The following is a 112,414-nucleotide window of genomic DNA, read 5'->3' on the forward strand; positions in this document are numbered from 1 at the left end:
GGATGGAGCAGCCCGGTAGCTCGTCAGGCTCATAACCTGAAGGTCGTAGGTTCAAATCCTACTCCCGCAACCAAATCTTCTAAAGCATATCAAACGCCTAGCCTCGCTACACGCGAGGCATTTTGCGTTTGAGGTGGCCTTGCTGCAGACTTCACCCCTGCACTGACCGCAACCAGCGCAACACGCCCCAGGCTCCCGTGTCGTGGGAGACTGAAGCGCACCACTCGCTTGAAATCACAATCAGACCGTGCGCATCAGTCGCAGGGCGTCGTAGATTGCCGCATGGGTGTTGCGCGCGGCGACGGCGTCGCCGATGCGGAAGAGCTGATAGGCGCCGCTGGGATTTCGCGTGACCGTTTGCGGCTGGCCGGCGATCAGGGCTTCGTAATCGACTTCGCCCTGATTGGTCGCGTCTTCGCGGAGGTCGAAATAGATGTCGTCGAGCGGGCGGGTGCCGTGATTGACGACGACCTGATCGACATGCCGCTCGCGGGTGAAGGTTCCATAATCGCTGCCGACGCGCGCGACCAAGCCGTTTCCGTCCTTCGCCACGCCCGTCAGTTTCCAAAGCACGGTGAAGGTCACGTCGCGGGCCTGCAATTCGCGCAAAGACGGGGTCAGGGACATTGCCATAACTTCCGAGGAGAAATTGCGGTCGCGCGTCATGACCTCGACCTTGGCCCCGCTGGCCGCGAGGGTTTCGGCAGCCTGCAGGGCGGCGTAGTCGCCAGCGTCGTCATAGATCAGCACGTTGCTGCCGGGGCGGGCGTCGCCCGACAGGATGTCCCAGGACGAGACGACAAGATCGTCGCCTGCGTCCAGCACCTCGGTATGCGGCAGGCCGCCGGTCGCGATCACGACGACATCGGGCTGTTCTGCGCGGATGGTGTCCGCGTCGGCATAGCTGTTGAACCGGAAGCTCACACCGAGACGCTCGCATTCCGCGAAACGCCACTGGATCAGCTGGATCATCTCGTGGCGGCGCTTGGATTGCGCGGTCAGGCGCACCTGTCCGCCGGGATTGTTGGCGGCCTCGTGCACGATGACCTCATGGCCGCGTTCCGCAGCGACCCGGGCGGCCTCGAGCCCCGCCGGACCGGCCCCGACGATGACCACGCGGCGCTTTGCTTCGGCCTTGGCGATCTCATGGGGGACTTCCAACTCGCGCCCGGTCGAGGGGTTGTGCAGGCACAGCGCCATGCCGCCCTGATAAATCCGGTCGAGGCAGTAATTCGCGCCGACGCAGGGGCGGATACGTTCTTCCTCGCCGCGCAGGATCTTGGCGACGATATGCGGGTCGGCCATATGGGCGCGGGTCATGCCGACCATGTCGAGCTTGCCCTCCGCGATCGCGTGGCGCGCGGTGGCGACATCCTGAATCTTTGCGGCGTGGAAGGTCGGGAACTTGGTGGCGGCGCGGATCTCGCCGGCGAAATCGAGATGCGGTGCGCTGCGCATGCCCTGCACCGGGATCACGTCGGTCAGGCCCGCATCGGTGTCGATATGGCCCTTCACCACGTTGAGGAAATCGACCATGCCGCTGTCTTTCAGACGCTGCGAGATTTCCAGCCCCTCTTCGCGGGTGATGCCGCCGGGCAGGTCCTCGTCGCCGGTGTAGCGCACGCCGACGATGAACTCGTCGCCCACCCGCGCGCGGATCGCCTTGAGCGTGTCGAAGGTGAAGCGCAGACGGTTCTCGAGGCTGCCGCCATAGGGGGCGTCCAGATCGTTGGTCAGAGGTGACCAGAACTGATCCATCAGGTGGCCATAGGCTTGCAGCTCGATCCCGTCGAGCCCTGCCGCTTTCATCCGTTCGGCGGCGTCGGCGTAGTCCTCGATGATGCGCGCGATGTCCCAATCCTCGGCCTTTTTCGGGAAGGCCTTGTGCGAGGCCTCGCGCTCATGGCTCGACGAGACGACCGGAAGCCAGTCGGCCTTGTCCCAGCGGGTGCGGCGCCCGAGATGGGTCAGCTGGATCATCACGGCGCAATCGTGCTCGTGGCAGGCATCCGTCAGCTCTTTCATCCAGCCGACGACCTCGTCCTTCCATGCAAGGATGTTGTTGAAGACCGGCGGGCTGTCGCGGGCAACAGAAGCGGAACCCGCGGTCATCGTCAGCGCCACGCCCGCGCGCGCCCGCTCGACGTGATAGGCGCGGTAGCGATCCTTGGGCATCCCGTCCTCGGGGTAGGCGGGCTCGTGGCTCGTGATCATCAGGCGGTTCTTCAGCGTCAGATGCTTGAGCTGATAGGGCTGCAGAAGCGGATCACTGGACATGGGCGGACTCCTAGAGGTCGGGTCTTGAGGGCAGGGGGCTGTCAGGCGTCGATCGAGACGTCGCCGATCGGGTTCGAGCAGCAGGCGAGAACGTAGCCTTCCTCGATCTCGTCATCGGTGATGCCGCCGTTGTGGACCATGTGGACCTGACCGCCCTTGGTCTTGATCTTGCAGGTGCCGCAGACCCCGAAGGTGCAACCCGAAGGAAGCGGCACGCCCGCAGCTTTCGCGGCGGCCAGCAGGGTTTCGGTCTCCTTGATCTTCGCGGTCTTGCCGGATTTGGCGAAGGTGACCTCGACGGCGGCATCCTCGTCGGGGGTCACGTCGTCTTCGGGCTCGACCGGGCGATCGGCGATCGGTGCGTTGAAGCTCTCCTGATGGTAGTGGTCCATGTCGAACCCCAAACCCGTCAGCGCCTCGCGCACCGCGCGCATGAAAGGCTCGGGGCCGCAGCAGAACACCTCGCGCTCGAGATAATCGGGGGCTGCGAGGCCGAGGATGAGCTGGTTCAGCTGCCCCTTGATCCCGGTCCAGGGCGCGTAGCGATCCTGTTCCTCGACCACCCAGGTCAGCGCGATCCCCGGCAGGCGCGAGGCCATATGCTCCAGCCGTTCGCGGAAGATGATCTCCGACGGACGGCGCGCGCAGTTGATGAAAACGATGTCCGGGTCGCTGCCCGCATCATAGAGCTGCGTCGTCATCGACATCATCGGGGTGATGCCGGAGCCTGCCGAGATGAACAGGTATTTCGACGCCGGATGGACGACGTTCGAGAACATCCCCGCCGGTCCCAAGGCCTTGATCCGCATGCCGGGGCGCAGATTGTCGAGCATCCAGCGCGTGCCGAGCGAGTCCGGCTGCGCCTTCACCGTGACGGTGAGCGAGGTGGGGCGCGACGGCGAGGAGGAGATCGTGAAGGTCCGGTGCAGCGGGCCGCCCGCCACCGGCAATTCCAGCGTCACGAACTGCCCGGCGTTGAAGTGGAACAGCGCCCCCGAGGGCGGTCGAAAGGTGAAGCTCGCCGTATTCGGGGCTTCGGGCAGGAAGTTGACGCATTCCAGCGGTTCGTCATCGGTCCAGAACTGAAGGAGCGGTTGAGCATTTGCAGCCATGAGCCTACTCCGCCGCGACGCTGCGCGGGGCAAGCGCGCGGGTCATGGTGTCGGCATACCAGTCGACGAACTGGATCACGCCGGACTCCCAGTCCGGGCTGTAGGGGCCCGGCGTATAGGCGGGAGAGTTGATGCCGCGCTGGTTGTCCTCGACGATCTCGCGGTCCTGATCGTTGGTGGCGATCCAGACTTCGGTCAGGCGCTGCAGATCGTAATCCACCCCCTCGACCGCATCGCGATCCACGATCCAGCAGGTCGTCACCTCGGTTTGCGTGGGGCTGATCGGCATGACCCGGAAGGTCAGCGTGATGTCGGGCAGGAAGTGGTTCCAGGTCGACGGGTAGTGGAATTTCAGAAGCGATCCCGCATCGGGCAGGGCGACGCGGCCGAGGGGACGGCGCACCGCCGCCTGACCGTCCATCGTGTAGCTGACGGCATTGTCCTGCAGCGGCATCCGCGCCAGACGGTATTGCCCCTGACCGCCGAGACGGAATTGCGCAGGCGCGCCCGCCGCCTCGCAGCGGTCGAAATGCCCCTGAAGCCGGGCCGAGATCGAACCATCGGCGGAGACGCCCGCGACCTCCGGGTCGAGCGGGAAGGAGTTACACAGCTCGGGGTGGTTGCTCGAGCAGTGATAGCACTCGCGGTTGTTCTCCCAGACCAGCTTCCAGTTGCCTTCCTCGATGATCGACGAGGTGAAGGCGAACTTGCCCCGGTGCAGGTCGTGGACCTCCAGATAGGGGCGCGCCATCGCGGCGAAGGCTTCGAAATCCGGGGCGTCGTCGGCCAGACAGATATAGATCAGGCCGCAGAGATCGCGGGTCTGAACGGCATGGAGGCGATGCTCTTTCGGGTCGAACTCCGGCCCCATCTCGCGCGCCCAGAGCAGGCTGCCGTCCAGATCGTAGGTCCATTGGTGATAGGGGCAGACGAGCTTGGCGACGCGGCCCGCGGAGGCCTTGCACAGGATCGAGCCGCGGTGGCGGCAGGTGTTGTGAAAGCCCCGAATCTCGCCATCGCTGCCCTTGACCAGAATGACGTCATAAGCCCCGATCTTCAGGCGCGCGTAGTCGCCGGTCTTGACCAGCTGACAGGCCGGGATCGCATAAAGCCACTCGCGGTAGTAGATATGCTCGAGATCCTCCTCGAAGATGCCCGGGTCGGTATAGAAGGCTCGGTCGAGCGAATATCCGGGTTTGCGATGTGCGAGCAGATCGGCAAGAGGAGGTGTCACGGGCGCGGCCTTTCCTATCCAAGCGTGATTTCACCTCATTTCAAATTTGCTTTTTCGTCCCTCTCAACGTCATAAATATTCATCCCGGGTGAGTTCAGCTCACCTAAGACGTATTTCGACACGGAATGGTTCGAAACCGACATCATGCAGCGCCCCTATGATCTTCCCTCGCTTAGCTCACTGAATTGTTTCGAGGCTGCTGCCCGAAAATTAAGCTTCAAGGCGGCGGCGTCAGAGCTGAACGTGACCCCGACGGCCGTCAGCCATCAGATTCGGGCGCTCGAGACGGAGCTTGGTCAGCAGCTTTTCCGCCGCCAGCATCGCGGCGTCGAATTGACCGAGGCGGGGGCCTATCTGTTCAACGCCGTGCAGCGCAGCTTTGAAGCCATATCCGACGTGGTGAGGGATATGCGCGGGCCTGTCGCGGAGGACGACGTGATGGTGCTCGCCTCGACCGCGGTCAGTTCTTTGTGGCTCACTCCCAAACTGACGGAATTCTGGCTGAACCATTCCGATATCAACGTCTCGCAGATCGTGAGCGACGCGGTGGATTTAGAGGCGACCGTCGATCTCAGCTTGCATTACGGCGAGTTTCCCGAGGGGGACGAAAGCTGCACGCAGCTTTTTCAGGACCGTATCTGCGCGGTGGGCTCGGAGGCTTTTGCTGCGCGCTATGCCATCACCTCCGCGCATGACTTGCACCGCGTCCCGCTGATCCACATCACGCGTGAGCGCCATCGTTGGACCGAATGGCCCGATTGGCTGTCCGAGCTCGGCGCTCCGCAGCCGACCGGCAAACGGATCACCGTCAACAACTACATGATCGGGCTGCAGATGGCGAAGGAGGGTGTCGGGGCTCTGCTTGGTTGGGACGGTCTGGTCGGCCACCTGATCGACGCCGGAGAGCTCGTCGCGCTCGGGTCAGAAAGCGTGGTGTCGCCACAGTGCTTCTACATCAAGGTTCACCGCCGCGCGTCTGCAAAGGCGAAGAAATTCCGCGACTGGCTGGTTGCGCAGAGCGTCACGCAGGCGGATGGCTGACTGGAGACCGTCGCGAGGGTTTGCTCGCGTCGAACGCATCGCACAGGCATTTGCCACGTCCCTAAGCGCTCAGGCGCGAAAGGGTGTGAAGGTGCCTGTCCCCGTGAGCGGTCGCGCCGACAAAGAAGGCTCACAGGCCGCAATAGTCAGGCTTTGCTCTCATCCGGTTCCCCGGCGACTTCGGGATCGTTGTAGTCGTTGGGGTCGAAGTCGTCAGGGTCGAACGCGTCCTCTTCTTCCGCGATGCCGGTCACGTAGGAGGTTCCCGTCTCTTCATCGAAGATCAGACCGTAGTTCGCGCGTCCCTCCGATCTGAACCGGAGAAACTCGTGAATGCCCGCGTAGAGAGCGACGAACACGAAGGGCAAAAGTATCACTGCAGCAAGTATCTGAGCGCTGATGGCGGACCTCCTCCGGGCTGAACAGCAAAGGCGGATTGTCTGTGGCTGCAAGCCGGGTCAATGAAACAGCAGGCTAACATCATCTGGATGCAGGTTCGAGCACTCGGGCGTTCAGTGTGACCTGCATCTGAGCAAAAGATGGGTCAGTGGAACGTCGAGGTCAAGGCTGGGCGCGGGCAGGGACTGCGCTTTCGCACCCCGCGTCGAGTGCCGGAGACCCAGCCGTCTCAGGCGTCTACGGGTTTCACCTTGGGCGGGATCGGGGCCCCGGACGGATCAATCCCGTGTTTCTGCAACGCCTTGTGCATGTAGCTGCCGCGCCGCGGGCGGTTGTTCTCTGCCTCTTCCAGACGGGGCTTCATCCGGCGTGCCCACATATGCACCGCATATGTGTCGTCGGTCAGGAAATCCGTCTCCACGTCGAAGCGCGACATGATCATCTTGTTCCGGTTCTTGAACGGGATCGGATAGAAGGCCTGTTGCGAGAGCGCATGGTCCCATTCGCCGGTCTCGCGCAGGAAGTGGCTCAACGCGGCAGGGCCGGTCAGCCCCCATTCCTGCTCCGAGAAATGCACCGGTTCGCCGCGGTCGCGGGCCGCGCGCAGTTCCTCTTGCTGCTCTTCCTTCAGCCATGGCCCGATTGCGTAGGGATCGGCCACGAAATCCAGCAGCCCGCGCAGCGTCTGCGACTCCGCGGGCAGGCGCATCACCGCGTTGCAGATCAGGTGCGGCTTCTCCAGCCCGAACACGTAATCATCTTTGAAATCGAAGGGTTTCACGCAAAGCACATCGGCATCGACCCAGATGTAATCGGTCTTCTCCATCAGATGCAGGCGCCACAGATCGGCATGGATCGCGGGGCTTCCGGTGCGCTTGTGGCGGATGATCTCGTCGCCCGGAAAGATGTCGCGCGCATCGCGCAGGGTCACGCCGGGCGGGGCGTTCGGGATCAGGTTGTAGCAATAGAGCAGCGTGTCATGGCCCGCATCGACGAAGGATTTCAGGCTCAGCTGTTCGAGCCAGGACAGGCGGTCTCCGATCCACAGGGTCGCGATCGTCGGCAGTTGGGACAAGGGAAGGCTCCTGATTGGGAAGGTCTTTCGCGGCGGTCAGGCTGCGTGGGGGCGGTGTCCGGTATGTCCGGTGGAGGTGTCGAGCGTCCAACGGGGGCGAGAATGCACGAAATCTCGTTCACAATATGACGGGGTCGATCCATTCCGCATCCTGCGGCTCAGGCCACATTCTGCGCTCCGCTTCCCTGTTGCCATAAATGTGCCCGATCTCTTTGGTTTTTCTTATCTCGCCTTCGCCGTGACGATAGCACCAAACCATCCGTATGTAATTGATCGGCGCAAGAAAAAATGTCAGACCTCAATCGATCCCGAGCAGGAAAAAGCGATCTCGATGGCCGATGATTTCGAAGACGACGCCGCAGGGGGCGAAACCGGGCTCGAGGAGAAGCTGCCCGATTGGTATCGCGAGATTTTTCCCGCAGGTCCCCGCGACGGGTTCTATGAAAAGCTCGGGGCTCATGCGCTGATCCATGTCGCGCGCGACCCGGCCACGCTGGTCGTGACGTTCGATAACCTCTCGGATGCGGGCTATCCCGGCTACGACATCCGGCCCTGGGCCGAGAAATTCATCCGCGACAATGGCTGGAGCCATCTGGGCGTGGTGGCGCAGGGCCCGACATGGTTTCGCGACGCGCGGCTGATCGCCCGGATGGAGGCATTGCGTGATCAGGGCTTTTTCGAAGGATACGCACGGGTCGTGATGACGGGCACCTCGATGGGCGGCTTCGGCGCGCTGGCCTTCGCCGATCTGGCGCCGGGCTGCGAGGTGGTGGCCTTCAGCCCGCAGACGACGCTCGCGCGCGATCTGGTCCCGTGGGAGCGGCGCTTTGCCCGTGGGCGCGATCAGGACTGGTCGCTGCCGCGCTCGGATGCGGCGGAGCATAGCGGTGCCGCGGCCAAGGTCTGGGTGGTCTGCGATCCGTTCCTGCAAGAGGATATGCGACAGGTCGGGCGTCTGCCGCGCGATAACGTCACGCTGCTCAAGGCGTTCGGGCAGGGGCACAAGACGGCGCTGGTGCTGCGCCGGATGGAGCTTCTGAAGGCGGTCATCGCGCGCGCGGTCACGGGCGAGCTGAGCGAGGATTGGTATTATCGGTCGACCCGAGGCCGCAAGGATATCTACCTTTACCGCAAGGTGATGGAGGACCATCTCGCCAGCCGCGGCAAGGAACATCGCATCCCGCGTCTGGTCGCGGCCTTCAAGGCGCGCAGGCAAGCGCAAAGACAGGCGCGCGCTGCGGCGACCTCGCCCGGATCATAACTCCTTTTGAGGTGTAATACGCCGGGGCAGGGCGGCTTGCCCGCGCCTCAGCGTGTTGTCGCCTCGCGCAGCCGGGCGGCCTCATGCATCATCGCGGTCAGCCGGGCGACCTCGGGGCGTTCGGTCATCTCGTGCTTCATCGTCAGCCCGACCGCGCCCGACATGAACTGCGCGCCCAGCGGCAGGCTCGCCAAAAGCCCCGAGGCCAGTTCGCGCGCCACCACGCCGCGCGAGATGAACCACAGCATGTCCGACCCTTCCAAAAGCCCGAGCCCGGTCGCGAGCGAGACGGTCTCGATCGGGCAGCGCGGCTCGGTGATGCCCTGCGCGCCCAGATAATCGTCGACGATGCGCCGGATGATCGCGCCGCGCGTGGGCAGGATCACGTCGCATTGGCGCAGCGCCTCGGGGGCGGGGCTGTTCGCGAAGGGATGGCCCGCGCGCGCCGCCAGAATGACCTCTTCCTCATAGAGGAAATCGAAGCGCAGCCCCGGCATGTCGCCCGCCGCCGGCATCCGCCCGATCATCAGGTCCAGCGCGCCCGAGCGGATCCGGTCGAGCAGATACAGGTTCGGCCCGGTGCTGATCGAGAGCCGCGTGCCCGGATGGGCGCGGCTGAAGTCGAGCGCCACGCCCGGGAAGATAGACCCCGCCACCGTCGGCAGCGCGCCCACATTGATCACGTCGCCGATCCCGTCGCCGCTCAGCGCGGCCGCCCCGGCTTCCAGTTCCTGCAACGCCTGAATCGCATGGCGGCGAAACGCCTCGCCCGCAGGCGTCACCGTCAGCCGCCGCCCGCGCCGCTCCAGCAGCGCGCCGCCCAGCATGGCCTCCATCTCGGAAAGGGTTTTCGACAGGGCAGGCTGTGAAATCCCCTGTTTACGCGCCGCAGCCGACACGCCGCCTGCCTCGATCGTGTCGAGAAAGGCGCGGATGTGCCGCAGCTTGAGACCTTTATGCATAGCCATGGGGTTATGGATTAACGTGCATTTTATATTTGGCTCAAGCGAAAACTTCAGAAAAGATTATGGCGGGAGGAAGAGGATGCACGCACTTATTTGCGACTGGGGGCATATCCATTACCGCGAAGACGGTGTGGCACAGGGCGTTCCGGTTATATGTCTGAACTCGCTGGGCACCGATCTGCGGATGTGGGATGGGCTTGTCGCCCCGCTCTCCGGCTATCGTCTGGTGCGCATGGACAAGCGCGGCCACGGGCTGAGCGCGACCTCTGACGCCGCCCCCACGATCACCGATCTGGCGCGCGATGCGCTGGCGGTGGCCGATCATCTGGGCATCGAAGCAGCGGTTTTCGTCGGCTGTTCGATCGGCGGCATGATCGCGCAGGAGATCGCGCGGATCGCCCCCGAGCGCGTGCGTGCGCTGGTTCTCAGCAACACCGCCGCCAAGATCGGCACCGAAGAAAGCTGGGCCGAGCGGATCGCCACCGTGGAAACTCAGGGCCTGCCTGCGATGGCGCAAGGCGTGATCGAGCGCTGGTTCGGCCCCACCTTCCGCGCCCATCCCGATTGTGCGCTCTGGGTGACGGCGGTCGCGCGCACCGATGCGAAGGGCTATGCGAATTGCTGCGCGGCGCTCGCCGGGGCCGATCTGCGCGACGCGCTGCCCGAGATTTCCGCCCCGACGCTGGTGATCGCGGGCAGCCATGACGGCGCGACCCCGCCCGAGCAGGTCATGGAGATGGCCGCCGCCATTCCCGGCGCGCGGGCCGAATTGATTGAAGGCGCGGGGCATATTCCCGCAATCGAGGCGCCCGAGCAGGTGGCGCGCCTCATCACTGAATTTCTGAAGGAGCATGAGCGTGTCTGAGCGATATGAAGCAGGGATGGAAACGCGCCGTCGCGTCTTGGGCGACGCCCATGTCGACCGCGCCGATGCGGGCAAGACCGAGTTCGACGCACCGTTTCAGGAATTCATCACCGAGGGCGCCTGGGGCTCGGTCTGGTCGCGGCCCGACCTGACGCCGCGTGAACGCTCCATCGTGACGATCGCGCTTCTGGCGGCGCAGGGCAATCACGAGGAGATCGCGATGCATACCCGCGCCACCGCCAACACGGGCGCCTCGCCTGAGGACCTGCGCGAAGCGATGTTGCATGTCGCGGTCTACGCGGGCGTGCCGCGCGCCAATCACGCGATCAAGATCATCAAGGAAACGCTGAAGGAGATGGGCCAATGACCGGTCGTTTGATCCCCCGCGAGGCCGGTATCCATCCGCCTCTCTTCACGCCAGCCTACAAGACCTCGGTGCTGCGCAGCCCGCAGCGCGCGCTGATCGCTTTCGACAGCTCGCCCAGCGAGGAGACCGGCCCGACCTTCGGTCATGTGAAGCTCGGCGCGCTCGATAACGACCTGCTGCTGAACTATGCCCGCCCCGGCACGAGTGCCATCGGCGAGCGGATCATCGTGCACGGTCGGCTTCTGGACGAGAACAACCGTCCGATCCCGAACGCGCTGATCGAGATCTGGCAGGCCAATGCGGGCGGGCGTTACCGCCACAAGAAAGACGGCTATCTGGCGGCGCTCGATCCCGATTTCGGCGGCTGCGGGCGCACGATCACGGGCGAAGACGGCTCCTACGCGTTCCGTACCGTGAAGCCCGGCGCCTATCCGTGGCCCAACGGTCCGAACGAATGGCGCCCGGCCCATATCCACTTCTCGATCTTCGGCCACAGCTTCGGCCAGCGCCTGATCTCCCAGATGTATTTCGAGGGCGATCCCCTGATCGCGCGCTGCCCGATCGCACAGACGATCCCCGACAAGGCGGCGCTCGACCGGCTCGTGGCGGCGCTCGACATGAGCGAGACGAAACCGATGGACGCGATTGCCTACCGCTTCGACATCGTGCTGCGCGGCCACCGCCAGACCCATTTCGAAAACCGCCCGGAGGGATTGTGATGGTGCAGAAATTCGACAAGCCGATCCTGACGCCTTCGCAAACGGCAGGGCCTTACGTCCATATCGGTCTCGCCCCCGAGGCCTGCGGCATCGAGGATGTGCCCTTCGAGACGCTGGGCCGCGAGATCGCCGGGCCGGAGGCGAAAGGCGACCGGATCAAGATCACCTGCCGCGTCGTTGACGGGGGCGATCTGCCGCTGCGCGATTGTCTGGTCGAGACCTGGCAGGCCGATGCCGCCGGTATCTATCCGGGGCAGGAGGGGGCCGACCCGGCTGTCTCGGGTTTCGGTCGCATGCCCGCCGATTTCACCACCGGCGAGATCACTTTCGAGACGATCAAGCCCGGCGCCATTGCGCTTTCGGGAGGGCGCGAGGCGCCGCCGCATATCTCCTTCTGGATTTTCGCGCGCGGGATCAATCACGGGCTGCACACCCGGATGTATTTCCCCGAGGACGATCTGTCGGGCGACCCGCTTCTGGCGCGGATCGAGCATCGCGACCGGATCGCCACGATGGTCGCCGAAGCGACCGGCCCGGGCGCATACCGCTTCGAAATCCGTCTGCAAGGCGCAGGCGAAACCGTCTTCTTCGATATCTGAGCCATGACCCAGGACCCTTGCATCATCTGTGTCGCGATCACCGGCTCCGTGCCGCAGCAATCCGACAACCCCGCTGTGCCGATCACGATCTCCGAGCAGATCGAGTCGACGCAGGCCGCGTTCGAGGCGGGCGCGACCATTGCGCATTGCCATGTGCGCAACGAGGACGGCTCGCCCAGTTCCGACCCCGACCGCTTCGCGCGGCTGATGGAGGGGCTGCACCAGCATTGCCCCGGCATGATTGTTCAGCTCTCCACCGGCGGCCGGTCCGGCGCGGGCAAGACGCGCGGCGGGATGCTGCCCTTGCGGCCCGACATGGCCTCGCTCTCGGTCGGGTCGAACAACTTCCCGACGCGGGTCTATGAGAACCCGCCGGATCTGGTCGACTGGCTGGCCTCCGAGATGAAGACCTACGACGTGCGCCCCGAGATCGAATGCTTCGATCTCAGCCACATCTTTCAGGCCGCGAAACTGGTCGGCGACGGGCGGCTGCCCGCGAATGTCCATGTGCAATTCGTGATGGGGGTGAAGAACGCGATGCCGGTCGACCGCGCGGCGTTCGATTTCATGCGTGAGACCCGTGCGCGGGTGCTGCCCGAGGCGACATGGTGCGCGGCGGGCGTCGGGCCGGGGCAGGTGGTGATCAACCAGTGGTGCATCGAGACCGGCGGGCATTGCCGCACCGGGCTGGAGGACAATATCCGGCTGGATCGCGAGACCCTCGCGCCGTCGAATGCGGCGCTGGTTCAGCGCACGGTCGATCTGTGCGAAAAGGCTGGCCGTCCGGTCGCCACATGGCAGCAGGCGCGCGAGATCCTCGCGCTGCCGATGAAGGGGGCCGCATGAGCCTGTCGCCCCTCGACAGCCCGCTCTGGTCCGGTCTCTACGGCGATCCGGAACTGGGTGCGATGCTTGGCGATGCTGCGCTGTTGGCTGCAATGGTGCGTGTCGAGGTGGCATTGGCCGAGGCCTGTGCGGCCGAGGGGGTCGTGTCCGAGAGTGCGGCTGCCGAGATCGCGCAGCAGTTGACCGGCTATCAACCCGATCCGGCGACACTGGCCGCAGGAGCTGCGCGCGATGGCGTACCGGTTCCCGCGCTGCTGAGCGATCTGCGCGCCAAGCTGTCGGAAGAGGCGGGGCAGGCGCTCCATTGGGGGGCGACCTCGCAAGACATCATCGACAGCGCGACGGCGCTTGTGACGACGCAGGCGCTTACAGTGATCGCGGCGCGGCTGCGGCGCGTGATCTGCGCGACCGGCGTACTGGCCGGGCGCGAAGCGGAGACCGTGATGGCCGGGCGCACCCGCAGCCAGATCGGCCTGCCGGTGACCTTCGGCGCGCTGGTCGCGTCCTGGGGGCAGCCGCTGATCGATGCGACGGCGCGCATGGCCGTGATGCAAGGCGTGAGCCGGATCTCTCTGCATGGCGCGGTCGGCACGGATGCGGCGCTGGGCGACAAGGCGCAGGCGGTGCGCAATCGCATGGCCGCGGCGCTGGGCCAGCAGGCCGAGGATCAACCGTGGCACAGCCGCCGCGACGCGATGGCCGCGACCGGGGCGCAGGCGGTTCTGCTGACCGGCTCGCTGGGCAAAATCGGCACCGATGTCGTGACGCTCGCCCAATCGGGCATCAACGAGGTGCGGATCGCGGGCGGGGGCTCGTCCACCATGCCGCATAAATCGAACCCCGTGGCCGCAGAGGCGCTGGTGGCGCTGGCGCGTCACGCCGCGCATCTGCAGGTCAGCCTTTTCGAATCCACACTGCATGGTCAGTTCCGCGACGGCGCCGCCTGGGCGCTGGAATGGATGAGCCTGCGCCCGATCCTCGTGGCCTGCGGCGCGTCGTTGCGTCTTGCCGGAGAGATGCTGGATGGCCTCCAGGCCGACGCGCCCCGGATGCGCGCCAATCTCGAAGCGGCGGGCTTCGGCCCCTATGCCGAGCGCGCGATTTTCACGCTGGCTAAGACGCTGCCGCGCAACGCGGCGAAGGCCGCGGTGCAAGAGGCGATGGCCACACCCGATCCGGCGGCCGCACTGCTGGCCGCCCATCCCGAACTCGACGGGGACACCCTGACCGATCCGCTTCTCGCGGCAGGGCAGGCCCCAGCGCAGGCGCGCGCTTTTGCGCAGCGCTGCAATGACCTTTGCGGAGGAGACGCATGAAGACCCAAGTCGCCATCATCGGTGGGGGCCCGGCCGGGCTGCTGCTGTCGCAATTGCTCGACCTGCATGGGATCGAGAGCGTCGTGCTGGAACGGCGCTCGCGCGATTACGTTCTGTCGCGGATCCGGGCCGGGGTGCTCGAACAGGGCACCGTCGATCTACTGCGCGCCGCCGAAGTGGGCGCGCGGATGGACCGTCAGGGCGAGATTCATGACGGCGTCGAGATCTCTTGGCACGACGAGCGGCTCAATATCGACATCAAGGATCTGACCGGCCGCGGCGTGATGGTCTATGGCCAGACCGAGGTGACGCAGGACCTGTATGCCGCCCGCGATGCGCGCGGCGGTACGGTGCTGCACGAGGCCGAGGTGACCGCGATCGAAGGCATCGAAGGCGACGGCGTCACCGTGCATTTCACCCATGAGGGCGAGGCCAAGACCCTGACCGCCGATTTCGTCGCAGGCTGCGACGGCTTCCACGGGCCTTCGCGCAAGGCGATCCCGGAAAGCCATCGTCAGGAATTCGAGCGCGCCTATCCGTTCGGCTGGCTCGGCCTTCTGTCCGAGACGCCGCCCGCCGCGCCCGAACTGATCTACGCGGCCCATGATCGGGGCTTTGCGCTGTGTTCGATGCGCTCGCCCACGCTGAGCCGCTATTACGTGCAGGTGTCGCTGAGCGAGAAGCTGGAAGACTGGCCCGCCGAGCGGTTCTGGGACGAGCTGCGCACCCGCATCCCGGCCGATGTGGCCGAGACGCTGGTCACCGGCGAGCCGCTGGAGATGTCGATCGCGCCGCTGCGCAGTTTCGTCTCCGAGCCGATGCGCCACGGGCGTCTGTTCCTTGCGGGCGACAGCGCCCATATCGTGCCGCCGACCGGCGCGAAGGGTCTGAACCTCGCGGCGTCCGACGTCTACTATTTGCACCGCGCCTTCGATCGGTTCTACAACCACGGCACGTCCGAAGGGCTCGACGCCTATTCCGAGACGGCGCTGTCGCGGGTCTGGAAATGCGAGCGCTTCTCGTGGTGGATGACCTCGATGCTGCATGATTTCCCGGAAACGGGTGCGTTCGAGCGCCGGATGCAGCGCGCGGAGTTCGAGTATCTCCAGATGTCGGAGACCGCACGCAAGAGCTTTGCCGAAAACTACGTGGGCCTGCCTTACTGACAGGCCGAACCGCCCCCGCGCGCGGGGCATAAAGGGAGGAAATAACGATGAAATTTACGAAACTGCTGGGCCTTAGCGCCGCGGCCATGCTTTGGGCAAGCGGGAGCTTCGCTCAGGAGATCACCCTCAAGCTGCACCATTTCCTTGGCGCCAAAGCGCCGGTGCAGACGCAGATGCTGGAGCCCTGGGCCAAGCGCGTCGAAGAGCTGTCGAACGGCAAGGTCAAGATCGACATCTACCCGGCGATGACGCTGGGTGGTCGCCCGCCCGAGCTGGTGCAGCAGGCGCGTGACGGCGTGGTCGATCTGATCTGGACGCTCAACGGCTACACGCCCGGTCTCTTCCCGCGCACCGAGGTGTTCGAACTGCCGACCGTCTTCAACAACGACCCGGCCGCGACCAACCTCGCGATGCGCGACATGTTCGACAAAGAGCTGAAGCAGGAATACGAGGACAAGGGCCTCGAAGTGATGTTCCTGCACGCCCATGCGGGCAACGGCATCCACACCGTGGATACCCCGGTTCACAGCCCCGCCGACGTGAAGGGCATGAAGCTGCGCACGCCGTCGCGCACGGGGGCCTGGGTGATCGAGGCGCTGAACGCGCAGCCGGTCGCGATGCCAGTGCCGGAACTGCCGCAGGCGCTCTCGAAGAAGGTCGTGGACGGCGCGCTGATCCCGTGGGAAATTATCCCCGCTCTGAAGCTGCAGCAGCAGACCCAGTACCAGATCGAAGGTCAGGACCATTGGCGTCTGGGCACCTCGATCTTCCAGGTGTCGATGAACAAGGCGAAATGGGACAGCCTGCCCGATGACGTCAAAGCGGCGTTCCGCAAGGCCTCCGACGAGGAGTGGCTGAAGCAGGTCGGTGATATCTGGCGCACCAGCGACAATAACGGGATCAAGGCCGCCGAAGCGGATGGCAACGAGCTGATCACGCTCTCGGCCGATGAAACCCAAGCCTTCAAGGATGCGATGCTGCCGGTCGTCACCCGTTGGGAAGACGAGGTGAAAGGCCAAGGCATCGACGGTCCGGCGCTGGTGAAAGAAGCCCGCGAACTGACCGCTGAAGAAGAAAAGAACCTGGCGAGCCAGTAACCAACGGAGCGGCGACGATCATGCATTCTGCAACCGAGACTTTCTTGCGCAAGGCGATCTATGCCTGGGCCCTCGCCGGAGGCGGGGTGCTTGCAGCGATCGTCGCCGTAAACGTCTGGACCGTGTTGGGCGGCTTTATCGGGCTGCCCTTCGCGGGAGACTTCGAGCTGACGGAGATGGGGGTCGCCATCGCGGCCTTCATGTTCCTGCCTTATTGCCAACTCGCCGATCAGAACGTGACGGCGGATATCTTCACCTCGAAACTGAGCGCCGCCGTGCAGCGCCGCTTCTCGGCCATCGGCTCGGTGCTGGCGCTGGGCTTCGCGGCGCTTCTGCTGTGGCGGATGTATTTCGGGATGCTTGACCAGAAATCCTATTCGCTCGCCACCACGATCCTGCAGATCCCCGTTTGGTGGGCTTACCTTCCCGCGCTTGCTTCGCTCGCGCTACTTTTCATCGCCGCAGCGCTGAGCCTGCGGGACAACTGGACGGGGCGTGCCTGATGGACCCGATTACTCTCGGCCTGCTGGGCCTCGCCATTCTCGTGGGGCTCATCGTGATGCGTGTGCCCATCGCCTATGCGATGATCCTCGTGGGCGCTGGCGGCACCGCGATCATCAACGGCCCGGCGATCCTGCTGAGCCAATTGAAGACGCTCGCTTACGGCCAGTTCTCGATCTATGACCTCTCGGTCGTTCCGATGTTCGTCCTGATGGGGGCGCTGGCGACCAAGACGGGCCTGTCGCGCGATATGTTCCGTGCCGCCAATGCGTGGTTCGGCTGGATGCGCGGCGGCACCGCGATGGCCTCGATCGCCGCCTGCGCGGGCTTCGGCGCGGTCTGCGGGTCTTCGCTCGCCACCGCCTCGACGATGGGCAAGGTCGCCCTGCCGGAGCTGGAGCGCTACAACTACTCGCCCGCACTTGCGACCGGCTCGGTCGCGGCGGGCGGCGTGCTGGGCATCCTGATCCCGCCCTCGGTGATCCTCGTGATCTACGCGGTGATCGTGGAGGCCAATATCGTCACCATGTTCATGGCTGCGCTGATCCCCGGTCTGATCGCCGTCGTGCTGTTCCTGATGACCATCGCGATCTATGTCCGCCTCGTGCCGAGCGCGGGCCCCGCGCAGGGCGTGTCGGACAAGGAAGAGTTCTGGGCGGCCACGCGCGGCGTGCTGCCGGTTCTGGGTATCTTCGGCGTGGTGATCGGCGGCATCTATGCGGGCTTCTACAACCCGACGCCCGCCGCCGCGATCGGTGTCTTCGCGGTCTTCGTCTACGGGCTTTTCCGCGGGCTGATGTCGCGCGAGGCGATGCGCTCGTCGATCCTCGAGACGGCGGGCACCACGGGCATGATCTACCTGATCCTGCTGGGGGCCGAGCTTCTGAAGATCTTCATGTCGCGGGCAGGGGTGCCGCAGGCGGCTGCCGATATGGCGGTGAATTCCGGCCTGCCGCCGATGATGGTGATGGCGATCCTGCTGATCGCGCTGATCGTGCTGGGCTGTCTGATGGACTCGATGTCTATGATCCTGCTGGTGCTGCCTTTCTTCTGGCCGGTGCTGGTCGAGATCAATGGCGGGCTCTATCAGATGGCGGACGGCTCAGGCTTCGGCCTCTCGACCGACGAGCTGAAAGTCTGGTTCGGCATTCTCGCGCTTGTCGTGGTGGAGTTAGGGCTGATCACGCCACCGGTGGGGATGAATGTCTTCGTGATCTCGGCGCTGGCGAAGAACGTGCCGATGGGCACCACTTTCCGCGGTGTCTTCCCGTTCTTCCTGTCCGAGCTGGTGCGCGTCGCGCTCCTGCTGGGCTTCCCGGCGCTGACGCTGTGGCTGCCACGGGTGTTGGGCGGCTGAGCCGCCCGAGATGAACGGATAAAATAGAACGGGGGGCGAGTTCGCCCCCCGTTTCGCATTCAGCCCGCGCGCATCGGGGCGAGGGCCTTGTGTTCGACCCCGATCCGCACCCAGAGCATCGCCGCGTTCAGAACGGTGAACAGCACGGCTACCCAGAGCAGGCCCAGCACCATCGGGGCCACGAAAATCTCCGCCACGACCAGCATGTAATTTGGATGCGAGACGTATTTGAACGGCCCGCGCGCGACCAGCGGCTCGTCGACGATGATGATCCGCGTCGTCCAGCGCGCGCCGAGGCTGGAGAGAATCCAGACGCGCAGAACCTGCAAGACCGCGAAGATCGCGAGCCAGCCGAGGTGGACCGGCTGGCCGAGCCCGAAGACGATCAGGCTGAAAATCCACGCGCTGTGCATCGCAACCATCACCGGGTAATGCGACGCGCCGACCTCATGGGCCCCGCGCGCCAGAAGCCGGGCGGTGTTGCGCTTGGCGATCACCAATTCGCTCAGCCGTTGCACGACGATGAAAGCCAGAAACAGGAGGCTCGGGAGGACCATCAGGCGGCCTCCCTCTCGCTTTGGACCGGGCCGACATGGAAGGGCAGGAAGGAGGCGGTAAAGCCCGGCCCCAGCGCGCAGCCCATCATCTGCCCGGTCTTGCCCGCGTCCAACACCGCGCGCATCACGAACAGCATCGTCGGCGCCGACATGTTACCAGCCTCGCGCAGCACCGCGCGTTCGGCATCCAGGACGCCCTGTTCCAGATGCAGCGCGCCTTCGATCGCCTCCACGACCTTCGCGCCGCCGGGGTGGCAGACGTAGCGGTCGATATCGTCGTGGTCGAGGTTCGCGGCCCTGAGCGCGCCATCGGCTGCCTCCGCGAACTCAGACGTGACGAAGCCCGGGATCGAGCGGTCGAAGATCACACCGAAGCCGATCTCGTCCACGTCCCAGCCCATGACGTCGAGCGTGTCGGGCCATGTCTTCTGGTGCCCCTGACCGAGCGAGATCACCTGACCCGCGCCCGGCGCCTCGGTGCTGATACAGGCCGCCGCTGCGCCATCGGCAAACAGCACGGCCGCCACGATATCGGCCTTCTGCATCCGGTCCGCACGGAAGGACAGCGAGCAGGTTTCGACCACGACGAGCAGAACCTTCGCCCCCGGACGCCCCGCCGCGATGGATTGAGCCGTCGACAGTCCCGAGACGCCGCCCGCGCAGCCCAGACCGAAAATCGGCACCCGCATGATGTCATTGCGAAATCCCATCTCGCCGAGAACTTGCGCCTCGAGCGAGGGCGTCGCGAGCCCGGTCGAGCAGACGGTGACCACGCAATCGACCTCGGATCCGTGCCAGCCTGCAGTGTCGAGGGCCGCCTGCGCCGCGTCGACGAACAGCGCCGTCGCACCCTCCATGAAAGCCGCGTTGCGATCAGCCCAGCCGTGCGGCTCCGAGAACCAATCGATCGGCACGACCGAATAGCGCCGATCGATCCCGGCCGTGTCGAAGGTCTTCGAGAGCCGCTCGAATTGCGGGTAGGTCTCGCCGAAGATGATCTCGGCGCGCTTACGCACCTCGGACTGCGCGAGACAATGCGGCGGTAGCGCAGTCGAGAGGCCGTGGAGAAAAACTGACATGGCAATTCCTTTCCGCTGAAGGCTGATGCTGGTCAGTCCTTGAGGAAACTTTTGAAAAACTCGGGGGCGCGTTTGGATTGCCCTGTAAGTCAACGGACTGAATCGGCCTTTGGTTCAGCTGCAAGGAAAGGGAGCTGGCGCCGGACGGCGAAGCCGAGTTTTTTAACTGTGGCGCGTAAGCATATGTGAATAATATATTTTCTCCGATAGGGGCGCGCGGCGGTTTTGTCTTCAACACCAAGCTGTGATCGCAATGGCGCGATGCTTTCCCGGGCCGGACGCTGACGGACTACCGGTGCAGCGAAGGAGGACGGCAAACGCACGGTCCTCCACAGTGTCAAAGTCGTCCTTTAGTAACCTGATTTCGCGAGGTTTTCTAAAAATCGCTGGGCCTCAACACGGCCCGTCCGTAGCCACATTGCCGCAGCGCGGCACACGGCGACTTGAGGCCGAATTCGTGTTTCGAAACCGGTTTCGGCTTTACGAAATCGGTTTCGTTAACCTAGTCTCTCGCCATGGAGGAGATTCGCGACACAGATAAGAAACCGTCCGAACCGGCGCCGCGCCGGGTGCGGATTTCTGATCTTGCGCAGGCGCTGGGCCTGACCAAGAGCACCGTGTCGCGGGCGCTCAACAATTATTCCGACATTTCTACCGAGACCCGCGAGCGCGTGGCGCGCGTGGCCGCCGAGATGGGCTATGCGCCGATGCCTTATGCGCAGGCCGTGCGCACGGGGCGGGTGCGGGCGCTGGGTCTGGTGCTCGAACTCGACGCGCCGGACCGCTACGGGCCGTTCCTCACGGATTTCCTTGGCGGGATCACGCAGGAAGCCTCGCTCGAAGGCTGGACGCTGACGATCGCCTCGTCGAATTCGCGCGAGGAGATGGAGGACACGGTCACGCGGCTCTTGCAGGAGCACAAGGTCGACGGCTTCATCCTGCCGCGGACGCAGGTCGTGGACCCGCGGGTGAAGTTCCTGCAGGCGAAACACGTGCCCTTCGTGCTGTTCGGCCGCACCGGTCACGGCCAGCCCGATCCGGGCCTGTCGTGGTACGACGTGGATGGCGAGGGCGCGATGCGTGCCGCGGTCGCGCGGCTGGCGGGCTTCGGTCATCGCCGCATCGCCTTCGCCGGGTCGCATGCGAGCTACAATTTCGCGCTGCTGCGCCGGGACGGCTATCGCGAGGGGCTGGAAGAGGCCGGTCTGCCCTTCGATCCCGCGCTCGAGCTGATGGAGATTTCCGACCGCGCGGAAGGGGCGCAGGCCGCGCGCGATCTGCTCGATCTGCCCGATCCCCCGACCGCCATCGTCTATTCCACCGACGCGACTGCGCTCGGGGCCTATGACGTGGCGCGCGAGCGGGGGCTGACGATCGGGCGCGACCTGTCGATCATCTCCTATGACGGTATTCCCGAGGGCCGGATGGTCGATCCGCCCCTCACGACATTCGCAGTCGACAGCCAGCACGCGGGCGCGCGTCTCGCGTCACTGTTGATCGCGCAGCTCCGCGGTGCGCCGCCCGGAGAGCTGACGGAATTGGTGGCGGCGCAACTGGAACCGGGAGGCTCCGACGGGCCGCCGGTCGACCCATAAGAGAAACGAAATCTACCGGGAGGAAAGTAAATGAAGCTAATTCGAGGACATAAAACGGCGATGCTGATGGGCTCGACCGTGTTGGCGCTGATGGCGGGCGCCGTCGCGGTGCAGGCGCAGACGATCAAGTTCTGGACCACCGAGGAACAGCCCGAGCGTCTGGCCAAGCAGCAGCAGATGGCCGACGACTTCAAGGCCAAGACCGGAATCACCGTCGACGTGATCCCGGTCACCGAAAGCGACCTGAACCAGCGCGCCACCGCGGCTTTCGCGGCGGGTGATCTGCCCGACGTGATCTACACGCCGCTGCAGAACGTGCTGCCCTGGACCGATGCGGGCATCGTCGACACGCTGGCGAGCACCGATGTGGTCGACAAGCTCGATCCGGCGACCTTCGCGCCCGGCGCGCTGAAAATGGTCGAGACGGATGGCGATTACGCCGCCGTGCCGGTCGATGGCTGGACCCAGATGATCCTTTATCGCAAGGACCTGTTCGACAAGGCGGGCCTCGCGCCGCCGACCGATTTCAAGTCGATCGAAGCCGCGCTCGACAAGCTCAACAATCCGCCGAGCATGTATGGTTTCGTCGCCGCGACCAAAGTCGACGAAAACTACATGAGCCAGATCCTCGAGCAGATCTTCCTCGCCAACGGCGTCTCGCCGGTGGGACCGGACGGCTTCAAGCCGCTCGACGAGAAGAAGACGGTCGAGGTGCTGAACTTCTACAAGAAGTTGGCCGACGCCTCCCCGCCCGGCGAGAACTACTGGAAGCAGTCGCGCGAGCTGTATTTCGCGGGCAAGGCGGCGATGATCATGTGGTCGCCCTTCATCCTCGACGAACTGGCCGGTCTGCGTGACAGCGCCCCGCCGATGATCAACGACGATCCGACCTCGACCGAGCTGTCGAAGGATACCGGCGTCGTGACCAACCTCGCGGGCCCGTCGAACCCCGACGGTGCGAGCTGGGCGGACCTGCGTTACTTCACCATCACCGCCGATGCCGACACCGAAGCGGCCGAGCAATTCGTCGATTACTCGATGAATGACGGCTACGAGCAGACGCTGTCGATCGCGCCGGAGGGCAAGTTCCCGACCCGTCGCGGCACCGATGCGGATCCGGAGAAGTTCACCAAGCTCTGGGCGACCCTGCCGGTGGGCGTGGATCGCAAGGCGCCGCTCAAGGATCTCTACGCGCCGGCCGTGGTCGACGAGATCACCAAGGGTCTCGACACCGCACAGCGCTGGGGTGTGAAGGACGGGCAGCTCGCGCTGGCCTCGAAGATGCTCAACAGCCAGGTCATCAACCGGGTTGTGCGCGACTTCATCGACGGCAACATCTCGGCCGAGGATGCGGTCGCGAAGATGAACGACGAGCTGGGCAAGATCAACTGATCCGACCTCTGGCCGGGGCAGGGCGGTTGCGCCTTGCCCCGGGACCAAAGCCCGCTCTGACTGCATGGATTGGAGACTGTCATGACTGACATATCGCCGCCCAAGGGGCGCGGCGCGCTTGCTCGTCGCGAGGCGCGCCTGGCCTGGGGCCTGCTGTTCCCGACCATCGCGATCGTGGCGCTTGTCGTGATCGTGCCGCTGCTGGCGATCTTCTGGATCTCCTTCAAGCCGGTGACGCTGGGCGATCTGCGTCCCGCCGAAATCCGGACACGGGTCGCGCTGCGCGAACGCGGCGATCAGGCGCTTCTGGAACTGCGCGTCATCAACCCCTCGCGCGAGCAGGAGATGCGCAATGCGGCGCTGAACGTGACCCTGCCCGAGGGCGTGGCGCTGACCGGCGATCTGCCTCAGGGCTGCGCGATGGACGGGCAGGACCTGTCTTGCGATTTCGGCACGCTTGAGGCCGGCGCGAACGAACGCTTCCGCGTCGATGCGCAGGTGACGGGGGACACCCGCGAGGCCGAGCGCGCGATGCGTGACGCCGAGGTCACGGCGACCGGTCACGTCTCGAACGTTCTGACGAATTCCACCTTCACGCTCGACAACTTCCGCCAGCTCTTTTCGGGCAGCGAGTTCTGGAGCGTTCTGGGTATTACGCTGTTCTACACGGTCTTCGGCACGCTGGGCGCGCTGGTCGTGGGGCTGTTTGCGGCGCTGCTCCTGAACAAGAGCTTCCGCGGGCAGGGTATCCTGCGCGGGCTTTACCTCTTTCCTTATGTGGCCCCGGTGATCGCGGTAGCCTTCACATGGATCACGCTGTTCGATCCCTATTCGGGCTCCGCCAACGCGCTGCTGGTGCAGATGGGCGTGAGCGAAGGCGCGATCAACTTCTTCGGGGCCAAACCGCTCGCACTGATCATGGTGACGGTGTTCGAGATCTGGCGCTATTTCCCGCTCTCGTTCCTCTTCATCCTCGCGCGGATGCAGAGCATCGACACGGATATGTATGAGGCGGCGGATATGGACGGGGCCTCTCCGTTCCAGAAATTCTGGTATCTCTCGATGCCGCAGCTGCTGGGGATCCTGTCGGTCCTGTTCCTGCTGCGCTTCATCTGGACCTTCAACAAGTTCGACGACATCTTCCTGCTCACCGGCGGTAATGCCGGCACGCGGGTCCTGACGGTCAATGTCTACGAACAGGCTTTCGCGGTGTCGAATATCGGTGCGGGTGCCGCGGTCGCCGTGGTGATCTTCGCCTGCCTTCTGGTCTTCTCGGGGCTGTTCTTCCGCACCATGAGCCGGGAGGAAGGGCTATGAAAATCCTGCATAAAGGCTATCTCACCGGGCCGATCATCGGGGCGCTCTGGGCGTTGGTCATGTCGGTCACGCTGGGGGTCGCGATCTCCTTTGCGACCGGCGCTGCGGCCAAGCCCGCTCTGATCGGGTCGCTGATCCTCGGGCTTGCGACCGGGTTTGCCCGCGTGCGCATCGCCAATCGCTGGGCCGCGGATGCGGTGGCGGTGATCGTGGCGCTGGCGCTGATGGCGGTGGGCCTCGGCGCGCTGCAATTCGACGACAGCTTCAACTTTGTCTGGCGCGTCGCACTCAGCGTGGTGCTGGCGGGAGCGGTCTCGATTCCGCTCAACTCGATCCTGCGCGAGCTGCGGTTCGGTGCGCTCACGCGCCACCAGTTCGAGGATGCGGTGATCCGCTTCCTCACCGGCTTCGGCTATATCTTCTTCACCGCGATCGTGGTCATCCCGTTCTACGTGATGGTCATGACCTCGATGAAGTCGCAGCAGCAGCTGATGCTCAACCCGCTCGATTTCTCGATCGACCTGAGCCGGGGCTGGCACCTGTTCGACAGCTATTACGAGTTGATGACGCGGTTCCATTTCGGGCGCTACCTCTGGACGAGTTTCTATGTCTCAGTGCTGACCGTACTGCTGACGCTGTTGTTCTCGGTGCCCGGCGCCTATGCGGTGGCGCGGCTGCGCTTCCGCGGGCAGAAAGTGTTCTCGCGCGGCATCCTGCTGATCTACATGGTGCCGATGATCGTGCTCGCGCTGCCGATCTACATCGCCTACTCGATGGTCGGTCTGCGCAACTCGATCCTCGGGATCGTCATGATCTACCCGGTCACGACCATTCCCGTCGCGCTCTACATGCTGCAGGGCTATTTCCGCGGCCTCCCCGTCGAGGTCGAGGAGGCGGGCCTGATGGACGGGCTCTCGCGGCTCAAGGTGATCTGGAAGATCACGTTGCCGCTGGCGCTGCCCGCGATGGCTTCGGTCGGGCTCTATGTCTTCATGATCGCGTGGAACGAGTTCCTGCTCGCTTTCATGCTGCTCGACGATCCCAGCAAATTCACCCTCACGCGGGGCATCGCCTCGCTCAACTCCTCCGAGATCCCGCGCCAGCACCTGATGGCGGGTGCCGTCATCGCGACGGTGCCGATCATGGCGCTGTTCCTCGGGCTCGAACGTTTCATGACCCGCGGCCTGACGGCTGGCGCGGTGAAAGGATAAGATATGATGACCGAAACTCTGGCTGCCGCAGACGACTTCTCCGACCGGGATGCCGCGGCGCGCGACATCCTCACCCAGAACGACCGGGGCGGCTATACGGTGCCGACCGACGGCCTCTATCCCTACCAGTGGAACTGGGACAGCGCCTTCGCGAGCCTCGGCTTCGCCGAGTTCGACCTGGACCGCGCCTGGCAGGAGATCGAGACGCTGTTCTCGGGGCAGTGGGACAACGGCATGGTCCCGCATATCATCTTCCACAAGCCCGATCCGGGCTACTTCCCCGGCCCCGACGTCTGGGGCTGCAACGGGCCGATCGCGTCCTCGGGCATCACCCAGCCGCCGGTCGCACTCAGCTTCGCGACGCGGCTTCTGGCGGCCGACCCGGAGGCAGGCGCGGCCCGCTTGGCCGCGCTCTATCCGAAGATGCGCAAATGGGCGGAGTGGTTCCTGAAATGGCGCCGCGACGAGAAGGGCGCGATCTTCGTGATCCATCCGTGGGAATCGGGCCGTGACAACGCGCCGGACTGGGATGACGCGATGAGCGGGATCGACCCGCAGGATGTGGGCTTTTACGAGCGCCGCGACACCCAGCATGTCGACGCCTCGATGCGTCCGACGAAATACGATTACGACCGCTATATCTGGCTGGTGCAGCGCGCCAAGGCGCTGGATTGGGACGATGCGAAAGTCGCCGAGGGCAACCCGTTCAGGGTCGCCGATCCGACGATGCATTTCATCCTGATGCGCGGCCTGCGCGACCTGCTGGCGGCTGGCGAGGCGCAGGATCTCGACACCGGCGACATGGCCACGCAGCTGGCCGAACTTGAAGCCGGAGCAGAGGCGCTGTGGAACCCCGGCATGGGCTATTACGACAGCTACAACTGCAACAACGGAATCTGGTCGAACGCGCTGAGCAACGCCTCCTTCCTGTGCTGGTTCGGTGGGCTCGACGCGCCGCATATGGAGCAGCATCTGGCCCGCGTGCTCGATGCGGCCCCCTATGGCGTGCCGTCGCTCGCGCCTTTCGATCCGCGGTTCGACGCCAAGCGCTACTGGCGCGGCCCGACCTGGGGGATGATGAACATGATGATCGGCGAGGGCGCCTCCGAGCGGGGCGTCGCGCTTGGCGAAGAGGTCCGCAAGCGCACCCGCGAGGTGATCGGGCGCTATGGCTTCGTCGAGTATTTCGACCCGATGACGGGCGCAGCCGCGGGCGGCAAGGCATTTACCTGGACGGCGGCCGTCTGGCTCGCCTGGGCCGGCAAGGAGGGGTGAAATGGGTTCGATCACGCTAAACGGTGTCGAGAAGTGGTTCGGCGACGTCCAGGTCATCAAGGGCATCGACCTTGAGATCAAGGATGGCGAATTCGTCGTCTTCGTAGGCCCCTCGGGCTGCGGCAAGTCCACGCTTCTGCGGATGATCGGCGGGCTTGAGGATACCTCGCGCGGGGCGATCGAGATCGACGGCGCGAATGTGACCGACCAGCCGCCCTCGAAACGCGGCCTCGCGATGGTGTTCCAGTCCTACGCGCTCTACCCGCATATGTCGGTGGCCGAGAATATGGGCTTCTCGCTCAAGATGGCGGGGGCCCCGCAGGAAGACTGGCGTGCCAAGGTCGACGAGGCGGCCGATATCCTGAAGCTGCAGAGCTTCCTCGACCGGCGGCCCAAGGACCTGTCGGGCGGCCAGCGTCAGCGTGTGGCGATCGGGCGGTCGATCGTGCGCGACCCGACGGCGTTTCTGTTCGACGAGCCGCTGTCGAACCTCGACGCGGCGCTGCGCGTGGAGATGCGGCTGGAGATCGCCCGGCTGCACCGCAATCTCCAGCGCACGATGATCTACGTCACCCACGATCAGGTCGAGGCGATGACGCTGGCGGATCGGATCGTGGTGCTGGAATACGGCAAGATCGCGCAGGTCGGCACGCCGCGCGAGCTCTACGAGAAACCCGCGAACCTGTTCGTCGCGCAATTCATCGGCAGCCCGAAGATGAACGTGATGCCCTGCGCGGTCTCGGGCGGCAACTACAGCCTCGAAGGCGGGCGGGGCGGGGCCTGTCCCGCGCCGCAAGCCACGCAGCTTGGCATCCGGCCCGAGCACATCTCGCTGGTGGCCGAGGGCGAGGGGCAATGCGACGGGCGCGTCGACGTGGTGGAATTCCTCGGCGCGGACACGTTCATCCTGTTCGATTGCGGCCCCCTGGGCGCCGTGAACGTGCGCGTCGCGGGCGATACCGATCTGCGTCCGGGCGATGTCTCGGGGCTAAGCTTCGAGCCGGATCGCACGGTATTCTTCGACGCGGACGGCATGGCGGTCTGATCCCGAGCGCCCGGGCGTGCGGCCCGGGCAACGCGGAAAATTGCGCGGGCAGGGGGCGAGGCGACGTCGTCTCGTGCAGGCGCGTCAGTGCGTCAATTCACGCAACGGAGGCGCGCCTAGCGACTTCGCGCGCACATGCTCAAAAATTGTCGGTCCGGCATCCCCCGGGGGCCGGATCTCTTTGCCGTTCTGTCGCCGCGCAAGTGTCTCCTTTTACAAAATTTCCCTCAGTAATCATTGGGTTCCCTTGAGCTTTTCTCAAATTAATGTGACCGGCGGACGATTGCTGATCGGAAGCACCGGCGCTACCGTTCGCGGCAATCGTCGAACGGGCGCATTCGCGTGCACTGCGCAACCTGAAGATCGACGATGGGCCGAGACGCTCCCCCGGGTGGAAGCACGCCCGCGCGGGGAGGTCGGACGGTCTCATCACGCGCAAGGCGAATGCGATCCGAAAACGATCGTGAACAATCCAACGGATGAGAGGAAAACATATGCGGAAGACGACACTTCTCGCGGTCGCCGGTGCGACCGCTATGGTCACCGGCTTTGCAGCCCAGACCGGAACCGCCCGTGCCGCCGAGCAATGCGGTGACATCTCGATCGCCCAGATGAACTGGGCCGCTGCCGAGGTCACCACCAACATCGCGAAGTTCATGCTGGACCAAGGCTACGGCTGTAACACCAGCCTGGTCAAATCCGACACGATTCCCGCGATCACCTCGATCGCCGAAAACGGCCGCCCCGACGTCGTCACCAACCTGTGGCTGAATTCGGCCGGCGACGCCTACAAGAAGCTCGAGAGCGAAGGCAAGATCAAGCGCGTCGCCAAGACGCTCCAGCCGGGTGGCGTCGAAGGCTGGTGGATCCCCACCTACCTCGCCAAAGAGCACCCCGAGCTGAAGACCATCGAGGGCGTGATGGCGCATCCCGACTGGGTCGGCGGCACGTTCAACAACTGCCCCGACGGCTGGGGCTGCCGCGTCGTGAGCGACAACCTGATCAAGGCGCTCGACCTCAAGAGCTCGGGCATCGAGGTGTTCAACCACGGCTCCGGCCAGACGCTCGCCTCGTCGATCGGTTCGGCCTTCGCCGACAAGAAGCCGTGGTTCGGCTACTACTGGGGCCCGACCGTGGTCATGGGTAACTACGACATGACCCGCGTGAAGCTTGGCGATTACGACAAGGCCAAGTTCGACAATCTCCAGAACAAGGACGCGTCGAACCCGCAGGTTTCGGACTTCCCGGCAGCTCCGGTGCTGACCTCGGTGACGAGCGACTTCGCGAAGACCCACCCGGCCGAGACCGAGTTCTTCTCGAAGATGAGCTTCAAGACCGACACCATGTCGAAGTTGCTCGCCTGGCAGGACGAGAACAAAGCCTCGGGTGAAGAGACGGCGGTCTACTTCATCAAGAACTACCAGGACACCTGGAAAAACTGGCTCGATGCCGATGCCCAGAAGAAGCTTTCGAAGCTGATCGGCGGATGATCGTGACGCGCGCCTGACGCGCAACACATGGACGGGGCCGGGACAGGCCCCGTCCTTTTTCGATCAATCACGCAACAATATGGGACGGGTCTCCTTCGGCGACCCGGAAAACCAATGGCAGCTTACGAGAATTTCTTCAACGCGGTGGGGCTGAAGGACTGGTGTTCGGCCGGCGGCGACGGTGGCGGCGGCATGACGTCGATGGCCGACCTGATCGCGCAGACCGACGGCACCACGACGCAGGGCCCCAGCCTCTGGAACTGGCCCTTCCCCTCGCTCGACGCACTGAACAAGGCCTGCGGGGCGATCCCGCCCTCGCGCGACGTGACGCAAGGCCTCGAGGACGGCTTCCTCGCGATCCGTGGCGGGCTGCGCGCCGTCGTGGACCCGCTGACCCAGCCGCTGAGCTGGGCCCTGCGCGACATGCTCTGGATCATGACCAACACGCCGTGGTGGCTGATGGTGCCGATCCTGATGCTGATCACCTGGCTGGTGACGCGCTCCTGGAGACTGGTGGTCTTCGTGCTGGTCTCGATCGCCTTCCTCGCCTTCATCAATCACTACGAAGCGGCGATGCAGACGCTGGCGATCATCTTCGTCTGTGCCTTCATATGCGTCCTCTTCGGGGTGCCCATAGGCATTGCGATGTCGCGGAGCGACAGGCTCCAGCGCACCGTGATCCCGATCCTCGACATGCTGCAGACGCTGCCGCCCTTCGTCTATCTGATCCCGCTGATCTTCCTGTTCTCGGTCACCGAGCCGAAGCTCTACGGTATCGCGATCATCCTCTATGCGATCGTGCCCGTGGTGCGCCTGACCGATCTCGGTATCCGTCTGGTCGATCCCGACGTGATCGAGGCGGCCGACGCCTTCGGCATGACCAAGCGCCAGAAGCTGTTCGGCGTGCAGATCCCGCTCGCGCTGCCCAACATCATGGCCGGCGTGAACCAGACGATCATGATGAGCCTCGCCATGGTGGTGATCGCTTCGCTCGTCTCGGCTCCGGGTCTGGGCGTGCTCGTGCTGCGCGGCATCCGGTCGCTCGAACTGGGTACGGGTCTCGTGGCTGGCTTCGGGATCGTGATCATCGCGATCCTGCTCGACCGCGTGACGAAAGCCTCGCTCGCCCGGATCGACACCAGCAAGAGCCGGAAGTGAGGAGACAGACATGACGAAAGAAATCAAAGTCTCGATCCGACACCTCTACAAGATCTTCGGGTCGGATCCGCAAGCGGCGCTCGAAGACGTCAAGGCGGGCATGGGCAAGCCGGAACTGCTCGAGAAGCGCAATCACGTGCTCGGGCTCAACGACATCAACGTGGACATGAAAGAGGGTGAGATCACCGTCATCATGGGGCTTTCGGGCTCGGGTAAATCCACGCTGATCCGGCACCTCAACCGGCTCATCGAACCCACCGCTGGCGAAGTGATCGTCAATGGCGAGAACATCCTCGACTATAACGAGGCGCAGCTGCGCAAGCTGCGGCGCGAGCGGATGTCGATGGTGTTCCAGAAATTCGCCCTTCTGCCGCACCGCACGGTGGCGGAGAACACGGCGATGGCGCTGGCCACCCGTGGCTTCCCGGCTTCCGACTATGTCTCCGAGGCCGAGAAATGGCTCGACCGCGTCGGGCTCGGCGGCTATGGCGATCACCACCCGCACCAGCTCTCGGGCGGGATGCAGCAGCGTGTGGGCATCGCCCGGGCGCTGGCGTCGAACTCGGACATCATGCTGATGGACGAAGCTTTCTCGGCGCTCGATCCGCTGATCCGGACCGACATGCAGGATCTGCTGCTCGAGCTTCAGGCCGAGCTGCACAAGACCATCATCTTCATCACTCACGATCTGGACGAAGCGCTCAAGCTCGCCGATCACTTGGTGATCCTGAATGACGGTCGGGTGGTCCAGCAGGGCGAGCCACAGGAGATTCTGCTCAACCCGGCGGATCCTTACATCGAGGACTTCGTGGCCGACATCAACCGCGCCCGCGTGTTGCGTGTGCGCTCGGTGATGGAGCGCGGCGCGCCGGAGGGCGAGATGTCGGGCGATATCGACGGCAACGACAACCTCGAGAGCGTCATCGCCAAGGCCGAAGGGGCGCTCGACCGCCGCTATCGCGTGATGATGAGGGGCGAACCGGTGGGCAGCCTCACCATGCCCTCGATCATGCGCGCGCTGGTGCCCGCGCAGTCCTCGGGCGAGACCGCCAAGAGGTGAGAAGAAAGGGATCCGCCCCTGCATTGGGGCGGGTCCGATCCGCCGCGCGACAGGCGCGGGCTTTTCCCAAATATCAGCTTGAACTGCCGCGGGAGCAGGGCGCGCGCCGGTCCGTGGGATGGCGCATCGATAGGGCAGTGCCCGACCTCGGGTGGGCGCATGTCCCCGACCTTAGTGGTCTACACTTTATCCCGCCGAACCCTTCCGACATTCATGCGCGCGCAGGTGGCGAAAAAGCGCCCTCCCGTGGGGAGGTCGGGCGCTGCTCGGTGTGCTGGTCGCACCCCGGGCCAGCCCTTAGCTGCGAACGACGTAGACCGAGCACTCCGCATGGGTCACGACATGGGACGCCGTGGTGCCCAAAAGGTAGTCCTGCACCTTCGGGTTGGCCGCTTCCATCACGATCAGGTCCACCTTGCGCTCATCCGCCAGCTTGACGATCTGGCGATGCACCGCGCCTTTGCGCACGACCATCTCGACCTCGGTCACCCCGCTGGCGGGATTGTCGTTGAGGAACTTGCGCAGCTGCTGGCCCCAATAGGTATCCGAGTTGTAGATGTTGAGGTTACGCTCGATCTCGGGCGCGATCGTCGCCACGATCAGCTTCGCACGCCGCCGCCGCGCCATCTCGACGGCTTCCATATAGGCATGATGCTCGACCTGGGCGTGGCGCAGGTTGATCGGGCAGAGGATGAGCTTTGTCTGGCGTGCCATGATGGCCTCCGGGGGAAATTCGAGGCGGAGAATGAACCGCGTGGCGACCGGGCGCAAACCCGGATTGAACGAGCCCCGCGCCTACGACGATTTTTCATCCTCCAATCGAGCACATACGTCGCTCCAATGCCCCGATGCGACATCGATGATCGCGTATTCCCGCAGCGCATAGCACGGCTCGGTCCCGGATCACTCGGGGGCAGGTCGGTTGCGCAGACCCGCCCACCGCATCCCGCGCCGGATGATCTCAGTCACCTGATCGACCCGCAGATCGTCGAACGTATGGCCGATCGAGCAATAGAAGATGCGCCGGGCTCATCGTTCAAGACTGTGTGGCAGAGGATGATGTGGGGTGTTCACGCGTGGCGAAGGGCTTTTGATCTGTCCCGATAACCGATTGGCAGGAACAGATTAGATTTTCCGCACTGGGTGATGGCGGAGACGAAGTCCGCTACATGCTCGGCGTATTCATATTTAATATAAATAAAACAAATACATACAAAACACACGCGACGCAAAATGTGTTGCAGTGTGTGTTGCAAAATCTGATTGTCACCTTCCGGGCCACGATGACACGAAGCCCGCTTCCCCGCTATCCTGAAATGAGTAACCCGCCCCCTCTGCGAAAGGGACGGGCTACCTGAAATTTGGCGTGCTGGGCCTGCAAGCCCCCGCGCCGTGGCATCTAAGAAAGGCTGAAAGATGCAAACAAAACATAACTCGAAAGCTCCCAAAGGCCAAGTCTTCGACAACCGCCAAACTGCCCATGATCTGGCTGCTGAAGGCTACTTCGTGATCCCGTTGGGACCGAACAAGCGCCCTCTGGTCAAGGGCTGGCAAAACAAGGCAACTGGTGACGCCCGGCAGATTGAGCGCTGGTGGGCGAAGTGGCCCGATGCCATGCCCGGGCTGCCAACTGGTAAGCTCAACGGCTTCGTGGCCTTGGACGTAGACCTGAAAAACGGCAAGGACGGTTTCGCTGGTCTCAGAGCTTTGGGGCTGGACGTGGATACCTTGTCGCCCGGCCAGACTTTCACCCCGACCGGAGGGCGACACCTCCACTTCAAATACCAAGGAGAAGGCAATAGCGCCGCCGGGCTGCCCGCTGGGTTGGACGTGCGCGGCGAAGGGGGCTTCGTGGTAGCCCCCGGCGCGACTAACGGCAAAGGCGCCTATACGGGCCGTCTGACGCGCGAGTTGCCGGAGTGGCCCGAGGCTCTGACAATCCGCCGCAAGGTCGTGGAGCCGGGGCAGGGCGAGCCCACGGGCCTTCCCTTCCGCGTGATCCGAGATGCGCTCATGAAGTGCCCGAACGATGGCGACGCCTACGCCAGCCGGGACGCTTGGCTGCACATGGTCATGGCCGTGCATTGCGAGACCGGGGACAGCGAAGAGGGGCGCGAGCTGGTCCATGAATGGAGCAAGCAACACCACGACTATGACGCGGACCACACGGACGCGCTGTGGGCCTCGTGCAAGGCTGACCGTGGCCTGACCGGCTGGCACATTATTCGCGAGGCCGAGAGGCACGGCTGGCGCGACAACGCCGTGACTGAGCTTCGCCACATGGAGCTACTGGACGATTTTGAGGGGCTTGTGACGCCAATCTATGACGATTGGGGCGCTACCGAACTGGACGAAATAGACGCACTGGTGGGCGGCCCGTCTGACCGTTCTGGTGGCCTGACCTTCCTGAGCCCGAGCGATTGTGCCGCCACGCCCGCCCGTCCCTATGTCATCAAGGGACTCCTTGCCCAAGGCGACGTGGCGGCCATTGTGGGCGCTCCGGGCGCGGGCAAGAGCCTCTTCGCGCCGCGCCTTGGCTACGCCGTAGCCCAAGGGGCCGAGGTCTTCGGGCAGCGCGTGAAAGCTGGTGGCGTCTTCTACGTGGCAGCGGAAGACGGGCACGGGATGCGCGGGCGCGTGCAGGCTTTGGAAGCCGAGCATGGCGACGCACCCGACTTCAAGGTGGTGGAGGGGGTCTCCGATCTTCTGAGCAAGCAAGGCCAGCTCAAGGCCCTGCAACGGGCGGTCAAGGAGCGGCGTCCCGCGCTTGTCGTGATCGACACCTTGGCCGTAGCGTTCCCGGGGCTGGAAGAAAACGACGCAAAAGGCATGGGGCAAGTGGTGGCGGCTGCCCGATCCCTGACCAAGTGGGGGGCGGCTGTCGTGCTGATCCACCACGACACCAAGGCAGGCGACGGGCTGCCCCGTGGTCATAGCCTCTTGAACGGCGCGCTGGACGTGGCGCTCTACCTCAAGAAGGAAGACGGGATGGTGAGCGTGAAGCCGTCCAAGAACCGAAATGGCACGACCGAACAAGAGCTGGCCTTTACCGTGGGCGTCCGGGAAATCGGCACCGACGAAGATGGCGACGCGATCACGGCGGCTATCTGTGAAGAGGCGGACAGCGCGAACCGTGCCCGTAGTCCGAATTTGCCCCCCAGCGCCCAAGCCGCTCTGACCATTCTTCGCGATCTGGGGAAAGGACAGCTTGTGCCGGAAGACGTGTGGCGGGACGCCTGTGTTGAGGGGCGCAAAGTATCCCAGTCGGAAGATCCCGAGTCCCGTAAGAAGGCGTTCCGGCGGGCCGTTGGAATACTGAACCGGGAAGGAGTGGTCATTTTCGCAGAGGGCAAATTCGTGGAGCGGTATAGCGACAACGAACGGTTCACCGAGGATTTTGACGATGTGTAGGACCGGACAGACACGGACATTGCCGGACATGTCCAGACTTGTCCGCCGGGCAAAGGTGGGCGCGAGACCGGACAGACACGGACACCCCCCTTTAGGGGTGTCCGGTTGTCCGGTCCGCCCATGCCCCGGACAGTGGAGAGTTGGTGAAGATTGCCAGCGTTACCGGCATTACCGGCGTTCCCGTAGTGGGTCCTTCCCGTCTGGTCGCAGCGCGGGGGACGCGGAGCCCCGGCGTTTCTCGCTTCAGAAAAAATTTCAAATGGAAAACCCGATTTTCCCGAATTTACCGCCGTTCCCAACTTTCCCGAGAGGCCCGCATGATCCCCAAGACTGAAATGGCAGAAATAGACGCGCTGGTGGGTGGCCCGGAACCCGAGGGCGTAACCGCTGGTGAGCTGGCGGAATGGCTCGGCCTGACCGCCAACCGCGTCTCGGCTCTCGCCCGGGAAGGCGTGATCCCCCGGAACGCTGACAAGCGGTTTCCGCTCCGGGCCGCCGTCAAAGCCTACTGCGAGAACGCCCGCGTCGGGGCCACTGGCCGCCGGGTTGACGCCGAACTGGCCGCCGAAAAGCTGCGGCTGGCGAAAGAGAATGCGGACAAGATCGCCCTTCAAAACGCCCGGGCCCGTGGCGAGTTGATCGCCGCCGCCGAGGTGGAACGCGAGTGGGCTAGCGTGCTGCGAGACGTGCGCGCCGCCTTTCTTGCACTGCCGAGCCGGGCCGCGAGCAAGCTCGGGCACTTGACCCCGCATGACCTCGCCGCTCTGGACGCCGAAGTTCGCGATGTGCTGGTTGAGTTGGTCAACGGAGGTTGACCCAAAAAAAATCTCTGAGCACCATAGCGCGACGAATTGAAAAGGAAAAATTTCATGAGATGGCTTGTCGCAATTCTTGTAGTTACTTTTTTCGCAACTCCAGCGCTCGCGGAGTGGTATGAAGGAGGAACGCTCCACAATGCTAGCCTCGCCCAATGGAAGGCTGGTTCGTATTCTGATAAATTGGCAACCGCAGGTGATTGGTCTGTTACAATCTTGGGTGAAGCCAAGGTGCGAAAGATCGGCTTCAGCGGCGTCAAGGTAATCGCGAATGAGATAGTAAATTGCGTTGACGAAGTCGCGAAAGAAAATAGCATCAGTTCGCAACGCGCCAGTGAAATGGCGGCAGCATGTTTCATAATGCTGGGGCTCTAAGCCGCACCCGCCGCAACGCGATGGCCGCGCTGAAGCCGCCGCTGCGCCTGAGTCTGCCCGATTGGATCGAAACCACCATGCGGCTGCCTGAAGGCGTCTCGGCCACTCCGGGGCGCGTCACGCTCTGGCCGTATCAACGGGGCATCGCGGAGGCCATTTCCGACCCGCTGATTGAGCGCGTGACCGTGGTGAAGCCGGTGCGCGTCGGGCTGACCACGCTGCTTTCGGGCACCGTGGCCGCATACATCGCCAATGAGCCCGCGCCGATCATGGTCTTGCAGCCGACCGAGGCGGACGCCCGCGACTACGTGGTGAGCGATCTGGAACCGATCTTCTCGGCCACGCCCGAGCTGAAGGGGCTTATGTCTGCCGAGACCGACGAAGCCGGGCGCAACACGCTGCTGTCCCGCCGCTTCCCCGGTGGCAGCCTCAAGGTGGTGGCCGCAAAGAGCCCCCGCAACCTGCGCCGCCACAACGTCCGCGTTCTGCTGATCGACGAAGCCGACGCAATGGAGCCGGGGGCCGAGGGCTCGCCCCTCACACTGGCCGAACGCCGCACCCTGAGCTTCCCCAATCGCAAGATCGTGCTGGGAAGCACGCCCACGCTAGAGGCCACATCCAACGTGCTGCGGAGCTACGCCAACAGCGACTCCCGGGTCTATGAGTGTCCATGCCCGCACTGTGGCGAATTCCATGAGATCACGTGGGCGGACATCCAATGGCCCGAGGGCGAGCCCCTGAAAGCCGCCTATGTCTGCCAGAGCTGCGGGGCCGTGACCGAAGAACGGCACAAGCCCGCGATGGTGGCCGCCGGGCGCTGGCGCGTCACGCGGCCTGAGGTGGGAGGCCACGCCGGTTTCCGGCTCAACGCGCTTGTGTCCACGTTAGCGAACGCCTCTTGGGGCAAGATCGCCCAAGAGTTCCTCGAATCGAAGGCGCACCCCGACAAACTGCAAGTCTGGACCAACACTCTCATGGGCCAAGGCTGGCGTGAGGCCGCTGAAGAGATCGACGACGCGGCGCTGGCCGCCCGGGCCGAGCCTTTCGGACTGCCCGATGCGATCCCGCCGGAAGTGCTCTTCGTCACCTGTGGCGTGGACGTGCAGCGTGACCGGCTGGAAACGGTCTTTGTGGGCTGGGGCCGGGATGAAGTCTTCATCTTGGCGCAAGACGTGATTTACGGCAACCCGATGGGGGACGACGTGTGGGCCGAGCTGGATGACGCCCTGCGCACCGTCTGGAAGCACCCCAAGGGCGGCTTCCTGCGGGTGGACGCCACGGGCATTGACGCGGGCGACGGCGTGACAATGGACCGTGTGCTTGGCTTCTGCCGCCCCCGCATGGCCCGCCGCATCTATGCCGTGAAGGGGGCATCAGGCGACCGGCAGGCGATCAAGGCCAGCGACACGCGGGGCGCGCGGCTCTTCATCGTGGGCGTTGACGGACTCAAGGGGCAGCTTATCAACCGGCTGACTCGTGGCCGCTCTGTCCGGTTCTCCGACACGCTGGAAGGGCGCTTCTATGAAGAGCTGGCGTCCGAACGGCTGGTGGTGCGGTATCGCAAGGGCGCACCGATCCGACAATGGGAACGCACGCCGGGCCGCCGGGCGGAGTCACTCGATTGCGTGATCTACGCAATGGCCGTGCGCAATCTGGTCAACGCCAACGTGGACCGTCGCGCCGAAGAGGTTCAGGCGGTGACAATGCCCAAGCGCCGCGCTACCGTGACGAAAAGTAAATGGCTTGAGGCGAACTAATGAGCAAATACGACGAACTGCGCGCCGCGTTTTCGACCTACAAAGACGCGGAGCATCAATATGTGCAAGAAAATGAAACGCTGGCTATGCTAATTGTAAATGGCCTACGTGAATATCTGGAGATGCCAGCAAGCTATCCTCGGAAAGAGGATAGGACGACTTCTTATAAGAGCTATACGCCCTTTTTCAGCTTGGACGAAGACGGGAATACTGAGGAAAGACCGATACTTCGCGATGCAATATCGCATTTCTCCGATGGCTCTTTCAAATTCGCCTTTGGTGTTATTCTCGAAAGGTCCGAAGGGGCGTTTCCGAAGCACAATCTGATTTTGCATGTAGAGTGCAAGCGGCGCGGGAAAGAGGTGAATATCGACGTGTCCGAACAAGCTCTGGACGTGACGTTTGACGGGGAGAACTGCCCAGAAATTGAGAAAGTTCATGAACTGATCTTTCGTCAGCTCATGGCATGGCTCCAACATCGCCCGGGCGATGGTCACGGCTTTTCTAAATTCGGGTTTGCCATGCACTAATCGAAGCGATTCCGCTTCCACTCCACTTGCTGCATGAGCGACTTGCGGGCGGCTTCGGGCAATTCGTCGATTGTCTCCACCCGCCAGCCGCGAAGGACAAGCCGAATAAAACGCTGGGCGTTACGTTCGGCTTTCTCTTTTTGACGCTTCGTGGGCATATGCTCTACTCGCGATTTTGCCAACGCATGGCACCTATTTCTACTTCTCGCAGAGTAGCAAGCTGAACATCATAAATGTTTTGGGGGATTACTTCATGTTCGCCACGCCCATCCAAGACGGCAATTACGTCTTCTCGAAAGATAGTCGTGGAGATTACGGTCGGAGCCCGTTGGATTCCGGTCTTCCTCATGGCGAACCATGCAGCGCAATCAAAGCGCGTCGTCCAAGAGAGGCCGTTTAGCAGATCTTCGGCTGAGCAACGCCCGCCACGATATATCGTGAAGTCCTCTGGAAGATGCGCAGTCGGAAAGTCTGCGTAAAGGCACCACAGCACTAAGCCCGGGAAACCACCTGCAACTTCTATCGCGCTCAGGTAATCTTGCGATTGTCCGAGTATTAACTCCAGAGCCTCGCGAAACTCGGCAACGTCGCACCCGTCTTCATACATCTTCCCAACTAGCTGGGCTCGTGCGCTGGGGGTTTCGCGATAAACATCCCGAAGAGTCACCGCTTCTTCTTCTTTTTGGCGCTTCGTGTGCATGGGCTCTCTCTTTGAAAAGGGGGGCGCTTGACTAGCATGGGACTGCCGCGCCCCCCGTATCTGCCAGACCACGGGCGAGGTCTGGCAAATTCCTTGCATGCCCGGACGGGTGAGGATGAGCCCCCGCCCGGGCACTACGGCTCTCGAATGTCAGCCACTCGAATAACTGACGACTCGATAAATACGTCTAGAGTTAAGACGGTTCAAGAAAAAACTTCATACAAGTAACCATTGTCTACTCTGAGTAGTCGTTGCAGAACAACAACTTGATACCGTCTAGAGTTCTGACGATAGTGGGGTGATTCTTCCTGAAAGGACGCCCCATGACCGACGAAGAAACCTATGCAGGCCCGTTCATTGTAGACGATGGCCCGGACGATAAGCGCGGCATCACCAAGGCCGTTGCTTCCCGCGCACTGGCGGAGCCGGGCTTCGATACGGGCAAGACCTCGAACTATTGGCGCAACGCGGCGTCGCGTGGCCTGCTGCACCCCTATCGCCGCAACGTCTCGGCCAAGCGCCCGCATTTCCTCTACCACCCGGAGCAAGTCCTGATCTGCGGAATTCTGATCCGTATGTCCGAAGCCGGATTTACCGGGGAAGGCATCTTCGCTCGGGCCGCAACCGCATTGCAGTTTTTCAATGCACGGGACGTTCTGTCCCCGGAGCAAATCGCCGCTGGCGAAAAACCGAACTTCCCCTGCCGCAATCCTGCGTCGTGGGTCTTCCGCAATTACCTTGCGGGGCATCGCGGTTTCACCTTCGAGCTGGTGGCGTTCCGTCGCGAAGATTCCGGTTTCCTCGACCATCGCGCCCGCGTGATTCAATACCCGAGCGCCGAAGGCACCGATTGGCACATGGGGCCTGAATGGAAGCGTCGGAGCGTCTGGGCGCTTGAGCTGGACCCGATCCTTGAGCACCTGACCCGCGAAAAGGGCGTGCTGCACTAATGTCCCTGTTGTCCCGCCTCAATCCCTTTAAGCGCGACGCGGCCCCGGTGGCCGTCCGGTCCTTTGATGCGGCTGCCGGAGGCCGTCGTGGCGCGGGCTTCGGGCGGCACTTTGGCTCGCATGGCACCGAGACGCTGGCCGCCGCCATTCCGGTGCGCGCCCGGGCTCGGCACGCCTATGCCAACAACGGCTATATCCGCAACGCCGTGGACGCGATTGTGGCCGAGGCCGTGGGTGCGGGCATCGAAGCCAATTCGGCCTATCCCGACAAGGACGTGGCCGCGCTGATCGACAAGGCGTTTTCTGACGCTGATCTGGACGCCGAAGGGCGCACCGACTTTCGCGGCATGACCGCCGCCGCCGTGCTGGCGGAGATCGTGGACGGGGAAGCCCTCTTCGTTGCCGAGAACCGCGACGGGCGCACCGTTTGGCGTCAATACCCTGCCGAGGCTCTGGACGAGTCCGACACCCGGGACTTGGGCGACGGGGGCTATGTGGTGGCGGGCGTGGAGTTTGCCGCCAATGGCACGCGCCGCGCCTATCGCTTCCGCCCGCAACGCCCGACCGATCTTTTCCCGACCGCGCAAGAGTTCATCCGCGTTCCGGCTGAAGACGTGATCCACATTTTCCGCCAGCTCGGCCCGGGCCAAGTGCGCGGCATTTCCCAACTCGCCCCGATCCTGCTGACCGTTAATGAGCTGGACCAAGCCCTCGATGCCATGCTTGTCGGGCTCAAAATCTCTTCCATGTTCGCGGGCTTCGTCACCGACGCCACTAACATGGGCGGCGCTGGTGAAGCCTTCCCCGAAGCTGACGGCGGGGACATTTCCCTTGAACCCGGCGTGGTGCGCGTCCTGCCGGGCGGCACTGACATCAAGTTTGCCGCGCCCGAGCAAGCCAAGGAGTCCATCGCCTTCGCCAAGCTGACGCTCGGCCAGATTGCCGCCGGGCTGGGCGTGCCCCAGCACCTTGTTGACGGCGATCTGAGCCAAGCGAACTATTCCAGCCTGCGGGCCGGGCTGCTGCCGTTCCGGGCCAAGGTGGAGCAATACGTCTATCACACGCTTGTCCCGCAATTCCTGAATCCGATCTTCCAACGCTTTGTCACCGACGAATACTTGGCCGGGCGTCTGGACGTGGCGGACCTTGCCGCCGCGCGGAAAGCCGAGTGGCTGCCGCCGCGTCCCATGCAGGTGGACCCGCAAAAGGACATGGAAGCGGCCCGTGCTGCCCTCGAAATGGGGCTGACCAGCCGCCGCCAAGCCGTCGCGCAACTCGGCTGGAACGTGGCCGAGCTGGACCGCGAGATTGCCGATGACCGGGCGCGGGAATCCGAGCTTGGCCTGTCCTTCAGTAGTGGAGGCTCGAATGCCCCTCGATAACCTGCTGACGCGGGCCGCCCAGACCCGGCCTAACAGCTATGACCCTGAGACGCGCACCGTGTCCGCCGTGATCGCCACGCCGTCGCCCGTGACCCGGCGCGATGCCCGGGGGGCGTTTCTGGAGGTGTTGACCGCCGACACGCTGGACCTGTCGGGCGCTGAAGGGCTGCCCGTCCTGGACTCGCATCGCACCGCCTCTGTCCGCGACCAGCTTGGCCGCGTCCGGTCCATCGCCGTGGAAGGCGACGCCGTGGTGGCCGTGCTCGAAATTACCAGCGCCGAAGACGCGGCCCCAGTGGTCCAGCGGATCGCGGACGGCACCGTGAGCGGAGTCAGTATCGGCTACCGCGTCTCGGGCTGGGTCGAACGGAATACGCCGCAGGGCAGGGTGAAGAGCCCGACCGGATGGCGTCTCACCGAGGTCACGTTGACCTCTAATCCGGCGGACCCGTCCGCCCGTCTACGGCAGAAAGAGGAACCCATGCCCGAGACCATCGAAACCCTTTCGCCGCAAGAGGTGGAAGCGCAACGCCGGAGCGACATCCGGGGGCTTGTCCGCGCTGCCGGGCTTGGCCCGGAGCTGGCCGACCAGCTCATTGACGACGAAGCCGACATGACCGCCGCCAAGGCTGCCGTCTTCGACGCTCAGCAAACCCGCCGCTCGGCCCCCGTGGTCCGCGTGCATGGCTCGAACGAAGACCCGGCCACGATCCGCACCCGACAAGCCGAGGCGCTTGCCTATCGCATGGGCGGGCTGGAAGAGCTGCCCGAGGCGTCGCGCACCTATGCCGACGTGAGCCTGATGGACATGGCCCGCGAATCCGTGGAGCGCATGGGCACCAGCACGCGCGGCATGAGCCGGGATGAAGTGCTTCACCGCGCCGCCGCGCACGGCACCAGCGACTTCGCCCTGACCGTCATGGACGCGACCGGCAAGACCGCGATGGCGTCTTACCGGGCCGCCGAAAGCCCCCTGAAGGCGCTTTGCCGCAAGCAGACGCTCCGGGACTTCAAGACCAGCACGGCAATTCGCCTTGGCGAAATGGGCGAGCTGGAAGAGATGGCCGAGAATGGCGAGTTCACCGCCACCAGCCGGGCCGAAGAGGGCGAGTCCATCAACCTCAAGACCTTTGGCCGCCGGATCGACCTGACCCGGAATCTCATCATCAATGATGACCTGAACCTTCTGAGCGACACCGTGCGCGCCTTTGGCGAGGCGGCTGCGCAGACGGAAGCGGCGATCATGGTGGCGATGCTAACCAGCAACCCGGACATGCGCGACGGCACGCCCGTCTTCGACGCCAGCCGGGGCAACATCGGGGAAACCGCCGGGCTGCCGTCCAAGGCGACCTTGACCGAGAACCGTGAAGCCATGCGCCTCCGCAAGGGCACCGATGGCAAAACCATCATCGACGCGCCGCCGCGCTACCTGCTGGTGCCCGCCGATCTGGAAACTGAGGCCGAGGAAATTCTTGCCGCGATCCAACCCGGCACCACGGCGGACGTGAACCCCTTCGCGGGCAAGCTGAAGCTGCTGGTGGAACCGCGCCTGCCGTCGGGCACGTGGTATCTCTTCGCGGACCCGGGCCGTCTGGCTTGCCTGCGCTACGCCTATCTGAGCGGGGCCGAGGGCGTCCAAGTCCAGCGCCGCGAAAGCTGGGACACGCTGGGGCTGTCCTTCCGGGGCTTCCTCGACTTCGGCGCGGGCTGGCTCGACTGGCGCGGCGCGCAGCGCGTGGCGGCTTCCTGATGGCGCTGACGCTCGACCAGCTCACGCAAGCCCGTGACGCGCTTCTGACGGCGCGTGCGGGCGGCGTGCGGCGCTTCCGTGACCAGAATGGCGAGGAAGTCGAATACAAGTCCGACGCCCAGATGGCCGCCGCTCTGGCGTCGCTGGACCGGCAGATTGCCGAACTGGCCGGGCGTCGGACGCCGACCACCCTTCATTTCCGAACCTCGAAAGGAACCTGAAATGCGCAATTTCGTGCAACCCGGTGAAAACCTCACCGTCACCGCCGTGGCCGCCGCCAGCTCTGGCGATGGCGTCAAACTCGGCAATCTCTTCGGCATCGCATCGGGCGACGCCGCCATTGGCGAACCTCTGGTGCTGGTGACGGAAGGCGTCTTCGAGATGCCCAAAGTCTCCACCGACGAACTGGCCGTGGGCGATGCAGTCTATTTCCGCACGTCCGACGGGGCAGTGACCAGCACCGCCAGCGGCAACACCAAGATCGGCGTGGCCGTCTCGGCAGCGGGCAACCCGTCCGGGTCCGTTCGCGTCCGCCTCAACGGGGCGTTCTGAGTTAGAGGCCGAGTGATGGGACCGCTCGGCCTCTCAACGCGGGACTGACCACCCCGTTTGTCCCAGCGCGGCGCGTCTACTCTCCACGCAATGCGCTTGCCCTTGGTATCAACAGATGGAGAACCTTGAACGCCTGAAAGCTGCACGCGCCAAAGTCGCGCGCATGGTGGTGGCCGATCCTGTCTATGCTCCGATTTTCGAGCGCATAGAATCCGACATTGCCGAGCTGGAAGCCATCGCCGCCAATGAGGTGGTGGCCCGGGCGCGTGCCCTTGTTCAAAGCGCGACGCGCTGAATCAATCGCTGCAAGTCGGCAAGGGACGCACCCTTGCCATACCGTTCACGGTCAAGGGCGTGGCCGAAAAGGTCGCGCCTGATCCGTTCATCAATCCCCGCCGCCAACATCCGGTCTTCAAAGCTATGTCTCAATCCGTAAAGAGAGTGCTCCGGTGTCTCCAAGAGCCTGTTGGCCCGGAGATACTTGTTGATCGTGGCCGAGAGGCTGGCGGAGCTGGCGCGATACTTGGGGAAGCCGTCAGGGCATTGTGCCATAGCTTTCAGGCTCACGCCGGTCAGGGGGATGACACGGCGAGCGTTGCGCGTCTTGAGCTGGCGTCCAACGGGCTCAATCGAAATGTGCGGCGTGGTCGCGCCAAGCCGTATCTGGTCTCGTGTGAGGGCCGCCAGCTCGCTCGGCCTCGCCCCGGTGTTGACCATCGCCAGAACGATGCAGCGGGCTTCCTTGTTGAGCCCGTCCAGCGCTCCCGGAGCCAAGAGCTTGTCGCGTATCCAGCTTTCGGAGAAAGGTGGACGCTGCTTTGCCTCGCCTTCCTTGAAACTGAGATCGGAGAGGGGCAGCACCAGCCCGAGCCGCTTCATGCGGTTCACGGTCTTCAGCACGTCGCCAAGGTGGATAAGGTCTTTGTTGCCCGAGTTGGGCGTGAGCCCTTCGTTCTGGATGCGCTCAAACCACCAATGGCGGAAGTCCAGCATATCGTCGCCGGTTATGTCGCCAATGGCCTTGTCGCCAATCACGTCGACGAAGTTCTTCACGGCTTTCTTGCGCGGGTTCTCCCAACGGCGGAGCTGGTCCGGGCTCTTTCCAAGCGTTTTGTCCGCTACCAAGCTCCAATAGAGTTCCAGCGCCCGAGTCACCGTGATCGCTGGTTCACTCACGCCGCCCATAAGGGCAGCCGTGTCTCGCATATCCAGCTCACCGTCTTTACGCTCTTTGACGGCTTCGACACGTGCAAGAAGCTGGTCTTGCGGCAGCTTGGCAACTTGGGGTGCTGGCAGGTAGCGGAAGCCCCGGACGGCGGCGAGATTCTTGGCCGCCTCGAAACGCTGTTCCGCGTCGCTTGTGTCTCCGGCAAGCCGGGCTTCCCAGCCTTCCACGATGTGTTGCCACGCGATAGGGGCTTTCTGTTGCGCGACGGTAAGGGAGTCCGTGTGCAGGCTGACCCAGATGCTCTTGCGCTCTTCAACGCCCTGATAGCGGCGCGGCACGCGCTTGCGCAGGTGGTAAGTGCTGCCCCGCTTCATGATGGTCATGGCCGTTCCCCCGCTGGTGATGTGTGCGGATTGTGCGGCGAAATGTGTTGCAAAACAAGGCAGAACGACGGACCACGCGCAGGGCGCGTCGGTCTAACATATTGTTTTTGTTCGATAAATTTCCAAAACAAGGCGAGTTTTGGTGGCGGAGACGAAGGGATTCGAACCCTCGAGACCCTTCCGGGCCTACTCCCTTAGCAGGGGAGCGCCTTCGACCACTCGGCCACGTCTCCGCGGACCCGTATAGGGATCGTCTCGGGGGGAGACAAGCGGTTTTTCGGCGGAATTTCGGGTGGTTTGCGATTTCCCTCGCGTGCGGCGGAGATGGCGCAGGCGGGGCCGCGGGTCGGCGTGGGGCAGGGGCGCCGGGCGCAATGAAAAACGCGCGCGAGATGTCTCGCGCGCGTTTCGTTTTCAAAGGGTTTCGCTTGGCTTAGCGGGTCGTCTCGCCGCGCCGGCGCACCACCACGTCGACCGTGATCGATGCAAGCAGCACCGCCGCCGTCGCCATCAGCTGAACCGCTGCCGGCAGACCCAGAAGCGCCATGCCGTTGACGATCGCCGCGATCACGACACCGCCGAGGATCGCGTGGATCGGATGGCCACGCCCGCCAAACAGCGAGGTGCCGCCGATCACCGCGGTCGCGACGACATAGAGCACGATCGTGCCGCCGTCGAAGCTGGTGGAAATCGAGCGCAGGCGCGAGGCGTAGATGATGCCGCCCAGACCCGCCGTCGTCGCGGCCAGCGTGAAGGCTGCGGTCCGGATCAGGCGCAGGTTGATGCCCGCCCGGCGCGCGGCCTCGGCATTGCCGCCGATCGCGAGGACATAGCGGCCGAATTTCAGCCGTCCCAGCAGGAAGGACCATGCCAGCAGTACCGCGAAGACGATCGGGATCACCCACGGCATGCCCGAGAGCGGGAAGCGTGCGACGCCACGGTTCATGTTGGAGATCGTCACCAGCACGATACCCGCGATCACGGCCGCCGCGATCTTCGCGATGGTGAGGCCCATCGGGGGCGCGACGAGGCCGCTCTTGCGACGTTTCGCATCCTTGCTGAAGGTGAGGATCGCGAAGACCAGAACCACGGCTCCGGTCATCAGCCAGCCCATCAGAGGGCTCAGCGTGCCATTGGCGAAGTTGTTGATCGTGTCACTCGCGACGGGGATTGTCCCCCCGGCACCCAGCAGTTGGATCATCAGACCGTTGAAGCCCAGAAGGCCCGCCAGCGTCACCACGAAAGAGGGCAGTTTGAGCCGCGTGATCAGCGAGCCCTGGAAGATACCCAGCACCGCGGGCACGGCCAGGCCTGCCACGACCGCCGCCCACCAGGGCCAGTCGGTACCCGGCGCGACTAGCAACGTCGCCACCGTCGCCCCGATCCCGGCCACGAAGCCGAGCGACAGATCGATCTCGCCCAGCAAGAGCACGAAGACCTGTCCCATCCCGATCATCATGAAGACCGAGCCCTGAACGAGCAGGTTCACGACGTTCCCCGGCGAGAGGAATTTCGGGTTCTGCAACTGGAAGATCAGCGAGATCAGCACGAAGCCCAGCAGAACCGGCAGTACGCCGCTTTCGCCTGCCTTGATCTTCGCCCAGGTGCGCGAGAGGTAGCTCGAGAAGCTCTGATCTTCGGTCGTGGCACCCACCACGGCGGAGGGGCCGCTTTCGCCCGATGCCTCGCGTTGCGCCGCGACATCCTTGGCGTTCTCTGCCGCGATCGAGGCGGCGGCGCGCATCGCGCCGGCTTCGACTACGTGATCGGACTTGCCCGTGGTCATCAGCTCGACCACGCGCTGGGTGTCGTATTCCTCGATCGGGCCCTGGCTGACCATCTCGCCCAGACGCAGGATCGCGATCCTGTCGGAGACCGCGAAGACGTCGTTGAGGTTGTGCGAGATCATCACCACCGCGAGGCCCTGATCGGCGAGGCGGCGCACCAGTTGCAGCACCTGACCGGTCTGGGCCACGCCGAGCGCCGCCGTGGGCTCGTCGAGGATCACCAGTTTGGAATTCCACATCACGGCCTTGGCGACCGCGATCGATTGCCGCTGACCGCCCGAAAGCGCCGAGACCGGCGCGCGGATCGAGCGCAGCGTGGTCACGCGGAGCCCTTGCAGCGTCTCTGCCGCGGCGCGCTCCATCGCGTCCTCGTCGAGCATCCCGTTGGTCAGGATTTCGCGACCGAGGAACATGTTCTGCACGACGTCGAGATTGTCGCAGAGCGCGAGGTCCTGATAGACGACCTCGATGCCCAGCTCCGCACTGTCGCGGGGCGAGCGGACGCGGACCTCATTGCCTTCCCATTCGATCACGCCGCCATCGGCTTCATGGATGCCAGCGATGGTTTTCGTCAGCACGGATTTGCCCGCGCCATTGTCACCGACCAGTGCCGTTACCTCGCCGGGGCGGACGTCGAAATCGACCCCGCTGAGCGCCTGCACTGCACCGAAGCTCTTTTCGAGACCCCGAATACGGAGGATCGCGTCGCGATCCTCCGTCAGGGACCCGGTACCGTTACCCGTGTCCATCATTGGCTATCAGTTCCCGATGCCAGCGGCTTTGCACGCATCGGCCGCGTCGCCCGCACAAAGCTTGGAGGTGTCGACGAAGCCGTCTTTCACTACGGTGTCGGCCATGTTCTCCGGGGTGACCCAGATCGGCTTGAGCAGGATCGAGGGCACGTCCATGCCGCCCTGGCTGTCATTGACCTTGCCGTTGACGAGACCGTCGGGCGGGGTGTCGCCAGCACGCATGTAGAGCGCGAGCGCCGCTGCCGCCTGAGCTTCCAGATAGATCGGCTTGTAGACGGTGCCGCACTGGTAGCCGGTGAGCACGTTCTGCAGGCCGGTGACCGTCGCGTCCTGACCGGTGGTCGGGAAGGCTTTCGGCGGAACCTTCAGCGTCTTGAGATAGGAGATGACCGCGTTTGCGTTGTCGTCATTCGGGGTGACGACGGCGTTCATGTCCTGATGCGCGGTGAACTGCTGCTCGAAGGTGGTCCGTGCGACCGACGGATCCCAGGTGCCTGCGGGCTCGCCCGCATTGGTGTAGCTACCATCGTCGAATTTCGGCTTCAGCACGCTCATGTAGCCCTGCTTGAACAGCGTGGCGTTGTTGTCATCGGGCGAGCCCGCCATCACGAGGATGTTCGGCTTCTCGATGTTCCAGTCGCTGAGGCACTGTTCCATGCCCTTGCCGATCAGCTCGCCGACATATTCGTTGTCGAAGCTGATGTAATAGTCGCGCGAGCCGCCAAGCGTGATCCGGTCATAGTCGATGACCGCGACGCCGTGCTCTTTGGCGTATTTCTCGACAGCCGCACCGCCGCCCGAGGAGATCGGGTCGATCAGCAGAACGGTCGCGCCCTGGCTGATATCGGTTTGCGCCTGCGTGAGCTGGTCGGCTTCCGAGCCCTGCGCGTTGGTGATGATCAGATCGTCCGCGGACAGGCCTGCTGCCTTGAAGGCTTTCTTCAGGTAGGGCTCGTCGAACGAGGTGTAGCGGGCCGAGCTTGCTGTGTCGGGCAGCAGCACGCCCACTTTGCCTTTGCCTTTGGCGGCGACGTCCTTGAGCTGGCCCATGGCTGCGAAATCAGCGCCGAAGCTGTCGGCGGTGACGCCTTGGGCTTGCGCGGCACCTGCAATCAGGCCAAGCGCGAGAACGCTGGTTCCAGCGAGACGCGCGGCGGTTCCGCACGTCGAGCGACGAATGTCTTTCATTATAATCCTCCTAAGGCCGGATGGGTTCCTCCCGTGGGGTGGCATCGCCTTGCCCCAGCGCGCCGCCTGTGCCGGTTACGGACAGGGCAGCGCCGGGGCGCGCATCCGGTACGCGTCCCGTTAGCGCAATCATGGCTTGAAATGTTGCTCTGAACAGGGGGGTGGCGAACACAAAACACTCACGAAACTGCGAGGCCGTGGTATTCCGGGGCAAGTAAGAAGAGTAGGGGAGACGAGCGGCTGACTTCGCGCGGCACCGATGTGGCACCCGGAGTGGTTGACACCTGCGCGCGCCGCTGTATAAGCCCGCCATTCCGGTAACTCGAGTTGCCGGGATTATTCATTGGTGTTGGTGGACCTCGCAAGAGGAAACCTGTCGCCGGTCGCCGCGAGGCCCGGAGGAGGACAACGCCCTTCGAAACTATAAAGAAGGAGATCAGCCGTGACCAAACGCACGTCTGCCAAGTACAAAATCGACCGCCGCATGGGCGAGAACATCTGGGGCCGCGCCAAGTCGCCCGTCAACCGTCGTGAATACGGCCCCGGCCAGCACGGTCAGCGCCGCAAGGGCAAACTGTCCGACTTCGGTATCCAGCTCCGCGCCAAGCAGAAGCTGAAAGGCCATTACGGCGACCTGACCGAGAAGCAGTTCCGCCGCATCTACGCCGAAGCCGAGCGTGTGAAGGGCGACACCGGTGAAAACCTGATCGGTCTGCTCGAGCGCCGCCTCGACGCGCTGGTCTACCGCGCCAAGTTCGTCCCGACCGTCTTCGCAGCGCGCCAGTTCGTGAACCACGGCCACGTGCTCGTGAACGGCAAGAAAGTGAACATCCCCTCCTACCGCCTGAAAGAAGGCGACGTGGTGGAAGTCCGCGAGAAGTCCAAGCAGATGGCTCTGGTTCTCGAAGCCGTTCAGTCGCCCGAGCGTGACGTTCCGGATTACCTCGAAGTCGACCACAACAAACTGACCGCGAAATTCGTGCGCACCCCGGCTCTGTCCGACGTGCCCTTCGCGGTTCAGATGGAACCGAACCTCGTGGTCGAATTCTACGCGAAGAACTAATCTCTCAGCCTTCGCCGATCATTCGGAAAGGCCGTGCCCCCGGGGCGCGGCCTTTTTCTTTTGGGCTGCGTCTTTGCCCGGATCAGCCGCGAAGCGGCCCGGGCAGCGCCCGACCGCCCCCTCGGGCGGGCGCTTTTCGGTCTCACCGCGCGCGGCAACGTCGTGCGGATGTGGTGAGATAAAGGGGCGACCTCTGAATGAAGCGCGCCCACCCGGCGGTCAGCCGCCGCCCTCCCAAGCCTCACCCGTTGCATCCCTGCCGCGTCTGCTATGCGGGTGATCTTCTCACTAGCCCTGTCGCGCCATGGCGGATAGAACTCGGGCCACGATTCAGGAGTGCACAATGACCACGCATATTCGCCCCCAGCCCGGTATTATGGACATCGAGCTCTATCAGGGCGGCGCCTCCCATGTGGCGGGGCGCACCGATGCCGTCAAACTCAGCTCGAATGAGAACCCGTTCGGCCCCTCTGACAAGGCCAAGGACGCGTTCGCGAAATGCGCCCATTCGATGCATCGCTACCCCCCGACCGACCATGCCAAGCTGCGCACGGCGATCGGCGAGGTGCATAAGCTCGATCCCGACCGCATCATCTGCGGCGTGGGCTCGGACGAGATCATCCACTTCCTGTGCCAAGCCTATGTCGGCGCGCGCGACGAGGTGGTGTTCACCGAGCACGGCTTCCTGATGTATCGCATCTCGACCATGGCCGCGGGCGGCACCCCGATCGAGGTGAAGGAGCGCGACCGCACCACCGATGTCGATGCGATCCTGAGCGCCTGCACCAAGAAGACCAAGCTCGTCTTCCTCGCCAATCCGAACAACCCGACCGGCACGATGATCCAGCTGGCGGAGCTGGAGCGGCTGGCGGCGGGGCTGCCGAAAGGCGCGCTGCTGGTGATCGACGCGGCCTATGCGGAATATGTCGAAGGCTATGACGGCGGGGCGGAGCTGGCGACGCGCCTGCCCAATGTCTTCATGACGCGGACTTTCTCGAAGATCTACGGACTCGGCGGGCTGCGCGTCGGTTGGGGCTACGGCTCGCGCGAAGTGATCGACGTGCTCAACCGCATCCGTGGGCCGTTCAACCTCTCGACCGCGCAGCAGGAGACCGCAGAGGCCGCCGTGCGCGATCAGGACTGGGTCACGAAATGCCGCGATGACAACACCCGTCTGCGCGCTTGGCTGGCCGAAGCTCTGGCAGAAAAGGGCGTGCCGTCAGATACTTCCACGGCGAACTTCATCCTCGCGCGGCTGGCGTCCGAGCAGGAGGCCGCCGATTGCGATACCTATCTGAAATCCGAAGGGATCATCGTGCGCCGGGTCGCGGGCTATAACCTGCCCAACTGCCTGCGCATCACCGTGGGCGACGAGCCCTCATGCCGCCGCGTGGCGCATCTGATCGGCGTCTTCAAGGCAGGCGGGATCGAGGTGCCCAGATGAGCCAACTCTACCAGCGGGTCGCGCTGATCGGGCTCGGCCTGATCGCCTCGTCGATGGCCCATGCGATGCGCGAGAAGGGGCTGGCGGGCGAGATCGTCGGTCATGCGCGCTCCGCCGAGACCCGCGACACCGCGCTGGAGATCGGGCTGGTCGATGCCGTCTATGAGACCGCCGCCGAGGCGGTCGCGGGCGCCGATCTGGTGGTGCTCTGTGTGCCGGTCGGCGCGATGGCGAAGATCGCCGAAGAGATCGCCCCGCATCTGGCCCCCGGCGCGACAATCACCGATGTCGGCTCGGTCAAACGCTCGGTGATCGACGCGGTCGGCCCGCATGTGCCCGAAGGCGTGCATTTCATTCCCGGTCACCCGCTGGCGGGGACGGAGCAGTCGGGCCCGCGCTCGGGCTTTGCGACGCTCTTCGCCAATCGCTGGTGGCTGTTCACGCCGATCGAGGGCACGAACCCCGAGGCGCTGACCCGGCTGAAATCGCTGGTCGAGGCGATGGGCGCGAATACCGACGAGATGGCGCCCGATCACCATGACCTCGTGCTTTCGGTCGTGTCGCATACACCGCACCTGATCGCCTACACGATGGTTGGCGTGGCGGATCATCTTCGTCGTGTAACCCACGAGGAAGTCATCAAATATTCCGCTACGGGTTTCCGCGATTTTACCCGGATCGCGGCCTCGGACCCGACGATGTGGCGCGACGTCTTCCTGACCAACAAGGAAGCGACGCTCGACATCCTCGGCCGCTTCACCGAGGAGTTGTTCATGCTGCAACGCGCGATCCGCATGGGCGATGGCGACATGCTGCACGACTATTTCACGCGCACCCGCGCGATCCGCCGCGGCATCATCGAGGCCGGGCAGGATACGGATGCGCCCGATTTCGGGCGCGGTGCACCGAAGAAAGACGCATGAGCGCCACGGGTCGCAGCAAGGCGGTCGTGTTGATCGCCTTGGCGGCCGTGGTCGCGGTGGGCTCCTGCGGGCGCGGCGACGACCGGCGCTCGGCGCGGTATTCCTCCTCGGGCGAGCTTTGCGGCATTGCCGGGCTGGAAGGGCAGCACATTGCGCCGATCGACGGACCGGGGCGCTGTGGCATTGCCGATCCGGTGCAGATCACCGCGGTCTCGGGCATCCGTCTGACCTCGCCGGTGCGGGTGAATTGCTCGGCGGCGAAATCCTTCAAGCGCTGGGTCGATCGCGGGATCAAACCGGCGGTGGGGCGGCGCGGCGGCGGGATCGAGGCGATCCGCATCGCAGCCTCCTATTCCTGCCGGAGCCGCAATTCCCAGCCCGGCGCGAAGCTGTCCGAACATGCCAAGGGCAACGCAATCGACGTCTCGGGCGTGGTCCTGCGCAACGGCGCGACGCTGAGCGTGCTGGAGGATTGGCGCCGGGGCCGGGTGATCAAGCGGATGCACAAATCGGCCTGCGGCCCGTTCGGCGCCGTGCTGGGGCCGAAATCGGATCGCTTCCATCAGGACCACATCCACGTCGACGTGGCCAGCTACCGCGGCGGGGCTTACTGCCGTTAACCTTTACTGCCGCTGCGCGACCAGTTGCGGTGCCGGGCCGAGCGGCGCCGGGCCGAGGCTCATCTGCCCGTCCTTGAAGACAAGCGGTACGTCCAGCGCACCATCGGGGTTCTTCGCGGCCAGCATCGCACCGATCCCGGTCACCACTTTCACCTCGTCCTTGCTGATCAGCCCCATGCTTTGCGCAATGCCGACCCAGTTGCGCCACGAGGCGGAGCGGATCGTCAGCGTGCCGTCGGGATAACCCGAGGGATCGACCGTCAGGTTGCCCTCGACCGAGACATCGTTGCCGCCCCAGCTCAGCGACAGATCCGAGATCGCGACGGTCATCAGCCCCGGCATGCCTGCCTCCATCGCGGTCTGGTCGATAGGCTCGCGGGTGCCGATCAGCGCGTCGAAATGAACGCGGGTAACGGTGTCGGGCAGCTTGCCCTTCGGGTCTATCCGCTCCAGCAGATCGGCGGGGAGTTTCAGCGATTTCGCCTCCGCGCCCAGACGGTAGGCGGCGGCGGGCATCACCAGATCGGCGGCCTGAGCCGAGGCCCCGATCGCGCCCTGCGCCTTGTCCTTGCGTTCGATCGCGAGGCGCAGCTGATCGGCCGAAAGCGCGGGGGCCGTCTCGCCCGCGGGCGTCAGCACCGGCGCGGAGATCACGGCAACCGCCCGTTCCAGCGGCAGCGCGGTCGAATAGCCCACCGTCAGCGAGGCGCGCATGTCCTCTTGCGTCAGCGTGTAGCTTTGATCGCCCAGTTGCAGCGACTGGCCCGAGGGCAGATAGGCGATCACTTTGTTGGGTTCATATCCCAGAGCGAAGAGCTGCGCGAAGGGCGCGCTCCAGTGCCACAGGCCGCCCCGATCCTTCAGTACGGGCTTGTCGAAGGTCAGATCGAAGCGCGAGGGGAAGCCCGCCAGCGAGACCGATTGCGCATCGCCCCAGCCTTCCTGCCGGGCCTGCGCGAGCATGTCGCGCGCGCCGTTTTCGATCTTGTGCGCACCGAAGAACCAGTAGCCGCAATAGGCCAGCGTCGCGACCAGCACCAGAATGATCAGTTTGCGCATCTTCGCCTCTTTGCAAATCGGTTGAACCCCATGTAAGCCCTGAGCCCATGCAGGACCAGTGCGATGACAACAGGATCTGGGTCTTCGGCTACGGCTCGCTGATCTGGAACCCCGGCTTTGATTTCGACGAGCGGATGCTCGCCCGCGCGCCGGGTTGGGAGCGCAGCTTCTGCCTGCGCTCGCTGGTGCATCGCGGCACGCCCGAAGCGCCGGGGCTGGTGTTGGCGCTCGACGAGGGGCAGGGCGGCTGCACGGGGCTCGCCTTCGCAGTGAAGCCAGGACAGGAAGACGAGGTCATGGCCTATCTGCGCGAGCGCGAACTGGTGACCTCGGCCTATCTGGAACGCGAGATCGACGTCGATCTGAATGACAGGCGGCGCGTGCGCGCGGTGACCTATGTGATCGACCGCCATCACGATCAGTATTGCGGCGGGCTCAGCGATGACGAGCAGGCCCGGATCATCGCCAGCGCCACCGGCGGGCGCGGTCCGAACCGCGATTATCTGTTCAATACTGCCCAGCATCTGCACGAATTGGGCATCCCCGATCCCCATCTTGATGCATTGGTGGCACGGCTGCACGACTTGTCGTGATAGCCCTTGGCGAAGGGCTGCACCCTCGCTAGGCTCTGCGCAAACAGGCAAGAGGGGCAATAATGGAAGAGCCGATCCGGCTGGAGCCGCAATTCTCACAACCCGTGCGTCAGGTGATCCTGATGCTTCTGGTGCTCGGCTTGGTCGCTACGGGTGGCTATTTCGCCTATTCGCGCATCTTCCCGATTTTCCTCGCCAATCCCTGGCTGAACGGGGTGATCCTCGCGGTCTTCGTCTTCGGCATCCTCGCCTGTTTCTGGCAGGTGGTGCAGCTGGTGAAGGCGGTAAACTGGATCGAGAGCTTCGCCGCGGACCGTCCCGGTCGTCCGCAGGTGCGCCCGCCGTCGATGCTCGCGCCGCTTGCGTCCCTGCTGGGATCGCGCGAGGCGCGCCGCGCGGTGTCGTCGTCCTCGGGGCGCTCGATCCTCGAATCCGTCGCGACCCGGATCGACGAGGCGCGCGACATCACCCGCTATATCGCGGGGCTGCTGATCTTCCTCGGCCTTTTGGGGACGTTCTACGGGCTCGCTACCACCGTGCCTGCGGTGGTCGAGACGATCCGCGCACTGGCGCCCAAGGAAGGCGAGAGCGCGATCGGCGTGTTCGACAACCTGATGACAGGGCTGGAGGCGCAGCTGGGCGGCATGGGCACGGCGTTCTCCTCGTCGCTTCTGGGTCTTGCGGGCTCGCTGGTGGTGGGCTTGCTGGAACTGTTCGCGAGCCACGGTCAGAACCGGTTCTACCGCGAGCTGGAGGAATGGATTTCCTCGATCACGCGGCTTTCCTTCACCGCGCTCGAAGGGGGCGATGGCGAAGGCTCGATGGTGGCGGGCGTCCTCGATCACATGTCCGAGCAGATGGACCAGATCCAGACGCTGTTCGTGCGCTCCGATGCGGGGCGCGTGCAGACCGAAGCACGGATCGCGCATCTGTCGAACGCCATTCACGACCTGTCGGAACGGCTCTCGGCGGAGATGGATGCGCGGCACCGCCAGCAAGGCGCGCTGCAGCAGATGGCCGAGGGGCAGGAGCGGCTGATCGGCGCGCTCGATCACCTCGCGCAACGCACGGCCGAGGGCGCTCCCGAGGCGGAGGCGCTGATGGAGACCCGGATGCGGCTGCGCTCGATCGACCAGCAGATGATGCGGATGCTCGAGGAAGTCAGCGCCGGGCGGCAGGAAAGCATGGCCGAGCTGCGCCATGATTTCGCAGGTCTCACCCGGGCGATCCTCGGCTACAAACCGCATCGCGAGGGTTAATTCATGGCTCTGGCACGGCGCGGCGGCAATCGGTTCTCGACCAATATCTGGCCGGGTTTCGTCGATGCGATGACGGCGCTTCTTCTGGTCCTCATGTTCGTGCTGTCGATCTTCATGATCGTGCAATCGGTGCTGCGTGACACGCTGAGCACCAAGGAAGGCGAGCTGATTCAGCTCAACGAGCAGGTGTCGAACCTCGCCAAGGCGCTGTCGCTGCAACAGACGAAAACGCAGCAACTGACCGGCGAGTTGGAGAATGCGAAGGACAAAGCCGATCAGCAGGACTCGCTGATCTCGACGCTCACCTCGCAGCTCGATGACCGCAAAGCCGCGCTGGCCGATGCCAAGCAGAAGATCACCGAATTCGAGGCTCGCGTCGCGCAATTGGTGGGCGAGCGCAACGCCGCCCAACAGGATGCGAGCGCCAAGGCCGACGAAATCCGGCTAAGCAAGGAAACCATCGCCGATCTGCGCGACAAGCTGACGAAATCGGGCGATGAGGTCGCGGCGATGACGCTGCAATTGGAAGAGGCGCGCAAGCAGGCCGAGGACACGCTGACCAAGCTCGCCGCCGCGCAGACCGCGAAGGACGATCTGGAAAAGCAGCTCGGCAAGCAGCTGTCCGAGGCCGAGAAGCAGGCCGCGCTGAAAGCCACCGCGCAGAAGGCGCTGGCCGATCAGCAGGCGATCTCGGAAGGGGCCCAGAAGAAAGTCGCGCTGCTCAATCAGCAGGTTGCGGCGTTGCGCGGTCAACTCGCGCAGCTGCAGAACGTGCTCGACGAGGCGCAGCAGAAGGATGCCGCGGCCAAGGTGCAGCTCGACAATCTCGGCCAGCAGCTGAACGCGGCGCTCGCCCGTGCGGCCTCCGAGGAGAAGAAACGCGCCGATCTGCAGGAGAAGATGCGCAAGGAGGCCGAGGCCAAGGCAAAAGATCTGGAGAACTACCGCTCTGAATTCTTTGGGAAGCTGTCGCAGCTTCTGAAGGGCAAGCAGGGCGTGAAGATCGAAGGCGACCGCTTCGTGTTCTCCTCAGAGGTGCTGTTCGCGCCCGCTTCCGCGACGCTGTCGGATGCGGGCCGCGCACAGATCAAACAGGTGACATCGCTGCTCGATCAACTGCGCGGGGAAATTCCGGGCGATATCCCGTGGATCATCCGCGTCGATGGCCATACCGACGACACGCCGCTGTCGGGGCAGGGCGAGTTCAAGGATAACTGGGAGCTGAGCCAGGCCCGCGCGCTGTCGGTGGTGAAATATATGGTGGACAGCCTCGGCTTCCCGCCGCAACGCCTTGCCGCCGCCGGGTTCGCGCAGTTCGACCCAGTAAACACCGCCGACACGCCCGAAGCGCGCGCCCAGAACCGCCGGATCGAGTTGAAGCTGACCGAGCGCTGAGGCGTCGGTCAGCTGGGTTCCGTCAGCCAGTCGAGAAACGCGCCGAGCCGCCCCTCGGCACTGCGCTGCAAGCTGCGGAATAACCGCGCCCCCATGACAAATGAAAAGGCTGCCGGGCCAAGCTCCGGCAGCCTTCTGCGTTAATCGCGTCTACCGAGGGCCGCGAAGCCCCCCGGCCGCGTGCTTATTTCGCGATCCGGTCGAGGATGCGCGCCCAGGAGCGGATGCCCTTGTGGAAGCTTTTCACGTCGTATTTCTCGTTCGGCGAGTGGATCGCGTCGTCGTCATTGGCGAAGCCGATCAGCATCGCGTCCATGCCGAGGATCGACTTGAAGTAATAGCCGATCGGGATCGAGCCGCCCATGCCGACGATGACTGCCTCTCGGTTCCATTCGTCAGAGAGCGCTTGACGGGCAGCTTCGAATTCGGGGCGCGACGTGTCCATCACGGAGGCCGGTGCGCCATCGAGATCGCCGTCCCAGGTGATGCGCGCATCGACCGGCAGACGTGCCTCGACATGGGCGCGGAGCGCCTTGCGGACGTGGGCGGGGTCCATGTCGCCCACGAGGCGGCAGGTGATCTTGCAATGCGCCTCGGCCGGGATCACGGTTTTCGAGCCCGCACCCTGATAGCCGCCCCAGAGGCCGTTGATCTCCAGCGTCGGGCGTGCCCATTGCTGCTCCAGCGCCGAATAGCCTTCTTCGCCATGCGGCACGGTCATGCCCGCGTGCTGAAGGTACTCCTTCTCGTCGAAGCCGCAGGTCTTCCACGCCTCCAACTGCTCGGCCGGAACTTCGTGGACGCCCTCGTAGAAGCCTTCGACCGCAACGCGGCCCTGATCGTCATGGAAGCTCGCGATGATCTTGGAAATCTCGCGCAGCGGGTTCAGGGCAGGGCCGCCGTAATGGCCCGAATGCAAATCGATGCGCGGCCCGTGCAGGGTGAATTCCTCCTTCAGCATCCCGCGCAAGGAGCCTGCGATCGAGGGCACGCCGGGCGAGACCATCGAGGTGTCGCAGATCAGCGCCAGATCTGAGGTCAGTTCCTCGCGGTTGTTCTCGAGGAAGGGCACCAGCGAGGGCGAGCCCGATTCTTCCTCGCCTTCAAGAAAGATCACAAGATTGCCAGGAAGCTCGCCGTTCACGGCCTTATAGGCGCGGCAGGCCTCGATGAAGGTCATCAGCTGACCCTTGTCGTCGGACGCGCCGCGACCACGGATGACGCGACCATTCTCGGTATCCTCGATCTGCGGCTCGAAGGGGGGCGTGTTCCACAGCTCCAGCGGGTCCACCGGCTGCACGTCATAGTGGCCGTAGAACAGCAGGCGCGGGCCGTCGCCCTTGGAATGCGCAACCACCATCGGGTGGCCCGTGGTCGGACGCAGTTCGGCGTCGAAGCCCAGCGATTTCAATTCCTTGACGAGCCATTCCGCAGCTTCGTGGGTCTCTTCGCGATAGGCCGGATCGGTCGAGATCGAGCGGATTTTCAGTAGCTCGAAAAGACGGTCCATCGCGGCATCCAGGCCGCTATCGATTTCGGTGAGAACCTCGTTCAGTGCCATGCAGGCCTCCTTTATTTTGGCTTCAGCCTAGGGCTGCGCGCGGGACTGTCCAGAGGGGGTGACGCAAGGGCGCGACAAATTGCGAAAACTGAATGTTTGCTTTTCATGACTATTTGCGACATTTTTGCGCTTCAGGGAGAGGAATTTGACATTTATCAATGTCGCGCTTTGTGGTGCCCGGTAGGGCAGACCCAGCGAACAGTCATGCAAGGGAAGCACGAGATGGATTACGACCGCGCACTCGATCAGGCGATTGACAAGCTGCACGAGGAAGGCCGCTATCGCGTCTTCATCGATATCGAGCGCGAGAAGGGTAATTTCCCCCACGCCGTCTGGACCAAGCCGGACGGATCGAAGCAGGACATCACCATCTGGTGCGGCAACGACTATCTGGGCATGGGCCAGCATCCGGTCGTCCTCGCCGCGATGCACGAGGCGCTGGACGCCACCGGCGCAGGCTCGGGCGGGACGCGCAACATCTCGGGCACGACGGTCTATCACAAGCGGCTGGAGCATGAGATCGCCGATCTGCACGGCAAAGAGGCCGCGCTGGTCTTCTCCTCGGCCTATATCGCGAATGACGCGACGCTGAGCACGCTGCCCAAGCTGTTCCCCGGCCTCATCATCTATTCCGACGAGCTGAACCACGCCTCGATGATCGAAGGCATCCGTCGCAACGGCGGGGCGAAGCGCATCTTCCGTCACAATGACGTCGCGCATCTGCGCGAATTGCTGGCCGCCGACGATCCGGCTGCGCCGAAGCTGATCGCGTTTGAATCGGTCTATTCGATGGATGGCGATTTCGGCCCGATCTCCGAGATCTGCGATCTGGCCGAGGAATTCGGCGCGATGACCTATCTCGACGAGGTGCACGCGGTCGGCATGTATGGCCCGCGCGGCGCCGGTATCGCCGAGAAGATCGGCGAGATGGACCGGATCGACATCTTCAACGGCACGCTCGGTAAAGCTTTCGGTGTGTTCGGCGGCTATATCGCGGCTTCGGCCAAGATGGTCGATGCCGTGCGCTCCTATGCGCCGGGCTTCATCTTCACCACCTCGATCCCGCCGGCGGTGGCGGCAGGCGCTGCCGCGTCGATCGCCTTCCTGAAAGGCGAGGGCGGACAGGAGCTGCGCGACAAGCAGCAGCTGCACGCGAAGATTCTCAAGATGCGCCTGAAAGGTATGGGCATGCCGATCATCGACCACGGCTCGCATATTGTGCCCGTGATCATCGGAGACCCCAAACATACCAAGGCCTTGTCGGACATGCTGCTCGACGAGTTCGGGGTCTATGTCCAGCCGATCAACTTCCCGACCGTGCCCCGCGGCACCGAGCGTCTGCGCTTCACGCCCTCGCCGGTGCACGACACCGGTATGATTGACGGTCTGGTCAAGGGCATGGACGCGCTTTGGGCGCGCTGTGAGCTAAATCGCGCCGAAGCCAGCGCGTAAGCCACATAGGCGCGTGCGCGGCTCGCTTGCTTGTGATAAGCCTTTGTTAATCGAAGGGGCTATTGGCTCCGAATCGACGCAGGCGGGAAAACGGCAGGGACAGGCAGCATGATCGGGCGAAGGGCTAAACCTTCGACGGGGGACGAAGTCAAACCTAAAGGGTTCGACGATTTCGAACTTCGTCTTGGCGATGTGATGCGCGGCGAGCGGGCGACGCTCGCCAAATCGCTCCTTGATGTCCAGCGCGAACTCCGGATCAAAGCAGCCTATATCGCGGCCATCGAAGCCTGCGACGTGGAAGCTTTCGACACGCCTTCTTTCATCGCGGGCTATGTGCGCTCCTACGCGCGCTATCTCGGTCTCGACCCGGAATGGTCGTTCCAGCGCTTCTGCAACGAGGCTGGCTACTCGCCCGCCCACGGCATGTCCGAAGCCGCCTCCGGCCCGAAGCCCCAGCGCGACCCGAAGGACATGGCCGAGGCGCTCGCTAACCCCGCCTTCATTCCGCGCAAGGAATCAATCTGGACCAAGATCGAGCCGCGCGCCGTCGGTGCGCTCTTCGTTCTGGCACTGATCGGTGGCGGTATCGGCTATGGCGGCTGGACCGTGCTGCAGGAAGTGCAGCGCGTGCAGCTGACGCCCGTGGATCAGGCCCCCGGCGTGATGGCCGATCTCGACCCGCTCGACTCGGTCAAGGACGGGCCGGAGATGGCGCAGGCCGACGACACGCTGCCTGAGGTCAACCAACCCGAGCGTTCCGCGCGCATCTACCGTCCGGCGGCCCTCGACGCGCCGGTTCTGGTCTCGCGCGACGGGCCCATCGCTTCGATCGACCCCAATGCCACCGGCGCGCTGGCCGGGCAGGGCGTGGGCGCAGCCGCTCCGGGGCTGACCCCCAATCTCATCGGTCTGGCGCAGTCCAACACGTCCCCGAACACGCCGCAGGGCACGCAACTCGCCTCGGCGGCGGGCCCCGAGAACAATATCCAATCCGCCGTTGCCAAGGCGCTGGGAGCGGATCAGCCCGATGTCGTCGTGCTAGCCGTGCGCCCGTCCTGGGTGCGGATCAAATCCGCTGATGGCGCGACGCTGTTCGAGAAGGTCATGGATGCGGGCGAGCGCTACGTGCTGCCCAAGCTCGAAGAAGCGCCGACGATGCGCACCGGCGAATCCGGCGCGATTTATTTCGCGGTCAACGGCGTGACGCATGGCCCGGTCGGCAAGCGCGGTCAGGTCACGAAGAACATCAAGCTGTCTTCCGCCGCGCTGGACGAGGACTATCCGGTCGCCAATCTCGCGCAGGACAAGGACCTCGCGAAGATGATCGCCGTGGCGGATGCGGGCGATGCTGCCGCGCCGGCGCAGACCGACCAGCAATAAACCGCAGATCACGATCCGCCCCGGCCCGTTGCACCGCAGCGGGCCTTCGCGTATCAGGAGCCGAGGTCTCGAAGGAGCGTTTGCATGTCTCTCAACCCGGTCCGTCCGTGGCGCAATATCTATCGCCGCAAGTCTCGCCAGATCATGGTCGGCAATGTCCCCGTCGGGGGTGATGCGCCGATCTCGGTGCAGACGATGACCAATACCGACAGCTCGGACGTGCGAGCGACGCTCGATCAGGTGATCCGCGCGGCCGATGTCGGCGCGGATATCGTGCGTGTCTCGACCCCGGATGAATCGAGCACGCGCGCCTTGCGCGAGATTTGCCGCGAAAGCCCGGTGCCGATCGTGGCGGATATCCATTTCCACTACAAACGCGCGATCGAGGCGGCGGAGGCGGGGGCGGCCTGCCTGCGCATCAACCCCGGCAATATCGGCGACGAGAAGCGCGTTGCCGAGGTCGTGCGCGCCGCCAAGGATCACGGTTGTTCGATCCGGATCGGCGTGAACGCGGGCTCGCTCGAGCGGCACCTGCTGGAGAAATATGGTGAGCCGTGCCCCGAGGCGATGGTCGAGAGCGCGATGGACCATATCCGCATTCTCGAGGATCACGATTTCCGCGAATACAAGATTTCGGTGAAGGCGTCGGACGTGTTCCTCGCAGCCGCTGCCTATCAGGGCATTGCGGATGCCACCGATGCGCCGATCCATCTCGGTATCACCGAGGCAGGGGGGCTGACCTCCGGCACGGTGAAATCCGCGATCGGGCTGGGCAACCTCCTGTGGATGGGCATTGGCGATACGCTGCGCGTCTCGCTCTCGGCGGATCCCGTCGAAGAGGTGAAGGTCGGTTTCGAGATACTGAAGTCTCTGGGGCTGCGCACCCGCGGCGTGCAGATCATCTCCTGTCCGTCCTGCGCGCGTCAGGGTTTCGACGTGATCGCGACCGTGGCGGAACTGGAAGAACGGCTCGAACATATCAAAACGCCGATATCGCTGTCGATCATCGGCTGCGTCGTGAACGGTCCCGGCGAGGCGCTGATGACCGATATCGGCTTTACCGGCGGTGGTGCCGGATCGGGCATGGTTTACATGGCCGGCAAGCAGGATCACAAGCAGTCCAACGCGGATATGATCGACCATATCGTTGAATTGGTTGAGAAAAAGGCTTCCGAGATCGAAGCGGAGAAAGCCGCCGCCGAATAAGCGGAAAAGTGCCGCAGCGCCCCCGAAATCGGCCCCTATCACGCTGCCGTGATAGGGTTCCGGGGGAACGAATTGGCGCCCCTCCACATTTCCCTCCCCACAACGGAGAGAGGCCGTCCCTCGTGGCGGTCAGGGTAATGAAGGAGGTAATTCCAATGACCCGCAAGTTCGCTACTATTCTCGCTGCTGCCGCCAGCACCACGATGATCGCCGGTACCGCTTTTGCCGAGACCAGCCCGCCGCTGATGGCCACCGCCCAAGGCGAGTTCGATATCCACGCCGGGGTCGAGGCCTCGTCGAAAACGATCGCGACGGTCTCCGACGGCACCATCGTCCCGGTGGAAGGCTGTCTTCCCGATGGCACGATCTGTCAGGTGACTTTCGATGGCATGAATGGCTATGCGCCCGCAGGCCAGCTCGGCGTGATGGTCGACGGCCAGATGGCGCTTTTGTCGACCGGCCCGCAATCGGTCACCGTGAACCAGATCCAGGTCCCGGGCGATAACGCCAACAAGGATGGCCAGGGTGCCGCGGCGCTGACCGGTGCGGCTGCCGGTGGCGCAGCCGGTGCGGCCGTGGGTGGTCCCGTGGGCGCCGTCGTCGGCGCGCTGATCGGCTCGGCCGGTGTGGGCGCTGCGGCCAAGCCCGAGCCCACCACGATCACCTGGGTCGAGAAGCACCCCGTCGCGCCGGTCTATCTCGACGGGGAAGTCGCGACCGGCAAGGTCATTCCGGACATGGTGACGCTGACGCCGGTGCCGGACAGCACCTACGCCTATGGCAACATCAACGACAACACGGTCTTCGTGAACCCTGATAGCCGTGCGATCGTCTACGTCGTGCCCGCCTCGTAAGGCTCGATGACAAATACCACCAAGAAAGCCGGCGCCTCACCGCACCGGCTTTTTTATCGCGGCAAACATTTTGCACGCAGTCCTATCCGGTTCGCAGCCCAACGCGATCGACTTGCCGCGTCGCGGGCCTCGGCGAGCGGCATGGTCCTCGCCGCGGTCGAGCGCTCCGGCTATTGAACCGGGCCAATCGTCAACTCGCTCGCGGAAGCGCGTCTCGGTCCTCCAGAACAGCGGGAGATGTCGAGAATTGCGTCACGGCTTTGCGGTGTGCCTCGGCGAGGTCGTCGAGCATTTTGCTTGCAGCGGTGGTTTCTTCGAACATCGCGACATTCTGGCGGGTGGCGTGGTCGAGCTGTTCGACCGAGCCGTTGATCGCTGCGAGGGTGCGGGACTGCTCCTCGGAGGAGCGGGCCATCTGGGCGACGCGCTGCGAAATCTCTTCGACCGATTTCACGATGCCTTCGAGCGAGGCGACGGTCTTGCTGACGAGTTCGACGCCGGTGCTGACCTGTTGGCCCGAGGCTTCGATCAATGCGGTGATCTCTTTTGCGGAGGCGGAAGAACGCTGAGCGAGGTCGCGCACTTCAGAGGCGACGACGGCGAAGCCGCGACCGGCCTCACCTGCGCGGGCGGCTTCCACACCGGCGTTGAGCGCAAGGAGGTTGGTCTGGAAGGCGATATCGTCGATCACCGAGGTGATGCGCTCGATCTGTTTCGAACTGGTTTCGATTTCGTTCATCGCGCGGATCGACTCGCTGACCACCGCGGCACTTTCCTTGGCGACGGTTTCCGCATTGCTGGCGGCACTCGCGGCCTCGGCTGCCATTTTCGCGCCCGATTGCACCGAGGAGGTCAATTCGTTGAGCGAGGCGGCTGCGTCGGCAAGGGTGCCCGATTGCTTCTCGGCCCGGGTCGAGAGGGAGGCGGAGGCGGCGCTGATCTCGCCGATCTGTTGGCGGATGTCGACGCTGTGGCCGGTAACGAGGGCGATGGCGCCTTCGAGTTGTTCGATCGCCGTGTTGAAATTGACGGCAAGCCGAGCGTAATCCGCATCCACCTCGCCAAGCCGAGCCTTGAGGTCCTTACGCGAGAGTTGCTGCAGCGCGATTTCGAGTGCTTCGACGACGCGAGTCTGGCGCGCTGTGGTTTCGGCGCGTTCCTGGGCGAGATCTTCTTCGGCCAAGCGGGCGAGGCGGGTCGCTTCTTCGACCTCGCGCGCGTTGCGTTCCGCATCGACGCGCAGCGCCTCTGCCTTTTGGGCAGCCTCGCTCGCGGCGTCCTGCATCTGCTGGGCGCGCGTGGTCTCTCCCTCCGCTTGGCGACGGGCTTCGTCGGCTTGGGCGGTGGCGTCGATCGCCTCTGCCATACGCTCTTCCATCGAGCTTTCCATGCGGCGGCGGTTGAGCACGGCATAGACGAGCACCGCCGTTTCGATGGCGACGGTCGCGCCGTGGAAGAGCGAGCGCGAGACATTTTCCCATATATCCGCGCTGGGATAGATCAGGCTGGGCATCAGGACCGAGAGCGCGAGGTGATGCACCACCACAGTCGCGGCGGCGAAGAAGATCGCGCGGTTGTCGACCATCACGATCAGCACGGCCATCAGCGCGAAAAACGAAAGGTGCGCATCGATTTGCCACGGATGCCCGGAGAGCGCGGCGGTGAGGGCCACGGCCTGGCCAATCACCCCTTGCGCGAGGATGGTGTTGCCGCGCCGCCGATCGCGCATCCGCCACCCGAGCAGAGCGGCAGAGGCGAAGACCCAGGCGGTCACGCTGGCCACGAGGAAAGCCGTGCCCACCAGATAGGCGGTTGCCGTGACGATGGCGGCCATAGCGACTGTCCCGAAGGCCAGCAATTTCCGCACCTGGCGCATATGCGCGTCTTTCTGTGGCGCTTGCACAGTGGTCGGCCCAGCGGTGTTCCCGTCAATCATCAGAGGTCCCTCAAATCTCGGCCGCCCCGCAGAGCCAGGCCATTTTCTTGGCGTCGAGAACGACCCATGCGCCCGCCGCCCGCAGCCGGGCGAGCGTGCCTGGCGCATCTGCTGCCGCGAATTCCCCCAAGGGCGCGCGCACCGGTCCCACGGGGTGCGCCCCTGCGGCGGCGATCACCTGATCGGCGGCGCGCCAGGGTGGGACCACCACGAGGTAAAGCCCCGGTCGGTCCTCTGGCAGCATGCCGAGGGCGGCGATCGGCGCGCAGAGCACCGAGAGGGTCATAAGCAGCAATTCGAGTCGCATCTCAGTCCTTTTCGAGGGCAGGCTACGCCCGATCCATTAACGGCCCCCTAAGACGTGAAAACTTCGGACTCTCACGGTAAACGACATGAAAACGCCGCCCGGATCTCGATGGACCTGGACGGCGCTTGCTATCTTAAAAATCTCAATCCGAAGAAGGCCTTGTGCGGCGTTCTTCAGATGCGGATCACTCGGCGTTGCGCTCTTCTGCGACCATTTTCGCCATCGCCGCTTCCGGCGCGTAGCCGCGCAGCAGCTGCCCGCCGATTACGAAGGCCGGGGTGCCCGAAATCGCCATGCGCTGTGCCAGCTGGTAGTTCTGGCGCAGCACCTCGGTCACGGAGTCGTCGTTCATCTGCTTTAGGATCGGAGCGGGATCGAGGCCCTGGTCCTTGGCGATCTGGCTCAGGCTTTCGACGGTGAGATTGCCGCGCGCCTTCATCAGGGTGTCGTGCATCTTCGCATAGGCGTCGTCGCCGTCGATCTGCTTCGTCGCGACCGCGAAGCGCGCCGCCAGTTCCGATTGCTGCCCTAGGATCGGGAATTCCTTCACGATGAAGCGGATATTGCCATCCTTCGAGATCAGGTCCGAGACGTCGTCATAGGCTTTTTTGCAGTAGGTGCATTTGTAATCCATAAACTCGACCATGGTGATGTCGCCATCGGGATTACCGCCGACCCAGCTGTAACCGTCCTCGAAGATATCCTTCGCATTGGTCTTGATCAGCTGCTTGTCGTTATCGGCCTGCTGCGCCTGCTGCTTGGCTTCCAGCTCGTTGATCGCCTCGACCAGAACCTGCGGATTGGCCATCAGATACTCGCGCACGGCGTCACCGAAGGCGGATTTCTGGCTGTCGGACATGTTGGCGAAGTCGAAATCCTGCGCGGCAGCCGGGGTGAGCGGGGCGGCCGTGGCGAGCGCGGCGAAGGCGGTCGCGGCCAGAAGCGTGCGGAGCATGGGCGTATCCTTTGGATCGGGTCCTGTTGGTTCGCAAGCAACCTGACCGCTCGGGCGCGCGGGATCAAGAGGGCGTTAGCGCGCAGGGCGCGGCTTCATCTGGTGGCGCGGGGCGACATATGCGTGCAGTGACGCCGCATTGACGCTCGGGCGGCTTCAGCCTAACCCCTTGGGCGAAATCTCAAGCGGCAAGGAGAAGGCGGATGCGGCAGTCGAAACGCGGGCAGGTGGAACCGTTCATCGCGATGGATGTGCTGCGCATGGCGGCAGAGGCGGAGGCTGCGGGCCGCGACATCGTGCATATGGAAGTGGGCCAGCCGGGCACCTCCGCGCCGAAGGCCGCCAAGCGCCGTCTGGCCGAGGCGCTCGAGAGCCAGCCGATGGGCTACACGGTGGCGCTGGGGCTGCCCTATCTGCGCGAGGGGATCGCGAAGCTCTACAAGCGTTGGTACGACATCGAGCTGGATCCCGCGCGCGTGGTCATCACGTCGGGCTCTTCCGGGGCGTTCCAGCTGGCCTTCACGGCGCTGTTCGATGTGGGCGACAAGGTGGGGCTGGGCGAGCCGGGCTATCCGAGCTATCGCCAGATCCTCAAGGCGCTTTCGATCGAGCCGGTGGGCATTCCGACCGAGGCGCAGAACCGCTACCAGCCGACGCCCGAGGAAATCCCGGACGATCTGGCCGGACTGATCGTGGCATCGCCGGGCAACCCGTCGGGCACGATGCTGGGCAAGCCGGAGCTGCAGGCGCTGATCGAGCATTGTCAGGCCCGGGACATCGCTTTCATCTCGGATGAGATCTATCATGGGCTGCAATATGAGGGTCGTGCGGTCTCGGCGCTGGAGATTTCCGACGACGTCTTCGTGATCAACTCCTTCTCGAAATATTTCTCGATGACGGGCTGGCGCGTGGGCTGGATGGTGGTGCCAGAAAGCCATCTGCGCACCGTGGAGCGCCTCGCGCAGCACATGTTCATCTGCGCCCCCCATGCGAGCCAGGTGGCGGCTCTTGGCGCGCTGGAGAGCCTCGACGAGATGGCCGAGAATGTCGCGCGCTATGGCCAGAGCCGTCAGATGCTGCTCGAAGAACTGCCGAAGATGGGCTTCACCCGGATCGCGCCGCCAGACGGGGCGTTCTACCTCTATGCCGACGTGTCGGAGCTGACTGAGGATAGCGCGGCCTTCGCTGCGGAAATCCTCGAGAGCGTCGGGGTCGCGGTCACGCCGGGGATGGATTTCGACCCCCATCGCGGCGCGCAGACCATCCGCTTTTCCTATGCGCAAAGCCCCGAGCGGGTCGCCGAGGGGATCAAGCGGCTGCGGAGCTTCATGGAGAACCGCTGAGGTTGCGATGAGGGGTGAGCCGGATCAAGCGGCCTTCCTGTGGAAGGACGTCCGGCGAACGCCCGTAGCGCAAGCGGAGGGCCGGACGGGCGCGGCCCGGGCTGGTCGCCCGCGCCAGGGTCAATCGACGCGGCTCCTCAAATGCCTTGGGGGCATGCGTCTTCCATTCGCCCTTTGCTCCGCGCGACCCCGGCGGCTATAGTGCCCGCAAAACGAAAGCGCATAAAAACGGGGCGCGTATGATCGGGCGGTTCATTCTACTTCTCGCGATGTCTCTCGCGCTGGCTCTGCCTGCGCGGGCGCAGTACCTGTCGGCCTTGGCGCAATATGCGCCCGACCGCAGCCAGATCGCGCAAAGCGGCGACAAGGTCGCGATCACGCTCGGGATCAGTCAGCCCGTGCCGTATCGCGCCTTTCTGCTGGCCGATCCCTACAGGCTCGTCATCGACTTCCGCGAGGTGAATTTCGGCGCCAACCCGCCCGAAAATCTGCTCAAGGGCAGCGATGCGATCAAAGGTCTGCGCTGGGGCAAGTTCCGGCCCGGCTGGTCGCGGTTGGTGGCCGAGCTGGCCCATCCGATGCGCCTCGTCACCTCGGAGGAACGCACCAAGGGCGACCCCGAGATCGCGCTGACGCTGGCGCAGGTGCCCGCGGCAAAGTTCACCCCGCGCAAGGGGGCCGCCGATTCCGCGCTGTGGGATCTGCCGCAACCCGCGCCGACCGTCGCGCCGCATCGGCGACAGGACGGGACGCGACCGCTGAAGGTCGTGCTCGATCCCGGCCATGGCGGCATCGATCCGGGGGCGGAGGATGGCGGCGCGCATGAGGCCGATATCGTGTTGGGCTTCGCGCGCCAGTTGCGCGATGCGATGCGCCGGGCGGGGATGCAGGTGGTGATGACCCGCGATCAGGACGTGTTCGTGCCGCTCGAAACCCGCGTGACGGTGGCGCGTGCGGCGGGGGCGGATCTCTTCATCTCGCTCCATGCCGATTCCATCGCCGAGGGGCAGGCGACGGGCTCCACGATCTACCGGCTCGCCGATCACGCCGAAACGGAAGCGACCCGCAAGCTGGTACAGCGCCACGACCGCGACGATATCCTCGCAGGGGTCGATCTGAACGGGCAGGGCGATGCGATCACCCATATTCTCGTCGATCTGGCGCGGCGCGATACGCAGCCGCGCTCGGTCCGGCTGTCGCAGGTGCTGGCGGGCGCGATCAAGGGGGCGGGGCTGCATATGCACAAACGCCCGGTGCAGGGCGCGAATTTCTCGGTGCTGAAATCGCCCGATATCCCTTCGGTCCTCGTGGAGCTGGGATTCCTGTCCTCGCCTGCCGATCGCGCGCGGCTCAAGGACCCCGATTGGCGCACACGGATGGCGGCGGCGCTCACGAAAGGCGTCGAGACCTGGGCGCAGGCCGATGCGGCCGAGGCGAAGCTTTTGCGCCAATAATCGCGTTTTGTTCCCGGTCTGACGCGCGGTCATCCGCCCATTGAGCGGGATTGTGACCATCCGGAGTCTTCTCGGAAGCGTGAGCGCACATTACTTTGACCGTCACGAAGGCGCGATGTATAGGCTGGCGCGATGGGGTGATCTGCCCCGAGGCAAGGGGTGTATCTGTGATCCGTTTCATTCTCGGCTCGATCGGCGGCGTGTTTTCCTGGGTTGTGACCGGGCTGTTCTTTGCCGCGCTCACCATCGGGGCGATCTTCTGGATCTATTCGCGCGATCTGCCGAGCTACGACCAGCTTGCGCAATACCGCCCGAAGACCATTTCGCGCATCTATAACGGCGACGGCCGCCTGATCGACGAATTCGCCGAGCAGCGCCGCCTCTTCGTGCCGATCCGCGACATTCCCGACCGGGTGAAGGGCGCCTTCGTCTCGGCCGAGGACAAGAACTTCTACATCCACCCCGGTTTCGACCCGCGCGGGATCGCAGCGGCGATGTTCACCGCCGTGAAGTCGGGCGGGCGCGACGTGCGCGGTGCTTCGACGATCACCCAGCAGGTGACGAAGAACCTGCTGCTGTCTGCAGACCGCTCGGTGGAGCGCAAGATCAAGGAACTGATCCTGTCCTCGCGCATCGAACATGTGCTGAGCAAGGATCGTATTCTCGAACTCTATCTCAACGAGATCTATCTCGGCCAGAACTCCTACGGGGTCGCTGCTGCCGCGCAGACCTATTTCAACAAACCGCTCGCCGATCTGACGGTGGGCGAGGCCGCCTATCTCGCGGCACTGCCGAAGAAACCCGCCGATCTGCATCCCGTGCGCGACTACAAGACCGCGGTGGAGCGTCGCAACTACGTGCTCCGCCGGATGTATGAGGATGGCCGGATCGACAAGGCGACGATGGAGGCGGAGCAGAACAAGCCGCTGAAATCCGTGCAGAACGGCGATTACGCCCCGTTCCGCGCGCAGCTTCCGCCGCGCGACTATTTCACCGACGAAATTCGCCGTCAGCTGTCGAAGAGCTTCGGCGAAGAGGAATTCTTTGGCGGCGGCCTCACGATCCGCGCGACCGTGAACCCCGATCTGCAATCCCATGCGACGAAGGCGCTGCAACATGCGCTGGAGAAATACGACCGCGAGCAGGGCGTCTGGCGCGGCACCGGGGCGAAGATCGCCGAGGACAAGCTGAAGAACGAGGCCGACTGGCGCGCCGCGCTCTCCGATGTCTCGACCGCGAAAGCCCCGCGCGACATCGACGGCTGGCACCCGGCTGTGGTGCTGGGCTTCGAAGGCAGCTCGGCCCGCATCGGCATCGAAGGCATCGAGGAAGACAAAGACGGCCACTGGATCCCGCCCGAGGACGTGACCTGGGCGCGCAAACTGAAGGATGACGGCAAGCTCGGCCCGCGCGCGAAACAGGCGCAGGACCTGCTGGAGACTGGCGATGTCGTCGAGGTCCGCGCGATGACGAAGGATAGCGATGGCTCCTTCATCCGCTGGACGCTGCGCCAGGTGCCGAAGGTCGAAGGCGCCTTCATGGCGATGGACGTGAATACCGGCCGCGTGCTGGCGATGCAGGGCGGTTTCTCCTATCAGTCCTCGGTCTATAACCGCGCCACGCAGGCGATGCGCCAGCCGGGCTCGAACTTCAAACCCTTCGTCTATGCGGCGGCGCTGGATTCCGGCTTCTCGCCCGAGACGATCGTGGTCGACGCGCCGATCGAGATCAACACGCCCCAAGGCATGTGGCGTCCGAAGAACGCGTCGAACAAATATTACGGCCCGACGCCGATGCGCACCGGGCTCGAGCATTCGCGGAACCTGATGACGATCCGGATCGCGCAGGAAATCGGCATGGAGACGGTTGCGGCCTATGCCGAGAAATTCGGCGTCTACGACCATATGCGCCAGTTCCTCGCCAATGCGCTCGGCGCGCAGGAAACGACGATGTTCCGCCTGATCTCGGCCTATGCGATGTTCGCCAATGGCGGCGAGCGCGTGGAGCCGACGCTGGTCGACCGCGTGCAGGACCGCTATGGCCGCACGATCTACCGCCACGACCAGCGCAGCTGCGCCAATTGCGAGGATCCGAACCTGCCCGAGGGGCAGGGGCCGAAGATCGTCAGCCACCGCGACCAGATCATCGACCCGATCACCGCCTATCAGATGATCTCGCTGATGGAGGGCGTGGTGAAGCGCGGCTCCGGCTACGGCGTCGATCTGCCGGTTCCGATCGCGGGCAAGACCGGCACCACCAACGACGCGAAGGACGTGTGGTTCACCGGCTTCAGCTCGAACATCGTGGCCTCGTGCTACATGGGCTACGACAACCCGCGCTCGCTGGGCCGTCACGCCTATGGCGGCACGCTTTGTGTGCCCGTGTTCAACGAGTTCATGCGCGAGGCGATCAAGGAATTCGGCGGCTCGAAGTTCAAGGTTCCGCCGGGCGGCACCTGGGCGAAGTTCAACCGCTATACCGGCGAGCGTCTGTCGGACTCCGCCACCGGCGAATTCGTGCAGGCTGAATATCTGCGCCCCGGTCAGGACATGTCGGGTCTCGGCTCGCTGGTCGTCGATGGCGGCTTCGCGATGGGCTCGAACCTGCCGCTGTTTGCGCAGGGCGAACGCGACGATGCGGGCTCCACCACGGTGACCACCTCGACCGGCCAGCAAAAGGTCATTCCGAAGAAGAAGGCCGATTTCGGCTCGCTCTCGGCAGGCGGCCTCTACTGAGCGCGCCGCGCGTCACAACCGACAGACACTAAAAAAGGGGGGCGTTCGCCCCCCTTTTTCCGTTTCTGCTCGATTATACGTGCCAGAGCTCTGGCGGTTCGGGCGTACCTAGAGACCCGTAAGGGGTAGGGGCCGCGCCCCCAAGCCCCGCTCAGAACCCTTCGTTGCCGTCGCCCTGCCAGGGCTTGGCCAGATCCGAGAAGCGCGTGAACTGGCTCTCGAAGGCCAATTCCACCGTGCCGATCGGCCCGTGACGCTGCTTGCCCAGGATCACCTCGGCCTTGCCATGCACGCGCTCGGCCTTCTGCATCCACTCGGCGAATTTCGGGTCGTCTTCCGGTGGCTTGAGACGCTCGTGATAATATTCGTCGCGATAGACGAACATCACCACGTCGGCATCCTGTTCGATCGAGCCCGATTCCCGAAGGTCGGAGAGCTGCGGGCGTTTGTCCTCGCGGCTCTCCACCGTCCGCGACAGCTGCGACAGCGCGACCACGGGGATGTTCAACTCCTTCGCGATGGCCTTCAGGCCCATCGAGATCTCACCGATCTCCTGCACGCGGTTGTCGCCTCGGCCCGAGCCGCGCAGCAGCTGCAAGTAGTCGACGATCACCACGTCGAGCCCATGCGTCCGCTTCAGACGGCGGCACCGCGCCGCGACCTGACCGATCGGCAGGGCGGGCGTGTCGTCGATATAGAGCGGGCATTTCTCCAGCGCCTTCGCGGCCTCGACGAAGCGGCGGAATTCGCTTTCGGTCATGTCGCCGCGGCGGATGCGCTCCGAGGGCACCTCCGACGCTTCCGACAGGATACGCGCGGCCAGCTGTTCGGCGCTCATCTCGAGCGAGAAGAACCCGACCACGCCGCCTTCGATCGCGCCCTCGACCCCGTCATGGCGCATGCCCTTCTTGTAGGCCTTGCCGATGTTGAAGGCGATGTTGGTCGCAAGCGAGGTTTTCCCCATCGAGGGACGCCCTGCAAGGATCAGCAAATCCGACGGGTGGAAGCCGCCGAGCTTCTTGTCGAGATCGACCAGCCCGGTCGAGACGCCCGCAAGCCCGCCATCGCGCTGATAGGCGGCATTGGCCGATTGCACGGCCTCGGTCACCGCCGACAGGAACGAGGTCCAGCCCTTCTGCGCCTGACCTTCTTCGGCGAGGGTGTAGAGCCGCTGCTCGGCGGAGGCGATCTGCTCTTTCGGGTCGTCGTCGATCTGCGGCTTGCCCGCGCGCGACGAGATGTCCTGACCCAGTTCGATCAGCCCGCGGCGCACCGCCATCTCGTAGATCATCAGCGCATAGTCGCGCGCCGCATAGGCCGAGATCGCCGCGCCAGCAAGACGCGCCAGATAGGCCGGGCCGCCCAGTTCCTGAAGGCCCGCATCGTCTTCGAGATAGGCTTTCAGCGTCACCGGCGAGGCGAGCGCGTTCTTCTGAATCTTCGCCGCCGCGACTTCGTAGATGCGCTGGTGCACCGGCTCGTAGAAATGCTCCGGTTTGATGACGGATGCGATCCGGTCGAAGATGTCGTTATTGGTGAGGATCGCGCCCAGAAGCTGCTGTTCCGCTTCGATATTATGGGGCAGTGCGGTGCCCTCTGCGGGCAAATTTCCGGGCTGTCCCTCATCGGGTCGTTGTGCCTGATCGTTCATGTACCTGCCTCGGTGTCCCCGTCCCTCTGCGCGGTCTTCTAGCCGCAGTCGGGGGAAAAGGGAATCTGGATAAGATTGGGGAAAACCCCGCTGTTTCAGCGGAGTTTTCGGGATTTATGGTGTTTGCCCGTGGGGAGCCTACCACATCTCGCGATTATTTTCGAAGCGCGAGATTCGGGGCCAAAACGCTCCCCAGAGCATCCACAGGATCATCCACAGGAATCTCCGGGCTGTTTCAGCCCTTGCGCGCGTCCTGCCACGGGCGCGGATCGCTCAGGAAGGCCTCGACCTCGTCGAGCGTCTCTTTCGAGAAGCTGCCCTGTTCGCGCGCCTCGGCCAGCACGTCCCACCAGGTGCACAGGTGGTGCAGCTCGACGCCATGCTTGCGCAGGTTCGGCACGGTCTCCGGGAAGATCCCGTAGTAGAAGATCACTGCCGTATGGCCGCAGCTCGCGCCGGTGTCGCGGATCGCATCGACGAAACTCAGCTTCGAGCCGCCATCGGTGGTCAGGTCCTCGACCAGCAGCACGCGCTGGCCCTCGGTCATCGCGCCTTCGATGCGCGCGTTGCGCCCGTAACCTTTGGGCTTCTTGCGCACATAGGTCATCGGCAGGGCCAGACGCTCGGCCACCATCGCGGCGAAGGGAATGCCCGCCGTCTCGCCGCCCGCGATATTGTCGAACGCCTCGAAGCCCGCCTCACGCATCACCGTCACCGCGAGGAAATCCATCAGGGTCGAGCGGATGCGCGGGAAGGAGATCAGCTTGCGGCAATCGATATAGGTCGGCGAGGGCAGGCCGGAGGCGAGCGTGAAGGGCTCGTCGGCGTTGAAATGCACCGCTTCGATTTCCAGAAGCATCCGCGCGGTCAGGCGGGCGATTTCTTCTTTGCTGGGGAAGGAGCTGGGGATCATCATCTCGTCCTTATCAAGGCTGGTTTCGGCTTGGTCTAAATATCCCCCGCGGAGCGTCCGTCGGCTGGCCCGGGAGTCTCCGGCGGGGATATTTGCGCCAAGGCGAAACTCAGCGTTTTACATGCCAATGGACCGGGAAACCCGGATCGAAGAGGGTGACGGGGCCCGCGCCGGTCTCGATCTTGGCGGGCCAGCTGTTGGGCTGGTCGGTCTTCTCGAGCGTCAGCGTGCCCTCGTTAACCGGCAGGCGGTAGAAATTCGGCCCGTTGCGCGAGGCGAAGGCTTCGAGTTTATCAAGCGCGCCCTCGGCTTCGAACACATGTGCCAGAAGCGGCATCGTATGGGTCGCGGTGAAACAGCCCGCGCAGCCGCAAGCGGTTTCCTTGGCGGCGTCCACATGCGGCGCGCTGTCGGTGCCGAGGAAGAAATGCGGATTGCCCGAGGTCGCGGCCTCGACCAGCGCCAGCCGATGCGTCTCGCGCTTGGCCACCGGCAGGCAGTAGTAATGCGGTTTGATCCCGCCCACGAGGATATGGTTGCGGTTGATGATCAGGTGATGCGTGGTGATCGTCCCGCCCATGTCGTCGCCCTGCGCGGCCACGTAATCCACGCCGTCTTTCGTGGTGATATGCTCCATCACCACGCGCAGCCCGGGGGTCTTGCGCCGGATCGGGTCCAGCACAGTCTCGATGAACACGGCCTCGCGGTCGAAGATGTCGACCTCCGGGCGGGTCACCTCGCCATGCACGCAAAGCGGCAGGCCGATCTCGGCCATCTTCTCCAGCACGCCGCGCACCTTGTCGAAATCGCGCACGCCGGAATCGGAGTTCGTCGTGGCGCCCGCCGGATAGAGCTTCACCGCCTTGACCAGACCGGAGGCGGCGGCCTGCGCCACGTCTTCCGCGTCGGTCTTCTCGGTCAGGTAGAGCGTCATCAGCGGCTCGAAATCGCTCCCTTCCGGCAGCGCCTTCAGGATGCGCTCGCGATAGGCGGCAGCATCGTCTCCGCGCACCACGGGGGGCACGAGGTTCGGCATGATGATCGCGCGGGCGAAATCACGGGCGGTTTCGGGGGCGACACCTTCCAGCATCGCGCCATCGCGCAGATGCAGGTGCCAGTCGTCGGGGCGGGGCAGGGTGATCGTGCTCATGAAAAAGTCCTTAGCCCGAGGCTGCGTGCAAATCCAGAGGGAGCGCGCATGCCGCGCTGCAGCAATTGCATGGCGGGGATGCGGAGATGGCGGTACCACTGGCAGCAAAGCTGACCTAAATTCAGTGCCAAGGGAGAAAACGACCTGAACGCTGAACCTCAGGAGGTTTCCAATGGCATTCGTTACCACCGCCCATGGCGAACAATCGATCTTTGCCCGTATGGGCCACGCAATCACGCAAGGCCTCGTCGCCTATATGGAGCGCCAGTCGCGCCAAGAGCAGATCCGTGCGCTCGACGCGAAAAGCGACGCCGAACTGGCCGATATGGGTCTGACCCGTGACGGCATCGTGCGCCACGTGTTCCGCGACCGCTTCTACATCTGATCGCGGTTCGGGGCGCTCCGGCGTCTCGCATTGAAAAAGGGCGTGCCCAAGCCGGGGCGCGCCCTTTTTACGTTTCAGTCTCTCGTTCGGGGCTCAGGCCGCGCCAGCCCGTTCTTGTGGCTCCGGCAACTCGACCCCCTGCTCGGCGAGCTTCTGGGCGAGCGCCTCATAGCGGTTGCGGAATTTCGGACGGTTCTGGCTGGTCCCGACCGCGCGGCACAGGATCGCTTCCAGCACCGGGCGGCGCGCTCTGCGCAGGTGGTCGACCAGCCGGATCACGTAGCGTTTCGAGAGCCGCCGGGCGCGGAAGAAGGTCCAGAACAGGGACGGGGTAAGCTTGCCCGCGCCCGCAGCGATCAGGACCTCGTCGAGAATATCCATATCGAGCAGCCCCGCCGCCGGGTCCGGGCCGATATGTCGGCACGGCATCAGCGACACGCAAGGTCGCGCGAACAGCGCCGCGTGCATCGCATCGAGCCGCTCGAACGGGTCATAGAAGACGAAGGCCCGCTCTACGCCGTCGAGCATTTCGGGCGCGAAGCCGTAGCGATCGGTAAAGGACATGCGGCGGGTCTGCGGGTATCGGTCATCCCAGCCCGCGAGTGTCGGATCGAGCGTCGCTTGCGGGGCGAGCGCAACCACCGTGGCGCCGGGTGCTGCGACCGAGAAGGCGGCCGCCGCATAGCCGCCGGGGCCCGCGCCGTAGAACACCACACGGTCGAAATCTTCGAAGAAGGCTTCGTCGACGAGGCGGTCGAAATAGGCATAGATGGCGGGGTCGCGGAACCAGCTCTCGTCCGAAGCGATCACGCTGAGCGCGGACCAGCCCTCATCGCAGGCGATCTTGTAGCCGAAGGGCAGGGCCTCCTCGCGATCGGCCTCGATCTGTGCGCGGGTCTCGAAGCTGACGATCAGGACGGGCGAGTCGTCGTGGAACAGCACTTCATGATCGGCGCCGAGCGGCTCGTAATAGCCGGTCTCGTCCGCGATCTTTTCCAGCCGTGCACGCCAGTCCGTGTCTGCCTTGTTCACCTTCGCCTCTTTTCAGCTTTCGTGCGCGCTTCGCTTGCTGCGGGCGCGGGCGGGACACCGCCAGTTCTGCTCAACCAACGTATCACCGCAAGAAAGGGGCACAAATAGGAGCCAAGCGAGGAATCTGCCGCCACATTTCTTAATGGGCAACAATCGGCCTAATCAGCCGCATTTGTTCACGGGTTCTCGGCAATCGCCGCTTTTGCGAGGCGAACCATGAGTTTAGCGGCCTGCGGCGAGAGCGGGCGGCTTGGCGGGCAGAGAAGAAGCCTGCCAAAAAGCGCGCGATACGGCTCCTCGCGCAGAAGCGCGCGGGCTTTCGCTTTGCGCCACATAACCGCCTTATTGTGCTGGTCGGGCAGGTCAGAATCGGCGGTCAGCTCGGCGAGACGCGCCTGCGTGCCCGCATCGTGGCGTCGGATCGAATCGTCCTCCACGTCCGAGAAATTACGCTCCACCCAGTAGGACATGTCGAAGGCGCCTGCCTGCCGGTTCGAGCGGCCGCGGTCGCATTTCACGAGGTAGCCCTCCATCGACCCAAGCGGATAATGGTTGAGCTGGACGAGGTCGTAGGGCGCGCTGCCGGGCGGGGTGAACAGCTTCTGGCGCTGATAGTGCGGCGGCAGCTTGCGCCCCGATCCGTCGACCCAGAGCGTGCCTGCCAGCTTGTCGTTCTGCGGCGCGCGGGGGCGGTGCACACCGAGCTTGGCATAGGCGCCGGTATTGGCGAAGAGCGTCTTGAACATCGACGCGCGCCACGGCCAGAGCATGTCCGGCGGCGCGCAGCAGGGGAACTGTTGCGTGACGGGGCGATCCTCGAAGCCAACCACGCCGCAATTGCCGAAGAGCCGCCAAGTCATCGCGAAAGCGGTCGCCTGCGGAACGGCCTCGATCAGCGCGTCCAGCGTGCCGTCGCCGGTCTTTATGGTGACGAATTCGTCAACGTCGATCACCGCGATCCAGTCGGCCTGAGCCACCAGCGGATGCGCATCAGCCTGTTTCAACGCCGCCCATTGCGGCCCTTCCTTCCACGGGCCGGGATTGGGCACATGGGTCAGCCAACCGATCTCCTGCAACCGATCCAGCATCACATCGGTGCCGTCGTCGCAGTCGTTGGAAAAGACAAGGAAATCCGTGAAGCCGATGGCGCGGTGATGGGCCAGCCATTCCAGCAGAAACGGGCCTTCGTTCTTGACGGATGTGATCGCGAGCGCACGCATTGCGCCACTGTAGTGAGGCCGCGCGCGCCCGCAAGTGTCTGGGATCACACGGCGACGTGGCGCGGCAGGGCGGCCACGCTTGCCGCGATCTCCTCGGTGCCGTCGGTCAGCTCGAGGATTTCATGGCTGATCTCGGGCGCGTCGATCAGCGCGGCCAGCACCGCTGCGACATGGCCACGCGCGACCGAGCCGTAATCGAGCGCATGGGCCAGCGCCACGCGCCCGTCGCCGTCCTCGTCCATCAGCGTGCCGGGGCGCAGGATGACGTAGTCGAGCCCGCTCGCCACTACGGCGGCGTCGGCCGTCTTCTTCGCCAGCATGTAATGCTCGAAGCCCGGCTTGATCTCCTTGCCGCGCCCGGCATCGGGGAAGGCGGAGACGAGGTAGAGCCGGGGCACCCCGGTGCGGTTCATCGCGGCAATCACGTCGAGCGGCGCCTCGCCGTCGATCCGGGTGGTGCGTTCCAGCCCCGAACCCGCAGCCCCCGCCGAGAAGACAACCGCGTCATGGCCCTCGAACATCGGTTCGAAATCGCCTGCGGTCAGTTCCATCAGGTCGCCTTGGACGGGCGTCGCGCCCATCGCGCGCAGGCTGTCGGCCTGCTCGGGTTTGCGGTGCAGCGCGGTGACCTCGTGGCCTGCCTCGATCAGAAGCGGGACCAGCCGATGCCCGACGCCGCCTGTCGCGCCGATGACGAAAATGCGTGCCATGTTTTGTGTCCTTTCCTTTGAGCGGAAAGCTAGGTCAGGACGCGCAGGGGTAAAGGCGCCGCGCTTAGTGCGTGGCCTCGTCGGGGGCGTCGACGGTGAAGAAGAAGTCGTGGGGCAGATCGCGGGCGTGCAGGTCGTCGGGGATCACATGCGGGCCGGTGTTGAACACGGCCGAGCCGAAGACATGCAGCATCCGCGAGAGCGCTTCGAACCGCGCGGACGTCAGGGTCTCATAGAACTCGCGCTGATCGGGGCGCGCCATCAGTTCCTTGATCTTCGCGCGGTGGCAGGCGACGGAATGGTGATGCGCGGCGGCGATCTCGGGATCGGCCATCATCCGGTCGAACTCGGCGCGAGCCGCAGGCAGCATCCGCTGGATCGAGCGATCCTCGACCGCATTGTGGTTCATCCGGAACCAGTAGTTCAGCCCCTGATCGCGATCGACATGGTTCACCCGACCCCGGTCGCGCTTTACAAGGAAGCTCTCGGCCGAGCGCACCGCGTAATGGTTCAGCTGCACCCAGTCATAGCCATAGGTGTCGAGCGTCGAGCGCCAGCCATTGCGGAACATCTCGCGCGGCATCGGCTGGCCCGAGCCATTGAGCCAGTTCACCTGATCCCAGAGGTCCGGGTTCAGCCCCTTGGGGCGATGGACGCCCAACTTCTTGTAGAGCGCGATATTGCGAAACAGCGTCTTGAAGCCCCAGGCCTGATGCGGTTTGCGCACGATCTCGGGGGCGCAGCGGGTGAATTGCCCGGTGATGAAGCTGTCCTCGTATTCGTGGACATCCGCATTGCCGAAAAGCCGCCAGGTGAGCGCGATCATGTTCGCTTCGCCCATCGCCTGATACAGCGATTTCAGCGTGCCGTCGCCGATCTTCACATTGATGAACTCGTCCACATCCATGCAGATCGACCATCCCGCCTTGGTGATCACCGGCTCGGTCTCCGCCGCCGCCAGGGCCGCGTGCTGCGGCTTCATGTCGACCATCGTGCGGAACGGGTTCTCGCGGTGCTGGACGTAGCCCTTCGCCTGCAGCAGATCGAGCATCGTATCGGTGCCGTCGGTGCAGTCGTTGGTATAGACGAGGAAATCATCCACCCCGATCGCGCGGTGATAGGCGATCCATTCGAGGATGAAGGGGCCTTCGTTCTTCATCGTGGTGACGATGGCGGTGCGGCCTGCCTTCACCGCCTGCGCGGGCGCGTTCTTCACCTTGGAGACAGGCGGGCGCACCGGCTTGAACCCCCAGATGTCGCGCGACAGGTGCAAGAGCCGCTCATCCTCGACCAGCGAGGTCTTGGGGGCGAGTTCCGCAGGCGAGGTTCCCGGCACCCGCAGCGCCATCGCCCGCCAGAAGCCGTAGGTCAGCCCCGGATCGGGGCGGCAATAGCTGACGCGCAAGAGGCGCCATGTATTCTCCAGCCCAGCCTTTTGCGGCGCGCAGCCCCAGCGCGCGATGCCGCGCCGCGCGTCGAACTGGCGGCAGATATGGTCAGGGAAGCGCGCGGGCTGATCGTTGCGCACGCGCCAAGGGTAAATGCGGCGGCCCACCAGAAGGATCACGCCGTTCTCGGCCTCTTGCGTGGCTTCGAAGGCCGAGGGCTGGCCCGGCTCGCGCGCCGCCAGAAGATCGGTCACGTCGAGCACCAGCACCGAGGCCGCCTTCGCAAAGAAGCGCCATTTCGCGATCTCGAAGATCAGCGCCTGACCCAGAGGGCTACGCTGCGGATCGGGGGCAGGCGGCTCCATCCGGTCCTTGCCGGGCGCGTCGGGGGCGAGGAAGACATGGTTTTCCGGCCCCTGATCGGGCTTGCCGAGCGGCAGCGGGCTTTCAAGGATCGCGACCGGCAGGTCCAGCTCGCGCAGCGCCATGCCCGCTTCCAGCGCATCGGCGAAACTCTCGCCAGTGCCTGCGGGGCTATCCACGGGCGCGCGGTTCACGATCACCGCGCCGGTCGCGCCGTGATGGTCGTGATGCCAGCTCAGCCAATCGAGCACCGTCTCGACGCTCTCCTCCAGCCGCAGCCCGAACAGGCAGTTGCGGCCTTCGAACATCTCCCAATCGGGGGCGGCGGGGGTGATCTCGCGCAGGCTAGCGCCGTCCGGCCCGGACATCGCGGCCTGAATCGGGCCCGGCGCGGTCGGCTCGTAAATCGCCATCACCGCGCCCGCGATATTGCGGCCCTCGGCCAGATGCGCCGCACCGGGCACGGCATCGAAGCTCAGATCCTCGGCCTGAGACGGGGCGGCGAAGAAGGCGCGCAGATGGTGACGGGGCCCGAGTTCGGTGTCCTCGGTCCAGCCCACCGCGTCGAGCAGCGCGGGCTGGCCCGTCTGCGCCTGCATCCTGCGCCGGATCACTCGTTGCTTGCCCATATCGATCTCGAAACTGCCTCTCGTTCCAACTAGCACGCAGGGGGTGACGCGATAAAGAGCGCGCAATCGCCGCCGACCCGATTCCGGGCCGCACCTGTCCGGGTCACGATTTCGCCTCCGAACGGGGCGATTTCGCGCGGTGGGAATGGCGAAACCGGGGCAATTGCGGAGGCGCGCGCGCAAGACCGGATGGGACGGGAAGAAAAAGGCACTGAAAGTTCGGTCGGGGCGAGTCGCTCGCGTGATCGCGCCGTGTGTCTTGAGAGCCCGAAAAGACAGGTCCGAAGGCGGGGTGTCAGGCTTCCGGTCAGGTTTTCCTCACACGCGGCTCACCGACCCTGCCAGAAACGTGACCATTGGAACAGTTTGTCGCAGTTCAAACCGGATGAATTTTGACCTAAGTCAAGTTCAGCACACGGATACTCCCATATCACAAGTGCATCGGGTTCTTGATCTCCCTGACGCGGCCCAAACCGCACAGAACCCGACCAGAGGAACAGACGTTCTCCCTCGTCTCTTCCCCAAAATGCGCCGCGGGTCTCCCTCCCGCGGCGCTTTAATTTTCCATCCCCCCGAAACGCGAGAACCACCCCCAACGGGCCATGAAAAAACCCTCCCGGTGAGGGGAGGGTTCAAACCATCTCGCGATGCTCTGGCGGTTATTTCGCCGGGGCGATCATCATCACCATCTGGCGGCCTTCGAGCTTGGGCATGTTCTCGACCTTGCCAAGCTCGCCCACATCGGTGCGGACGCGGTTGAGCAATTCGAGACCCAGATCCTGGTGCGCCATTTCGCGACCGCGGAAGCGCAGGGTGACCTTCACCTTGTCGCCGTTCTCGAGGAACTTCACCACGTTGCGCATCTTGACGTCGTAATCGTGCACATCGGTGCCCGGGCGGAATTTGACTTCCTTGATTTCGATCGTCTTCTGCTTCTTGCGGGCTTCGGCTTCGCGCTTTTGCTGTTCGTATTTGAACTTGCCGAAATCCATGATCTTGCAGACGGGCGGATTGGCGTTGGGCGAGATCTCGACGAGATCGAGCCCGGCCTCTTCGGCCATGGTCATCGCTTCGCGCGGGGTAACCACGCCGACATTCTCGCCTTCCGCGCCAATGAGTCGAATCTCGTTCGCGCGGATACGGCCGTTCACTCGGGGGCCGGTGTCACGGGTCGGCGGGGCGTTATGGGGTCTGCGGGCTATGGTGGGAATCCTTCTGTAGCCATTGAGTAATTTCGGGCGGAAAAGATAGTCCCGAGTGCCGCCGTATTCAACCGCAAAGGCACGGGAACCGGGCAGGTAGGAAACGCGTTGTGTCCTGCCGGGCAGGGCAATGGCATTTGCGGCGCGTTAGCGGTCCGTGTGCGTGGCTGTGCCCAGTGGTCGAGGCTGGGTGAATACCGCCCGCAGAGAGAGGCAATCAAGGGAAAAAGCGTGATGAACAAGATTGTGGCAGCGGCGATCGTGGTGTTGGCGGTGGCCGCCGGATTGATCATCCTCAATACCGATATCACAGACTCGCCCGACGCGACCGATACGACAACCAACGCAGCGGCTGGCACTGAGTCTGGCGACAAGAGCATGGCCGACAAGGCCAGCGATGCGGTGAAATCTGCGGGCGAGTCGGTGAAGGCCGCCGCTGACAAGGCGAGCCAGGCGGCGTCCGACGCGGCCGATAGCCTGAAGGAAAAGGCCTCGGGGGCGATGGATGCGGGCTCGAACGCGGCGGCGGATGCCGCCGATGCCGCGAAAGAGGCCGCGCAGAGCGGGGCCGATCAGGCACAAAGCGCCGCCTCCGACGCCGCTCAAAGCGCCGCCGACACCGTCTCGAAAGCGACCGAGACCGCGCAGCAGGCGGCAAGCGACGCGAGTGACGCGGCCAAGGACGCCGCCTCCGCTGCAAGCAAGGCCGCGACAGCCACGATGGATTCCTCAAGCGATACGGCCAGCGCGGCTGCCACCGATGCCGCGAAGGCTGCGACGACGGCGGCGGAAGCGGCCGCGAAAGCTGCAAATGCGGCTGCCTCGGCGGCCAGCGGCGCGCAAGAGGAGGCGACCGATAGCGCGGTCGAAGGCGCGAGCACGGCGGCAAAAGCGGCAGCCGATGCCGCCAGTCAAGCCGCCAATGCCGCAGCCGACGCCGCGGCCGCCGCGACCAATGCCGCACAGTCGGCGGCCCCCGCAGGTACCGCGAGCGGTGGCGACACGCAAAAGCCTGTCCCTGCGCAGGGCGTGATGAGCGCGGCGAAGGCGCTGACCGTTGAAGGGTTCGACGCGGATCGGGTGATGGATATCGTCGACACGTCCGAGCTGCCCGAAGCGACGAAGGCGCAATTGCGCACAGCGGTGCAAAGCGCGCGTGACAATCCGCAACTGGTCGAAGGTGTGGTCGATCAGATCCGTGCGGCGCTGGGCTTCTGAGCCCGCCGCTCCATCCGTGGAAACGCCAAGGGCCGCGCGACATTCCCTCGCGCGGCTCTTTTCTTTGCAATCCGACCAGTCGGGTGGGAACGTCTGCGCAAAGCCTCGCGTTCGCTCTTCAACGAAAGGAGCCCTCCATGAGCACCCGTCTCGAATTGCAAAGCATTTCTCCCGTCACCCATGACACGCATCACCTCGTCTTCCCGCGCCCCGAAGGGTTCGACTTCGCGCCCGGTCAGGCAGTCGATCTGAACCTGACCCGCGAGGGCTGGACCGACGAGCAGCGTCCGTTCACCTTCACCAATCCGGTAGATGGCGACACGCTGGAATTCGTCATCAAGAGCTATCCCGACCATGACGGCGTGACCGAGCAGATCGCGACGCTCACGCCCGGCGAGACCGTCGAGGTCTCCGACCCGTGGGGCGCGATCAAGGACGAAGGCCCCGGCACCTTCATCGCGGGCGGGGCAGGGGTGACGCCTTTCATCTCGATCCTGCGCGCACGTCTGGCCCGCGAAGGGACGCTGGAGGGCTGCCGCCTGATCTTCTCGAACAAGACGGAAGCCGACATCATCCTGCGCGACGAGTTCGAGGCGATGAAGGGGCTGGAGACCGTCTGGACCGTCACCGACCAGAGCGACCCCGGGAAGGGCGTCATCTCGATGCATGTCGAACGCGGCTTTCTCGCGCCCTACGTCGAGAAGGAGAGCGGCAAGTTCTACATCTGCGGCCCCGACAAGATGGTCGATGAGATCGAGGCCACGCTGAAGGAGCTCGGCGTCGAGGAAGATCGCATCATCCGCGAGGATTTCGACTGACGCTGTCCGATCACGTCTAAGTGGTCCCCGACCGCGCGTCCTGCGCCTTCCCGCCCCCTTGCCCCCGGTGAGGGGGCGGCCTAGTTTGCCCTCGCGCAAATTTCTGCCAAGAACAGGCGACAGACAAAGCCGGGGGCCCGCACGCATGAGCGAGAAACGTAGCATCTTCGAGGAAGTCGGCTCTGACGGCGCCACGACACGGGCCGAGCCCAAGGGCGGCATGATCGACGCCAAGCCGCGCGGCGCGCGCCGGGCGATCCGGATGTGGCTGTTCGTGCTGTTCACGCTGGTCGTGGCGATGATCGCCGTGGGCGGGGCCACGCGCCTCACCGATAGCGGGCTGTCGATCACGCGCTGGGACCCGATCTCGGGGGCGATCCCGCCGATGAGCGATGCCGACTGGCAGGCGGAATTCACCCATTACAAAGAGAGCCCGCAGTTCAAATACATGAACCCCAACATGACTGTGTCCGAGTTCAAGGGCATCTTCTGGTGGGAATGGGGTCACCGGCAGCTGGGCCGCCTGATCGGCATGGTCTGGTTCATCGGCTTCATCGGCTTCTGGCTGACCAAGAAAATCCCGACCGGCTGGACGGGTCGACTGTTCAGCCTCGGGGTCTTGGGCGGTCTGCAAGGCGCGATCGGCTGGTGGATGGTGTCCTCGGGCCTCGTGGGGCGGATGACCTCGGTCGCGTCCTACCGGCTGGCCACGCACCTCGGCCTCGCCTTCATCATCCTCGGCCTGATCTCGTGGTTCGCGCTGCAGCTCTCGCGCCCGGAATCGGCGCTGTTGCAAGCGCGCCGTCTGGCCGAACCGCGCCTGACCCGGATCGGCTCGGTGCTGATCGGGCTCGTGTTCGTGCAGATCATCCTCGGCGCGCTCACGGCGGGGATCGATGCAGGGCTCGCCTTCCCGACATGGCCCTCGATGAACGGGCAGTTCCTGCCCTCCGAGAGCTTCGATTACACGCCGATCTGGCGCAATTTCTTCGAGAACCCCGCGCTGGTGCAATTCATGCACCGCATGGTCGGCTATCTCGTCTTCGCCTCCGGCCTTTACGCCGCATGGCGCGCGCGCAGCTCGGCCCATCCGCGCACCAAGGAAGCCTTCGCGCTGATGGCGGCGATGATCTTCTTCCAGATGGTGCTGGGCATCACCACCGCGCTTGAACTGGTGAATTACTGGTGGCTGGGTCTCATCCACCAGTTCGGTGCTATCATCACCTGGGTCCTCGTGATCCGCGCGCGTCACATGGCGCGCTTCCCCCTTGTTCGTTCCATCCGGGAGGGCCGTGTATGAGCGCCTATCAGGACCTGCTCGCGCATCAGCGCGAAACCGAAGCGCTGGGCAATATCGCCGGGCTGCTAAGCTGGGACCAAGAGGTGATGATGCCGCGCGGCGCCGCCGATGAGCGCGCCGAGGAATCCGCCGCGCTGGAATCGGTGCTGCATGCGCGCCGCACCGATCCGCGCATCGAGGACTGGCTGGCGCGCGCCGAGGCCGATGACGCGGTCAGCGCGCGCGTGCTCGATCTGGTGGGGCGCAGCTACAACCGTGCGACCCGCATCCCGGCGCGCCTTGCGACCGAGATGGCGCGTCTGACCTCGCTGTCCCAAGGCATCTGGGCCGAAGCCCGCGCCAATGAGGATGCCTCCGCCTTCCTGCCGACGCTGGAAGAGGTCGTGCGCCTCAAGCGCGAAGAGGCCGAATGCCTGTCCGAGGGCAATCTCTACGATGCGCTGCTCGACGATTTCGAGCCGGGCGCGACGTCGAAGGAAATCGCCACCGTCTTCGACCGGATGCGCGGCCCGCTGGTGGAGCTGCGCGACCGGGTGCTGGGCTCTGACGTCTCGCCGCAGCCCTTCGTCAAGGTCTTCCCCGAGAACGCCCAGCTGCGGCTGGCGCGCAAATGCGCCTCCGCCTTCGGCTATGACTGGACGCGCGGGCGGCTCGATATGTCGGTTCACCCGTTCTCCTCGGGCGGCGGCGACGATGCGCGCATCACGACGCGCATCTCCGAGAGCGACCCGTTCGGCAATATCTACTCGACGATCCACGAGGTCGGTCACGCCACCTACGAGCAGGCGATCAACCCGGCCTATCGCTTTACTCCGCTGGGCCATGGCGTCTCGATGGGCGTGCATGAGAGCCAGAGCCGGATCTACGAGAACCAGCTTGGCCGCTCGGCCCCGTTCACCGGCTGGCTGCATCAGCGCATGACCGATGCGTTCGGCGATCTCGGCATGGATACGGAGGCCTTCCACGCGCTGGTCAACCGCGTCGATATGGGCTTCATCCGCACGGAATCGGACGAGCTGAATTACAATCTCCACATCATGCTGCGCTTCGATCTGGAGCGCGATCTGATCTCGGGCAAGCTGGAAGTCGCGGATCTCGAAGAGGCGTGGAATGCCCGTTTCGAGCAGGATTTCGGCGTGAAGGTCACCAAGCCCAGCCAGGGTTTTCTGCAGGATGTGCATTGGTCGGTGGGGCTGTTCGGCTATTTCCCGACCTATGCGCTGGGCAATGTCTATGCGGGCTGTCTCGACGAGGCGATGCGCGCGGTCACGCCCGGCATCGACGCGGCCCTCGCCGAGGGCGATGCGACGCCCGCCAAGCAATGGCTCGACGAGAACCTGCGTGTCCACGGCGGTCTGCGTACTCCGCGCGAGACGATCCAGCATGCCTGCGGGTTCGAGCCGACCGAGACGCCGCTGCTGGCTTATCTGACGCGGAAATTCGAGGGCATCTACAAGCTGTGATGCGCCGCGCTGGTTGAGGGGGCAGGCGCCTCCGGCGGGGATATTTGGATCGAGAAGAAGGGGCGCGCGGCCCCTTCATCGATCTCAATCCTGCTCTGCGGTCTCGAGTTTCTCCAGCGCCGCCATCCAGAGCGCCTCGGCTTTCTCCATCGCCTTGGTCGCCTCGGTGTGCTTGGCTTGCCAGATCGCGAGATCTCGGGCTTTTTCAGGTTCGTAGAGCTTGGGGTCGGCGAGTTTCGCGTCGAGCTTCTCGAGCATGTCGCTCAGCTTCTCAACCCGGGCCTCGCAGTCGCGGACCTCGCGCTTCATCGTCGTCATCGCACAGCGCGACGGCTTCGCGGCTTTCGGTGCGGCCGATTTCGCGGGCTTGTCCTCGGGCGGCGGCGCCAGCAATTCCGCGCGGTAGCTTTCCAGATCGCCCTGATAGGGCGCGACCGCGCCGCCTTTGACCAGCCAGAGCCGGTCCGCGACCAGTCCCAGCAGGTGCATGTCGTGGCTCACAAGGATCACCGCGCCGGAATATTCGGTGAGCGCGGTCACCAGCGCCTCGCGGCTCTCGATGTCGAGGTGGTTGGTCGGCTCGTCGAGGATCAAGAGATGCGGCGCATCCAGCGTCGCCAGCAGCAGCGACAGCCGCGCCTTCTGTCCGCCCGAGAGCTTGCCCACCGCCGTCTCCGCCTGATCCGCACCGAGGCCGAAGCCCGCAAGCCGCGCGCGCAGCTTGGCGGGATGCTCGTCGGGGCGCTCGCGCTTGAGATGCGTGAGCGGCGTCTCTTTCAGGTCCAGCTCGTCGACCTGATGCTGCGCGAAATAGCCGATCCGCAGCTTGGACGAGCGCGTGATCTTGCCGTCCATCACCTGAAGTTTGTCCGCCAACAGCTTGGAAAGCGTGGATTTCCCCTCGCCGTTCCGGCCCAGAAGCGCGATCCGGTCGTCCTGATCGATACGCAGGTTGAGCTGCTTGAGGATCGCGGGCCCGCCATAGCCCACGGCGGCGTTTTCCATTGCGATGATCGGCGGCGAGAGCTGTTCCGGTGCAGGGAAGGTGAAGACCTGTTTCGCCGCTTCTTCCGGGGCGGTGATCGGTTCCATCTTTTCGAGCATCTTGACGCGCGCCTGCGCCTGCTTGGCCTTGGTGGCCTGCGCGCGGAAGCGATCCACGAAGCCCTGCAAATGGGCGCGGCGGGCCTCCTGCTTCTTGGCCTGGGCCGCCTGCGCCTCTCGCCGCAGCCGGCGGGTGCGCGCAAACGTGTCGTAGCCGCCTTGATAAAGCGTGAGTTGCCGATCCTCGAGATGCAGGATCGAGCCCACGGCGCGGTTGAGCAGATCGCGGTCGTGGGAGATCACGATCACCGTATGCGGGTAGCGCATCAGATAGCTTTCCAGCCAGAGCGCGCCTTCAAGATCGAGATAGTTCGTCGGTTCGTCCAAGAGCAGCAGATCGGGCTGCGCGAACAGCACGCCCGCGAGCGCCACGCGCATCCGCCAGCCGCCGGAGAAATCCGAACAGGGGCGCTTTTGCGCCTCCATGTCGAAGCCGAGACCCTTCAGGATGGCGCTCGCCCGCGCCTCGCCCGACCACGCGTCGATATCGACCAGCCGCGTCTGCACCTCGGCGATGCGATGCGCGTCGGTCGCCGTCTCGGCTTCGGCCAGAAGGCTCGCGCGTTCCTCGTCGGCGGCCAGCACCGTATCGAGCAGCGAGGTCGAAGAGGACGGCACTTCCTGCGCCACGCCGCCGACCCGGGCGCGCGAGGGCAGGCCGATCTCGCCGCCATCCAGCGTCAGCTCGCCCCGGATCAGTCGGAACAGTGTCGTCTTTCCCGCGCCGTTGGGGCCGACGAGACCGACCTTGTGGCCTTCGGGAATGGTGGCGGAGGCGTTCGCAAAGAGCGGACGGCCTTCGATCGAAAAGGAGATATCGGAGATGCGCAACATGGGGCCTGACTTGGCGCAGGGGCGGGCAACAGTCAATCGCTGCTGCGCGCCGCTGCCCCTTCGGCTTGGCAAAAATATCCCCGCCGGAGGCATCTGCGGGCGCAAACCCGCGCAACGACCTGCCGATCGGCCTTGACCAAACGGTCACAAACCCAATCTAGAGTCGCCGCAGCCCCGCCCATGAGGGCTTTTCAAGGCTTCCCCTGCATGGTAGCAGGCGCGGCAGATATTTCGGACCGGATACCGGCCACGAACCACAAGGAAAGGGTCACACATGGCCATCGAACGCACGCTGAGCATCATCAAACCCGACGCGACCAAGCGCAACCTCACCGGCAAGATCAACGCCAAGTTCGAGGAAGCGGGTCTGCGCATCGTCGCGCAAAAGCGCATCCAGCTGACCATGGATCAGGCCGGCAAGTTCTACGAAGTCCACAAAGAGCGCCCCTTCTACGGCGAACTGTGCGAGTTCATGGCGTCCGAGCCGGTCGTCGTTCAGGTGCTCGAGGGTGAAGGCGCGATCGCCAAGAACCGCGAAGTGATGGGCGCGACCAACCCGGCGGAAGCCGACGAGGGCACCATCCGCAAGGAATACGCGCTCTCCGTGGGTGAGAACTCGGTGCACGGCTCCGACGCTCCGGAAACCGCTGCGGAAGAAATCTCGTTCTTCTTCTCGGGTCTCGAGATCGTCGGCTGATCTAGCGTTTCGCGATCAGACCAATTTCCGAGAGGGCCGCGTCCAGCCGGGCGCGGCCCTTCTCTTTTGCGGATTGGGTGCTGCTGTCGCTCGCCGCGATCCGCGCCTTAAGTGCATCGAATTTCTTGCGGAATTCGGCCTTCTCGGCACCGCGGCAATCGTTCCACGGACGCCCCTGCAGCGCCATATGCAGCGCGTAATAGCCGATGAAATGGGCGGGGTTTCCGGCCTCGATCCACGCGGCATACGCGGCGTCCGCGCCGATCTCGCGCAGTTCCTCGGCCGAGGTGATCCCGGCGCGGATAAAGCCCTCGGCGGTGGCGGGGCCGATCCCCTTTATGGATGTGAGAGAGGTGCTCATCGTTCCGGACGGTCCTTCGGGGCGCGCGGTATCAGTATCGCGCGGGCTGGCGTCGGGACATTTTGAGAGCGGACTTCGCGCCACGCAAGAGCAGCGCGAAGGAGAGATCGAAGGGGAGGCGGCGCGAAAACCGGCGGTGAATGAAGATGCCGGTTGCGGGGCCTGCCTGCGCCGCTATCATAGCGACGCGAGAAAGGGCGTCAGATGGACGCCCAGTCGTCGAATACGGTGCCGTTCTGTTGGGTCGTATTGCCCGTTTGGCCTTGTTGCTGGCCAGGACGGTTCGTGCCGCCTTGCTGTTGCTGGCCTGATTGAGTGCCCGATTGCTGTTGCATGACCTAAGCCTTGTGATGAGTCGCGTTTAGCGGGGTCTTCCCGTTGGTGCGACAAGTAGACACAGGCTCTCGCCGGGAAAAGGGGTGGTCAAGCGAAACTGAATTTTGATCTCTTTGCCGTGAGCGTGTGTCATGAAACTGTGACGTTGGCGCCACGAAAGCGCTTCTGCGCACGGCAATGCGTCAGAAATATGGACCTACCGGAGCGTCATGTCGCGGCGGTTATTCCGCGGCGCGTGCGGTTGCGCAGATCGACATCGGCTGCAGGCCGGGCAGGCTGAGCATCGCCTCCAGCGCGGTGTTGTTGTCGACCAGATCGGCGAGCGTCTTGCGGTCCAGCGTCCCGTAGAAGGCCTCGAGCGCATCACTCAGCGCATCGCGGAACAGACAGGCATCGCGCAGCGGGCAGGTGTTGGTCTCGGTATCGAAACATTCGGCGAAGGGCAGGGCGGCCTCGAAGGCGCGCAGCACCTTGCCCACGCCGATCTCTTCGGGCGGGCGGGCAAGCTGCATCCCACCGGCGCGACCGCGCAGGGTGGTGATGAAATTCTCGCGCGCGAGCGTGTTGATGACCTGCGCGAGATGGTTCTCGGACGCGTTACAGGCTTCTGCGATCTCATGCTTGCGCACGGTGCGATGCGGATTGACCGCGCAGAACATCAGCACGCGCATCGCGAGATTGGTTCGTGTGGTCAGACGCATCGCAACTCCTCCAGCTCACGAAGCGGTGATATAGGTAAGTTTACCTCGTAGGTTTGACCTATGTCACGTTCCTTGAAAATTTTCGTCACAGAGCGGGTCTGGCGCAAGCGGGGATCCGCCAGAGGCAATATGCGCGGGACGTAGATGCGCGCTGCGCCCGGCGCGGCGAATGCGTCCATTTGTCAGACTCCTCACACACGGATGCGTGAGTAAATGAGAGGTGTGATCCCGCCGCGTGGGTTGGTCCGGCGCGGCGCGGGTGATCTGATCCGTCGCGTTGTGGGCCGTTCGGCCCCGCGCGGCGATGGCCACCGGGAGGGCAAGATGAGCATTCAAGCTGAGGCACCCGCCGCGCATAGCCGGCTCGAGCATTTTCCGATCACCTTCTATGCGACGACGATGGGGCTCGGGGGCTTTACGCTGGCGCTGCGTGCGGCAGCCAAGCCGCTCGGGCTCGGGCCGTTGCCCTATCAGGTGATGTTCGCGGTGACCGCGACCGTGTTCGTGCTGATCTCTGCCTTCTATCTCGCCAAGGCCATGCGGCACCCGCAAGCTGTGAGCGCGGAATGGCATCACCCGATCCGGCTCGCCTTCTTCCCGACCGTCGCGATCTCGCTGTTGCTGCTGGCGACCGGGGCGCTGACGGTCTCGACCTCGCTTGCGCTCCTGCTGTGGCTGGCGGGTACGACTCTGCAGGGGATCATGACGCTCGCGGTCGTGACCAACTGGATCGGGACGCGCAGTTTCAAGCACGGGCAGCTGAACCCGGCATGGTTCATCCCGGCGGTGGGCAATGTGATCGTGCCGGTGGCGGGCGCGCAGCTCGGCTTTATCGAGATCAGCTGGCTGTTCTTCTCGGCGGGAATGCTCTTCTGGCTCGTGCTGCTGACGCTGGTGTTCAACCGTCTGATCTTCCACGACCCCCTGCCGAGCAAGCTGCAGCCGACGCTGGTGATCCTGATCGCGCCGCCCGCGGTGGCCTTCATCGCGTGGCTGCGTCTGACCGGCGAGCAGATCGTGCCCGGGGCAACGGTCGGACACGGCGTCGATCCCTTCGCGCATATCCTTCTGTCGCTGGCCTATGTCTTTGCGGCGCTCGTCGCGGTGCAGTTGCCGCGCATCCTGCGGCTGCCCTTCGCGATGAGCTTCTGGGCGCTGAGCTTCCCCATCGCGGCGCTGACCATCGCGACATTCCTGCATGCCGAATACGCCCATTCCGAGCCGCATCTGCGCATGGCGGTGGCGTTCCTCGCGATCCTCGCCGTGGTGATCGTGGGGCTGGTCTGGCGCACGGGGCTTGCGATCCTGCGCGGAGAGATCTGCCAGCCGGAGTGAGGGCGCGCCTCCCCGAGGGGATGATCGTTTGTCTTTGCATGAGGGCGGCGCTACTCGGGGCTCGTCGCCCCGGGCGGAGCTATGCCCAAGCGCTGGAAGTCGGACGCGCCCCTCATCCCCTCGCACGGCAGCTTGACCTCTCGCGAGGGCTGGCGCAGATTTCGCGGGCGAAAAGGAGGGGCGATCATGGCTCTGGAAGATGCGAAAACCCAAGTGGATCAGGCTTTTACGCGGGCAGAGGCACGTGGCCTGAGCTTCGAGAATACCTTCGGCGGGGCCACCAGCTTCCTGCGGCGGCGCTATACGAAGGACCTCGCGGGCGCGCAGATCGCCGTGACCGGCATCCCCTTCGATCAGGCGGTGACGAACCGCCCCGGCACGCGCTTCGGGCCGCGTGCGATCCGCGAAGCCTCGACGCTGCAGGCGTTCGACGCCCCCTATGGCTGGGGCTATGACCCGTTCTCTGAACTCGCCATCGTCGATTACGGCGACATGCCCTTCGACTATGCCAATGTGCCGGAAGTGCCGGGCAGGATCGAGGCGCATCTGAGCGCGATCTTCGGGGCGGGCGTCGTGCCGATCACGCTGGGCGGCGATCACTTCATCACCCTGCCTATCCTGCGCGCGGCCGCTGCCCGGCATGGCGAGATCGCATTAATCCAGTTCGACGCGCATTCCGACACATGGGCCGATGACGACATGGACCGGATCGACCACGGCACGTTCCTCTACAAGGCGATCAAGTCGGGCGTCGTGAGAGCCGAGAATACCGTCTCGGTCGGTATCCGCACCGACAATCCCGATACGCTGGGCGTGACGATCGTGGATGCGCCTTCGGTGCATCGCGAGGGCGTCGAGGCCACGCTGGAACGCATCCGCGCGGTCGTGGGCGACAAGCCCTGTTACATCACCTTCGACATCGACGGGCTCGACCCGGCCTTCGCGCCCGGCACCGGCACGCCGGTCTGGGGCGGTCTGGCCAGCTGGCAGGCGGCAGAGCTGTTGCGCGGGCTGAAAGGGATCAACCTGATCGGTGGCGATGTGGTCGAGGTCTCTCCGCCCTACGATCCGACCGGCGTGACGGCCATCGCGGGCGCCCATGTCGCGACCGAGCTGATCGCGCTGGCCGGTTGGGGGCTGCGGGAGGGCGCGGCATGAATCGGGCCGTGACGATCCTCGCGCTCGGGTTGGCTGCGGTTGCCGTAGCCGATGGCTGGGTGCGCTTCGCCCCGATCGACCCTGCGCGCTACAAGGTCGAGGGCTTGGCGAAAGCGCCCGGCGATCACCCCGAGACGGGCGGGTTTCAGGCGGCCCGCGAGGTCTCCGATCCGCTGGTGCAGATGGCCGCACTCGACAAGATCATCCGGGCCACCGCGCGCACGAAACAGGTGGCGGGCAGCGTCGATGAGGGGCATGTGGCCTATGTCACCCGCTCCGCCTTCTTCGGCTTTCCCGACGTCACCACGCTTTGGGTCGAGGGCAACACGCTGCAAATCCGCGGCCATCTCGTCTACGGCAGATCCGATCTCGGCGTGAACAAGGCCCGGATCATGGGCTGGCTCGACGAGGCGGGGCTGTAGGGGGGCTGATCCGAGGCGCGCTTGCCGGGCCACAGCGATCAACTCTGACGGCGCGCTCCCTTGCGAAGAGAGGGGGCGGAGCCTAAGTGAGGCTCCATGCAGCCGGAGCCAGCATGACCACCATGTACCGTTATTTCTCCTGGGCCATCGCCGTCACCGTTGCGGGGCTGGTCGGGTCGTTCGCGCTGGGATTTGCCCAGACCGGCGGGCTGGGCGGCGCGGTCTCTTTCCTGATGATCACGGCGGTGCTTGCCGTACTGGAAATCTCGCTGAGCTTCGACAACGCCATCGTCAACGCCAACAAGCTGCACCAGATGACGCCGAAATGGCAGCGTCGCTTCCTGACTTGGGGCATCCTGATCGCGGTCTTCGGGATGCGTATCCTGTTCCCGCTGCTGATCGTCGTGATCGCCGCCGGGATCGGACCATGGGAGGCGGTGCAACTGGCCGCGAAACACCCGGCGGAATATGCCGAGATCATCGAGGACGCGCATCTGTCGATTGCGGGCTTCGGCGGGGCCTTCCTGATGATGGTCGCGCTTACCTATTTCATCGACGAGGGCAAAGAGGTTGACTGGATCCGAGCGTTGGAGCGCCGGTTGCGCGCGCTCGCCTCGATCCGCGGGCTCGAGATCGGCCTCGTGCTGCTCGTCATTCTGGCCTTCACCTGGATCCTGCCCGAAGGGCGTGAGGACGAGTTCATGTTCGCATCGATCTGCGGGCTTGCGACCTTCCTGGGTGTCGAAGTGCTCAGCCACGTGCTCGACCGGACGAATCTCGCTGCCGAGACGGCCAAGGCGGGTCTGGGCGCGTTCCTCTATCTCGAAGTACTCGACGCGTCCTTCAGCTTCGACGGGGTGATCGGGGCCTTCGCGCTGACCCAGAACCTGTTCCTGATCGCCATCGGTCTCGGTATCGGCGCAATGTATGTGCGCTCGATGACCCTGATGCTGGTGGAGCGCAACACGCTGAGCGAATTCCGCTATCTCGAGAATGGCGCCTTCTGGTCGATCCTGATCCTCTCGGTCGTCATGTTCGCGCAGACGCTGGTGGAGGTGCCCGAGGTGATTACCGGGCTGATCGGGGCGGGGCTGATCGGGCTGGCGCTGCTATCCTCGATCCGGTTCAACCGGCGCAGCAGAGCCGCCGTCGAAAGTTGAAATTTTCTTGACAGACTGCGGCGCGCGCGGCACAGCAGGGGCACTTCGGTTCCGCCTTGGGCGGATGAAAAGGGAACCCGGTGCGATGCGTGCATTCATTCCGGGGCTGCCCCCGCAACTGTGAGCGGCGAGTGACGGCTGACTGAGCCACTGGGGCGACCCGGGAAGGCCAGCCGAAACCAAGACCCGCGAGCCAGGAGACCTGCCGAGGCGCTCATCCTTTCTGCCTGTGCGGGGCGCGCAGCGGAGGCGGTCTTCCGTCAGTGGTGACATTCTCACCGTCGGCGGAAATTCCAAATTTCCAAAGACTTACGATACGAAGTTCACGCGACCACAGAGTCGCGATACGAGGGAATTGGATATGATCCGCACCCGTTTGACCGTGGGCCTGATGCTCACCACCGCGCTGGCAGCCCCCGCGCTCGCGCAAGACAGCCAACCTTACCAACTCGATGAGATCGTGATCTATCACGGCGCGCTCGAGCCGCAATCGTCGGACAAGACTGCGCAGGCAGTCACCGTGCTGTCGCGCACCGAGCTGGAGCGTTCGGGCCAGACGCGCCTTGCCAATCTGATCGCGCAATCGCCGGGCGTCGGCATCCTGTCGCGCGGGCCGATGGGCGCGCAGACCGGCTTCACCATTCGCGGCGTGTCGCAGAACTACGTGAAGGTTATGGTGGACGGGATCGACGTCTCCGATCCCTCCGCGCCGCAGGTGCTGCCCGATCTGGGTCGGTTCAACACGTTCAATTATGACCGGGTCGAGATCATGCGCGGCTCGCAATCGGCGGTCTATGGCGGGCAGGCGGTTGCCGGTGTGATCAACCTCGACACGCCGCGCCCGACCGAGGATGGCGTGAGCCAGAGCGTCAAGTTTGAGCTCGGCTCCTACCACACCGCGAATGCCGCATATAACTTCGGCTGGAAGAAGGGGGACGACGAGCTCGCGATCCAGCTGTCGAAAGTCTACACCGCAGGCTTCTCGGCGGCCGACAAGAAGAACGGCAATACCGAGAAAGACGGCTATCGCGCCGATCGCGTCAGCCTGCGCGCGCAGAAGCGCATCTCCGACAATCTGCTGATCGGCTTCAACGGCTTTGCGCAGAACGACCGGGGCGAGTTCGATAACGGCTTCAGCTCGCCGCCCACGGACAGCAACGAATACACCATCCACAAGGAGCGGGGCGGGCGTCTTTTCGCCAAATTCACGACCGGTCCGCTCGATCACGAACTTGGTCTGACCTATTACACGACCTCGCGCTGGTATCCGGTCTATGACTATGGCTACGAGGGCAAGCGCCGCAAACTCGACTGGAAAGCCTCGACCGATCTCGGGCCGGGCCGCGTGACCTTCGGCGCGGATCGCACGCTGGAAACCTATACCGGCACCTATGTCACGGGCGATGTTCTGACCGCCGATACGGGCGTCTTCGGTGAATATGCCTTCTCGCCGATGGACGGGGTGAACGTGACCGCCTCGGCGCGCCATGACGATCACTCGGATTTCGGCGGCAACACCACGGGCCGTCTGGGCGTTACCTGGCAGGCCGATGCCGCGACCCTCTTCCGCGCATCGGTGGGCAACGGGTTCCGCGCGCCGTCTGGCTACGAGCTCTATGACGGCTATGCGGGCAATCCCGATCTCAAGCCCGAGAAATCGCTGAGCTACGATCTGGGCGTCGAGCGCGATTTCGGTGCGCATAAGCTGACCGCGACGCTGTTCCATATCGAGGTGGACGACCTGATCGACTACAGCAACACGACCTACAGCTACTACCAGACCTCGGGCACCGCCAAGCGGCAGGGTCTGGAGCTGGGTCTGAAAGGGCCGATCTCCAGCACGGTCAATTACAGCCTCGGCTATACCTATCTGGATTCGAAGAACCCCGACGGGCTCTCTGCCGGCTCGACGTGGAACTCGGCCTTCGGGCGCCACACGCTGACCGCCGGGATCGACGCGCAGGTGACTGACAAGCTCACGCTCGCCGCCGATATGCGCGTGGTCACCGATCGTCAGAGCCAGCCCGATTACGGCCTGCTGAACGCGCAGATGACCTACGATCTGGGCAATGACAAAGAGGCCTATCTGCGGATCGAGAACCTGACCGACACCGATTACCAGCTCTGGCCGGGCTACGGCACCTCGGGTCGCGCCGCCTATGTGGGGCTGCGTGCGCGGTTCTGATCTGAAAGGGGCGGTTTTCGCCGCCCTTTTCGCCGCCTTGGCGGCGACCTCCTCCGCATGGGCGCAGGAACCTGTGGACGAAGCGCCGCAGCGTGTCGTGTCCATGAACCTCTGCACGGATCAGCTGGCGCTGGCGCTGGCCGATCCGTCACAGGTCGTCTCGGTCAGCCATTTCGCGACCGATCCGTCGATGTCGGTGCATTGGAAGCAGGCTGAAGAGCTGCCCGTAAACTACGGGCGTGCCGAAGAAATTTCTATTCTCCATCCCGATCTCGTTCTGGCCGATACATGGTCGAACCCGGACACGATCCGCATGTTGCGCACGCTCGGGATCCGGGTCGAGCAACTGCCGCCCGGCACCTCGCTGCCCGAAATTCGGGGCCGGATCGAGACGATGGGCAAGCTGCTCGGCCATCCCGATCGCGCGGCGAAGATGCTGGCGGATTTCGATGCGCGGCTGGCGGCGATCAAGACGCCGGCGCCGGGGCTGAAAGCTGCGATCATCGGGCCCTCAGGCTATGGCTACGGGCCGCGGACCCTTGAAGGGCAAATCCTTGAAATGGCAGGGTTTCAGAATGTCGTCAGCGGGCCGGGGCTCGACTGGGGCGGGCGGTTGCCGCTGGAAGATCTGGTGATGGATCGCCCCGATCTGGTGGTCGTCGGCGGCTCGCAAGGCGGCACCGGCACGAGCCGCGCGCAAGAGGTGCTGGCTCACCCGGTGCTGCGCGATCTGCCGGTCGTGCGGGGGCTGCGCGATGCAAGCTGGACCTGTGGCGCGCCCGCGATGCTGAATGCGGTGGAGACGCTGACAAAGCTCGGGCGTGAAATCGAGAAAGAGAAGTTGACGCAATGAGTTATCGCACGATCCTCATGCTTCTCTCCGTCCTCTGTGCGGTGCTTTTCGCAGCCTCGCTGCTGATCGGGCCGTCGGGGATTTCTCCGCTTCACGGCCTCTCTGCGCTGATCTCGGGCGATGGCGCGGCGGGCCTTGTGATGCGCGAGTTGCGCTTGCCGCGCGCGATCCTCGGGATCGGTGTCGGCGCCGCACTGGGGCTGTCGGGCGCCGCGATGCAAGGCTTCCTGCGTAACCCGCTGGCCGAACCGGGGCTGATCGGCACCTCTGCGGGGGCGGCGCTCGGCGCTGTGATTGCGATCCAGACCGGGCTCTACGCGCTCTTCGCTCTGGCTCTGCCGCTGGCGGCGCTGGCGGGCGCGGGTGTGGCCGTCGCACTGATCCTGATCCTTGCGGGGCGCGAGGGTCGGGCGCTCGTGCTGATCCTTGCGGGGATCGCGGTCTCGGCGCTGGCGGCGGCGGCGACCGCGCTGGTGCTGAACCTCGCGCCGTCGCCCTATGCCGCGGCCGAGATCGTGTTCTGGATGATGGGCTCGCTCGCCGATCGCTCGATGACCCATGTGGCGCTGGCGCTGCCGTTCCTGATCGTCGGCGCGCTGATCCTGCTGCGCGCGGGCGCGGGGCTCGATGCGCTGAGCCTTGGGGAAGATGCTGCAGCTTCGATGGGCATCTCTTTGAAAAAGCTCAGGCTTCAGATCGTCTACGGCACGGCGCTGATGGTCGGTGCGGCCACGGCTGTCGCGGGGGCGATCGGCTTCGTCGGTCTCGTCGTGCCGCATCTGTTGCGCAAATCCGTGGGCGCGCGGCCCTCGCGGCTGCTGCCGGCTTCCGCGCTTGGCGGGGCGGCGATGCTGACGCTGGCCGATATCGCGACGCGGGTGATCGCGCCCGAGCGCGACCTGAAGCTGGGTGTGCTGACCGCGCTGGTCGGGGCGCCGTTCTTCCTGTCGATGATACGCAAAATGGGGCGCGAGGGCTGATGCTGGAGTTGGAAAACCTCACCGTTCTACGCGGCGAATGTCCGGTGGTCGATCGCGTCTCGGCGCAGGTCGGGCCGGGCGAGGTGATCGGGCTGATCGGGCCCAATGGTGCGGGCAAGACCTCGCTGCTGCGCGGGGCCATGGGGCTGCTGGCGCATCGCGGGAACAGTTCGCTTTCCGCGCTCGACCCGATGGCGCGGGCGCGGGCGGCGGCGTGGCTGCCGCAGGCGCGCGAGATTGCCTGGGGGCTGTCGGTCGCCGATCTCGTCGCGCTGGGGCGGCTGCCGCATGGCCGCGATCAGGCGACGCGCGGGGCGGCTGCAGTGGAGGAAGCGCTGCGCCGGATGGGGCTCGACAACTACCGCGACCGTGCCGCCACGCAGCTCTCGGGCGGCGAGCAGGCGCGGGTGCTGATCGCGCGGGCGCTCGCGCAGGAAAGCCCGCTGATCCTCGCCGACGAGCCTATCGCAGGCCTCGATCCGGCGGCGCAGATCGCGACGATGCAGGTCTTCACCTCCCATGCGCAGGCGGGCGGCGCAGTGGTCACTTCGCTGCATGATCTCGGGCTGGCGGCGCGCCATTGCACCCGACTTTGGGTGATGGATCGCGGGCGGCTGGTCGCGGACGGTGCGCCCGGCGAGGTGCTGACCGCGACGCTTCTGGCCGAGGTCTTCCACATCCGCGCGCACTTCAAGAACACGCCGGAAGGCCCCGTTTTTCAACCGCTTTCCACATTGGGGGTCTGATGGCATTTCCGGCCGAGCGCATCGTCTGCCTGACCGAGGAGACGGTCGAGACACTTTACCTTCTGGGTGAGGACGCGCGCATCGTCGGCGTCTCTGGCTACGCGGTGCGACCCAAACGGGTGCGTCAGGAAAAGCCGCGCGTCTCGGCCTTCATCTCCGCCGATCTGCCGAAGATCCTCTCGCTGGAGCCGGACCTCGTCCTGACCTTCTCGGACCTTCAGGCCGATATCGTCGCGGGGCTGGTGCGCGAGGGCGTCGCCGTGCACGCGTTCAACCAACGCTCGGTCGCGGGCATCCTCGACATGATCTGCACGGTGGGCGCGCTGGTGGGCTGCACCGAGCGTGCGGAGTTGCTTGCTGCGGGTTACGAGGCGCGTCTGGCGGAGATCGCCGCCAAGCCGCGCCCCAACCGTCCGCGCGTCTGGTTCGAGGAATGGGATGAGCCGCTGATCTCCGCCGTGGGCTGGGTGTCGGAGCTGATCGAGATCGCGGGCGGGCGCGACGTCTTCGCCGATCTGGCGAGAGAGGGCAAAGCCAAGGATCGCATCGTCACTCCCGAACAAGTGATCGCCGCCGCGCCCGAGGTCATCGTGGGGTCGTGGTGCGGCAAGAAATTCCGCCCCGAGAAAGTTTCCGCAAGGCGAGGCTGGCAGGACGTTCCGGCTGTTGCGCGAAACCGGCTGCACGAGGTCAAATCCACCCTGATCCTGCAGCCCGGGCCTGCAGCGCTAACCGACGGGCTCGACGCGCTGGAGGCCGCGATCTGGTCCGATCCGGGGTTGCGGGCGTAATAGTTCTTAGACATAGAGCCCTCGCGCGCTAGAGTGTCCGCGCAGGAACAGAGGCTACTTACCCCGCGGGAGGGGGCATGTTCACGCGTTTTGTACGGTTTTCACCACTCGTCTTGTCAGCTCTGCTGACGCTCGCAGCAGTTTCCGGTTTGATCCTTACCGATTGGTTTCTGGTCATCGCGATCCTCTTCGGTTTCCTGACGCTGGTCGGGATCCACGATCTGATCCAGACCAAACACGCGATCACCCGGAACTATCCGATCCTCGGCCATCTGCGCTTCTTCTTCGAGGAAATCCGCCCCGAGATCCGCCAATACCTGATCGAGGGGGACGACGAAGACATTCCGTTCTCCCGCGCGACCCGCACGATCGTCTATCAGCGCGCCAAGGATATCGAGGATGCCAAACCCTTCGGCACCCGTATCCGCGTCTCGGAATCGGGCTATCAGTGGATCACCCATTCGGTGAAGCCGCGCCATATCGAGGATAGCGATTTCCGCGTCGAGATCGGCGGCGAGGCGTGCAAGCAGCCCTACAAGGCGTCGATCTACAATATCTCGGCCATGTCCTTCGGGGCGCTGTCGGCCAATGCGATCATGGCGCTCAACAAGGGCGCGAAGATGGGCGGCTTCGCGCATGACACGGGCGAGGGCGGGATTTCGCGCTATCACCGTGAGGGCGGCGATCTGATCTACGAGGTCGGCTCGGGCTATTTCGGCTGCCGCAACCACGATGGCAGCTTCAACCCCGAGAAATTCGCCAAGCGCGCGCAAGACCCTCAGGTCAAGATGATCGAGCTGAAGCTGAGCCAGGGCGCGAAGCCAGGCCATGGCGGCATGCTGCCTGCGGCCAAGATCACCCCCGAGATCGCCGAGGCGCGCGACATCCCGATGGATCGCGACTGCATCTCGCCCGCCTCGCACTCGGCCTTCTCGACCCCGCTGGAGATGATGGAATTCATCGGCCAGCTGCGCGAGCTGTCGGGCGGCAAGCCGGTTGGCTTCAAGCTCTGCGTCGGTCACCGCCGCGAATTCATGTGCATCGTCAAGGCGATGCTGGAGACCGGCATCACCCCCGATTTCATCGTGGTCGATGGCAAGGAGGGCGGCACCGGGGCCGCGCCTCTGGAATTCGCCAATCACATGGGCTTCCCGCTCGTGGAAGGTTTGAGCTTCGTGCACAACACGCTGCGCGGGGCGGGGCTGCGCGATCAGGTGAAAATCGGCGCCTCGGGCAAGGTCGTCACCGCCTTCCATATCGCCAAGGTTCTGGCGATCGGGGCGGATTGGGCGAACTCGGCACGCGGCTTCATGTTCTCGATCGGCTGCATTCAGGCGCAGTCGTGCCACACGAACAAATGCCCGACCGGGGTGACCACGCAGGACCCGATCCGTCAGCGCGCGCTCGTCGTGCCGGAAAAGTCGACCCGCGTGGCCAATTTCCACCGCAACACGATGAAGGCGCTGGCCGAGATGACGGGGGCTGCGGGCCTCACCCATCCGGGGCAGTTCCTGCCGCATCACCTGCTGGTGCGCGACCGCGAGCGCGATTTCAAAGTGGGAGACGAGATCTATCACTACATGCCCGAAGGGTTCCTCCTGCGCGAGGATGACGACCGCTTCGGCTATCTCAAGCGCTGGAAACGTGCCCGCGCCGAGGCGTTCGAGCCCTTCGACAGCGGCGTGTGAGATCGGATTTCACGGTATCTTTGGAGAGGCGGCGACGGAGGTTGCCGCCTTTCTTTTTGGCGACGTCTCTTGCTTGCGATGAGGGGAGCGTCCGACCTCGGGTGGGCGCAGGCAAGGTCTCGGTGGTCTTCGCTTTATCGCGCCTCACACCTCCAACGCTGATGCGCGCGGTCAGGCTGCAAAAGCGCCCTCCCGGGGGGAGGTCGGGCGCTGCCCGGTGTTGGTCACACCGGGCATGGCTCACTCACTGCGCGAGCAGGGCTTTTGCCACGGTCTGTTCCGCCGGTCCTTCGAAGGGGCCATGCGTGAAGGCGGCGGCGGTGCGGCCGGTCTCGGGGCAGTGATAGACGGCGTTGGAGCTGAACGGCCCCGCGCCGGAATGGCCGAAGACGCGGGTGTCGCCCCAGTTGCCGCACATCAGTCCCAGCCCGTATCCATGCCGCGTCCACGGGCGGTCGGGCAACGCGCCGCCCAATTCGCGGCAGGCGGTCATGCGGGCGAATGCGCGTGGCGCGAGCAGCCCGCCCAGCCCGTGCAATAGCCGCGCAGCATCGCCCGCCGTGCCGATTAGCGTGCGGTGATAGACCCAGCCGGGGTGGTAGTCGCGCGCCTCGGGCCAGTGAAGCGGGGCGAAATCAGCGGGCGTTTCCGCGAGCCGGACGCTCGCCAGCCCCAGCGGCTCTGTGATCCGCTCCTGCACCAGTTCCGCGAGACTCTGGCCTGCCACGCCCTCGATCACCTCACGGGCGAGCATGTAGCCGAGGTTGGAATAGCGCCACCCTTCGCCGGGCGGAAATGGCGCGGGCAGCGCGAGCGTCCGCGCCACGAGCAGATCACGCGACCACGGCGTGCGCCCCGCTGCGACATCCGCGTGATAGGCGGGCAGGGTGCCGTAATCGGGCAGACCCGCGCTGTGCTCCAGAAGCTGCGCTAGCGTACCCCCCGCAACCAGCTCCGGCAGATCGAGCGGCGCGTCCAGATCGAGCCGCTTCTCAGACTCGAGCATCAGCGCCAGCGCCGCGATCACGGGCTTGGTGAAGCTCCAATACGGAAAGAGCCGCGCCCCTGACTGGTCCGTTTGGCAGCGACCATCGCGGTCAATCGTCGCGGTGAAGGCGGTGGCGGGTTGGGTCAAAGCTTTGTCTTTATATGATTTTTCCGGTGGAGCGGGCAGGGCGTTTTCCAATGGTATGTCATTTGCCGCATCGCGGCGCTGAAAAAAGTTGAAACGGCTTTGGCGTTTTGTATCATCACTTATGAATATGATCATGGGAGGAAGGGAGGCTTTCATGAGAGACGCACCCAAAGCATTTTGGTCACCGCTCGCCGCCGGCACCGCGCTCGGCCTGGCTCTGCTGTTGACCTTCGTCGTGACCGGGCACGGGCTCGGCGCATCCGGCTTCGTGACCCGCTTCGCGGCACAGGCCAATGACTGGGTCGCCCCGCAGGCGACCGCTGACAATTCCTATTTCGGCCCCTTCATGGCGGCGGGTAGCCCGCTGCTGAGCTGGATCACCTGGGAAGTGGTCGGCGTCCTGATCGGGGCGTGGCTCGGCGCGAAAGGCGCGGGCCGGATTTCGGTCAAGGTGGAGCGCGGCCCGCGCACCACGAGCGGCAATCGCCTCGTCTACGCGCTGCTGGGCGGCGCGCTCGTGGGCTTCGGCGCGCGTCTGGCGCGCGGCTGCACCTCGGGTCTGGGCCTGTCGGGTAGTGCTACGCTCGCGGTGGCGGGCTTCGTCTTCCTGATCGGCTTCTTCGCGGCGGGCTTCGCCGTCTCCATGATGATGCGGAGGATATGGCAATGAGCATCCCTCTTTACGATAGCGGCATAGCCTCGGGCCTCCTGTCGGGCATCCTGTTCGGTTATGCACTTGAGGCAGCGGGCTTCGGCTCTCCGCGCAAGCTGACGGGGCAGTTCACCCTGCGCGACTTCTCGGTCTTCAAGGTGATGTTCACCGCCGTGATCGTCTGCGCCGTGGGGCTTTACGTGCTGCGGACAATGGGCTGGATGGGCCCGGCTGCGGTCTTCATCCCGACGCTCTTCTTCTGGGCGATACTGCTGGGCGGCGTCTTCATCGGCGCGGGCTTTGCCGTGGGCGGCTATTGCCCGGGCACCTCCGTGGTCGGCGTGGCTTCGGGCCGGATCGACGCGGTGGTCTTCGCGATCGGCATGGTGCTCGGCACCTCGGTCTTCGCCTGGGTCTTCGACCCGATCAAGGATTTCTACCTCGCAGGTCAGGGGCCGACGGCACAGACCCTGCCGCAGCTCTTCGGGCTGCCGGAATGGGTGATCCTGCTGGCGCTGATCATCATCGCCGCCGTGGGCTTCCGCCTCGGCACGATCCTCGAGCGGTCGCGCGGCGGTCCGTTCACCGCCGAAGAGGTCTGCGCCCCGGATGACGAGGCCGACGAGTTCGCCCTGACGTCCGCATCGGCAGATGCGCGCGGGTAACGGTTTGTAATACGGACGAAATTCTAGGGAGGAAAAAGTCCATGAAACTGCATAAGAAACGCAAGAGCCTGCTGCGCGCCGCGATGGTGCCGGTGACTGCGGTCGCGATGAGCGCCGCCGTTCCCGCCACTTCCAGCGCGCAGGCGACCAACCCCTGCGCTCCGGCTGTGACGAACCCCTGTGCGCCGGCCAACCCCTGCGCACCGGCGGCCGCCAACCCTTGCGCACCGGCTGCGGCAAACCCCTGTGCGCCCTCGGCGGCCAAGGCCGCGGATGCGGGCAGCGACGCGGCGCCGATGGCTAGCGGGCCCTATGACACCACCGTCAAGGCAACCCAGGCGCCCTATGGCGACAAGATGCCCCCGATCGTCGACAACTACCTGCGCGCGACGCCCTATGTCGGCACCGGTGGCTTCATCGATCCGACGGGCATCCCGATGCTCAAGATGCTCGGCTTCAAGACCGTCGTGAGCCTGCTCAAGCCCGACGAAGGTGCGCCGAACGAGGGCGACTTGGTGCAGAAGGCCGGGATGAACTACATTCAGATCTCCGTGCCGACCAAGGCGCCGACCGAGGAACAGGTGGCCGAATTCGCGAAGATCGTCGAAGACCCGGCGAACTATCCGATCCTGCTGCATTGCGAGAGCTCGAACCGGGTCGGCGCGATGTGGGCGCTCTATCGCGCGTCGAAAGGCGTGCCGAACGAGATCGCCATCGAGGAAGGCCGTCAGGTCGGTCTGAAAACCTCGCGCGAACCGGCTGTGCGTGAGATGCTCGGCATGGAGCCGCTCTGAGCGCAGATGCCGCGATGACAAGAACGGGGTCAGCGCCTAGGCTGGCCCCGTTCGCATGAGGAGAGACCGATGACCCGACCCGAAACGCCCTCCGAGATGTCACCCGACAGCGCCAACCCGGCGACGCCCGCGCCCACGCTGCGCATCGCCAATCCGGGGATCGAGGGGCTGCCGCGTGCGCGCCTGGAAGAGATGCATGACGCGGCCGAGACCGTGCTCGAATGCGAGACGGTGCTGTCGAAGTCGGGGATGAGCGTCGTCTCGGAAGTGCTGCGCGGGCAGGGGGATTTTCTGGTCTGGTCGCGCTACCCGCAGGGCGATGTCTTCGACACCGAGACGCATTGCCACTATTTCTACCACGCCCATGACGCGCGTGAGATGGCCGAGGGCGAGAACGGGCATTTCCACCTGTTCATGCGCCCCGAAGGGATCATTCCGGGGTTGGAGCCGTGGGACCTGCCCGGTGCGAAAATCCCCGAGGATACGGCTGCGCGCTTCGTCCATATCGGCGCGATCAGTGTGGATGCGAAGGGCCGGGCGATCCGCATTTTCACCACCAATCGCTGGGTGACGGATGAATGCCTCTACCGCGCCGAGGACATGATCCGGCTGCTCGATCATTTCGCGATCGAACTGGCGCATCCGAACTGGGCGGTGAACCTGTGGCTGAGCGGAATGGTCACGCTCTACCGTCCGCAATTCGCGGCCCTCCTGCGCGCGCGGGATGCGCAGATCGAGGCGTGGCTGGCGGATCATCCGGGCAGCGAGGTGCTGGAGGATCGCGGCTTGCAGAATATCAGCCAGTGGCCCGTCGATCCCGTCGCCCAGATCGGCGCGATCGAGGACAAGCTCGACCTCTGAGCCGCGGGGCTACACCGGTACGCTCGAGGGCGCGCAGTCATTGACCGAGAGGATCTCGGGCGCGCGGGTCTTCGCGTTCCACTCCACCTCCCAGGCGCGGCAGGGGCCGGATTTGTTCTTCAGCTGCCGCCAGCGCAGCCGGGGTGAGTCCACCCCCTCGCGTAGCAGCTTGTCGTAGACGGGCATCGCGTGCCAGCGCGTCTCCGCCGCGTTCGAGCCGCCATCGGGCAGGATCAGGCACAGCCCCGTCGCGCGGCCCTCCTTGGCGGCCAGTTGCAGCCGCCGCCCGGCCGTCAGCCCGATCTCGCGCGGCAATTCCCCGATCACCAGCGGTACCGAGCCATCTCGCAACGCCTCTTCCATCACGGCAAGCGTGTCGGTCTGGTCCTTGCCGCGCGCCAGCAGCAACCGCGCCGGGTCGAAGAAGCTCACCAGCCCGCGCGGATTGAGCCCTTCGCGGCGATGGCGTTCGTTCACCCAGAGGATCGGCCCCGTGGTGCTGGCGCAGACCGCGCAGGCGAAGCTCGTGGCGCCGATGCCGCAAACCTCATGGGTGCGGCCTTCGCGCAGGGGGAACGGGTGGGGCGTGGTCATCGGTGCGGCAGCGGGTCGGGGTGAAACAAAGCATGAACATTGTAGGCAAGAGAAACCCGGCCTGCAAGGGATCGCAGGCCGGGTAAACAGAATGCCGAAAGCGGCGGGGCGTTACCTCAGGAACTCGAGCAGCGCGATGTTGAACTCTTCTGAATGGGTCACGTTGCAGCCATGCGGCGCGCCCTTGATCGTGAAGAACTGGCTGTCGGGGATCGCGTGGTAGGTACGCGCACCAGAGCCTTCGAGCGGCACGATCGCGTCGCTGTCGCCGTGGATCACCAGAACGGGCACGCGCACCGCCTCCAGATCCTCGCGGAAATCGGTGGTGCCGAACGCCTCCATGCAGCCAAGTGCTGCGCTCTGGTCGGACTGGTTGCACAGGGTCACCGCCTGTTCGCATTCCTCGGCAGAGGCTTTGAGATCGCCGTCGACGCTGTAGAAATTCTCGACGAATTGCGGGAAGAACGCGTCGCGCCCGTCGCGCAGGCCCTGTTCCATCTCGCCTGCGGCCTCTTTGGTCAGCGGGCCGTCGGGATTGTTCTCGCTTTGCATCAGGCAAGGCGTCACGGCGGAGGCGAAGACAGCGGCGCGCAGCCGGTCTTCGCCATGGTTGCGGATGTAGCGCGCGACCTCGCCGCCGCCCATCGAGAAACCCACCAAGGTCACGTCACGCAAATCCATCGCGGTGAGGATCGAATCGAGATCGGCGGCGAGCGTGTCGTAATCGAAGCCCTCGGTCGGTTTTTCCGCCAGACCGAAGCCGCGACGGTCATAGGTTATGACGCGGTGACCGGCAGCGATCAGCGCCGGGACTTGTTTTTCCCACGCCTTGCCCGAGAGCGGCCAGCCGTGGATCAGGACCACGGGCCGACCCGAGCCGCCATGGTCGATTGCGTTGAGTTGGCCGGGGCCGAGCGGGGCTGCTGTCATGGGGGTCCTCCTGCGTCTTCAGCGTTTGAAGATCTCACCTGTTCACTGAAGTAACGCGGGCGGCGCGGGCAAAGGTCCGAAATCTCATATATTTTTTGCATGTTTTCACGCCTCGGCGGGAGGACGCCGAATTCCGTCGATCGCGGTGCCGTGCAACCCCCTCAGATGCTTTGATCATTGCAATTAGAGCCCGTTCGCCTTATGTATTCTCTCGCTACGTTTGATTCCCAGATGCACTGTCTCCTTACGGCTTCAGTTTGCTTTCAAGAACTGACTACGCCGAGCTGACGCATTTCGCAGGCAGCATAATTTAATAGGAGACTCACGATGGCCGAAGGCACCGTGAAATGGTTCAATAGCACCAAGGGTTATGGCTTCATCGCACCGAACGATGGCGGCAAAGACATCTTCCTTCACATCTCCGCCGTTGAGCGCGCTGGCATCCAGCGTCTCGATGACGGTCAGAAAGTGACCTACGATCTGGAAACCGGCCGTGACGGCCGCCAGTCGGCAGGTAACATCGCGCTCGCGTGAGCTGAGCCCGTGTGACGGTTTGAGACGGCCCGTGCAATCGCGCGGGCCGTTTTCATTTGGGCTTTCTAAAGGGCCCGATCACCAGACGTCCGGGTCGATGCCCTTCGCGCTGAGCTCCGAGAACTTGTCCTGCAAGAAACGCTGGAACGGTTGATCCGCGTAAGCGCCGCTCGCCACGTATTCGAGCCCCGACAGATGGTGGAAGGGCTTGAAATAGCCCGGCATTCTGAAGGCTTCCGCCTCGCGCACGGATTGTGCCCCTGCATTCGCGGCCGGGATCAGCACCTGCGTCGGCGTGAAATTCACCGCCCATTTCTGCGCCAGCGCGCGTTCCTCCAGCGCCTCGCCGTCGAAATCGGTGACTTCGCGCGCGCCCCAGAGATCGAGCTGCACGACCATGTAGCTCTTCTCGATCAGCCCGGTGATCTCGGGCTTGGCGAAATTCACCAGATGCATCTCGCGGCAATAGGGGCAGCCGCGCTGTTCGAAAAGCACCAGAAGCCCCTTGCCCTGATCGGCGGCCTCCTGAAGATCCTCCCCGAGATCGAGAAAACCCTCATGGAAGAAGGGCTGCTGATAGAGCCCACCATCGCCCATTACCGCCTCGGCCTGCACGGGCCGCGCGCCTCCCAACGCACCTCCCACCGTCATCGCCCCGACTGTCAGGGCCAACATCTCGCGTCTGTTCATCGCGTCGTCCTCCCTTGTGAGGGGCCGAGTATAGCACAGGCGGTGGGTTTGGCGGGAATTACGCGCTGAGGGCCGTGCCCGACCTCGGGTGGGGGCTTCGCTCCGCATGTGACCGGGCCCTTTATCTCGCAAGTCCGAATGTAGGTTGTGCCCGTGATGACGTCGCCAATGCGCCCTCCCGGGGGGAGGTCGGGCGCGGCCCGGGCTGGCCGCCCGGGCGAAATTCGGATCGCTCCTCCCAAACGAAAAAGGCCCCGCGCTCGCGGGGCCTTCTCCAATCTCGTAACCGTCAGCCTCAGGCTTTGGCGAGGTTGCGCAGCACGTAGTGCAGCACGCCGCCGTTCTTGAGGTATTCGATCTCCACCGCGGTATCGATCCGGCTCTTGAGCTTGATCTCCTTGGTGGTGCCGTCCTTGTAGGTGATGGTGCAGGGCACGATCGACTGCGGCTTGATTTCGCCTTCGAGACCTTCGATCGAGACCTCTTCCTCACCGGTCAGGTTCAGATCCTTGCGGGTCTGGCCTTCGGTGAACTCGAAGGGGATCACGCCGAAGCCGACGAGGTTCGAGCGGTGGATACGCTCGAAGCTCTCCGCGATCACGGCCTTGACGCCGAGCAGGTTGGTGCCCTTCGCCGCCCAGTCGCGCGAGGAGCCTGCGCCATATTGCTCGCCACCGAAGATCACCAGCGGCTTGCCGGCTTTCTCATAGGCCATCGCCGCGTCGAAGATCGAGGTCTGCTCGCCATCGGGGCCCTTGGTGTAGCCGCCCTCGACGCCGTCCAGCATCTCGTTCTTGATGCGGATGTTGGCGAAGGTGCCGCGCATCATGACTTCGTGGTTACCACGGCGCGAACCGTAGCTGTTGAAGTCCTTCGGTGCGACCTGACGCTCGACCAGATATTTCCCGGCCGGGGTGTCGGGCTTGAACGAACCTGCCGGCGAGATGTGGTCGGTGGTCACGAAGTCGCCCAGCACGGCGAGGATGCCCGCGTCCTTGATGTTCGAGATCGTGCCGGCTTCCGGCGACATGCCTTTGAAGTAGGGCGGGTTCTGGATGTAGGTCGACTGCGGCGGCCAGTCATAGGTTTCGCCGCCTTCGACTTCCACGCCTTGCCACTTCTCGTCGCCTTTGAACACATCGGCGTATTTCTCGATGAACTTCTCGCGCGTGACGACCTTCTCGACGAGATCGGCGATCTCCTTGTCGGAGGGCCAGATGTCTTTCAGGTAGACGTCCTTGCCGTCCGGCGTCTGGGCGATCGGGTCGCTCGACAGGTCGATGTTCATGTCGCCGGCCAGCGCGTAGGCCACCACGAGGGGCGGGGACGCGAGGTAGTTGGCGCGCACGTCGGGCGAGATCCGGCCTTCGAAGTTCCGGTTGCCCGAGAGCACCGAGGTTGCGATCAGATCGTTGTCGTTAATCGCCTTCGAGATTTCCGGCTGGAGCGGACCCGAGTTACCGATACAGGTGGTGCAGCCGTAACCCACGAGGTTGAAGCCGACCGCGTCGAGATCTTCCTGAAGGCCAGCGGCTTCCAGATATTCCGACACGACCTGCGAGCCAGGCGCCAGCGAGGTCTTCACCCAGGGCTTGCGGTTGAGGCCCAGTTCACGCGCCTTGCGCGCCACGAGACCCGCGCCGATCAGCACATAGGGGTTCGAGGTGTTGGTGCAGGACGTGATCGAGGCGATCACCACCGAGCCGTCGCGCAGTTCGTAATCCTCACCTTCGACCTTGGCGGTCTTGCCGATGGTGACCGATTTGGTCGCGACCGGGCCTTCGTCGGCCATGTCCTTGGCGTCTTCCGAAATGTCGATGCCACGGTAATCGGCAACCACGCCTTCGAACGCGTCGGCGGCCTTGGTCAGCGCGACATAGTCCTGCGGGCGTTTGGGGCCCGAGATCGCCGGAACGATGGTGTTCATGTCCAGTTCGAGCGTCGAGGAGTAGACCGGCGCGTAATCCGCGTCGCGCCACATGCCGTTTTCCTTGGCATAGGCTTCGACCAGCGCGATGCGGTCCTTGTCGCGGCCCGTCTGCTCGAGATAGCGCAGGGTCTCGTCATCGACCGGGAAGAAGCCACAGGTCGCGCCGTATTCGGGCGCCATGTTGGCGATGGTCGCGCGCTGAGCCAGCGGCAGGTTGTCGAGGCCGTCGCCGTAGAATTCGACGAACTTGCCGACCACGCCATGGGCGCGGAGCATTTCGACGACTTTCAGCACGAGGTCGGTGCCGGTGGTGCCTTCGACCATGGCGCCGGTCAGCTTGAAGCCCACGACTTCCGGGATCAGCATCGAGATCGGCTGGCCGAGCATGCCGGCTTCAGCTTCGATACCGCCCACGCCCCAG

Annotated in this window: 103 protein-coding genes, 1 tRNA gene and 1 riboswitch (1 of these 105 cut by a window edge); of the genes, 68 read left to right on the forward strand and 36 right to left on the reverse strand. The window is 64.5% G+C overall.

What is annotated here, in order from left to right; genetic code table 11:
• Positions 1-240 precede the first annotated feature (240 nt).
• The 3 genes from BMI86_RS07365 to BMI86_RS07375 are packed head-to-tail and all read right to left on the reverse strand — an operon-like array spanning position 241 to position 4,623.
• Positions 241-2,277, reverse strand: coding sequence for an NADH:flavin oxidoreductase (locus BMI86_RS07365; protein WP_078540472.1), 2,037 nt, complete (start codon positions 2,275-2,277; stop codon positions 241-243).
• A 41-nt stretch (positions 2,278-2,318) separates the two neighbouring features.
• On the reverse strand, positions 2,319-3,389 hold the full coding sequence (locus BMI86_RS07370; protein WP_078540473.1) for a hybrid-cluster NAD(P)-dependent oxidoreductase: 1,071 nt from the start codon (positions 3,387-3,389) through the stop codon (positions 2,319-2,321).
• 4 nt (positions 3,390-3,393) lie between these two features.
• On the reverse strand, positions 3,394-4,623 hold the full coding sequence (locus BMI86_RS07375) for an aromatic ring-hydroxylating dioxygenase subunit alpha (RefSeq protein WP_078540474.1): 1,230 nt from the start codon (positions 4,621-4,623) through the stop codon (positions 3,394-3,396).
• 144 nt (positions 4,624-4,767) lie between these two features.
• On the opposite strand from BMI86_RS07375, the gene BMI86_RS07380 reads away from it, so the two are divergent.
• The gene (locus BMI86_RS07380; RefSeq protein WP_078540475.1) at positions 4,768-5,664 is read left to right on the forward strand and encodes a LysR family transcriptional regulator; all 897 of its coding nucleotides are present in this window, start codon (positions 4,768-4,770) and stop codon (positions 5,662-5,664) included.
• A gap of 146 nt (positions 5,665-5,810) precedes the next feature.
• Here BMI86_RS07380 and BMI86_RS07385 read toward each other — a convergent pair whose 3' ends face one another.
• Together BMI86_RS07385 and BMI86_RS07390 are read right to left on the reverse strand one after the other, a co-directional pair.
• Positions 5,811-6,023, reverse strand: a complete 213-nt coding sequence (locus tag BMI86_RS07385; RefSeq protein WP_348638953.1) for a hypothetical protein — start codon at positions 6,021-6,023, stop codon at positions 5,811-5,813.
• 269 nt (positions 6,024-6,292) lie between these two features.
• The gene (locus BMI86_RS07390; protein ID WP_078540476.1) at positions 6,293-7,138 is read right to left on the reverse strand and encodes a hypothetical protein; all 846 of its coding nucleotides are present in this window, start codon (positions 7,136-7,138) and stop codon (positions 6,293-6,295) included.
• Between the two features lie 331 nt (positions 7,139-7,469).
• Between BMI86_RS07390 and BMI86_RS07395 the strand changes: the two genes are divergently transcribed.
• Positions 7,470-8,399, forward strand: coding sequence for a hypothetical protein (locus BMI86_RS07395; RefSeq protein WP_078540477.1), 930 nt, complete (start codon positions 7,470-7,472; stop codon positions 8,397-8,399).
• A gap of 47 nt (positions 8,400-8,446) precedes the next feature.
• Here BMI86_RS07395 and BMI86_RS07400 read toward each other — a convergent pair whose 3' ends face one another.
• The gene (locus BMI86_RS07400) at positions 8,447-9,367 is read right to left on the reverse strand and encodes a LysR substrate-binding domain-containing protein (protein ID WP_078540478.1); all 921 of its coding nucleotides are present in this window, start codon (positions 9,365-9,367) and stop codon (positions 8,447-8,449) included.
• Positions 9,368-9,443: 76 nt separating this feature from the next.
• Here BMI86_RS07400 and pcaD point away from each other — a divergent pair, with 76 nt between their 5' ends.
• The 10 genes from pcaD to BMI86_RS07450 are packed head-to-tail and all read left to right on the forward strand — an operon-like array spanning position 9,444 to position 18,197.
• On the forward strand, positions 9,444-10,229 hold the full coding sequence (gene pcaD / locus BMI86_RS07405) for a 3-oxoadipate enol-lactonase (RefSeq protein WP_078540479.1): 786 nt from the start codon (positions 9,444-9,446) through the stop codon (positions 10,227-10,229).
• A gap of 16 nt (positions 10,230-10,245) precedes the next feature.
• Complete coding sequence (gene pcaC, locus BMI86_RS07410) at positions 10,246-10,596, forward strand: 4-carboxymuconolactone decarboxylase (RefSeq protein ID WP_098411280.1); 351 nt, start codon at positions 10,246-10,248, stop codon at positions 10,594-10,596.
• Positions 10,593-11,315: a protocatechuate 3,4-dioxygenase subunit beta gene (pcaH, locus tag BMI86_RS07415; protein WP_078540481.1), complete on the forward strand. Its 723-nt coding sequence runs from the start codon at positions 10,593-10,595 to the stop codon at positions 11,313-11,315. The genes pcaC and pcaH overlap by 4 nt, the downstream gene beginning before the upstream one ends.
• Positions 11,315-11,914, forward strand: coding sequence for a protocatechuate 3,4-dioxygenase subunit alpha (gene pcaG, locus BMI86_RS07420; RefSeq protein ID WP_143594734.1), 600 nt, complete (start codon positions 11,315-11,317; stop codon positions 11,912-11,914). Before pcaH ends, pcaG begins: the two co-directional genes overlap by 1 nt.
• A gap of 3 nt (positions 11,915-11,917) precedes the next feature.
• Positions 11,918-12,760, forward strand: a complete 843-nt coding sequence (locus BMI86_RS07425; protein ID WP_078540482.1) for a 3-keto-5-aminohexanoate cleavage protein — start codon at positions 11,918-11,920, stop codon at positions 12,758-12,760.
• Positions 12,757-14,076, forward strand: coding sequence for a lyase family protein (locus BMI86_RS07430; protein WP_168173804.1), 1,320 nt, complete (start codon positions 12,757-12,759; stop codon positions 14,074-14,076). Before BMI86_RS07425 ends, BMI86_RS07430 begins: the two co-directional genes overlap by 4 nt.
• Positions 14,073-15,242: a 4-hydroxybenzoate 3-monooxygenase gene (pobA, locus tag BMI86_RS07435; protein WP_078540484.1), complete on the forward strand. Its 1,170-nt coding sequence runs from the start codon at positions 14,073-14,075 to the stop codon at positions 15,240-15,242. Before BMI86_RS07430 ends, pobA begins: the two co-directional genes overlap by 4 nt.
• Positions 15,243-15,289: 47 nt before the next feature.
• On the forward strand, positions 15,290-16,339 hold the full coding sequence (locus tag BMI86_RS07440) for a TRAP transporter substrate-binding protein (protein WP_078540485.1): 1,050 nt from the start codon (positions 15,290-15,292) through the stop codon (positions 16,337-16,339).
• Between the two features lie 20 nt (positions 16,340-16,359).
• A complete protein-coding gene (locus BMI86_RS07445) occupies positions 16,360-16,842 on the forward strand; it encodes a TRAP transporter small permease subunit (RefSeq protein WP_075777036.1) in 483 nt (160 codons plus the stop codon).
• Complete coding sequence (locus tag BMI86_RS07450) at positions 16,842-18,197, forward strand: TRAP transporter large permease subunit (protein WP_078540486.1); 1,356 nt, start codon at positions 16,842-16,844, stop codon at positions 18,195-18,197. Before BMI86_RS07445 ends, BMI86_RS07450 begins: the two co-directional genes overlap by 1 nt.
• Positions 18,198-18,256: 59 nt before the next feature.
• Here the strand turns inward: BMI86_RS07450 and BMI86_RS07455 are convergent, their stop codons facing one another.
• A complete protein-coding gene (locus BMI86_RS07455) occupies positions 18,257-18,754 on the reverse strand; it encodes an isoprenylcysteine carboxylmethyltransferase family protein (protein ID WP_078540487.1) in 498 nt (165 codons plus the stop codon).
• Positions 18,754-19,833, reverse strand: a complete 1,080-nt coding sequence (locus BMI86_RS07460) for a type III polyketide synthase (RefSeq protein ID WP_078540488.1) — start codon at positions 19,831-19,833, stop codon at positions 18,754-18,756. Before BMI86_RS07460 ends, BMI86_RS07455 begins: the two co-directional genes overlap by 1 nt.
• A gap of 515 nt (positions 19,834-20,348) precedes the next feature.
• Here BMI86_RS07460 and BMI86_RS07465 point away from each other — a divergent pair.
• The 9 genes from BMI86_RS07465 (at position 20,349) to BMI86_RS07505 (ending at position 31,376) form a co-directional block, all read left to right on the forward strand.
• Complete coding sequence (locus BMI86_RS07465) at positions 20,349-21,428, forward strand: substrate-binding domain-containing protein (protein ID WP_078540489.1); 1,080 nt, start codon at positions 20,349-20,351, stop codon at positions 21,426-21,428.
• Between the two features lie 30 nt (positions 21,429-21,458).
• Entirely contained in the window at positions 21,459-22,820 is a 1,362-nt protein-coding gene (locus BMI86_RS07470; RefSeq protein ID WP_078540490.1) for an extracellular solute-binding protein, read from the forward strand.
• Between the two features lie 81 nt (positions 22,821-22,901).
• Entirely contained in the window at positions 22,902-24,137 is a 1,236-nt protein-coding gene (locus tag BMI86_RS07475) for a sugar ABC transporter permease (RefSeq protein ID WP_078540491.1), read from the forward strand.
• Complete coding sequence (locus tag BMI86_RS07480; protein WP_078540492.1) at positions 24,134-25,348, forward strand: carbohydrate ABC transporter permease; 1,215 nt, start codon at positions 24,134-24,136, stop codon at positions 25,346-25,348. The genes BMI86_RS07475 and BMI86_RS07480 overlap by 4 nt, the downstream gene beginning before the upstream one ends.
• A gap of 6 nt (positions 25,349-25,354) precedes the next feature.
• Complete coding sequence (locus BMI86_RS07485) at positions 25,355-26,623, forward strand: hypothetical protein (RefSeq protein ID WP_078541354.1); 1,269 nt, start codon at positions 25,355-25,357, stop codon at positions 26,621-26,623.
• A gap of 1 nt (position 26,624) precedes the next feature.
• Complete coding sequence (locus BMI86_RS07490) at positions 26,625-27,668, forward strand: ABC transporter ATP-binding protein (RefSeq protein ID WP_078540493.1); 1,044 nt, start codon at positions 26,625-26,627, stop codon at positions 27,666-27,668.
• A gap of 494 nt (positions 27,669-28,162) precedes the next feature.
• Positions 28,163-29,158, forward strand: coding sequence for an ABC transporter substrate-binding protein (locus BMI86_RS07495; RefSeq protein WP_078540494.1), 996 nt, complete (start codon positions 28,163-28,165; stop codon positions 29,156-29,158).
• Positions 29,159-29,272: 114 nt separating this feature from the next.
• Positions 29,273-30,316 (forward strand): ABC transporter permease subunit, encoded by a 1,044-nt coding sequence (locus tag BMI86_RS07500; RefSeq protein WP_078540496.1) that lies wholly within the window; start codon positions 29,273-29,275, stop codon positions 30,314-30,316.
• 10 nt (positions 30,317-30,326) lie between these two features.
• Entirely contained in the window at positions 30,327-31,376 is a 1,050-nt protein-coding gene (locus BMI86_RS07505) for a betaine/proline/choline family ABC transporter ATP-binding protein (protein ID WP_078540498.1), read from the forward strand.
• A 297-nt stretch (positions 31,377-31,673) separates the two neighbouring features.
• Here the strand turns inward: BMI86_RS07505 and BMI86_RS07510 are convergent, their stop codons facing one another.
• Complete coding sequence (locus BMI86_RS07510) at positions 31,674-32,090, reverse strand: universal stress protein (RefSeq protein WP_078520990.1); 417 nt, start codon at positions 32,088-32,090, stop codon at positions 31,674-31,676.
• Between the two features lie 702 nt (positions 32,091-32,792).
• Between BMI86_RS07510 and BMI86_RS07515 the strand changes: the two genes are divergently transcribed.
• The 5 genes from BMI86_RS07515 (at position 32,793) to BMI86_RS07530 (ending at position 38,264) form a co-directional block, all read left to right on the forward strand.
• Positions 32,793-34,787 (forward strand): AAA family ATPase, encoded by a 1,995-nt coding sequence (locus BMI86_RS07515; protein WP_078540499.1) that lies wholly within the window; start codon positions 32,793-32,795, stop codon positions 34,785-34,787.
• A 317-nt stretch (positions 34,788-35,104) separates the two neighbouring features.
• The gene (locus tag BMI86_RS07520; protein WP_078540500.1) at positions 35,105-35,602 is read left to right on the forward strand and encodes a hypothetical protein; all 498 of its coding nucleotides are present in this window, start codon (positions 35,105-35,107) and stop codon (positions 35,600-35,602) included.
• 54 nt (positions 35,603-35,656) lie between these two features.
• Positions 35,657-35,977, forward strand: a complete 321-nt coding sequence (locus BMI86_RS20940; RefSeq protein ID WP_143594736.1) for a hypothetical protein — start codon at positions 35,657-35,659, stop codon at positions 35,975-35,977.
• Positions 35,953-37,734, forward strand: a complete 1,782-nt coding sequence (locus tag BMI86_RS07525; protein WP_078540501.1) for a phage terminase large subunit family protein — start codon at positions 35,953-35,955, stop codon at positions 37,732-37,734. Before BMI86_RS20940 ends, BMI86_RS07525 begins: the two co-directional genes overlap by 25 nt.
• Positions 37,734-38,264, forward strand: coding sequence for a hypothetical protein (locus tag BMI86_RS07530; protein ID WP_078540502.1), 531 nt, complete (start codon positions 37,734-37,736; stop codon positions 38,262-38,264). The genes BMI86_RS07525 and BMI86_RS07530 overlap by 1 nt, the downstream gene beginning before the upstream one ends.
• On the opposite strand, the gene BMI86_RS21215 is transcribed toward BMI86_RS07530, so the two are convergent.
• Together BMI86_RS21215 and BMI86_RS07535 are read right to left on the reverse strand one after the other, a co-directional pair.
• Complete coding sequence (locus BMI86_RS21215; protein WP_168173805.1) at positions 38,261-38,422, reverse strand: hypothetical protein; 162 nt, start codon at positions 38,420-38,422, stop codon at positions 38,261-38,263. The two genes, BMI86_RS07530 and BMI86_RS21215, sit on opposite strands and share 4 nt — an antisense overlap.
• Positions 38,423-38,427: 5 nt before the next feature.
• Positions 38,428-38,964, reverse strand: coding sequence for a hypothetical protein (locus BMI86_RS07535; RefSeq protein WP_078540503.1), 537 nt, complete (start codon positions 38,962-38,964; stop codon positions 38,428-38,430).
• A gap of 323 nt (positions 38,965-39,287) precedes the next feature.
• On the opposite strand from BMI86_RS07535, the gene BMI86_RS07540 reads away from it, so the two are divergent.
• From BMI86_RS07540 to BMI86_RS07565, 6 genes are all read left to right on the forward strand, one after another.
• A complete protein-coding gene (locus tag BMI86_RS07540) occupies positions 39,288-39,914 on the forward strand; it encodes a hypothetical protein (protein ID WP_078540504.1) in 627 nt (208 codons plus the stop codon).
• Positions 39,914-41,296: a phage portal protein gene (locus BMI86_RS07545; protein WP_078540505.1), complete on the forward strand. Its 1,383-nt coding sequence runs from the start codon at positions 39,914-39,916 to the stop codon at positions 41,294-41,296. Before BMI86_RS07540 ends, BMI86_RS07545 begins: the two co-directional genes overlap by 1 nt.
• Positions 41,283-43,046, forward strand: a complete 1,764-nt coding sequence (locus tag BMI86_RS07550) for a prohead protease/major capsid protein fusion protein (RefSeq protein WP_168173806.1) — start codon at positions 41,283-41,285, stop codon at positions 43,044-43,046. Before BMI86_RS07545 ends, BMI86_RS07550 begins: the two co-directional genes overlap by 14 nt.
• Positions 43,046-43,267 carry a hypothetical protein gene (locus BMI86_RS07555; RefSeq protein WP_005978338.1) on the forward strand — a complete coding sequence of 74 codons (222 nt, stop codon included), beginning with the start codon at positions 43,046-43,048 and terminating at the stop codon, positions 43,265-43,267. The genes BMI86_RS07550 and BMI86_RS07555 overlap by 1 nt, the downstream gene beginning before the upstream one ends.
• A gap of 1 nt (position 43,268) precedes the next feature.
• Positions 43,269-43,598 (forward strand): DUF2190 family protein, encoded by a 330-nt coding sequence (locus BMI86_RS07560; protein ID WP_078540507.1) that lies wholly within the window; start codon positions 43,269-43,271, stop codon positions 43,596-43,598.
• 115 nt (positions 43,599-43,713) lie between these two features.
• Positions 43,714-43,893 (forward strand): hypothetical protein, encoded by a 180-nt coding sequence (locus BMI86_RS07565; RefSeq protein ID WP_078540508.1) that lies wholly within the window; start codon positions 43,714-43,716, stop codon positions 43,891-43,893.
• On the opposite strand, the gene BMI86_RS07570 is transcribed toward BMI86_RS07565, so the two are convergent.
• From BMI86_RS07570 to BMI86_RS07585, 4 genes are all read right to left on the reverse strand, one after another.
• Positions 43,875-45,149: a DUF6538 domain-containing protein gene (locus tag BMI86_RS07570; protein ID WP_078540509.1), complete on the reverse strand. Its 1,275-nt coding sequence runs from the start codon at positions 45,147-45,149 to the stop codon at positions 43,875-43,877. The two genes, BMI86_RS07565 and BMI86_RS07570, sit on opposite strands and share 19 nt — an antisense overlap.
• 143 nt (positions 45,150-45,292) lie before the next feature.
• A tRNA-Ser gene (locus BMI86_RS07575) sits at positions 45,293-45,382 on the reverse strand.
• A gap of 200 nt (positions 45,383-45,582) precedes the next feature.
• Positions 45,583-47,688: an ATP-binding cassette domain-containing protein gene (locus tag BMI86_RS07580; RefSeq protein ID WP_078540510.1), complete on the reverse strand. Its 2,106-nt coding sequence runs from the start codon at positions 47,686-47,688 to the stop codon at positions 45,583-45,585.
• Between the two features lie 6 nt (positions 47,689-47,694).
• Positions 47,695-48,876, reverse strand: coding sequence for a substrate-binding domain-containing protein (locus tag BMI86_RS07585; RefSeq protein ID WP_078540512.1), 1,182 nt, complete (start codon positions 48,874-48,876; stop codon positions 47,695-47,697).
• A 442-nt stretch (positions 48,877-49,318) separates the two neighbouring features.
• Here BMI86_RS07585 and rpsD point away from each other — a divergent pair, with 442 nt between their 5' ends.
• From rpsD to BMI86_RS07605, 4 genes are all read left to right on the forward strand, one after another.
• Positions 49,319-49,939: a 30S ribosomal protein S4 gene (gene rpsD / locus BMI86_RS07590; protein WP_078540514.1), complete on the forward strand. Its 621-nt coding sequence runs from the start codon at positions 49,319-49,321 to the stop codon at positions 49,937-49,939.
• A 343-nt stretch (positions 49,940-50,282) separates the two neighbouring features.
• Positions 50,283-51,383, forward strand: coding sequence for a histidinol-phosphate transaminase (hisC, locus tag BMI86_RS07595; protein WP_078540515.1), 1,101 nt, complete (start codon positions 50,283-50,285; stop codon positions 51,381-51,383).
• Positions 51,380-52,306 (forward strand): prephenate/arogenate dehydrogenase family protein, encoded by a 927-nt coding sequence (locus BMI86_RS07600; RefSeq protein WP_078540516.1) that lies wholly within the window; start codon positions 51,380-51,382, stop codon positions 52,304-52,306. Before hisC ends, BMI86_RS07600 begins: the two co-directional genes overlap by 4 nt.
• Positions 52,303-52,926: an extensin family protein gene (locus BMI86_RS07605; RefSeq protein ID WP_246831663.1), complete on the forward strand. Its 624-nt coding sequence runs from the start codon at positions 52,303-52,305 to the stop codon at positions 52,924-52,926. Before BMI86_RS07600 ends, BMI86_RS07605 begins: the two co-directional genes overlap by 4 nt.
• A gap of 3 nt (positions 52,927-52,929) precedes the next feature.
• Here the strand turns inward: BMI86_RS07605 and BMI86_RS07610 are convergent, their stop codons facing one another.
• The gene (locus BMI86_RS07610) at positions 52,930-53,985 is read right to left on the reverse strand and encodes a DUF2125 domain-containing protein (RefSeq protein WP_078540517.1); all 1,056 of its coding nucleotides are present in this window, start codon (positions 53,983-53,985) and stop codon (positions 52,930-52,932) included.
• 47 nt (positions 53,986-54,032) lie between these two features.
• Here BMI86_RS07610 and BMI86_RS07615 point away from each other — a divergent pair, with 47 nt between their 5' ends.
• From BMI86_RS07615 to BMI86_RS07625, 3 genes are all read left to right on the forward strand, one after another.
• Positions 54,033-54,578, forward strand: a complete 546-nt coding sequence (locus tag BMI86_RS07615) for a gamma-glutamylcyclotransferase (RefSeq protein ID WP_210402711.1) — start codon at positions 54,033-54,035, stop codon at positions 54,576-54,578.
• A gap of 62 nt (positions 54,579-54,640) precedes the next feature.
• Entirely contained in the window at positions 54,641-55,837 is a 1,197-nt protein-coding gene (locus tag BMI86_RS07620; RefSeq protein ID WP_078540518.1) for a biopolymer transporter ExbB, read from the forward strand.
• A gap of 3 nt (positions 55,838-55,840) precedes the next feature.
• Entirely contained in the window at positions 55,841-57,232 is a 1,392-nt protein-coding gene (locus BMI86_RS07625) for a peptidoglycan -binding protein (RefSeq protein ID WP_078540520.1), read from the forward strand.
• Between the two features lie 184 nt (positions 57,233-57,416).
• Here BMI86_RS07625 and BMI86_RS07630 read toward each other — a convergent pair whose 3' ends face one another.
• The gene (locus BMI86_RS07630; RefSeq protein WP_078540522.1) at positions 57,417-58,793 is read right to left on the reverse strand and encodes a dipeptidase; all 1,377 of its coding nucleotides are present in this window, start codon (positions 58,791-58,793) and stop codon (positions 57,417-57,419) included.
• 222 nt (positions 58,794-59,015) lie between these two features.
• Here BMI86_RS07630 and hemA point away from each other — a divergent pair, with 222 nt between their 5' ends.
• The 5 genes from hemA (at position 59,016) to BMI86_RS21220 (ending at position 63,862) form a co-directional block, all read left to right on the forward strand.
• On the forward strand, positions 59,016-60,245 hold the full coding sequence (gene hemA, locus BMI86_RS07635; RefSeq protein ID WP_078541358.1) for a 5-aminolevulinate synthase: 1,230 nt from the start codon (positions 59,016-59,018) through the stop codon (positions 60,243-60,245).
• Between the two features lie 108 nt (positions 60,246-60,353).
• Entirely contained in the window at positions 60,354-61,625 is a 1,272-nt protein-coding gene (locus BMI86_RS07640) for a helix-turn-helix domain-containing protein (protein ID WP_078520968.1), read from the forward strand.
• 84 nt (positions 61,626-61,709) lie between these two features.
• On the forward strand, positions 61,710-62,831 hold the full coding sequence (ispG, locus tag BMI86_RS07645) for a flavodoxin-dependent (E)-4-hydroxy-3-methylbut-2-enyl-diphosphate synthase (protein ID WP_078540524.1): 1,122 nt from the start codon (positions 61,710-61,712) through the stop codon (positions 62,829-62,831).
• A 155-nt stretch (positions 62,832-62,986) separates the two neighbouring features.
• Positions 62,987-63,685 carry a DUF1236 domain-containing protein gene (locus BMI86_RS07650; RefSeq protein ID WP_078540526.1) on the forward strand — a complete coding sequence of 233 codons (699 nt, stop codon included), beginning with the start codon at positions 62,987-62,989 and terminating at the stop codon, positions 63,683-63,685.
• 6 nt (positions 63,686-63,691) lie between these two features.
• Positions 63,692-63,862, forward strand: a complete 171-nt coding sequence (locus BMI86_RS21220; protein ID WP_168173807.1) for a hypothetical protein — start codon at positions 63,692-63,694, stop codon at positions 63,860-63,862.
• A gap of 13 nt (positions 63,863-63,875) precedes the next feature.
• On the opposite strand, the gene BMI86_RS07655 is transcribed toward BMI86_RS21220, so the two are convergent.
• The 3 genes from BMI86_RS07655 to BMI86_RS07665 all read right to left on the reverse strand — a co-directional run bounded on the left by BMI86_RS07655 (position 63,876) and on the right by BMI86_RS07665 (position 66,883).
• Positions 63,876-65,519, reverse strand: a complete 1,644-nt coding sequence (locus BMI86_RS07655; protein ID WP_168173808.1) for a methyl-accepting chemotaxis protein — start codon at positions 65,517-65,519, stop codon at positions 63,876-63,878.
• A 112-nt stretch (positions 65,520-65,631) separates the two neighbouring features.
• Positions 65,632-65,928, reverse strand: coding sequence for a hypothetical protein (locus tag BMI86_RS07660; RefSeq protein WP_078540530.1), 297 nt, complete (start codon positions 65,926-65,928; stop codon positions 65,632-65,634).
• A gap of 184 nt (positions 65,929-66,112) precedes the next feature.
• The gene (locus BMI86_RS07665; RefSeq protein ID WP_078540531.1) at positions 66,113-66,883 is read right to left on the reverse strand and encodes a DsbA family protein; all 771 of its coding nucleotides are present in this window, start codon (positions 66,881-66,883) and stop codon (positions 66,113-66,115) included.
• 203 nt (positions 66,884-67,086) lie between these two features.
• On the opposite strand from BMI86_RS07665, the gene BMI86_RS07670 reads away from it, so the two are divergent.
• The 3 genes from BMI86_RS07670 to BMI86_RS07680 all read left to right on the forward strand — a co-directional run bounded on the left by BMI86_RS07670 (position 67,087) and on the right by BMI86_RS07680 (position 72,415).
• Complete coding sequence (locus tag BMI86_RS07670) at positions 67,087-68,226, forward strand: aminotransferase class I/II-fold pyridoxal phosphate-dependent enzyme (protein ID WP_078540532.1); 1,140 nt, start codon at positions 67,087-67,089, stop codon at positions 68,224-68,226.
• A gap of 239 nt (positions 68,227-68,465) precedes the next feature.
• On the forward strand, positions 68,466-69,680 hold the full coding sequence (locus BMI86_RS07675) for an N-acetylmuramoyl-L-alanine amidase (RefSeq protein WP_143594738.1): 1,215 nt from the start codon (positions 68,466-68,468) through the stop codon (positions 69,678-69,680).
• Between the two features lie 167 nt (positions 69,681-69,847).
• Positions 69,848-72,415, forward strand: coding sequence for a PBP1A family penicillin-binding protein (locus tag BMI86_RS07680; RefSeq protein WP_078540534.1), 2,568 nt, complete (start codon positions 69,848-69,850; stop codon positions 72,413-72,415).
• A 151-nt stretch (positions 72,416-72,566) separates the two neighbouring features.
• Here BMI86_RS07680 and BMI86_RS07685 read toward each other — a convergent pair whose 3' ends face one another.
• The 3 genes from BMI86_RS07685 to pyrC form a co-directional block, all read right to left on the reverse strand.
• Positions 72,567-74,066 (reverse strand): replicative DNA helicase, encoded by a 1,500-nt coding sequence (locus BMI86_RS07685; protein WP_078540536.1) that lies wholly within the window; start codon positions 74,064-74,066, stop codon positions 72,567-72,569.
• A 235-nt stretch (positions 74,067-74,301) separates the two neighbouring features.
• A complete protein-coding gene (locus tag BMI86_RS07690) occupies positions 74,302-74,979 on the reverse strand; it encodes an orotate phosphoribosyltransferase (RefSeq protein WP_078541360.1) in 678 nt (225 codons plus the stop codon).
• Between the two features lie 109 nt (positions 74,980-75,088).
• Positions 75,089-76,129, reverse strand: a complete 1,041-nt coding sequence (gene pyrC, locus BMI86_RS07695; protein ID WP_078540537.1) for a dihydroorotase — start codon at positions 76,127-76,129, stop codon at positions 75,089-75,091.
• 172 nt (positions 76,130-76,301) lie between these two features.
• On the opposite strand from pyrC, the gene BMI86_RS07700 reads away from it, so the two are divergent.
• Positions 76,302-76,514 carry a DUF1127 domain-containing protein gene (locus BMI86_RS07700; protein ID WP_078540538.1) on the forward strand — a complete coding sequence of 71 codons (213 nt, stop codon included), beginning with the start codon at positions 76,302-76,304 and terminating at the stop codon, positions 76,512-76,514.
• A 93-nt stretch (positions 76,515-76,607) separates the two neighbouring features.
• Here BMI86_RS07700 and BMI86_RS07705 read toward each other — a convergent pair whose 3' ends face one another.
• From BMI86_RS07705 to infC, 5 genes are all read right to left on the reverse strand, one after another.
• Positions 76,608-77,546 (reverse strand): hypothetical protein, encoded by a 939-nt coding sequence (locus BMI86_RS07705; RefSeq protein WP_078540540.1) that lies wholly within the window; start codon positions 77,544-77,546, stop codon positions 76,608-76,610.
• A gap of 176 nt (positions 77,547-77,722) precedes the next feature.
• Positions 77,723-78,766 carry a glycosyltransferase family 2 protein gene (locus BMI86_RS07710; RefSeq protein ID WP_078540542.1) on the reverse strand — a complete coding sequence of 348 codons (1,044 nt, stop codon included), beginning with the start codon at positions 78,764-78,766 and terminating at the stop codon, positions 77,723-77,725.
• Between the two features lie 44 nt (positions 78,767-78,810).
• The gene (locus BMI86_RS07715) at positions 78,811-79,476 is read right to left on the reverse strand and encodes an SDR family oxidoreductase (RefSeq protein ID WP_078540544.1); all 666 of its coding nucleotides are present in this window, start codon (positions 79,474-79,476) and stop codon (positions 78,811-78,813) included.
• 64 nt (positions 79,477-79,540) lie between these two features.
• Complete coding sequence (locus tag BMI86_RS07720; RefSeq protein WP_078540545.1) at positions 79,541-81,856, reverse strand: glycosyltransferase family 2 protein; 2,316 nt, start codon at positions 81,854-81,856, stop codon at positions 79,541-79,543.
• 659 nt (positions 81,857-82,515) lie between these two features.
• Positions 82,516-83,058, reverse strand: coding sequence for a translation initiation factor IF-3 (gene infC, locus BMI86_RS07725; RefSeq protein ID WP_078540547.1), 543 nt, complete (start codon positions 83,056-83,058; stop codon positions 82,516-82,518).
• A gap of 234 nt (positions 83,059-83,292) precedes the next feature.
• Here infC and BMI86_RS07730 point away from each other — a divergent pair, with 234 nt between their 5' ends.
• The 4 genes from BMI86_RS07730 (at position 83,293) to BMI86_RS07745 (ending at position 87,857) form a co-directional block, all read left to right on the forward strand.
• Positions 83,293-84,276 (forward strand): hypothetical protein, encoded by a 984-nt coding sequence (locus BMI86_RS07730; RefSeq protein ID WP_078540548.1) that lies wholly within the window; start codon positions 83,293-83,295, stop codon positions 84,274-84,276.
• A 137-nt stretch (positions 84,277-84,413) separates the two neighbouring features.
• The gene (locus BMI86_RS07735) at positions 84,414-85,094 is read left to right on the forward strand and encodes an FAD-binding oxidoreductase (RefSeq protein ID WP_078540549.1); all 681 of its coding nucleotides are present in this window, start codon (positions 84,414-84,416) and stop codon (positions 85,092-85,094) included.
• A gap of 145 nt (positions 85,095-85,239) precedes the next feature.
• Positions 85,240-86,394 carry a heme A synthase gene (gene ctaA, locus BMI86_RS07740; RefSeq protein WP_078540550.1) on the forward strand — a complete coding sequence of 385 codons (1,155 nt, stop codon included), beginning with the start codon at positions 85,240-85,242 and terminating at the stop codon, positions 86,392-86,394.
• On the forward strand, positions 86,391-87,857 hold the full coding sequence (locus BMI86_RS07745; RefSeq protein WP_078540551.1) for a carboxypeptidase M32: 1,467 nt from the start codon (positions 86,391-86,393) through the stop codon (positions 87,855-87,857). The genes ctaA and BMI86_RS07745 overlap by 4 nt, the downstream gene beginning before the upstream one ends.
• Positions 87,858-87,941: 84 nt before the next feature.
• Here the strand turns inward: BMI86_RS07745 and BMI86_RS07750 are convergent, their stop codons facing one another.
• On the reverse strand, positions 87,942-89,795 hold the full coding sequence (locus tag BMI86_RS07750) for an ABC-F family ATP-binding cassette domain-containing protein (RefSeq protein ID WP_078540552.1): 1,854 nt from the start codon (positions 89,793-89,795) through the stop codon (positions 87,942-87,944).
• Positions 89,796-90,069: 274 nt separating this feature from the next.
• On the opposite strand from BMI86_RS07750, the gene ndk reads away from it, so the two are divergent.
• The gene (gene ndk, locus BMI86_RS07755; RefSeq protein WP_078520946.1) at positions 90,070-90,492 is read left to right on the forward strand and encodes a nucleoside-diphosphate kinase; all 423 of its coding nucleotides are present in this window, start codon (positions 90,070-90,072) and stop codon (positions 90,490-90,492) included.
• A 1-nt stretch (position 90,493) separates the two neighbouring features.
• Here the strand turns inward: ndk and BMI86_RS07760 are convergent, their stop codons facing one another.
• On the reverse strand, positions 90,494-90,853 hold the full coding sequence (locus tag BMI86_RS07760) for a TfoX/Sxy family DNA transformation protein (protein ID WP_078540553.1): 360 nt from the start codon (positions 90,851-90,853) through the stop codon (positions 90,494-90,496).
• Positions 90,854-91,410: 557 nt separating this feature from the next.
• A complete protein-coding gene (locus BMI86_RS07765) occupies positions 91,411-91,890 on the reverse strand; it encodes an Rrf2 family transcriptional regulator (RefSeq protein ID WP_078540554.1) in 480 nt (159 codons plus the stop codon).
• A gap of 324 nt (positions 91,891-92,214) precedes the next feature.
• Between BMI86_RS07765 and BMI86_RS07775 the strand changes: the two genes are divergently transcribed.
• The 10 genes from BMI86_RS07775 (at position 92,215) to BMI86_RS07820 (ending at position 103,208) form a co-directional block, all read left to right on the forward strand.
• Positions 92,215-93,225, forward strand: coding sequence for an SLAC1 anion channel family protein (locus tag BMI86_RS07775; RefSeq protein ID WP_078541361.1), 1,011 nt, complete (start codon positions 92,215-92,217; stop codon positions 93,223-93,225).
• Positions 93,226-93,411: 186 nt separating this feature from the next.
• Positions 93,412-94,383 carry an agmatinase gene (speB, locus tag BMI86_RS07780; protein WP_078540556.1) on the forward strand — a complete coding sequence of 324 codons (972 nt, stop codon included), beginning with the start codon at positions 93,412-93,414 and terminating at the stop codon, positions 94,381-94,383.
• Entirely contained in the window at positions 94,380-94,805 is a 426-nt protein-coding gene (locus tag BMI86_RS07785; protein WP_078540557.1) for a DUF1499 domain-containing protein, read from the forward strand. The genes speB and BMI86_RS07785 overlap by 4 nt, the downstream gene beginning before the upstream one ends.
• Positions 94,806-94,918: 113 nt before the next feature.
• A complete protein-coding gene (locus tag BMI86_RS07790; RefSeq protein WP_078540558.1) occupies positions 94,919-95,965 on the forward strand; it encodes a DUF475 domain-containing protein in 1,047 nt (348 codons plus the stop codon).
• Between the two features lie 29 nt (positions 95,966-95,994).
• Positions 95,995-96,190, forward strand: a riboswitch (cobalamin riboswitch).
• A 136-nt stretch (positions 96,191-96,326) separates the two neighbouring features.
• Positions 96,327-98,150: a TonB-dependent receptor gene (locus BMI86_RS07795; RefSeq protein ID WP_078540559.1), complete on the forward strand. Its 1,824-nt coding sequence runs from the start codon at positions 96,327-96,329 to the stop codon at positions 98,148-98,150.
• Positions 98,137-99,003, forward strand: coding sequence for an ABC transporter substrate-binding protein (locus BMI86_RS07800; protein ID WP_168173809.1), 867 nt, complete (start codon positions 98,137-98,139; stop codon positions 99,001-99,003). The genes BMI86_RS07795 and BMI86_RS07800 overlap by 14 nt, the downstream gene beginning before the upstream one ends.
• Positions 99,000-99,983: an iron ABC transporter permease gene (locus BMI86_RS07805; RefSeq protein WP_078540561.1), complete on the forward strand. Its 984-nt coding sequence runs from the start codon at positions 99,000-99,002 to the stop codon at positions 99,981-99,983. The genes BMI86_RS07800 and BMI86_RS07805 overlap by 4 nt, the downstream gene beginning before the upstream one ends.
• Complete coding sequence (locus BMI86_RS07810) at positions 99,983-100,729, forward strand: ABC transporter ATP-binding protein (RefSeq protein ID WP_078540562.1); 747 nt, start codon at positions 99,983-99,985, stop codon at positions 100,727-100,729. Before BMI86_RS07805 ends, BMI86_RS07810 begins: the two co-directional genes overlap by 1 nt.
• Entirely contained in the window at positions 100,729-101,520 is a 792-nt protein-coding gene (locus tag BMI86_RS07815; RefSeq protein WP_078540563.1) for a cobalamin-binding protein, read from the forward strand. Before BMI86_RS07810 ends, BMI86_RS07815 begins: the two co-directional genes overlap by 1 nt.
• A gap of 77 nt (positions 101,521-101,597) precedes the next feature.
• Complete coding sequence (locus tag BMI86_RS07820) at positions 101,598-103,208, forward strand: FMN-binding glutamate synthase family protein (RefSeq protein ID WP_078540564.1); 1,611 nt, start codon at positions 101,598-101,600, stop codon at positions 103,206-103,208.
• Positions 103,209-103,452: 244 nt separating this feature from the next.
• On the opposite strand, the gene BMI86_RS07825 is transcribed toward BMI86_RS07820, so the two are convergent.
• Positions 103,453-104,343 carry a serine hydrolase domain-containing protein gene (locus BMI86_RS07825; protein ID WP_246831664.1) on the reverse strand — a complete coding sequence of 297 codons (891 nt, stop codon included), beginning with the start codon at positions 104,341-104,343 and terminating at the stop codon, positions 103,453-103,455.
• A gap of 154 nt (positions 104,344-104,497) precedes the next feature.
• On the opposite strand from BMI86_RS07825, the gene BMI86_RS07830 reads away from it, so the two are divergent.
• The 4 genes from BMI86_RS07830 to BMI86_RS07845 all read left to right on the forward strand — a co-directional run bounded on the left by BMI86_RS07830 (position 104,498) and on the right by BMI86_RS07845 (position 107,315).
• Positions 104,498-105,013: a YeeE/YedE thiosulfate transporter family protein gene (locus BMI86_RS07830; protein WP_078540566.1), complete on the forward strand. Its 516-nt coding sequence runs from the start codon at positions 104,498-104,500 to the stop codon at positions 105,011-105,013.
• Positions 105,010-105,660, forward strand: coding sequence for a DUF6691 family protein (locus BMI86_RS07835; RefSeq protein WP_078540567.1), 651 nt, complete (start codon positions 105,010-105,012; stop codon positions 105,658-105,660). Before BMI86_RS07830 ends, BMI86_RS07835 begins: the two co-directional genes overlap by 4 nt.
• 41 nt (positions 105,661-105,701) lie before the next feature.
• On the forward strand, positions 105,702-106,454 hold the full coding sequence (locus tag BMI86_RS07840; protein WP_078520931.1) for a protein tyrosine phosphatase family protein: 753 nt from the start codon (positions 105,702-105,704) through the stop codon (positions 106,452-106,454).
• Between the two features lie 69 nt (positions 106,455-106,523).
• The gene (locus BMI86_RS07845; protein WP_078540568.1) at positions 106,524-107,315 is read left to right on the forward strand and encodes a hypothetical protein; all 792 of its coding nucleotides are present in this window, start codon (positions 106,524-106,526) and stop codon (positions 107,313-107,315) included.
• 9 nt (positions 107,316-107,324) lie between these two features.
• Here the strand turns inward: BMI86_RS07845 and BMI86_RS07850 are convergent, their stop codons facing one another.
• On the reverse strand, positions 107,325-107,909 hold the full coding sequence (locus BMI86_RS07850) for a hypothetical protein (protein ID WP_078520929.1): 585 nt from the start codon (positions 107,907-107,909) through the stop codon (positions 107,325-107,327).
• A gap of 111 nt (positions 107,910-108,020) precedes the next feature.
• Positions 108,021-108,839, reverse strand: a complete 819-nt coding sequence (locus tag BMI86_RS07855) for an alpha/beta hydrolase (RefSeq protein WP_078540569.1) — start codon at positions 108,837-108,839, stop codon at positions 108,021-108,023.
• 327 nt (positions 108,840-109,166) lie between these two features.
• Here BMI86_RS07855 and BMI86_RS07860 point away from each other — a divergent pair, with 327 nt between their 5' ends.
• Entirely contained in the window at positions 109,167-109,373 is a 207-nt protein-coding gene (locus BMI86_RS07860; protein ID WP_078520927.1) for a cold-shock protein, read from the forward strand.
• A gap of 78 nt (positions 109,374-109,451) precedes the next feature.
• Here the strand turns inward: BMI86_RS07860 and BMI86_RS07865 are convergent, their stop codons facing one another.
• Both BMI86_RS07865 and acnA read right to left on the reverse strand, forming a co-directional pair.
• Positions 109,452-110,063 carry a thioredoxin family protein gene (locus BMI86_RS07865; protein ID WP_168173810.1) on the reverse strand — a complete coding sequence of 204 codons (612 nt, stop codon included), beginning with the start codon at positions 110,061-110,063 and terminating at the stop codon, positions 109,452-109,454.
• 295 nt (positions 110,064-110,358) lie between these two features.
• Positions 110,359-112,414: the 3' portion of an aconitate hydratase AcnA gene (gene acnA, locus BMI86_RS07870; protein ID WP_078540571.1), read on the reverse strand. Its footprint extends 695 nt past the window's final position; the window shows 2,056 of its 2,751 coding nt (coding positions 696-2,751); the start codon falls outside the window, past its right edge — the gene reads right to left on this strand; the stop codon is at positions 110,359-110,361.

The organism is Thioclava sp. DLFJ5-1 (genome assembly GCF_002020115.1).
GTDB classification, from domain to species: Bacteria; Pseudomonadota; Alphaproteobacteria; order Rhodobacterales; family Rhodobacteraceae; genus Thioclava; species Thioclava sediminum.

Bases quoted from the DNA above. Each gene is read 5' to 3' on its own strand.
- BMI86_RS07835 (WP_078540567.1), top strand. From the start codon at position 105,010: ATGAGCATCCCTCTTTACGATAGCGGCATAGCCTCGGGCCTCCTGTCG.
- BMI86_RS07655 (WP_168173808.1), bottom strand. From the start codon at position 65,519: ATGGCCGCCATCGTCACGGCAACCGCCTATCTGGTGGGCACGGCTTTC.
- BMI86_RS21215 (WP_168173805.1), bottom strand. From the start codon at position 38,422: ATGCCCACGAAGCGTCAAAAAGAGAAAGCCGAACGTAACGCCCAGCGT.
- BMI86_RS07685 (WP_078540536.1), bottom strand. From the start codon at position 74,066: ATGAACGATCAGGCACAACGACCCGATGAGGGACAGCCCGGAAATTTG.
- BMI86_RS07730 (WP_078540548.1), top strand. From the start codon at position 83,293: ATGAACAAGATTGTGGCAGCGGCGATCGTGGTGTTGGCGGTGGCCGCC.
- speB (WP_078540556.1), top strand. From the start codon at position 93,412: ATGGCTCTGGAAGATGCGAAAACCCAAGTGGATCAGGCTTTTACGCGG.
- BMI86_RS07455 (WP_078540487.1), bottom strand. From the start codon at position 18,754: ATGGTCCTCCCGAGCCTCCTGTTTCTGGCTTTCATCGTCGTGCAACGG.
- BMI86_RS07555 (WP_005978338.1), top strand. From the start codon at position 43,046: ATGGCGCTGACGCTCGACCAGCTCACGCAAGCCCGTGACGCGCTTCTG.
- BMI86_RS07585 (WP_078540512.1), bottom strand. From the start codon at position 48,876: ATGAAAGACATTCGTCGCTCGACGTGCGGAACCGCCGCGCGTCTCGCT.
- hisC (WP_078540515.1), top strand. From the start codon at position 50,283: ATGACCACGCATATTCGCCCCCAGCCCGGTATTATGGACATCGAGCTC.
- BMI86_RS07460 (WP_078540488.1), bottom strand. From the start codon at position 19,833: ATGTCAGTTTTTCTCCACGGCCTCTCGACTGCGCTACCGCCGCATTGT.
- BMI86_RS07675 (WP_143594738.1), top strand. From the start codon at position 68,466: ATGATCGGGCGGTTCATTCTACTTCTCGCGATGTCTCTCGCGCTGGCT.
- BMI86_RS07665 (WP_078540531.1), bottom strand. From the start codon at position 66,883: ATGCTCCGCACGCTTCTGGCCGCGACCGCCTTCGCCGCGCTCGCCACG.
- BMI86_RS07445 (WP_075777036.1), top strand. From the start codon at position 16,360: ATGCATTCTGCAACCGAGACTTTCTTGCGCAAGGCGATCTATGCCTGG.
- BMI86_RS07830 (WP_078540566.1), top strand. From the start codon at position 104,498: ATGAGAGACGCACCCAAAGCATTTTGGTCACCGCTCGCCGCCGGCACC.
- BMI86_RS07515 (WP_078540499.1), top strand. From the start codon at position 32,793: ATGCAAACAAAACATAACTCGAAAGCTCCCAAAGGCCAAGTCTTCGAC.
- BMI86_RS07425 (WP_078540482.1), top strand. From the start codon at position 11,918: ATGACCCAGGACCCTTGCATCATCTGTGTCGCGATCACCGGCTCCGTG.
- BMI86_RS07500 (WP_078540496.1), top strand. From the start codon at position 29,273: ATGGCAGCTTACGAGAATTTCTTCAACGCGGTGGGGCTGAAGGACTGG.
- BMI86_RS07600 (WP_078540516.1), top strand. From the start codon at position 51,380: ATGAGCCAACTCTACCAGCGGGTCGCGCTGATCGGGCTCGGCCTGATC.
- BMI86_RS07720 (WP_078540545.1), bottom strand. From the start codon at position 81,856: ATGGGCAAGCAACGAGTGATCCGGCGCAGGATGCAGGCGCAGACGGGC.
- hemA (WP_078541358.1), top strand. From the start codon at position 59,016: ATGGATTACGACCGCGCACTCGATCAGGCGATTGACAAGCTGCACGAG.
- BMI86_RS07820 (WP_078540564.1), top strand. From the start codon at position 101,598: ATGTTCACGCGTTTTGTACGGTTTTCACCACTCGTCTTGTCAGCTCTG.
- BMI86_RS07690 (WP_078541360.1), bottom strand. From the start codon at position 74,979: ATGATCCCCAGCTCCTTCCCCAGCAAAGAAGAAATCGCCCGCCTGACC.
- BMI86_RS07700 (WP_078540538.1), top strand. From the start codon at position 76,302: ATGGCATTCGTTACCACCGCCCATGGCGAACAATCGATCTTTGCCCGT.
- BMI86_RS07490 (WP_078540493.1), top strand. From the start codon at position 26,625: ATGGGTTCGATCACGCTAAACGGTGTCGAGAAGTGGTTCGGCGACGTC.
- BMI86_RS07550 (WP_168173806.1), top strand. From the start codon at position 41,283: ATGCCCCTCGATAACCTGCTGACGCGGGCCGCCCAGACCCGGCCTAAC.
- BMI86_RS07535 (WP_078540503.1), bottom strand. From the start codon at position 38,964: ATGCACACGAAGCGCCAAAAAGAAGAAGAAGCGGTGACTCTTCGGGAT.
- BMI86_RS07450 (WP_078540486.1), top strand. From the start codon at position 16,842: ATGGACCCGATTACTCTCGGCCTGCTGGGCCTCGCCATTCTCGTGGGG.
- BMI86_RS07480 (WP_078540492.1), top strand. From the start codon at position 24,134: ATGAAAATCCTGCATAAAGGCTATCTCACCGGGCCGATCATCGGGGCG.
- BMI86_RS07760 (WP_078540553.1), bottom strand. From the start codon at position 90,853: ATGAGCACCTCTCTCACATCCATAAAGGGGATCGGCCCCGCCACCGCC.
- pobA (WP_078540484.1), top strand. From the start codon at position 14,073: ATGAAGACCCAAGTCGCCATCATCGGTGGGGGCCCGGCCGGGCTGCTG.
- BMI86_RS07710 (WP_078540542.1), bottom strand. From the start codon at position 78,766: ATGCGTGCGCTCGCGATCACATCCGTCAAGAACGAAGGCCCGTTTCTG.
- BMI86_RS07395 (WP_078540477.1), top strand. From the start codon at position 7,470: ATGGCCGATGATTTCGAAGACGACGCCGCAGGGGGCGAAACCGGGCTC.
- BMI86_RS07810 (WP_078540562.1), top strand. From the start codon at position 99,983: ATGCTGGAGTTGGAAAACCTCACCGTTCTACGCGGCGAATGTCCGGTG.
- BMI86_RS07545 (WP_078540505.1), top strand. From the start codon at position 39,914: ATGTCCCTGTTGTCCCGCCTCAATCCCTTTAAGCGCGACGCGGCCCCG.
- BMI86_RS07470 (WP_078540490.1), top strand. From the start codon at position 21,459: ATGAAGCTAATTCGAGGACATAAAACGGCGATGCTGATGGGCTCGACC.
- BMI86_RS07605 (WP_246831663.1), top strand. From the start codon at position 52,303: ATGAGCGCCACGGGTCGCAGCAAGGCGGTCGTGTTGATCGCCTTGGCG.
- BMI86_RS07625 (WP_078540520.1), top strand. From the start codon at position 55,841: ATGGCTCTGGCACGGCGCGGCGGCAATCGGTTCTCGACCAATATCTGG.
- BMI86_RS07570 (WP_078540509.1), bottom strand. From the start codon at position 45,149: ATGACCATCATGAAGCGGGGCAGCACTTACCACCTGCGCAAGCGCGTG.
- pcaD (WP_078540479.1), top strand. From the start codon at position 9,444: ATGCACGCACTTATTTGCGACTGGGGGCATATCCATTACCGCGAAGAC.
- BMI86_RS07630 (WP_078540522.1), bottom strand. From the start codon at position 58,793: ATGGCACTGAACGAGGTTCTCACCGAAATCGATAGCGGCCTGGATGCC.
- BMI86_RS07365 (WP_078540472.1), bottom strand. From the start codon at position 2,277: ATGTCCAGTGATCCGCTTCTGCAGCCCTATCAGCTCAAGCATCTGACG.
- BMI86_RS07400 (WP_078540478.1), bottom strand. From the start codon at position 9,367: ATGGCTATGCATAAAGGTCTCAAGCTGCGGCACATCCGCGCCTTTCTC.
- BMI86_RS20940 (WP_143594736.1), top strand. From the start codon at position 35,657: ATGAGATGGCTTGTCGCAATTCTTGTAGTTACTTTTTTCGCAACTCCA.
- BMI86_RS07715 (WP_078540544.1), bottom strand. From the start codon at position 79,476: ATGGCACGCATTTTCGTCATCGGCGCGACAGGCGGCGTCGGGCATCGG.
- BMI86_RS07525 (WP_078540501.1), top strand. From the start codon at position 35,953: ATGTTTCATAATGCTGGGGCTCTAAGCCGCACCCGCCGCAACGCGATG.
- BMI86_RS07540 (WP_078540504.1), top strand. From the start codon at position 39,288: ATGACCGACGAAGAAACCTATGCAGGCCCGTTCATTGTAGACGATGGC.
- pcaH (WP_078540481.1), top strand. From the start codon at position 10,593: ATGACCGGTCGTTTGATCCCCCGCGAGGCCGGTATCCATCCGCCTCTC.
- BMI86_RS07860 (WP_078520927.1), top strand. From the start codon at position 109,167: ATGGCCGAAGGCACCGTGAAATGGTTCAATAGCACCAAGGGTTATGGC.
- BMI86_RS07520 (WP_078540500.1), top strand. From the start codon at position 35,105: ATGATCCCCAAGACTGAAATGGCAGAAATAGACGCGCTGGTGGGTGGC.
- BMI86_RS07845 (WP_078540568.1), top strand. From the start codon at position 106,524: ATGACCCGACCCGAAACGCCCTCCGAGATGTCACCCGACAGCGCCAAC.
- BMI86_RS07370 (WP_078540473.1), bottom strand. From the start codon at position 3,389: ATGGCTGCAAATGCTCAACCGCTCCTTCAGTTCTGGACCGATGACGAA.
- BMI86_RS07785 (WP_078540557.1), top strand. From the start codon at position 94,380: ATGAATCGGGCCGTGACGATCCTCGCGCTCGGGTTGGCTGCGGTTGCC.
- BMI86_RS07560 (WP_078540507.1), top strand. From the start codon at position 43,269: ATGCGCAATTTCGTGCAACCCGGTGAAAACCTCACCGTCACCGCCGTG.
- BMI86_RS07465 (WP_078540489.1), top strand. From the start codon at position 20,349: ATGGAGGAGATTCGCGACACAGATAAGAAACCGTCCGAACCGGCGCCG.
- BMI86_RS07735 (WP_078540549.1), top strand. From the start codon at position 84,414: ATGAGCACCCGTCTCGAATTGCAAAGCATTTCTCCCGTCACCCATGAC.
- BMI86_RS07750 (WP_078540552.1), bottom strand. From the start codon at position 89,795: ATGTTGCGCATCTCCGATATCTCCTTTTCGATCGAAGGCCGTCCGCTC.
- BMI86_RS07660 (WP_078540530.1), bottom strand. From the start codon at position 65,928: ATGCGACTCGAATTGCTGCTTATGACCCTCTCGGTGCTCTGCGCGCCG.
- BMI86_RS07805 (WP_078540561.1), top strand. From the start codon at position 99,000: ATGAGTTATCGCACGATCCTCATGCTTCTCTCCGTCCTCTGTGCGGTG.
- BMI86_RS07495 (WP_078540494.1), top strand. From the start codon at position 28,163: ATGCGGAAGACGACACTTCTCGCGGTCGCCGGTGCGACCGCTATGGTC.
- pcaG (WP_143594734.1), top strand. From the start codon at position 11,315: ATGGTGCAGAAATTCGACAAGCCGATCCTGACGCCTTCGCAAACGGCA.
- BMI86_RS07530 (WP_078540502.1), top strand. From the start codon at position 37,734: ATGAGCAAATACGACGAACTGCGCGCCGCGTTTTCGACCTACAAAGAC.
- BMI86_RS21220 (WP_168173807.1), top strand. From the start codon at position 63,692: ATGACAAATACCACCAAGAAAGCCGGCGCCTCACCGCACCGGCTTTTT.
- BMI86_RS07615 (WP_210402711.1), top strand. From the start codon at position 54,033: ATGCAGGACCAGTGCGATGACAACAGGATCTGGGTCTTCGGCTACGGC.
- ctaA (WP_078540550.1), top strand. From the start codon at position 85,240: ATGAGCGAGAAACGTAGCATCTTCGAGGAAGTCGGCTCTGACGGCGCC.
- BMI86_RS07765 (WP_078540554.1), bottom strand. From the start codon at position 91,890: ATGCGTCTGACCACACGAACCAATCTCGCGATGCGCGTGCTGATGTTC.
- BMI86_RS07475 (WP_078540491.1), top strand. From the start codon at position 22,902: ATGACTGACATATCGCCGCCCAAGGGGCGCGGCGCGCTTGCTCGTCGC.
- BMI86_RS07850 (WP_078520929.1), bottom strand. From the start codon at position 107,909: ATGACCACGCCCCACCCGTTCCCCCTGCGCGAAGGCCGCACCCATGAG.
- BMI86_RS07510 (WP_078520990.1), bottom strand. From the start codon at position 32,090: ATGGCACGCCAGACAAAGCTCATCCTCTGCCCGATCAACCTGCGCCAC.
- BMI86_RS07745 (WP_078540551.1), top strand. From the start codon at position 86,391: ATGAGCGCCTATCAGGACCTGCTCGCGCATCAGCGCGAAACCGAAGCG.
- BMI86_RS07865 (WP_168173810.1), bottom strand. From the start codon at position 110,063: ATGAACAGACGCGAGATGTTGGCCCTGACAGTCGGGGCGATGACGGTG.
- BMI86_RS07440 (WP_078540485.1), top strand. From the start codon at position 15,290: ATGAAATTTACGAAACTGCTGGGCCTTAGCGCCGCGGCCATGCTTTGG.
- BMI86_RS07670 (WP_078540532.1), top strand. From the start codon at position 67,087: ATGCGGCAGTCGAAACGCGGGCAGGTGGAACCGTTCATCGCGATGGAT.
- BMI86_RS07580 (WP_078540510.1), bottom strand. From the start codon at position 47,688: ATGATGGACACGGGTAACGGTACCGGGTCCCTGACGGAGGATCGCGAC.
- BMI86_RS07650 (WP_078540526.1), top strand. From the start codon at position 62,987: ATGACCCGCAAGTTCGCTACTATTCTCGCTGCTGCCGCCAGCACCACG.
- BMI86_RS07775 (WP_078541361.1), top strand. From the start codon at position 92,215: ATGAGCATTCAAGCTGAGGCACCCGCCGCGCATAGCCGGCTCGAGCAT.
- BMI86_RS07380 (WP_078540475.1), top strand. From the start codon at position 4,768: ATGCAGCGCCCCTATGATCTTCCCTCGCTTAGCTCACTGAATTGTTTC.
- BMI86_RS07430 (WP_168173804.1), top strand. From the start codon at position 12,757: ATGAGCCTGTCGCCCCTCGACAGCCCGCTCTGGTCCGGTCTCTACGGC.
- BMI86_RS07565 (WP_078540508.1), top strand. From the start codon at position 43,714: ATGGAGAACCTTGAACGCCTGAAAGCTGCACGCGCCAAAGTCGCGCGC.
- BMI86_RS07610 (WP_078540517.1), bottom strand. From the start codon at position 53,985: ATGCGCAAACTGATCATTCTGGTGCTGGTCGCGACGCTGGCCTATTGC.
- BMI86_RS07620 (WP_078540518.1), top strand. From the start codon at position 54,641: ATGGAAGAGCCGATCCGGCTGGAGCCGCAATTCTCACAACCCGTGCGT.
- BMI86_RS07790 (WP_078540558.1), top strand. From the start codon at position 94,919: ATGACCACCATGTACCGTTATTTCTCCTGGGCCATCGCCGTCACCGTT.
- BMI86_RS07855 (WP_078540569.1), bottom strand. From the start codon at position 108,839: ATGACAGCAGCCCCGCTCGGCCCCGGCCAACTCAACGCAATCGACCAT.
- BMI86_RS07840 (WP_078520931.1), top strand. From the start codon at position 105,702: ATGAAACTGCATAAGAAACGCAAGAGCCTGCTGCGCGCCGCGATGGTG.
- ispG (WP_078540524.1), top strand. From the start codon at position 61,710: ATGTCTCTCAACCCGGTCCGTCCGTGGCGCAATATCTATCGCCGCAAG.
- BMI86_RS07795 (WP_078540559.1), top strand. From the start codon at position 96,327: ATGATCCGCACCCGTTTGACCGTGGGCCTGATGCTCACCACCGCGCTG.
- BMI86_RS07815 (WP_078540563.1), top strand. From the start codon at position 100,729: ATGGCATTTCCGGCCGAGCGCATCGTCTGCCTGACCGAGGAGACGGTC.
- ndk (WP_078520946.1), top strand. From the start codon at position 90,070: ATGGCCATCGAACGCACGCTGAGCATCATCAAACCCGACGCGACCAAG.
- pcaC (WP_098411280.1), top strand. From the start codon at position 10,246: ATGGAAACGCGCCGTCGCGTCTTGGGCGACGCCCATGTCGACCGCGCC.
- BMI86_RS07485 (WP_078541354.1), top strand. From the start codon at position 25,355: ATGACCGAAACTCTGGCTGCCGCAGACGACTTCTCCGACCGGGATGCC.
- BMI86_RS07505 (WP_078540498.1), top strand. From the start codon at position 30,327: ATGACGAAAGAAATCAAAGTCTCGATCCGACACCTCTACAAGATCTTC.
- pyrC (WP_078540537.1), bottom strand. From the start codon at position 76,129: ATGAGCACGATCACCCTGCCCCGCCCCGACGACTGGCACCTGCATCTG.
- BMI86_RS07640 (WP_078520968.1), top strand. From the start codon at position 60,354: ATGATCGGGCGAAGGGCTAAACCTTCGACGGGGGACGAAGTCAAACCT.